119 protein-coding genes and 1 pseudogene (2 of these 120 only partly in view) are annotated in these 110201 nt (G+C 58.8%); 59 read left to right on the top strand and 61 right to left on the bottom strand.

What is annotated here, in order from left to right:
• The 4 genes from ACMG4M_RS01070 to ACMG4M_RS01085 form a co-directional block, all read right to left on the bottom strand.
• On the bottom strand, nt 1-411 hold the 5' portion of the coding sequence (locus ACMG4M_RS01070) for a hypothetical protein (protein WP_414430554.1). The gene continues 351 nt to the left of window position 1, outside the view; 411 of the gene's 762 nt are visible here — the first part of the coding sequence; its start codon is at nt 409-411; its stop codon lies off the left edge, out of view.
• An 84-nt stretch (nt 412-495) separates the two neighbouring features.
• Nucleotides 496-2169, bottom strand: a complete 1674-nt coding sequence (gene ggt, locus ACMG4M_RS01075; protein ID WP_414430555.1) for a gamma-glutamyltransferase — start codon at nt 2167-2169, stop codon at nt 496-498.
• 265 nt (nt 2170-2434) lie between these two features.
• Entirely contained in the window at nt 2435-2929 is a 495-nt protein-coding gene (gene coaD, locus ACMG4M_RS01080; RefSeq protein WP_035246259.1) for a pantetheine-phosphate adenylyltransferase, read from the bottom strand.
• Between the two features lie 96 nt (nt 2930-3025).
• The gene (locus ACMG4M_RS01085) at nt 3026-4090 is read right to left on the bottom strand and encodes an SDR family oxidoreductase (RefSeq protein WP_414430556.1); all 1065 of its coding nucleotides are present in this window, start codon (nt 4088-4090) and stop codon (nt 3026-3028) included.
• A gap of 81 nt (nt 4091-4171) precedes the next feature.
• Between ACMG4M_RS01085 and ACMG4M_RS01090 the strand changes: the two genes are divergently transcribed.
• From ACMG4M_RS01090 to ACMG4M_RS01100, 3 genes are all read left to right on the top strand, one after another.
• Nucleotides 4172-4555, top strand: a complete 384-nt coding sequence (locus ACMG4M_RS01090; protein ID WP_035245770.1) for a MerR family transcriptional regulator — start codon at nt 4172-4174, stop codon at nt 4553-4555.
• Nucleotides 4556-4839: 284 nt separating this feature from the next.
• A complete protein-coding gene (locus ACMG4M_RS01095) occupies nt 4840-5388 on the top strand; it encodes a DUF4334 domain-containing protein (RefSeq protein WP_414430557.1) in 549 nt (182 codons plus the stop codon).
• An 88-nt stretch (nt 5389-5476) separates the two neighbouring features.
• The gene (locus tag ACMG4M_RS01100; RefSeq protein WP_414430558.1) at nt 5477-5956 is read left to right on the top strand and encodes a hypothetical protein; all 480 of its coding nucleotides are present in this window, start codon (nt 5477-5479) and stop codon (nt 5954-5956) included.
• A gap of 86 nt (nt 5957-6042) precedes the next feature.
• On the opposite strand, the gene ACMG4M_RS01105 is transcribed toward ACMG4M_RS01100, so the two are convergent.
• From ACMG4M_RS01105 to ACMG4M_RS01120, 4 genes are all read right to left on the bottom strand, one after another.
• Entirely contained in the window at nt 6043-6906 is an 864-nt protein-coding gene (locus ACMG4M_RS01105) for a PA4780 family RIO1-like protein kinase (RefSeq protein WP_297767543.1), read from the bottom strand.
• A 149-nt stretch (nt 6907-7055) separates the two neighbouring features.
• The gene (locus tag ACMG4M_RS01110) at nt 7056-8672 is read right to left on the bottom strand and encodes a GMC family oxidoreductase N-terminal domain-containing protein (protein WP_414430559.1); all 1617 of its coding nucleotides are present in this window, start codon (nt 8670-8672) and stop codon (nt 7056-7058) included.
• 51 nt (nt 8673-8723) lie between these two features.
• A complete protein-coding gene (locus ACMG4M_RS01115) occupies nt 8724-9257 on the bottom strand; it encodes a twin-arginine translocation signal domain-containing protein (RefSeq protein WP_414430560.1) in 534 nt (177 codons plus the stop codon).
• A gap of 215 nt (nt 9258-9472) precedes the next feature.
• The gene (locus ACMG4M_RS01120; protein ID WP_414431151.1) at nt 9473-10915 is read right to left on the bottom strand and encodes a coniferyl aldehyde dehydrogenase; all 1443 of its coding nucleotides are present in this window, start codon (nt 10913-10915) and stop codon (nt 9473-9475) included.
• A gap of 149 nt (nt 10916-11064) precedes the next feature.
• Here ACMG4M_RS01120 and ACMG4M_RS01125 point away from each other — a divergent pair, with 149 nt between their 5' ends.
• The 7 genes from ACMG4M_RS01125 (at nt 11065) to ACMG4M_RS01155 (ending at nt 16182) form a co-directional block, all read left to right on the top strand.
• The gene (locus ACMG4M_RS01125) at nt 11065-11766 is read left to right on the top strand and encodes a TetR/AcrR family transcriptional regulator (RefSeq protein ID WP_335626024.1); all 702 of its coding nucleotides are present in this window, start codon (nt 11065-11067) and stop codon (nt 11764-11766) included.
• A gap of 529 nt (nt 11767-12295) precedes the next feature.
• A complete protein-coding gene (locus tag ACMG4M_RS01130) occupies nt 12296-12802 on the top strand; it encodes a hypothetical protein (RefSeq protein WP_414430561.1) in 507 nt (168 codons plus the stop codon).
• Between the two features lie 12 nt (nt 12803-12814).
• The gene (locus tag ACMG4M_RS01135) at nt 12815-13366 is read left to right on the top strand and encodes a YfbU family protein (protein WP_414430562.1); all 552 of its coding nucleotides are present in this window, start codon (nt 12815-12817) and stop codon (nt 13364-13366) included.
• An 88-nt stretch (nt 13367-13454) separates the two neighbouring features.
• The gene (locus tag ACMG4M_RS01140; RefSeq protein ID WP_414430563.1) at nt 13455-14342 is read left to right on the top strand and encodes a hypothetical protein; all 888 of its coding nucleotides are present in this window, start codon (nt 13455-13457) and stop codon (nt 14340-14342) included.
• Nucleotides 14343-14420: 78 nt separating this feature from the next.
• Nucleotides 14421-15260, top strand: a complete 840-nt coding sequence (locus ACMG4M_RS01145; protein ID WP_414430564.1) for a TIR domain-containing protein — start codon at nt 14421-14423, stop codon at nt 15258-15260.
• Nucleotides 15261-15350: 90 nt separating this feature from the next.
• Nucleotides 15351-15749: a hypothetical protein gene (locus ACMG4M_RS01150; RefSeq protein WP_414430565.1), complete on the top strand. Its 399-nt coding sequence runs from the start codon at nt 15351-15353 to the stop codon at nt 15747-15749.
• A 76-nt stretch (nt 15750-15825) separates the two neighbouring features.
• The gene (locus tag ACMG4M_RS01155; protein WP_414430566.1) at nt 15826-16182 is read left to right on the top strand and encodes a hypothetical protein; all 357 of its coding nucleotides are present in this window, start codon (nt 15826-15828) and stop codon (nt 16180-16182) included.
• 130 nt (nt 16183-16312) lie between these two features.
• Here the strand turns inward: ACMG4M_RS01155 and ACMG4M_RS01160 are convergent, their stop codons facing one another.
• The 3 genes from ACMG4M_RS01160 to gstA all read right to left on the bottom strand — a co-directional run bounded on the left by ACMG4M_RS01160 (nt 16313) and on the right by gstA (nt 19060).
• Nucleotides 16313-17299 carry a YheT family hydrolase gene (locus ACMG4M_RS01160; RefSeq protein WP_414430567.1) on the bottom strand — a complete coding sequence of 329 codons (987 nt, stop codon included), beginning with the start codon at nt 17297-17299 and terminating at the stop codon, nt 16313-16315.
• Nucleotides 17300-17375: 76 nt separating this feature from the next.
• The gene (locus ACMG4M_RS01165) at nt 17376-18452 is read right to left on the bottom strand and encodes an NAD(P)H-dependent flavin oxidoreductase (RefSeq protein WP_414430568.1); all 1077 of its coding nucleotides are present in this window, start codon (nt 18450-18452) and stop codon (nt 17376-17378) included.
• An 11-nt stretch (nt 18453-18463) separates the two neighbouring features.
• Nucleotides 18464-19060 carry a glutathione transferase GstA gene (gene gstA / locus ACMG4M_RS01170; protein ID WP_414430569.1) on the bottom strand — a complete coding sequence of 199 codons (597 nt, stop codon included), beginning with the start codon at nt 19058-19060 and terminating at the stop codon, nt 18464-18466.
• Nucleotides 19061-19163: 103 nt separating this feature from the next.
• On the opposite strand from gstA, the gene ACMG4M_RS01175 reads away from it, so the two are divergent.
• The 8 genes from ACMG4M_RS01175 to ACMG4M_RS01210 all read left to right on the top strand — a co-directional run bounded on the left by ACMG4M_RS01175 (nt 19164) and on the right by ACMG4M_RS01210 (nt 24495).
• Nucleotides 19164-20084, top strand: a complete 921-nt coding sequence (locus tag ACMG4M_RS01175) for a LysR family transcriptional regulator (protein ID WP_414430570.1) — start codon at nt 19164-19166, stop codon at nt 20082-20084.
• 22 nt (nt 20085-20106) lie between these two features.
• Nucleotides 20107-20829 carry a 16S rRNA (uracil(1498)-N(3))-methyltransferase gene (locus ACMG4M_RS01180; RefSeq protein WP_414430571.1) on the top strand — a complete coding sequence of 241 codons (723 nt, stop codon included), beginning with the start codon at nt 20107-20109 and terminating at the stop codon, nt 20827-20829.
• A 135-nt stretch (nt 20830-20964) separates the two neighbouring features.
• Nucleotides 20965-22134, top strand: coding sequence for an AAA family ATPase (locus ACMG4M_RS01185; RefSeq protein ID WP_414430572.1), 1170 nt, complete (start codon nt 20965-20967; stop codon nt 22132-22134).
• Nucleotides 22135-22145: 11 nt separating this feature from the next.
• Nucleotides 22146-22808 carry a DUF1294 domain-containing protein gene (locus ACMG4M_RS01190; RefSeq protein ID WP_414430573.1) on the top strand — a complete coding sequence of 221 codons (663 nt, stop codon included), beginning with the start codon at nt 22146-22148 and terminating at the stop codon, nt 22806-22808.
• Between the two features lie 60 nt (nt 22809-22868).
• On the top strand, nt 22869-23108 hold the full coding sequence (locus ACMG4M_RS01195) for a hypothetical protein (protein ID WP_414430574.1): 240 nt from the start codon (nt 22869-22871) through the stop codon (nt 23106-23108).
• A gap of 34 nt (nt 23109-23142) precedes the next feature.
• Nucleotides 23143-23568, top strand: a complete 426-nt coding sequence (locus ACMG4M_RS01200) for an MAPEG family protein (RefSeq protein WP_297767511.1) — start codon at nt 23143-23145, stop codon at nt 23566-23568.
• On the top strand, nt 23568-23903 hold the full coding sequence (locus ACMG4M_RS01205; RefSeq protein ID WP_414430575.1) for a TfoX/Sxy family protein: 336 nt from the start codon (nt 23568-23570) through the stop codon (nt 23901-23903). The genes ACMG4M_RS01200 and ACMG4M_RS01205 overlap by 1 nt, the downstream gene beginning before the upstream one ends.
• Nucleotides 23904-23919: 16 nt before the next feature.
• Complete coding sequence (locus ACMG4M_RS01210; RefSeq protein ID WP_414430576.1) at nt 23920-24495, top strand: DJ-1/PfpI family protein; 576 nt, start codon at nt 23920-23922, stop codon at nt 24493-24495.
• A gap of 2 nt (nt 24496-24497) precedes the next feature.
• Here the strand turns inward: ACMG4M_RS01210 and ACMG4M_RS01215 are convergent, their stop codons facing one another.
• From ACMG4M_RS01215 to pilG, 18 genes and pseudogenes are all read right to left on the bottom strand, one after another.
• Nucleotides 24498-25157 carry a YoaK family protein gene (locus tag ACMG4M_RS01215; RefSeq protein WP_414430577.1) on the bottom strand — a complete coding sequence of 220 codons (660 nt, stop codon included), beginning with the start codon at nt 25155-25157 and terminating at the stop codon, nt 24498-24500.
• Nucleotides 25158-25223: 66 nt separating this feature from the next.
• Nucleotides 25224-25517 carry a hypothetical protein gene (locus ACMG4M_RS01220; RefSeq protein WP_414431154.1) on the bottom strand — a complete coding sequence of 98 codons (294 nt, stop codon included), beginning with the start codon at nt 25515-25517 and terminating at the stop codon, nt 25224-25226.
• 15 nt (nt 25518-25532) lie between these two features.
• A pseudogene (locus ACMG4M_RS01225) lies at nt 25533-25709 on the bottom strand (hypothetical protein); the annotation flags it as partial.
• A gap of 131 nt (nt 25710-25840) precedes the next feature.
• Complete coding sequence (gloA, locus tag ACMG4M_RS01230) at nt 25841-26389, bottom strand: lactoylglutathione lyase (protein ID WP_414430578.1); 549 nt, start codon at nt 26387-26389, stop codon at nt 25841-25843.
• A 275-nt stretch (nt 26390-26664) separates the two neighbouring features.
• Complete coding sequence (locus ACMG4M_RS01235) at nt 26665-27624, bottom strand: SPFH domain-containing protein (protein ID WP_035245793.1); 960 nt, start codon at nt 27622-27624, stop codon at nt 26665-26667.
• A 58-nt stretch (nt 27625-27682) separates the two neighbouring features.
• Nucleotides 27683-28153, bottom strand: a complete 471-nt coding sequence (locus tag ACMG4M_RS01240) for an NfeD family protein (protein ID WP_414430579.1) — start codon at nt 28151-28153, stop codon at nt 27683-27685.
• 269 nt (nt 28154-28422) lie between these two features.
• A complete protein-coding gene (locus tag ACMG4M_RS01245) occupies nt 28423-28911 on the bottom strand; it encodes an FKBP-type peptidyl-prolyl cis-trans isomerase (RefSeq protein WP_297767490.1) in 489 nt (162 codons plus the stop codon).
• 71 nt (nt 28912-28982) lie between these two features.
• Nucleotides 28983-29531 carry a cytochrome b gene (locus ACMG4M_RS01250; RefSeq protein ID WP_414430580.1) on the bottom strand — a complete coding sequence of 183 codons (549 nt, stop codon included), beginning with the start codon at nt 29529-29531 and terminating at the stop codon, nt 28983-28985.
• Between the two features lie 63 nt (nt 29532-29594).
• On the bottom strand, nt 29595-30593 hold the full coding sequence (locus ACMG4M_RS01255) for a lysophospholipid acyltransferase family protein (protein WP_414430581.1): 999 nt from the start codon (nt 30591-30593) through the stop codon (nt 29595-29597).
• On the bottom strand, nt 30590-31585 hold the full coding sequence (locus ACMG4M_RS01260) for an MBL fold metallo-hydrolase (protein ID WP_414430582.1): 996 nt from the start codon (nt 31583-31585) through the stop codon (nt 30590-30592). Before ACMG4M_RS01260 ends, ACMG4M_RS01255 begins: the two co-directional genes overlap by 4 nt.
• Nucleotides 31582-32037, bottom strand: coding sequence for a chemotaxis protein CheW (locus tag ACMG4M_RS01265; protein ID WP_297767479.1), 456 nt, complete (start codon nt 32035-32037; stop codon nt 31582-31584). Before ACMG4M_RS01265 ends, ACMG4M_RS01260 begins: the two co-directional genes overlap by 4 nt.
• Before the next feature lie 42 nt (nt 32038-32079).
• Nucleotides 32080-33105: a chemotaxis protein CheB gene (locus ACMG4M_RS01270; RefSeq protein WP_414430583.1), complete on the bottom strand. Its 1026-nt coding sequence runs from the start codon at nt 33103-33105 to the stop codon at nt 32080-32082.
• Nucleotides 33102-40184, bottom strand: coding sequence for an Hpt domain-containing protein (locus ACMG4M_RS01275; RefSeq protein ID WP_414430584.1), 7083 nt, complete (start codon nt 40182-40184; stop codon nt 33102-33104). Before ACMG4M_RS01275 ends, ACMG4M_RS01270 begins: the two co-directional genes overlap by 4 nt.
• 64 nt (nt 40185-40248) lie before the next feature.
• A complete protein-coding gene (locus ACMG4M_RS01280) occupies nt 40249-41127 on the bottom strand; it encodes a CheR family methyltransferase (RefSeq protein WP_035245809.1) in 879 nt (292 codons plus the stop codon).
• Nucleotides 41128-41158: 31 nt separating this feature from the next.
• On the bottom strand, nt 41159-43183 hold the full coding sequence (locus ACMG4M_RS01285; protein ID WP_035245811.1) for a methyl-accepting chemotaxis protein: 2025 nt from the start codon (nt 43181-43183) through the stop codon (nt 41159-41161).
• Nucleotides 43184-43242: 59 nt separating this feature from the next.
• Nucleotides 43243-43791 (bottom strand): chemotaxis protein CheW, encoded by a 549-nt coding sequence (locus ACMG4M_RS01290; protein ID WP_035245813.1) that lies wholly within the window; start codon nt 43789-43791, stop codon nt 43243-43245.
• A gap of 15 nt (nt 43792-43806) precedes the next feature.
• The gene (pilH, locus tag ACMG4M_RS01295) at nt 43807-44175 is read right to left on the bottom strand and encodes a twitching motility response regulator PilH (protein WP_035245814.1); all 369 of its coding nucleotides are present in this window, start codon (nt 44173-44175) and stop codon (nt 43807-43809) included.
• 32 nt (nt 44176-44207) lie between these two features.
• The gene (pilG, locus tag ACMG4M_RS01300; RefSeq protein WP_035245815.1) at nt 44208-44591 is read right to left on the bottom strand and encodes a twitching motility response regulator PilG; all 384 of its coding nucleotides are present in this window, start codon (nt 44589-44591) and stop codon (nt 44208-44210) included.
• 243 nt (nt 44592-44834) lie between these two features.
• On the opposite strand from pilG, the gene gshB reads away from it, so the two are divergent.
• The 5 genes from gshB to ACMG4M_RS01325 all read left to right on the top strand — a co-directional run bounded on the left by gshB (nt 44835) and on the right by ACMG4M_RS01325 (nt 49593).
• A complete protein-coding gene (gene gshB, locus ACMG4M_RS01305) occupies nt 44835-45788 on the top strand; it encodes a glutathione synthase (protein ID WP_349380122.1) in 954 nt (317 codons plus the stop codon).
• A 64-nt stretch (nt 45789-45852) separates the two neighbouring features.
• Nucleotides 45853-46728: an energy transducer TonB gene (locus ACMG4M_RS01310; RefSeq protein ID WP_414430585.1), complete on the top strand. Its 876-nt coding sequence runs from the start codon at nt 45853-45855 to the stop codon at nt 46726-46728.
• 313 nt (nt 46729-47041) lie between these two features.
• Entirely contained in the window at nt 47042-47602 is a 561-nt protein-coding gene (locus tag ACMG4M_RS01315) for a YqgE/AlgH family protein (RefSeq protein WP_035245818.1), read from the top strand.
• 180 nt (nt 47603-47782) lie between these two features.
• Complete coding sequence (gene ruvX, locus ACMG4M_RS01320) at nt 47783-48184, top strand: Holliday junction resolvase RuvX (protein WP_035245819.1); 402 nt, start codon at nt 47783-47785, stop codon at nt 48182-48184.
• 26 nt (nt 48185-48210) lie between these two features.
• Nucleotides 48211-49593: a hypothetical protein gene (locus ACMG4M_RS01325; protein WP_414430586.1), complete on the top strand. Its 1383-nt coding sequence runs from the start codon at nt 48211-48213 to the stop codon at nt 49591-49593.
• 61 nt (nt 49594-49654) lie between these two features.
• On the opposite strand, the gene ACMG4M_RS01330 is transcribed toward ACMG4M_RS01325, so the two are convergent.
• A complete protein-coding gene (locus ACMG4M_RS01330; RefSeq protein ID WP_035246275.1) occupies nt 49655-50245 on the bottom strand; it encodes a YceI family protein in 591 nt (196 codons plus the stop codon).
• A 31-nt stretch (nt 50246-50276) separates the two neighbouring features.
• Nucleotides 50277-50849, bottom strand: a complete 573-nt coding sequence (locus ACMG4M_RS01335; RefSeq protein WP_414430587.1) for a cytochrome b — start codon at nt 50847-50849, stop codon at nt 50277-50279.
• A gap of 258 nt (nt 50850-51107) precedes the next feature.
• Here ACMG4M_RS01335 and pyrR point away from each other — a divergent pair, with 258 nt between their 5' ends.
• From pyrR to ACMG4M_RS01350, 3 genes are read left to right on the top strand one after another with little or no spacing between them, the layout of a single operon-like run.
• Nucleotides 51108-51635 carry a bifunctional pyr operon transcriptional regulator/uracil phosphoribosyltransferase PyrR gene (gene pyrR, locus ACMG4M_RS01340; protein ID WP_035245822.1) on the top strand — a complete coding sequence of 176 codons (528 nt, stop codon included), beginning with the start codon at nt 51108-51110 and terminating at the stop codon, nt 51633-51635.
• Between the two features lie 2 nt (nt 51636-51637).
• Complete coding sequence (locus tag ACMG4M_RS01345) at nt 51638-52651, top strand: aspartate carbamoyltransferase catalytic subunit (protein WP_035245823.1); 1014 nt, start codon at nt 51638-51640, stop codon at nt 52649-52651.
• A complete protein-coding gene (locus ACMG4M_RS01350; RefSeq protein ID WP_414430588.1) occupies nt 52620-53924 on the top strand; it encodes a dihydroorotase in 1305 nt (434 codons plus the stop codon). Before ACMG4M_RS01345 ends, ACMG4M_RS01350 begins: the two co-directional genes overlap by 32 nt.
• A gap of 158 nt (nt 53925-54082) precedes the next feature.
• Here the strand turns inward: ACMG4M_RS01350 and dsbG are convergent, their stop codons facing one another.
• The 5 genes from dsbG to ACMG4M_RS01375 all read right to left on the bottom strand — a co-directional run bounded on the left by dsbG (nt 54083) and on the right by ACMG4M_RS01375 (nt 57792).
• Nucleotides 54083-54628, bottom strand: a complete 546-nt coding sequence (dsbG, locus tag ACMG4M_RS01355) for a thiol:disulfide interchange protein DsbG (protein ID WP_414430589.1) — start codon at nt 54626-54628, stop codon at nt 54083-54085.
• Nucleotides 54625-55434, bottom strand: a complete 810-nt coding sequence (locus ACMG4M_RS01360; protein WP_035245826.1) for a TlpA family protein disulfide reductase — start codon at nt 55432-55434, stop codon at nt 54625-54627. The genes dsbG and ACMG4M_RS01360 overlap by 4 nt, the downstream gene beginning before the upstream one ends.
• Before the next feature lie 38 nt (nt 55435-55472).
• Nucleotides 55473-55985 (bottom strand): DUF4136 domain-containing protein, encoded by a 513-nt coding sequence (locus tag ACMG4M_RS01365; RefSeq protein ID WP_035245827.1) that lies wholly within the window; start codon nt 55983-55985, stop codon nt 55473-55475.
• Nucleotides 55986-56117: 132 nt separating this feature from the next.
• Nucleotides 56118-57566 (bottom strand): hypothetical protein, encoded by a 1449-nt coding sequence (locus ACMG4M_RS01370; protein WP_414430590.1) that lies wholly within the window; start codon nt 57564-57566, stop codon nt 56118-56120.
• A gap of 22 nt (nt 57567-57588) precedes the next feature.
• Entirely contained in the window at nt 57589-57792 is a 204-nt protein-coding gene (locus ACMG4M_RS01375) for a hypothetical protein (RefSeq protein WP_035245831.1), read from the bottom strand.
• A 369-nt stretch (nt 57793-58161) separates the two neighbouring features.
• On the opposite strand from ACMG4M_RS01375, the gene ACMG4M_RS01380 reads away from it, so the two are divergent.
• From ACMG4M_RS01380 to ACMG4M_RS01400, 5 genes are all read left to right on the top strand, one after another.
• On the top strand, nt 58162-58779 hold the full coding sequence (locus ACMG4M_RS01380) for an Abi-alpha family protein (protein ID WP_414430591.1): 618 nt from the start codon (nt 58162-58164) through the stop codon (nt 58777-58779).
• Nucleotides 58780-58844: 65 nt separating this feature from the next.
• On the top strand, nt 58845-60068 hold the full coding sequence (locus ACMG4M_RS01385; protein WP_272975115.1) for a DUF445 family protein: 1224 nt from the start codon (nt 58845-58847) through the stop codon (nt 60066-60068).
• Between the two features lie 19 nt (nt 60069-60087).
• Nucleotides 60088-60294, top strand: coding sequence for a hypothetical protein (locus ACMG4M_RS01390; protein WP_414430592.1), 207 nt, complete (start codon nt 60088-60090; stop codon nt 60292-60294).
• A gap of 3 nt (nt 60295-60297) precedes the next feature.
• Entirely contained in the window at nt 60298-61059 is a 762-nt protein-coding gene (locus ACMG4M_RS01395; protein WP_052042523.1) for a hypothetical protein, read from the top strand.
• Nucleotides 61059-61760, top strand: a complete 702-nt coding sequence (locus ACMG4M_RS01400; RefSeq protein ID WP_035245833.1) for a hypothetical protein — start codon at nt 61059-61061, stop codon at nt 61758-61760. Before ACMG4M_RS01395 ends, ACMG4M_RS01400 begins: the two co-directional genes overlap by 1 nt.
• A gap of 68 nt (nt 61761-61828) precedes the next feature.
• On the opposite strand, the gene ACMG4M_RS01405 is transcribed toward ACMG4M_RS01400, so the two are convergent.
• Nucleotides 61829-62731 carry a LysR family transcriptional regulator gene (locus ACMG4M_RS01405; protein WP_272962960.1) on the bottom strand — a complete coding sequence of 301 codons (903 nt, stop codon included), beginning with the start codon at nt 62729-62731 and terminating at the stop codon, nt 61829-61831.
• A 130-nt stretch (nt 62732-62861) separates the two neighbouring features.
• Here ACMG4M_RS01405 and ACMG4M_RS01410 point away from each other — a divergent pair, with 130 nt between their 5' ends.
• From ACMG4M_RS01410 to ACMG4M_RS01425, 4 genes are all read left to right on the top strand, one after another.
• Nucleotides 62862-63449: an FMN-dependent NADH-azoreductase gene (locus ACMG4M_RS01410; protein ID WP_272962959.1), complete on the top strand. Its 588-nt coding sequence runs from the start codon at nt 62862-62864 to the stop codon at nt 63447-63449.
• A 90-nt stretch (nt 63450-63539) separates the two neighbouring features.
• Nucleotides 63540-64541, top strand: coding sequence for a glutathione S-transferase family protein (locus ACMG4M_RS01415; RefSeq protein ID WP_272975113.1), 1002 nt, complete (start codon nt 63540-63542; stop codon nt 64539-64541).
• 91 nt (nt 64542-64632) lie between these two features.
• Nucleotides 64633-64830, top strand: a complete 198-nt coding sequence (locus tag ACMG4M_RS01420) for a hypothetical protein (protein ID WP_414430593.1) — start codon at nt 64633-64635, stop codon at nt 64828-64830.
• Between the two features lie 20 nt (nt 64831-64850).
• Entirely contained in the window at nt 64851-65492 is a 642-nt protein-coding gene (locus ACMG4M_RS01425) for a pirin family protein (RefSeq protein ID WP_414430594.1), read from the top strand.
• A 102-nt stretch (nt 65493-65594) separates the two neighbouring features.
• Here ACMG4M_RS01425 and ACMG4M_RS01430 read toward each other — a convergent pair whose 3' ends face one another.
• Nucleotides 65595-65753 (bottom strand): YqaE/Pmp3 family membrane protein, encoded by a 159-nt coding sequence (locus ACMG4M_RS01430; RefSeq protein ID WP_349383672.1) that lies wholly within the window; start codon nt 65751-65753, stop codon nt 65595-65597.
• Between the two features lie 151 nt (nt 65754-65904).
• Here ACMG4M_RS01430 and ACMG4M_RS01435 point away from each other — a divergent pair, with 151 nt between their 5' ends.
• Both ACMG4M_RS01435 and ACMG4M_RS01440 read left to right on the top strand, forming a co-directional pair.
• Nucleotides 65905-66447, top strand: coding sequence for an NADPH-dependent FMN reductase (locus tag ACMG4M_RS01435; protein WP_414430595.1), 543 nt, complete (start codon nt 65905-65907; stop codon nt 66445-66447).
• A 98-nt stretch (nt 66448-66545) separates the two neighbouring features.
• Nucleotides 66546-67079, top strand: a complete 534-nt coding sequence (locus ACMG4M_RS01440) for an REP-associated tyrosine transposase (protein ID WP_414430596.1) — start codon at nt 66546-66548, stop codon at nt 67077-67079.
• Between the two features lie 114 nt (nt 67080-67193).
• Here ACMG4M_RS01440 and ACMG4M_RS01445 read toward each other — a convergent pair whose 3' ends face one another.
• The 5 genes from ACMG4M_RS01445 to ACMG4M_RS01465 all read right to left on the bottom strand — a co-directional run bounded on the left by ACMG4M_RS01445 (nt 67194) and on the right by ACMG4M_RS01465 (nt 71925).
• Complete coding sequence (locus tag ACMG4M_RS01445) at nt 67194-67778, bottom strand: TIGR00730 family Rossman fold protein (RefSeq protein ID WP_273010259.1); 585 nt, start codon at nt 67776-67778, stop codon at nt 67194-67196.
• A 146-nt stretch (nt 67779-67924) separates the two neighbouring features.
• The gene (gene phoR, locus ACMG4M_RS01450; RefSeq protein WP_035245847.1) at nt 67925-69235 is read right to left on the bottom strand and encodes a phosphate regulon sensor histidine kinase PhoR; all 1311 of its coding nucleotides are present in this window, start codon (nt 69233-69235) and stop codon (nt 67925-67927) included.
• Nucleotides 69236-69346: 111 nt separating this feature from the next.
• On the bottom strand, nt 69347-70051 hold the full coding sequence (phoB, locus tag ACMG4M_RS01455; RefSeq protein ID WP_035245848.1) for a phosphate regulon transcriptional regulator PhoB: 705 nt from the start codon (nt 70049-70051) through the stop codon (nt 69347-69349).
• A 257-nt stretch (nt 70052-70308) separates the two neighbouring features.
• A complete protein-coding gene (gene ubiA, locus ACMG4M_RS01460) occupies nt 70309-71181 on the bottom strand; it encodes a 4-hydroxybenzoate octaprenyltransferase (protein ID WP_035245850.1) in 873 nt (290 codons plus the stop codon).
• Nucleotides 71182-71385: 204 nt separating this feature from the next.
• A complete protein-coding gene (locus ACMG4M_RS01465; protein WP_035245852.1) occupies nt 71386-71925 on the bottom strand; it encodes a chorismate--pyruvate lyase family protein in 540 nt (179 codons plus the stop codon).
• A 257-nt stretch (nt 71926-72182) separates the two neighbouring features.
• On the opposite strand from ACMG4M_RS01465, the gene rd reads away from it, so the two are divergent.
• From rd to ACMG4M_RS01500, 7 genes are all read left to right on the top strand, one after another.
• Entirely contained in the window at nt 72183-72347 is a 165-nt protein-coding gene (rd, locus tag ACMG4M_RS01470; RefSeq protein WP_035245853.1) for a rubredoxin, read from the top strand.
• 60 nt (nt 72348-72407) lie between these two features.
• A complete protein-coding gene (locus ACMG4M_RS01475) occupies nt 72408-73556 on the top strand; it encodes an NAD(P)/FAD-dependent oxidoreductase (protein WP_272962623.1) in 1149 nt (382 codons plus the stop codon).
• 83 nt (nt 73557-73639) lie between these two features.
• Nucleotides 73640-74020: a hypothetical protein gene (locus ACMG4M_RS01480; RefSeq protein WP_035245857.1), complete on the top strand. Its 381-nt coding sequence runs from the start codon at nt 73640-73642 to the stop codon at nt 74018-74020.
• Between the two features lie 24 nt (nt 74021-74044).
• A complete protein-coding gene (locus tag ACMG4M_RS01485; RefSeq protein ID WP_414430597.1) occupies nt 74045-74566 on the top strand; it encodes a hypothetical protein in 522 nt (173 codons plus the stop codon).
• A 304-nt stretch (nt 74567-74870) separates the two neighbouring features.
• Nucleotides 74871-75107, top strand: coding sequence for a DUF5062 family protein (locus ACMG4M_RS01490; RefSeq protein ID WP_035245861.1), 237 nt, complete (start codon nt 74871-74873; stop codon nt 75105-75107).
• A 109-nt stretch (nt 75108-75216) separates the two neighbouring features.
• Complete coding sequence (locus ACMG4M_RS01495; RefSeq protein ID WP_414430598.1) at nt 75217-75858, top strand: hypothetical protein; 642 nt, start codon at nt 75217-75219, stop codon at nt 75856-75858.
• Between the two features lie 172 nt (nt 75859-76030).
• Complete coding sequence (locus tag ACMG4M_RS01500) at nt 76031-76516, top strand: hypothetical protein (protein ID WP_035245869.1); 486 nt, start codon at nt 76031-76033, stop codon at nt 76514-76516.
• Nucleotides 76517-76534: 18 nt separating this feature from the next.
• Here the strand turns inward: ACMG4M_RS01500 and ACMG4M_RS01505 are convergent, their stop codons facing one another.
• The 3 genes from ACMG4M_RS01505 to znuC all read right to left on the bottom strand — a co-directional run bounded on the left by ACMG4M_RS01505 (nt 76535) and on the right by znuC (nt 79578).
• Nucleotides 76535-77839 carry an MATE family efflux transporter gene (locus ACMG4M_RS01505; RefSeq protein ID WP_414430599.1) on the bottom strand — a complete coding sequence of 435 codons (1305 nt, stop codon included), beginning with the start codon at nt 77837-77839 and terminating at the stop codon, nt 76535-76537.
• Nucleotides 77840-78029: 190 nt separating this feature from the next.
• Entirely contained in the window at nt 78030-78812 is a 783-nt protein-coding gene (gene znuB / locus ACMG4M_RS01510) for a zinc ABC transporter permease subunit ZnuB (RefSeq protein ID WP_035245874.1), read from the bottom strand.
• Nucleotides 78805-79578: a zinc ABC transporter ATP-binding protein ZnuC gene (gene znuC, locus ACMG4M_RS01515; RefSeq protein WP_272997667.1), complete on the bottom strand. Its 774-nt coding sequence runs from the start codon at nt 79576-79578 to the stop codon at nt 78805-78807. Before znuC ends, znuB begins: the two co-directional genes overlap by 8 nt.
• Nucleotides 79579-79846: 268 nt before the next feature.
• Here znuC and ACMG4M_RS01520 point away from each other — a divergent pair, with 268 nt between their 5' ends.
• The gene (locus ACMG4M_RS01520; RefSeq protein WP_035245879.1) at nt 79847-80710 is read left to right on the top strand and encodes a metal ABC transporter substrate-binding protein; all 864 of its coding nucleotides are present in this window, start codon (nt 79847-79849) and stop codon (nt 80708-80710) included.
• Nucleotides 80711-80944: 234 nt separating this feature from the next.
• Here ACMG4M_RS01520 and ACMG4M_RS01525 read toward each other — a convergent pair whose 3' ends face one another.
• Nucleotides 80945-81295 carry a hypothetical protein gene (locus ACMG4M_RS01525; protein WP_035245886.1) on the bottom strand — a complete coding sequence of 117 codons (351 nt, stop codon included), beginning with the start codon at nt 81293-81295 and terminating at the stop codon, nt 80945-80947.
• A 160-nt stretch (nt 81296-81455) separates the two neighbouring features.
• Between ACMG4M_RS01525 and ACMG4M_RS01530 the strand changes: the two genes are divergently transcribed.
• Nucleotides 81456-82556, top strand: coding sequence for a cellulase-like family protein (locus tag ACMG4M_RS01530; RefSeq protein WP_414430600.1), 1101 nt, complete (start codon nt 81456-81458; stop codon nt 82554-82556).
• 165 nt (nt 82557-82721) lie between these two features.
• Here the strand turns inward: ACMG4M_RS01530 and ACMG4M_RS01535 are convergent, their stop codons facing one another.
• On the bottom strand, nt 82722-83639 hold the full coding sequence (locus ACMG4M_RS01535) for a phosphotransferase (protein ID WP_035245889.1): 918 nt from the start codon (nt 83637-83639) through the stop codon (nt 82722-82724).
• A 117-nt stretch (nt 83640-83756) separates the two neighbouring features.
• Between ACMG4M_RS01535 and ACMG4M_RS01540 the strand changes: the two genes are divergently transcribed.
• Together ACMG4M_RS01540 and ACMG4M_RS01545 are read left to right on the top strand one after the other, a co-directional pair.
• A complete protein-coding gene (locus ACMG4M_RS01540) occupies nt 83757-84365 on the top strand; it encodes an outer membrane beta-barrel protein (protein WP_035245891.1) in 609 nt (202 codons plus the stop codon).
• Between the two features lie 63 nt (nt 84366-84428).
• Nucleotides 84429-85457: an alpha/beta hydrolase gene (locus tag ACMG4M_RS01545; protein WP_035245893.1), complete on the top strand. Its 1029-nt coding sequence runs from the start codon at nt 84429-84431 to the stop codon at nt 85455-85457.
• A 169-nt stretch (nt 85458-85626) separates the two neighbouring features.
• Here ACMG4M_RS01545 and ACMG4M_RS01550 read toward each other — a convergent pair whose 3' ends face one another.
• Nucleotides 85627-86394, bottom strand: a complete 768-nt coding sequence (locus tag ACMG4M_RS01550; protein WP_035245896.1) for an ATP-binding protein — start codon at nt 86392-86394, stop codon at nt 85627-85629.
• Between the two features lie 382 nt (nt 86395-86776).
• On the opposite strand from ACMG4M_RS01550, the gene ACMG4M_RS01555 reads away from it, so the two are divergent.
• The 4 genes from ACMG4M_RS01555 (at nt 86777) to ACMG4M_RS01570 (ending at nt 90859) form a co-directional block, all read left to right on the top strand.
• Nucleotides 86777-87064, top strand: coding sequence for a hypothetical protein (locus ACMG4M_RS01555; RefSeq protein WP_052042524.1), 288 nt, complete (start codon nt 86777-86779; stop codon nt 87062-87064).
• A gap of 15 nt (nt 87065-87079) precedes the next feature.
• The gene (locus ACMG4M_RS01560; RefSeq protein WP_035245897.1) at nt 87080-88438 is read left to right on the top strand and encodes a DUF2868 domain-containing protein; all 1359 of its coding nucleotides are present in this window, start codon (nt 87080-87082) and stop codon (nt 88436-88438) included.
• A complete protein-coding gene (locus ACMG4M_RS01565) occupies nt 88435-89865 on the top strand; it encodes a GTPase/DUF3482 domain-containing protein (RefSeq protein ID WP_414430601.1) in 1431 nt (476 codons plus the stop codon). The genes ACMG4M_RS01560 and ACMG4M_RS01565 overlap by 4 nt, the downstream gene beginning before the upstream one ends.
• Nucleotides 89866-90133: 268 nt before the next feature.
• Nucleotides 90134-90859, top strand: a complete 726-nt coding sequence (locus ACMG4M_RS01570; protein WP_035245901.1) for a DUF1963 domain-containing protein — start codon at nt 90134-90136, stop codon at nt 90857-90859.
• Nucleotides 90860-90991: 132 nt separating this feature from the next.
• Here ACMG4M_RS01570 and ACMG4M_RS01575 read toward each other — a convergent pair whose 3' ends face one another.
• Nucleotides 90992-91903, bottom strand: coding sequence for a helix-turn-helix domain-containing protein (locus ACMG4M_RS01575; protein WP_414430602.1), 912 nt, complete (start codon nt 91901-91903; stop codon nt 90992-90994).
• A gap of 104 nt (nt 91904-92007) precedes the next feature.
• Between ACMG4M_RS01575 and ACMG4M_RS01580 the strand changes: the two genes are divergently transcribed.
• The 3 genes from ACMG4M_RS01580 (at nt 92008) to mmsB (ending at nt 95800) form a co-directional block, all read left to right on the top strand.
• Nucleotides 92008-93507 carry a CoA-acylating methylmalonate-semialdehyde dehydrogenase gene (locus tag ACMG4M_RS01580; RefSeq protein ID WP_414430603.1) on the top strand — a complete coding sequence of 500 codons (1500 nt, stop codon included), beginning with the start codon at nt 92008-92010 and terminating at the stop codon, nt 93505-93507.
• Between the two features lie 115 nt (nt 93508-93622).
• On the top strand, nt 93623-94774 hold the full coding sequence (locus tag ACMG4M_RS01585; RefSeq protein ID WP_414430604.1) for an acyl-CoA dehydrogenase family protein: 1152 nt from the start codon (nt 93623-93625) through the stop codon (nt 94772-94774).
• A 138-nt stretch (nt 94775-94912) separates the two neighbouring features.
• Nucleotides 94913-95800: a 3-hydroxyisobutyrate dehydrogenase gene (gene mmsB / locus ACMG4M_RS01590; RefSeq protein WP_035245906.1), complete on the top strand. Its 888-nt coding sequence runs from the start codon at nt 94913-94915 to the stop codon at nt 95798-95800.
• Nucleotides 95801-95983: 183 nt separating this feature from the next.
• Here mmsB and ACMG4M_RS01595 read toward each other — a convergent pair whose 3' ends face one another.
• Nucleotides 95984-96685, bottom strand: coding sequence for a lysophospholipid acyltransferase family protein (locus ACMG4M_RS01595; RefSeq protein WP_414430605.1), 702 nt, complete (start codon nt 96683-96685; stop codon nt 95984-95986).
• Nucleotides 96686-97006: 321 nt separating this feature from the next.
• Here ACMG4M_RS01595 and rlmF point away from each other — a divergent pair, with 321 nt between their 5' ends.
• The gene (gene rlmF / locus ACMG4M_RS01600) at nt 97007-97942 is read left to right on the top strand and encodes a 23S rRNA (adenine(1618)-N(6))-methyltransferase RlmF (RefSeq protein WP_414430606.1); all 936 of its coding nucleotides are present in this window, start codon (nt 97007-97009) and stop codon (nt 97940-97942) included.
• Between the two features lie 157 nt (nt 97943-98099).
• Here the strand turns inward: rlmF and ACMG4M_RS01605 are convergent, their stop codons facing one another.
• The 4 genes from ACMG4M_RS01605 to ACMG4M_RS01620 all read right to left on the bottom strand — a co-directional run bounded on the left by ACMG4M_RS01605 (nt 98100) and on the right by ACMG4M_RS01620 (nt 100990).
• The gene (locus ACMG4M_RS01605; RefSeq protein WP_414430607.1) at nt 98100-98642 is read right to left on the bottom strand and encodes a hypothetical protein; all 543 of its coding nucleotides are present in this window, start codon (nt 98640-98642) and stop codon (nt 98100-98102) included.
• A 69-nt stretch (nt 98643-98711) separates the two neighbouring features.
• Complete coding sequence (locus tag ACMG4M_RS01610; protein ID WP_414430608.1) at nt 98712-99083, bottom strand: hypothetical protein; 372 nt, start codon at nt 99081-99083, stop codon at nt 98712-98714.
• A gap of 1 nt (nt 99084) precedes the next feature.
• The gene (locus tag ACMG4M_RS01615; RefSeq protein ID WP_414430609.1) at nt 99085-99582 is read right to left on the bottom strand and encodes a hypothetical protein; all 498 of its coding nucleotides are present in this window, start codon (nt 99580-99582) and stop codon (nt 99085-99087) included.
• A gap of 337 nt (nt 99583-99919) precedes the next feature.
• Nucleotides 99920-100990, bottom strand: a complete 1071-nt coding sequence (locus tag ACMG4M_RS01620; RefSeq protein ID WP_414430610.1) for a fatty acid desaturase — start codon at nt 100988-100990, stop codon at nt 99920-99922.
• A gap of 92 nt (nt 100991-101082) precedes the next feature.
• Between ACMG4M_RS01620 and ACMG4M_RS01625 the strand changes: the two genes are divergently transcribed.
• Nucleotides 101083-102075, top strand: coding sequence for an AraC family transcriptional regulator (locus ACMG4M_RS01625; RefSeq protein WP_335626097.1), 993 nt, complete (start codon nt 101083-101085; stop codon nt 102073-102075).
• 75 nt (nt 102076-102150) lie between these two features.
• Here the strand turns inward: ACMG4M_RS01625 and ACMG4M_RS01630 are convergent, their stop codons facing one another.
• From ACMG4M_RS01630 to ACMG4M_RS01650, 5 genes are all read right to left on the bottom strand, one after another.
• The gene (locus tag ACMG4M_RS01630) at nt 102151-103080 is read right to left on the bottom strand and encodes an SDR family oxidoreductase (protein WP_414430611.1); all 930 of its coding nucleotides are present in this window, start codon (nt 103078-103080) and stop codon (nt 102151-102153) included.
• A 34-nt stretch (nt 103081-103114) separates the two neighbouring features.
• Entirely contained in the window at nt 103115-104530 is a 1416-nt protein-coding gene (locus tag ACMG4M_RS01635; protein ID WP_414430612.1) for an amidase, read from the bottom strand.
• A gap of 361 nt (nt 104531-104891) precedes the next feature.
• Complete coding sequence (locus tag ACMG4M_RS01640) at nt 104892-105719, bottom strand: HAD family hydrolase (protein WP_035245924.1); 828 nt, start codon at nt 105717-105719, stop codon at nt 104892-104894.
• 141 nt (nt 105720-105860) lie between these two features.
• Nucleotides 105861-106334: a peroxiredoxin gene (locus ACMG4M_RS01645; RefSeq protein WP_035245925.1), complete on the bottom strand. Its 474-nt coding sequence runs from the start codon at nt 106332-106334 to the stop codon at nt 105861-105863.
• 126 nt (nt 106335-106460) lie between these two features.
• Entirely contained in the window at nt 106461-108326 is a 1866-nt protein-coding gene (locus ACMG4M_RS01650; RefSeq protein ID WP_414430613.1) for a hypothetical protein, read from the bottom strand.
• Nucleotides 108327-108544: 218 nt separating this feature from the next.
• On the opposite strand from ACMG4M_RS01650, the gene ACMG4M_RS01655 reads away from it, so the two are divergent.
• Nucleotides 108545-109210: an SDR family oxidoreductase gene (locus tag ACMG4M_RS01655; protein WP_035245928.1), complete on the top strand. Its 666-nt coding sequence runs from the start codon at nt 108545-108547 to the stop codon at nt 109208-109210.
• A gap of 193 nt (nt 109211-109403) precedes the next feature.
• On the opposite strand, the gene tmpT is transcribed toward ACMG4M_RS01655, so the two are convergent.
• Nucleotides 109404-110051, bottom strand: a complete 648-nt coding sequence (gene tmpT, locus ACMG4M_RS01660; protein WP_035245929.1) for a thiopurine S-methyltransferase — start codon at nt 110049-110051, stop codon at nt 109404-109406.
• A 100-nt stretch (nt 110052-110151) separates the two neighbouring features.
• Here tmpT and ACMG4M_RS01665 point away from each other — a divergent pair, with 100 nt between their 5' ends.
• On the top strand, nt 110152-110201 hold the start of the coding sequence (locus ACMG4M_RS01665) for a hypothetical protein (RefSeq protein WP_035245930.1). 547 nt of this gene lie beyond the right edge of the window; only the first 50 of its 597 coding nucleotides appear in the window; its start codon is at nt 110152-110154; the stop codon falls past the right edge of the window.

The raw sequence follows: 110201 nt of genomic DNA on the forward strand, positions 1-110201 counted from the left end.
AATTTCATCAAAAAGATCATCGTTATCTTTGGAGTAAAGATAACGACAGTTTAATGCCATTACGTAGAGCCTGGAGCGTATTATATTTGGGAGTTTTTTGTTTCTTGCTGTTTTTTTACTATGCTCAAAGCACTTTTCTTCGGGAATGATTATTTCATAGTGTGTGTTGGCAACAAGATATTCTTTCCATTCTTCAGGTAAGTTTTCGACAGAGCCTGAGTAACTGATTGCTTCTTCAAATTTTTTAGAATCAAGCAATGAAAAGACGTGTGATAGGTGTTGCTCAAATTGAGGCGGAGCCAGGTCAAGATGAGGCTCCCCCTCATGCCTCTCAGGAGACTTGCCGTAGGCAAGAAATACTTGCAGACAAAAAGCCACTGCAATTAGTCGAAAAATGAACTGTTTATTCACAGAGAAGCCTGAAAGTAATCGTGTAAGCGACCAATCGCAGAATTGCAGAGTTTGCGCATCATATTCCGTTAGCGATCTCGTTGATCAGTCCGAGCCGGTTCTCTGCAATGCCGCCTGCCCACTCTCCTCGGCACTACCAATCCCGCGGGGATCACTGGCGGCGCTGACCTCATTGCTGTCCTTGCGCCACAGGATCGCCTGCATATTGCCGTAGTCGCGGCCGGTGGAGACCACATGGTGGCCGCGCAGCATCAATTCCTTGGCCGCTTCGCTGCCGACAAACTCCGGCTCCGCCTGCACTTCATCGGGCAGGTACTGGTGGTGGAAGCGGACCCGGTTGACCCAGGCATCCACCGGCTGGTTGTTGGCCGCTTCCAGCACGCCGAGCATGACCATGGTAATGATACGGCTGCCGCCGGGGGTGCCGAGGATGGCCACGCGGTCGTCGAATTCCACGAAGGTAGGCGTCATCGACGACAGGGGGCGCTTGCCGGGGGCGATGGCGTTGGCCTCGCTACCCACCAGACCATAGGCGTTGGGGGCGCCGGGTTTGGCGGAAAAATCGTCCATTTCGTTGTTGAGCAGCACGCCGGTGCCCGGGGCCACGAAGCCGCTGCCGAAGGGCAGATTGATGCTCAGGGTGGCGGCGACCCGGTTGCCGGCCTTGTCCAGTACCGACAGGTGGGTGGTGTGGAAGCCCTCTTCCACGGTGAGCGGTTCGCCCAGGGTGTGGCTGGGGGTGGCCTCGTCCGGGTTGATGGTGCTGGCTCGCTGCTTGGCATAATCGCTGCTCAACAGCTTATCCACAGGGATACCCACAAAGTCCGGATCGCCCAGGTAGCGGGCCCGATCCTGGTAGGCCCGGCGCATGGCTTCCACGATCAGGTGGGTATCCGGTTCGCCATCGAACTGACTGAGGATATTGAGGGCCTGGCCCATCACGATGCCGCCGGCGGAGGGCGGCGGTGCGGAAACGATACGGGCATTTTTAAAGGTGCTCACGGTAGGTGAGCGCTCAATCACGTCGTAGTTGGCCAGGTCGTCCAGGCTCCAGATACCCCCGGCCTGCTCCACGCCATCCACTAGCTGTTGGGCCACGTCGCCCTGATAGAAGCCGGCCTTGCCCTTCTCGGCCAGCAGGGTGAGCACCCGGGCCAGATCCGGTTGCTTGATCACATGGCCCGCGGGGGGCACCTTGCCGTTGTGCAGGAAGATGGCGGCAGCTTCCGGAAAGCGGTTGAGCACATCTTCCCGGTAACCGGCCAGTTTACGGTAATGCGCTTCCACCTCGAAGCCGTCTTTGGCCAGCCGGATGGCAGGGGCCAGGGAGGTCTTCAGGGGCAGCTTGCCGTAGTTCTCCGCCAGGTGCACAAAGGCGGCGGCCTGGCCGGGGATGCCGGCGGCGCTGGGGCCGTTCAGTGCCCAGTCACGCACTACCTTGCCATCGCGATCCTGGTACATGGTGGGGATGGCGGCGTCCGGGGCGGTTTCCCGGGCATCCACGAAGGTCTGCAGGCCGTCACTTTCCCGGTGCAGCAACCAGAACCCGCCGCCGCCCATACCCGCTGAGTAGGGCTCGACGACCGCCAGTGCCGCGGCCACGGCGATGGCCGCATCATAGGCATTGCCGCCCTGCTTGAGGATCTCCATGCCCGCTTCGGTAGCCAGTGGGTGAGCGCTCGCTACCGCGTTCTTGCCCGGCCCGGCGGCCTGGGCGCTGACGGTGATCAGCAGTAGCAAGGAGAGCAAAATGCGCATGGGGTTCCTCCGTGGACGGGGTGTTCTGCCTTCGCTGTAGGAGCGTCGCTTGAGACGCGAAGCGTACCCGGGAAGGCTTTCGCAAGCAGGTTCGCGCCTCGAGCGGCGCTCCTACAGCAGTTTGTCAGCGTTATTATTATTGAGTGGCTATTCTGACAACGCGATCCAAGGCTACCGCTTCTGAAAAGCCGCTACCCGCGACTGGTTCCGGTTCGCGGGGTTGGCCTGGCTGTATGCAGGGGCTGACTCGCGCTGTCGGGTGCCGCTATCGTTTCTTTCTTTCCTGGCGTTTCTGCTCCAGCGCTTCCGCGACCAGCGGCGGCACGAAGTTGCTCACATCCCCGTCCAGCAGGGCGATTTCGCGAATCAGCGAGCTGGAAATAAAGGACAGGTGCTCCGCCGGGGTCAGGAACACGGTTTCCAGGTCCGGTGCCAGTTGCCGGTTCATGTTGGCGAGCTGGAATTCGTATTCGAAATCACTCACCGCCCGCAGGCCCCGCAGCAGGATGTTGCCTTCCTCTTCCTTACAGAAGTGGGCCAGCAGTTTGGAGAAGCCGGTGACCCGTACATTGGGCAGATGGGCCAGTACCTGATTGGTCAGGTCGACACGTTCTTCCAGGTTGAACAGGGGCCCTTTCTTTTCACTGGCGGCAATGCCGACGACCACTTCATCAAACATCTTGGCGGCCCGTTCGACCAGGTCCAGATGGCCGTTGGTGATCGGATCGAAGGTGCCTGGGTAGATTACGCGGTTGGTCATGCTTGGCTCGCTTTGTCGCTGAATACCGTACCCGGCGCCGGGCCGGGCACCCACAATGCCCGCAAGCATACCCCAAGCGCCAGCAAAGATGCAGGGTCAGGCCGGTTGCGGGGCCGCTGGATTGCCATGGTGTTGCTGGTACCAGCGGGCGCTGCGGGCAATAACCGCCTCCATGGCAGGGCGTGCCAGGCCCTGCTGATCCAGGAAATGGTCGGTGTCGGTGGTGTCGAAGCGGGTGGGCTGGATAAAGTGCAGGGCCTCCGGCCAGGTGTTCATCAGCCTTGGCATACCCGGCAGGCGCAGCAACGCCGCCAGTACTGGTATCGGCAGGTGCCGCTGGGGCGCGCGCCGGCCCAGCATATCGGCGGCGATGGCCAGCAGGCCCTGTAAGTTGGGCGTGGTCGGGTCCAGGGCCAGTAGCCGCTGCGGGACGCTGTCAGCGGTGGCGGCCACGGCAATCAGTGCCGCCAGATGATCCACAGCCACCAGCGGCAGCCAGTGCTCGGGGCTGCCCGGGACCATGGCCATCCGCCCCCGTGCCAGGTTATCGAGCAGGGCAAACAGTGGCTGGGCACTATCCAGGGCGCCGGTACGACTGTGGCCGGCGACGGTAGCGGGTTGCACTTCCACCAGGTTCAGATCGCAGGTTGCCGCCAGGGCGCGTACCCGGATTGCCGCTTCCAGTTTGCTTGCTTCATAACCGCCGGCCCGGCGGTAGACGTGCTGCCAGTCCACCTGATCCGGGGCGTCGCTGGTGATGCCCAGTCGTTGCAGATGCTCCCGGTTTTCCAGCATGAAGCCACTGATAAACACCAGGCGGCTGCCATGGCGTCGGGCCAGCTCGGCCACCGCCAGGCTGCCGGCCACATTGGTGCGCTGGGCGGTGGCGCGATCCAGTTGCCAGGCAAAGCGGGCGCCCAGGTGAATGATGGCCCGGGGTGCAGCTAGATCCTCCGGCAGACCAAGGCCGGGCAGATCCAGGTCGCCCTGCACCGCCTGCAGGCGCTCGCCCTGTCCGCCCAGGGCATTGACCTGTTGGCGCAGGGCGGGAAGCTGGCTATCCGGCTGGCGCAATACCGCCAGAATGTCATGGTCATGGGTTAACTGGGCGCAGACATGGCGGCCGATAAAGCCGGTGGCGCCGGTGATGAGCAAGGTCATGGCAGGTCTCCGTGATGGGGTATGCCACCACCCTAAAGGGTAGAGTATGCTCTAAGGTCAACAGTGAATTGAGAGGCGGCCATGCAGATCGCAGAACTGGAACAGCGCACCGGCGTGAACCGCCACACCCTGCGCTATTACGAAAAGGCCGGCCTGCTCCAGGAAGTGGAACGGCGTGGCAATAATTACCGGGACTATCCGGAAAAGGCGGTGGAACGAGTCGCCATGGTGCGTCAGCTCAAGGCATTGGGGTTTTCCCTGCGTGAGATTCGAGAAGTGCTCGATGCCTTGCGCAGCGACAGCATCGATTGCGAACAGGGCGCAGTGCTGATGGCGGAAAAGAAGGCGGCGGTGGACGACAAGATTCGCGAGCTGAAACAGGTCAGTGCCCTGCTGGGCCGGGAACAGCAACGGCTGGAAGACAGCGCGGCGGCATTGCGCGAAGAAGGACGCTGCAAGGGGTGATTGTTACCACAGTGGGCACAGAGTTCACTGAGGAAAACACAGGCTAAAGATGTCGATGCTGCCGGGTGTGCAGTAAACAATATCGTATGATTTTTCTCTTTTTCTATCCGTTTTTTAGCAAAAGACCATTTTGGTCAATCAATGATGTTTTTGGTGAACGTCATTGCCTGACAATAGCGCACAAGCGCTGGTGATTCCGCCGCACTCTGCTTAGCGTAAGAGCCCATCATTAACACGGTTTCCGGGAGTAGAGCATGGGTGCGTCACAGGCAGATCAAAGCAAATTGAAAACAATCAGTTTTGCAGCGGCGCAACAGGCCGGCCGGGTATCACCGGACGATGCACTGGCCCTTTATGATGCGCTGGAGCCTATTGAGACGGATTTCATGATCGGTGCCTGGAAAGGCGAAGGCTTCGAAACCGGTCATCCGCTGGATGGGGTGCTGGAGCGTTGTCACTGGCACGGCAAGCGTTTTGACAGTGCGGAGCATGTGCACCCGCTGGTGTTTCGCAAGGCGTCCGGTGAGCTCACGACGGTGAAACCGCTGCTGGTGATGCCGGGGCTGGGCCTGCTCGACCGGTTGCCGTTCCTGAAGTCAGAACGGGTCGGCAAGTTGTTCCAGTGGATGCTGCCACTGCTGTCCGGGCGCCAGTCCGCCGCCCGCCTGCGCATGGTGAACTACCGGGGAAAAACCTCCGCCACCATGTCCTACGACAACCTGCCCATCAATGATGTGTTCCGCAAGGTGGATGACAACACCGTGCTCGGCATCATGGATCTGAAAGGCATGAAGCAGCCGTTTTTCTTTGTGCTGCGTCGCGACGACCGCTGAGCCTTTCTGCCAGAATGCCTGCTGAATAATCCGTAATCCCTGTGGGAGCCATGTCTCTCACAGGGACGATCGATTCGGGGGAAGGCGTATGGCCGAGTGGGCACCGCAATACAGCAAGGCTGAACGTATCCGCCTGCTTTTGTTTCATGCCGCCTGGGCTGTGCCGCTTTTCCTGCTGACCGAGTTTTTCTTTTTCCCCTGGTTCGAGCGCTACGTGGAAACGGCCCACTGTCACGACTACGGGTCTCTTAATGGTCTGGAGTGGGTGATCTATAGCCTCTTTATCGGCTTGCCGCTGGGGCTGGCATTGGTGGTGCTGGCCATTGAGGGGCGGCACAGTGTTCGTGTGTTACGACTGGGCCAGTCGCCCCTGCCCGACGAAAAAGTGTTTCGCCCTACCCGCTATGCGTACGGCCACCGGGCGCGTATCAAGCCGCTGATCTTTTTTCTGCTGGTAGTGTTCTTGTGTGGGGTATCGGTGCAGGGATTTTTCTGGGCGGACGCCATGATCGATACGTTGTCGCCGGACGTTAGCCGGTGTCTGGGCCAGGCGCTTCAAGATGCGTAGGGTGCACTGAGCCCAAGGCGAACTGCACCAATTCGGCGTTTGGATGGTGCAGTTCGCTTAGGCTCAGTGCACCCTACCTGATGGGGTCAATAACCGCTGTCCTCGGCGTCGCCACTGAGCCGTTCGCGACGCTCCTGCTCTTCTTCGAACGCTGCCTTGATTTCTGCCAGCACGTCTTCCACATCGGCGATATGGCCGTCGTCTTCCACCTGGCCGGTGAGTTCGCTGTCCGGGGTCAGCTCGCCGCTTTCATACAGGGCCCAGATTTCCTGACCATAGCGGCTACCGCGCAGTGACGGGGCGTACTGCCCGTAATAGCGGGTCATGTTGTCCACATCCCGGTAGAGCATGGCTTCGGCGCTGTTGTTGGCGGCGGCGTCCACGGCCTGGGGCAGGTCGATGATCACCGGGCCGTAGTCATCCACCAGCACATTGAACTCGGACAGGTCGCCGTGGATGATCCCGGCACACAGCATGCGCACCACGTACTGCATCATCAGCGCGTGGTCTTCTTCTGCCTGCTCGGCGGACATCACCACTTCGCTGAGACGCGGGGCCACGTCGCCTTCGTCGTCGGTGACCAGCTCCATCAGCAGCACCCCTTCGAGCATGTCGTAGGGCTTGGGCACGCGCACGCCGGCTTCGGCCAGCAGACGCAGGGCGTCCACTTCGGCGCTCTGCCAGATCTTTTCCTGCTGCTCACGGCCGAACTTGGAGCCTTTCTCCATGGCCCGGCTGCGGCGGCTGTTACGGACCTTGCGGCCTTCCCGGTACTGGGCGGCTTTCTTGAAGTTTCGCTTGGCGGCTTCCTTGTAGACTTTCGCGCAGCGGATCTCCTCGCCACAGCGGACCACGAAGATATCGGCTTCCTTGCCGCTCATAAGACGGCTGATGACCTCGTCGATGAGGCCGTCATCGACCAGGGGTTGTAATCGTTGCGGGGTTTTCATGCCGCACTTATACCTTATTTGGCGTCCGGCTTCGCCTGCTTCCTGTGGTTTTCCTGTCGGAATCGGCGCTGGGGGCGATGAGGTGAGGCGGTAAAAGTAACGCCCTGCGCCGTACAGGTAACCGTCGCAGGGCGTTATTCAGAGGCGGGTCAGGCTTGCAGCTTGTCCGCCAGGGCGGTGGCGTTGCGGGCGCTCATGCCATAGATGGTGAGCTGCGGGTTCACCCCCAGGCTGGTGGGGAATACCGAACCGTCGATGATATAAAGGCCGTTCAGATACTTGTAGCTGCCGTCGCTGTTGACCACACACTGGGACTCATCCTGGCCCATGGCGCAGCCACCCATCACGTGGGCACTGCCAAGGCCGGTGATCACCGGGTCGTAGGCCAGGTTGTTGATGGCGTCCCTGGCCTCTTTCCAGCTTTTGTAATAACCGGCATGGCCGTGGCTGGGGCGGATCTCTTTGGCCCCGGCGGCGAAGTGCATTTCCGCCATGGTCAGGTGGGTGCGCTTGGCGCCTTCCAGCAGATAGGGGTCAACGGGGTAGTCGATGACCGGCTCGCCATTGTCGCGAAGTTCCACATTGCCGCCGGGGTTGTCGGCGTGGAAACCATCCCGGATCAGGGCGATGGAGGCTGCCAGGTTGGGCAGCCGCTCGATTTCACTGCGGGCATCACCACCGTAACCACCCATCAGGGCACCGGTGAGGCCCGGGTGCATGGGCATCATTTCCAGCTTGTAGCCCGCCGGGCCGTCCACACCATGCTTGAACACGAACTCGTCGGAATACAGGGATTGCGGCGCACCGTAATACGGCGCCACTTCCTTGTCGTAGATGCCAAAGGTGAAGGTGGTGGGGTGCAGGAAGGTGCGCTTGCCTACCCTGCTCTGGGGGTCCGGTGCCTCGGAACGCATCAGCAAGGCGGGAGTCTGGATGCCGCCGCCGGAGGCAATCACGGTTTTCGCCTTGACGGTGACCGTGGCGCCGGTGGCGACTTTGTCATTGTTGAGCGGGCGCACTTCCACCCCGGTGACGGTATCGCCGTCGATGATCAGACGATGGGCCTGGGCGCTGTGAATGAGGGTGGCGCCGTTGTTCATGGCCGTGGGCAGTGTGGTCACCAGCATGGATTGCTTGGCATTGGTCGGGCAGCCCATGCCGCAGTAACCGATATTCCAGCAGCCTTCCACGTTGCGCGGGATCACGGCCCATTCCCAGCCCAGGGCGTCGCAGCCTTTTTTCAGCACGTCGTTGTTGGCGTTGGGGGGCATGATCCACTGGCTGATCTTGAGCCGCTCTTCCATCTTCTGGAACCAGGGGTCCAGATCATCGCGCAGCAGGTTTTCCGCGCCGAAGGTGTCCTGCCAGTACTGCAGAGTTTCACTGGGGGTGCGGAAGGAGCTGGTCCAGTTGACCACAGTGGTGCCGCCCACAGTGCGGCCCTGCAGGATGGTGATGCCGGCATCCTTGGTGGCGCGCATGGCGCCCTCCTGATACAGATCCCGATAGGCCTGGCCTTCGTTCAGGGTAAAGTCGTCAGAGCTCATCAGCTTGCCGGCTTCGATAAGAATCACCTTGAGGCCGCGCTGGGTGAGAATCTCTGCGCTGACGCCGCCGCCGGCACCGGTGCCGATGATCACCACATCCGCTTCCAGAGTGCGGTCAGCGGAAACGGTACGGCCGTCAATGACATCCCAGCCGTTCTTGATACCGGTTTTCCACGGGTCATTGATGCCCTTGATGGGCAGGGAAGACAGGTCCTGCATGGCGTTGTCCTTTTATTTTTTGACTGGCTGGTGCAGAAGAAAGGCCGCTGTTCAGGCGACGATTTTTTGCGGCGGGCCCGGGTAACCGGTACTGCGCGCCGCCTCGGGCTTCACGTACCAGGCCATGAACATGGGCTGGGTGAGGCCTTTGAATGCCATCTGCGACAGGCCGCGATCACTGGAAGACCAGTGGGCCAGGGTTTGTTGCAGCTGGTCTTCGCTCTGCTCGGCAAAGCTGGCCCAGGTGCCGGTGATAAACCAGCGGGCAGCGCCCAGCTGCATCAGATCAAGAATCTGAAACAGGGTGGCCCGGGTGCCGGGCATGGCCCCATCCAGAAGATCGTCGTAAGCCTTCATGCCGTCTTCGGCACTGGCGCCCACATCCGTGAGGGCCTTACCCAGCACGGCGCCGACCAGCGGGGTGAGCAGGTCTACATCCTGTTGGCGAAAATGGCGATAACCTGCCGCCGGGCCGTCATTGCTGGAACAGCCGGTAAGCAGGGTGAGGCTGGAGCCGGTGGCCAGCAAGGCACTACCGGCGGCGCCCAGCTTGAGAAAGCTGCGGCGATTGAGTCCCTGATCCATAGCGCACTCTATATTCTTGTTAGTGGTTATTTGTAGGAGCGGCGCTTGAGCCGCGAACCAATAAAATACGAGTTGCGAGAAGCGAGTTTCGAAAACCTCAAACCCGCTCTTCGTCTTTCGTAACTTGCTTCTCGTGCCTCGTTACTGCGTGAGGCTGTTCGCGGCTCGAGCGCCGCTCCTACAGCAAGGCAACGGTGAATCTATAACCGCTGTTCCTATTTCAAAAAGTACTTGTCGATGATCTTGTGCATGCCACGGCCGTAAGGGGGCAGGATAAACTTGGTGGCGTTGAACTTGCCCTTCTTGTAGATGCCCTTGGCCTGGGAGAAGGTCAGGAAACCTTCCGGGCCGTGGTAGGCGCCCATGCCGGACTCGCCTGACCCACCGAACGGAATGTCGTCGACACCCACATGGGAGATGGTGTCGTTCAGGCAGACGCCACCGGAGTGGGTGTTCTTCAGTACCCGGTCGCAGTTGCCCTGGTTCCAGTCGAAGTAGTACAGCGCCAGCGGACGAGGGCGCTCGTTCACGTACTCGATGGCGTCATCCAGATTCTTGTAGGGCACCACGATCATCAGCGGGCCGAAGATTTCATCCTGGGCGATCTGCATGTCGTCGGTCACGTTCAGCACCAGGGTATGAGGGATCTTCTGGCTGCCGGTGAAATCTTCGTTGGCCGGGTTGATCTCGATGACATCGGCGCCCTTCTCGCTGGCATCCTTCAGGTAGCCCTGCAGCCGGCTGTGCTGGCGCGGGTTAATGATGGCAGTGAAGTCCGGGTTGTTGACCATGGTGGGGTAGGACTGGGCCACCTGGGCTTTCCAGGCGTCCACGAATTCCTGCACCCGGTTTTCCGGGCAGAGGATGTAGTCCGGGGCCACACAGGTCTGGCCGGAGTTCAGGCACTTGCCGAAGGCGATACGCTCGCAGGCATCCTGCATCGGGAAGTCCTGACCGATGATGCAGGGGCTTTTGCCGCCCAGCTCCAGGGTCACCGGCGTCAGGTTGGCAGCGGCGGCACGCATGATGTGGCGGCCCACGGTGGTAGAGCCGGTGAACAGCAGGTGGTCAAACGGCAGGCTGGAGAACGCCTGGGCCACATCCACCTCGCCATTGATCACTGCCACCTGTTCTTCCGGGAAGGTGTCGGCAATCAGTTTCTCCAGCAAGGCACCGGTGCGCGGGGTCGCTTCACTCATCTTGACCATCACCCGGTTGCCGGCGGCCAGGGCAGTAATCAGCGGTACCACGGCCAACTGAATCGGGTAGTTCCAGGGCACGATGATGCCCACCACGCCCACCGGCTGGTATTCCACCCAGGTCTTGCCCGGCCAGCTCAGCGCGCTGACGCTACGCTTCTGGGGCTTCATCCACTTGCGCAGCTTCTTGGTGGTGTACTTGAGCCCTTCCAGGGTGAGCAGCATCTCGGCCAGCTTGGTTTCGTCGGCGGCGCGAGTGGTGAAATCGTTGTTGAGGGCCTCGATCCAGGCATCCAGGTTGTCCAGCAGCATCGGTTTGATGCGGTTGATCAGCTCAATGCGTTGTTCCGCGCTGGGGTAAGGGTGCTGGCGGTAGGCCGCTTTCTGGGCAGCGAAAATCTGCTGCATGCGTTCGATGTCGGCATTGTTGCTGTGGAGATCTTTCACTTCGGCGACCATGGTCACTTGCCTCCCGAGGCTTTTCATTATGTATGATGACAAAACCGACGGCCCTGGCCGCCGATCAAAAATTAACCTTGAGTCTGATTTTTAGAGTAATTACTCTAGGAGTCAACCTGCGGTAATGAAATCACAACATTTGGCCTACAATGACCAGCACCAAGGAACGCATCCTCAACACCAGCCTTACCCTCTTCAACCGCGAAGGGGAACGCAATGTGACCACCAATCACATCGCCGAGGCGCTGGGCATCAGCCCGGGGAATCTCTACTACCACTTCCGTAACAAGGGCACCATCGTGGCGGCGCTGTTCGAGCGCTACAGCCAGCACCTGCTGACCCTTCTGGAAGCCCCCCAAGGGCCGCTGACCTGGACCATCAAGACCCACTATTTCGAGGGGTTGCTGGCGTCCATGTGGCAGTACCGGTTTTTTCATCGCGATCTGACCCACTTCCTGCACGCCGATGCGGAACTGGCCGCTCGCTATCAGGCCTTTGTGGAAATCGTGCTGGAACGGGGGCGGGTGATTTACGGCGAGCTGCGCAGCAGCGGCATTCTCGACCTGGATGATGAACAGCTACAGGGGCTGATGGTGAACACCTGGGTGCTGATGTCCTCCTGGGCATCGCTGGTTCATGGCCTGCGCCCGGACGCGGCGGCGGATGAAGCCCTGGACGAATCCTTGATGCGCCACGGCATCTACCAGATCATCTGTCTGGAAGAACCCTTCCTGCGCGGCGAGACCCGCGAGCACCTGGAAGAAATGAAGGCCCGCTACCGGGCCGCGGACGACACCTCGACCCTGCTGCTCGGCCATGTGCCCGGGCTGGACAGAACCGGCAGCGAATAACTGCCCTTCCCTCGCAACCACTGCAAAAAAGGGTTTACCACAGAGGGCACAGAGAACACTGAGGAATACCCTCTCTTCTCCGTGTGCTCTGCGGTGAACGCGCACAGCTTCTCCCTGCTAAGAACCCATCCCTCCAATCCCTTTCAAACGCGGGCATTGATGACTGCTGAGTGTCTGGTTGTCAGTTTGCGGAAGTTCCCTCCCCATGTTTGTTTTGTTAGCCATCCCGCCGTTTTTCACCCGCGCGCAAGTTGAATATGTAGGATATGGCTTACATATTTTTGTAAGTTGCTGAGATAAAGTGAGTTTTCTGATTTGGTGATGAAAGAAAAGTCCGAACAAAATTTCCTGTTCAACACGCAAGTGCAAGAAAAGTCGGATGATAATAATTCCTGGATCGAAGATAACGCTTTGTTCGCCTTGGCGTTTCGAGTGGGTTCAGGGAAGAATGGGAGCGGGGATATATTGCAAAGTGATATATCGCATCTGCAATTGAATACGCTGTTAGGCCCGAAGAGGAATTCAAGAATTGAGCACAATTCAAACATGGATATCAGTTGTTGGGTCTTTAGCATCTATAGTAGCTGCCATTTGGGCTTTTATTGAAGCGCGCAAAGCTTCTAAGGCCGCAACAAAAGCCGAAAATGTTAAAGATGAGATAATTGAAAGAAGAAAGATTGTCGAGGTTTCTCAGGTTCATGCGGAAACTAGCAGAATATTGAAAGTTGTCTCGAAAGTTGGGCCATCGTGTAACCAGTCACTACTAAGAGGCGTAAACTGTGGGTCAATCGCAAAAGAGGTTGAAGAGTACTCAAGGTTTATAAACGAGCATAGTTCTCATTTCACTGAGTTCTTTGAAAACAAAGCAAAGGAGTTGTGTGAGCAGTTGCACCCTGATATCGAATCGCTCTCAGAGGCGAAGTCATTTGAAGAGAAAAAAGAATCAGGGAAAAGCATTTATTACAAAATTAATAGCTTCATGCCATTCGTGAAACAGCTTTCTGATGAAAAGAAAGAAAATGTCGCTACAAATTAAAGGATACAAAATATGAAAATTACAGATGGTGAAAAGCTAATCCTTTTAATGCTTAGCGAATTATATGACAAGCTTGGTGTTGAAGGTGAGGTAGAGCCAGACTTTATTCGATCCGCAATCTTCTCAAATAATACTTGGAGCATTCCTTGGAAATACGTAGGCATACCTTTTGAGGAACAAGAAACCCCCGAAGTGGTAAAGGAAGTCCTAGATATTCTAGATATGTGGAGCATGATAGAAAGAAGTTATGAAAACCTTTCCAGTGAGTCTAAGGAGTTCGTTGAAAAAGAAGCCTCGCCATTTGGGAAAGATCCTAAGTTTCCCGGATTCGATGGAAATAATGAAACCGAATATATGGGTACAGCTTCATTCTTAGTAAATGACCTAGATAGATTTGAAGAGTTTAAAGGGCGTAATTTTAACTCACATTGCCCTTCGATAGATTCATATCGTCGGATGCTTTCAGTATTTAAGCCACTCCTTCAAGATCTCAATTTTCAGCCTCTTTCTGCACAAAATATTGTCGATATTCTGAAAGAAAGAGTCCACCCCGAAAATAGATAAAGGCCTAACAAGTGGCTGCTGTCGGACTTGCCTACGCTACGCTTCGGCAAGCCGCAGAGCCAGGCGTTAGCCATTTCAAGGACTCACTATGGATTCAGCTGTAGACCGCTACACAGGACAAATCGTTGATGGCGAGCAACTCTGGTACATTGAACCGGTTGATAAAGAAGGTTACATCTGCCGAGGATGTGGGGTGACAGTTAATCCAGTTTCCTTTGAGGCTCATCACAAAGTACGTCCTCATTTCAAAGAGCTTCCATCCAAGCCCCATGAATTGTGGTGTGACACTGAGGGCGAAGAAAAGCTCATCGTCAAGGCGCGCAAAGAGCGCGTCACTACTCAGGCAGGGTTTCCTGGTTCTTTCCCTTCAAAACTACAGCTGGTTGATGAGCGGAAAAAAGTAGCAACACCAGGTGTGCCCATGGGAGGGAAAGGCACTTCATCTGGTGGCAGTTCATCAGGAACAACAACGGGGAAAACACACACTCAATGGACAGCACACACGATTCGGCCTATTTGCCGTACGTTCATGAATTTCCCCAATGACCGCGATCTTCCACTGCGCGTTCCCGGTGCATATGGAAACAGCTATGATGAAGTCGTTCGAAAGCTTGCGTCACGAGATATCGTGGTATATTCCCAAAAGCATATTTATGTCGCTCCACTGAGCTGGTCTAAACCGAAAGAGATTTCGGGAAAAACTGTTGTTGAACTGAGTTACGGCTTTTGGGCCAACAAGAAGCTTTCATCGCCCTATCGTCTGGTCATCGACTCCTCGAGCTGGAGTGCTGCGAAGAAGAATTACGTTCTTACTGAGCTAGAAGTTTCTCGTAAAGAAGCCAAGGAACGTTCTGACGCAGGCAAGAAATCTGAGAAGAGTTGGGTGTTCTTTGTTGGCCAGCAGGATTCGACCAACCCATCAGATTTCGTTATTTCAGATCACCGCCTAATCTGTTGCCTCACGGGAGAACTGTGAAATGGCTAACCCGGCGGTGCAGGGACGATAGCGAGAGATTGGCTTCGCCCTTCATTGCTGGAGACTGCAGGTAATACTATGAGAAAACCAAGAATATTTATCGCATCTTCGGCTGAAAGTCTCGATGTAGCAGATGCATTCAACGTCAATCTCGATCATCAAGCAGAAGTAACAGTCTGGAAACACGGTTTTGCGCTATCGCAATCGACCATAGAAGCGCTTGTCCAAATGGCCGATACGGTGGATTTTGCGATATTCATTTTTACGCCCGACGACGTTGCACAGATTCGGGAAAAGGAAAGACAGGTTACTCGCGACAACGTTGTCTATGAACTCGGCTTATTCACTGGAACACTCGGCAAAGATAGATGCTTCATCGTCAAACCAAGGGATACTGACCTTCACTTGCCTACTGACCTACTCGGACTCACTGCGGCAGATTATGAGGGAAATCGGTCTGACAAAAACTTAGAAGCAGCTGTAAATCATCCAAGCGTCCTGATAAAGAAACGTGTCGCGGAACTGGGTTTGGTCTCCCAAGATCTTGATGTTCAGAAAAAGGTTCGACGGAAAGTTGGATACAAATATAAGGTCGGAGAGACGGAGCACCTCATCCTTGCAAAAGTATTGGAGTCATATGCTCGATCGCCCGAGGGTGTTGCGGCGCATATGGTATTTAATGAAATAGGCGGCGTCAGCGACGGACACCTGAGTCTTGCGCTCATCAAGCTGGAGAGGCTTGGCTATTTAGATAAGAGTATTGTCGAGGACGGAAACTATGAGTACTACGGCTTCTCGATCACCGCTGATGGCATTGATTATCTGTTAGAAAATGAGGATTCACTGCCAAAAATGGATTCTGATTCGCGCCCTGCCCCAGTCCCGGTGGATGACTTTGACGACGATATTCCATTTTAAACAAGGCGCTAACCAGCGGCTGCACAGCGACCGATTTTCCACCGCTTCGCGGCTCCAAACCGGCGCGTGAGCCAGACGTTAGGAAAAACTATGAATCGGATTTTGTTGGCAATCACAATCTTTGCTGCATCTTTAACAGCTTGGGCAGATACGTTTAAACCGTTTGAGGTTGCGAACGTTACACGTGACCAGCTGGAGACTTTTAAGGACGAAGTGGAAAGCCTTTATGACGGCACGGCACAACACTTTCCAGACCAGAACCTTGTTGTGTACTCCAACAACGAAGAAGCCATGAACTATGCGTTCACGACAAAAGGCCATCCAGCTCATCCTGCGTGGATTACTCGCCAAGTTGTAGAGAGTGAGGATACGGTCGATATAAAGCAGATAGGCTATTTTGCAGGCGATGAAGAACCGTTCGCAAAACTGTTTCAGCAGTATCTTGAATTGAATGACAAGATAAAGGCCAGCATGCAGGGCAGTAACTAAATGCCTACTGCACATCGACCGATTTTCCGCCGCTTCGCGGCTCCAAACCGGCGCGTGAGCCGGGCGTTGGTGCTAAATGAATCGGATACCTGAAGATTTTGATTTGAGCGCGCTTACTGGAGAGGATTTATCCCAGATTCGCATCGATCAGCATCAAATTCAGCTCTACTTCGATAATTCTTCTATCCAAGGCGGGGGGAAGGTTTTACTAGAGAAGAGCGGGGATTCCAAGCAGCTTTTCTCTGGTTCGTGGATAACCACATGTGGGCTAGATGTACTGATCGGAAGCAAAGTGGTTGGCTGGAAGAGAAGAGATGATTTCCATTTCTGCTTATCGTTTTCCTGCGAGACAACCCTGGTTTTTGTCACTCAAGAGGGGCCCTATGAAGACTTCACTATTCTCGTGGGAGAACAGGAATTCTATGTCCTCTGAACCGAGCAGATCGTGCAAAGACCACTCTCTTTCTCCCAAAAACCATCATTGCCTCGCTGTGGCTCGGTTCGCCATGCAAGCATGGGCTCCAACAGCAGCGACTCTGGCTGTGGCGTGAGGCCACATGCCTTCAACGAAACCCGAACCCCTGCACAAACGCCATCAACCGCTGTTCCAGCCAGTAGCGCTGGGGCGCATGGTTGATAAAGCCCACATGGCCGCCGTACTCGCTCACTTCCAGAGTCACTGCCGGGCCCAGTTCTTCCTGGCGCGGTAGCGTCTCCGGGGTCATGAAGGGGTCGTCGCGGTTTTGCAGCATCAGTGTGGGGGTGCGGATCTGCAGCAGTTTGGGACCGGCAGAGCATTGGGCGTAGTAGTGGTAGGCCCCGCGAAAGCCGTACAGGGGCGCAATGATCTGGTCGTCGTAACGCCAGAAGGAGCGGATGCCGCTCATGTTGAGCCGGTGCAGGCGCTTGGCTTCCGGCGGGTTGACCTTGTCCAGGTGGCGTTTCTTGTCGCCGAGCTGAGTCAGCAGGGTTTTCAGCAGATGCTGGCGGTACAGTTTCGACAGGCCCCGGTCCAGCCGGTTGGCGCACAGGTCCAGACGCAGGGGCGCACACACCGAGGCCACCGCCGTCAGCTTGCCGTTGTCCCGATGAGCCAGCCAGTTCAGCAACCGGCTGCCACCCAGGGACACGCCGATGGCGATGCGATTGCCGGTGGGGTCCTGGTCAAACACATGCTCGATCACCGCATCCACATCGTCGGTTTCCCCGGCGTGGTAGCACAGCGCGGTGTCATTGGGCTGCTTGGCACCACGACTGTTGATCGCCACCGAGCGCACCCCGGCATCGGCCAGTGCCCGCTGGATGCCACGGATATAGTGGGAATCGCTGCAGCCGGACAGGCCGTGCAGCAGGATCACCGTCAACTGCCCGGGGTGGCTTGCCGGCCCTGCCCAGTCCAGCAACAGCTGGTCACCATCCGCCAGCGGCAGCCATTCGCTGTGCCGCTCCACCTCCGGCAACGCCCGGCCCAAGGGCCCCCACAGGGTTTGCAGGTGCGGGTTGCGTAGCCACACAGGGGGCTGGAACGGGGAACGAACGATTTCGCCCATGGGGGTCTTCCCGATCAAAATGACAGTGGATGTGCCGGAGCCGCCTAGGGTAGCGGCTGGCCGGCACAATTGGCAGTCAGTTCAATAGGGAAACGGGCAATCTTTCCGTACAGTCGGACACCATTGTCCGGATCAACGCGCTGGCCTGGCGATGTTGCAGCAACGGTGTCGCCTGACTGGCCCACAGGGCCAGCAGCTCCGGGTCGCCCTGTTGTTGGGCGGCCTGTTTCAGGGGTCGTGTCAGCCAGGTTTGCAGTGGATAGCCGGGGATGTCTTGTCGCCCGGCCATTTCTTCCATGAAGCGATTGCGGATCCCCCGTGCCAGGCGGCCGCTGAAGGCCCGGGTCAGGCCGGTGTGCTGTGCCCGCTCGCTGAACAGCGCGTCGCGGTGCAGGTCGGAGGCGTTGGATTCCTCGCAGCCTAAGAAGGCGGTCCCCACCTGCACGGCATCCGCGCCGAGCATCAGGGCGGCAGCCATGCCCCTGCCATCGGCGATGCCGCCGGCGGCGATCACTGGCAGGCGGACCGCGTCACGAACCTGGGGAATCAGGGCGAAACTGCCATTCAGCGAGCGTTCCGGATGGTCCAGAAACGAGACGCGATGGCCGCCGGCTTCAAAGCCGGTGGCGACAATGGCATCCACCCCCGCCTGCTCCAGGGCCCGGGCTTCGGCCACGGTGGTGGCCGTGCCCAGGGTACGGATGCCCCGTTGCTGGCAGGCGCTCAGGATGGCCGGTTCGGGAATGCCGTAGACAAAGCTGAACACCGCCGGGCGGGCTTCCAGAATCGCCTCCACCTGCGCTCCATAGTCCGGCCAGTAATCCGCATCGGGCAGTGCCGGCGGAGCCAGGCCCAGTTCGCGGTAGTAGGGCGCCAGCAAGTCGGTGCCGTGTTGCACATCGGCGGGGGTCGCCGGGTCGTGGGGAGGAATCCACAGGTTCAGGGCGAAGGGGCGATCGGTGCGCTGACGGATGGCCGCCGCCGTCTCCAGAATGTTTTCCGGTGCCAGGTGATGGGCCCCGAAGGAACCCAGCCCTCCTGCCTTACTGACGGTGGCGGCCAGGGTCACCGATGACAGGCCGCCACCAAATGGCCCCTGGATCAGCGGGATGTCGAGATTCAGCAGTCGGGTGATGCGGTTGGCTTTCCACATGTTGGGCTCCTTCACAGCAGGCCTTCGGCGTTCATGGCCTGATGAATGCTGTCGCGCTGCATCAGGGTTTGCCGGTATGTCTGCAGGCGTTCGGGCAAGGTAATGCCGGCGACATCGGCCCAGCCGGTAACGGTGAACAGGTAGGCATCCGCCAGGGTAAAGGTGTCGCCGGTGAGAAAGTCGCGCTGCGCCAGTTGCTGTGCGACCCAGCCCAGTGTTTTGCCCAGGGTGTCACGCATCAGTGTCCGGCTGGCGTCCGGGTAGCCGGGTTTGAAGAAAGGGGCAAAGTTCTTGTGCAGTTCTGTGGTAATGAAGTTCTGCCATTCATGCACCCGGAAGCGTTCCAGGCTACCTGCGGCGGGTAGCAGGTCCTGGCGCTGGAAATGGTCTGTCAGATACTGGCAGATGGCCGGCCCTTCGCTGAGCCGGGTGCCGTCATCCAATATCAGCAGAGGCACCCGACCGTGGGCAGAGAGGGAGAAAAAGTCCTGTTCCCCCGTGCGGTGGGTGGCCAGGTCTACCGTGGCCAGGGAAAAGTCAGCGGCCAGTTCCCGCAGGATGATGTGAACCGCCAGGGAGCAGGCGCCGGGGGCGTAGTAGAGTTTCATGGTGGTGATTCCTGTTAGCACTCAAGGGAACCACAGCGTATTTTCTTGTCCTATGGTCAATAAATGGCGTTAATGGCACATCAGTTATTACATGGTGTAATGAATGGCGCGTTATTTCGGCAATGTGGAGCTGGGTGGCATCGAGTTGTTCTGCCTGGCTGCGGAACAGGGCAGTTTTACCGGGGCCGCCCAGGCGGCCGGTATTTCCCCGGCGGCGGTGAGCCGGGCCATGGCGCGGCTAGAGACCCGGCTGGGGGTACGGTTGTTTGTCCGTACCACCCGTTCACTGCGGCTCACCGACAGCGGGCAGACCTATCTGCTGCATTGCCGGGAAGCGCTGGGGCGGCTGCAGGAGGTGGAGCGGGAGCTGACCGGTGCCCAGCAACAGCCGTCCGGCACCATCCGCCTGAGCGTGCCGACTACCTATGGCCATGCCCGGATTCTTCCCTTGTTGCCGGTCTTTCAGCAGCGTTATCCCCAGGTGCGGTTTGATATCCATGTGGGCAACCGGAATGTGGATCTGGTGGCGGAGGGCTATGATCTGGTGGTGCGCGCCCGACCGCCGGCGGACAGTGGCCTGGTGGCCCGTCCTCTGGAGCAGGCTGAGCTGGTGGTGGTGGCATCGCCGGACTACCTGGCTGCACGGGGGGAGCCGCAAGACCTGAGTGATCTGGACAGCCATCAGTGCATTCAGTTTCTGCTGCCCAGTACTGGTCGGCATGTGGCCTGGCCGTTTATGGAAAACGGCCAGGAAACCGCTATGCTCACCCGCGGGGATTATCAGTGCCAGGAGGATGTCAGTGCCGGCATTCAACTGGCCCGTGCCGGCGCCGGCCTGTACCAGACCTACCGGTTTATGGTGGAGGCGCCGTTGGCGCGGGGCGAGCTGCGCGAGGTGCTGCAGCCCTATGCCGGCTGTGCGCGGCCGTTTTCTTTGTTGTACGCCAGGGACCGGTTGCTTTCCCGGCCGGTCCGTCTGTTTATCGATTACCTGCTGGAGGCTGTGCCACAGGTAAACCATTAACTAACCCTTGCCAAGAGACATTATGCGCCGCTTTTTCGACGATCAGGAATTTCAGTCCGGCCTTGCCACCGAGCTGGGCGCCAATGCCAGTCATCATATTGGCAAGGTGCTTCGCATGGCGGAGGGGGACGAGCTGGTGGTATTCAATGGGCACGGCGGTGAATGGTCCGCGCGGATCCTTGCCGTTGGCAAGAAGGCGGTGACCGTGGAACCGTTGGCGTTTGTGGCCGAAGACCGTACGGCGCCGCTGGCGGTCACGGTGGCACTGCCCATGATCAAGGGCGAGCGCATGGATTATGCGATCCAGAAAGCCACCGAGCTGGGCGCGGCGCGGATCGTGGTGCTGGATACCGAACGCTGCGAAGTCCGCCTCAAGGGCGAACGCCAGGAAAAGAAACTGGGCCAGTGGCAACAGGTGGCTATCAGTGCCTGTGAACAATGCGGCCTGAACCGGCCCCCGCAGGTCACCGGTGTGAGGTCGCTCAAGGACTGGCTGACATCGGATCTGCCAGACTTGCGACTGATCGCCCACCCGGGGAAAAACCCATTCTCCCCTGCTGCGCTGAACGGCATTACGGAACTGGCCCTGCTCACCGGGCCGGAGGGCGGCTTTTCCGATGACGAATTGCGCGTGGCAGAGGAAAACGGTTTTGTGGCGTTTGCCCTGGGTAATCGGGTGTTGCGGGCCGAGACGGCGCCGGTGGCGTTGCTGGCGGCGTTGTGGGCGTGGCAAAGCAGCGACTAGCTTCGAGCTGCTAGCTACCAGGCGCGGCCTGGTTTCTCGCAACGTTTCGCTAGGTGCCCGCGCCCAATCGGTGGCAGCATCCTGCTAGTCGCTCGAGGCTAGTCGCTCGAAGCTGATAACAACAAGGAAGCGTTCATGCTGACTACCCTGGCCATCAGTAATTACCGCTCCGCGCTGGAGCTGGTGTTGCCGCTTGGGCCGCTGAATGTGATTACCGGTGCCAACGGCAGTGGCAAGTCCAATCTGTATCGGGCCCTGCGGTTGCTGGCGGCTACGGCCCAGGATGATGTGATTGCGGCGCTGGCCGGTGAGGGCGGGCTGGAGTCTACCTTCTGGGCCGGGCCGGAGACGCTCAGCACCGCCATGCGCAAGGGGCTGGTGCCGGTGGAAGGCGGGCCGCGTCAGCATAGTCGGCGGCTTAGGCTGGGTTTTGCCGATGAGGATTTCGGCTACCTGATCGAGCTGGGTCTGCCCCGGCCGGACAGCACCACCGCCTTCAACCTGGACCCGGAAATCAAGCGGGAAATCATCTGGGCCGGCGGCGCCTACCGGCCTGCGGCAGCGCTGGTGGATCGGCGCGGCCCGCTGGTGAAGGCCCGTGTTGATAACGGTTGGTTATCCTTGGCCGACCATCTCAATACCTTCGACAGTCTGTTCAGCCAGGTGGCCGATGCCCGCACGGCGCCGGAGGTGTTGGCCCTGCGCGAGCGGATTCGCGGCTGGCGTTTCTATGACCACTTCCGTACCGACCGGGATGCACCGGCCCGCCAGGTACAGATCGGCACTCGTACACCGGTGCTGCACCACGATGGCCGCGATCTGGCGGCGGCCCTGCAGACCATCCGTGAGGTGGGCGACAGTATGGCCCTGGATGCTGCCATTGAAGATGCCTTTCCCGGTGCCAAGCTGAACATAGAGCCGTTGCCGGATGGTCGCCTGAAACTGGAGTTTCATCAGTACGGTCTGTTGCGTCCGTTGTCAGCGGCGGAACTGTCCGACGGCACCCTGCGCTATCTGTTGCTGATCGCCGCCCTGCTCACCCCGCGCCCCCCTTCACTGATGGTGCTCAACGAACCCGAGAACAGCCTGCACCCGGATCTGTTGCCAGCGCTGGCCCGCCTGATCGAGCAGGCCAGTCAGCATAGCCAGCTATGGGTGGTCAGCCATGCCAGCCGGTTGGTGGCAGCGTTGAACGAGCATCCGGATTGCCATGGGGTAGAACTCACCAAGGAACTGGGTGAAACGCAGATCGTCGGGCAGGGGTTGTTGAGTACGCCTAACTGGCATTGGTCGGAACACCACTGACGCAGGAAAATATGAAAAAACAATCAGGTGTACTGCAACGTTGGGATGATGAGCGTGGTTTCGGCTTTATCACCGACAAGAAAGGCCGGGACATTTTTGTTCATGTCAGTGCCTTTGGCCGTATTCGTTCGCGCCCGAAAGCCGGCGAAAAGGTGCTGTTTCGGGTGGAACCGGATGCGGCCAAGGGCGTACGTGCCGTGGAGGTGGAACGGTGCTGGCGGCCCGCTCATTTGCTGTTGCCGGAATTTCTTTTCCCGCTGCTGATAGTGGGGGCGTTCTATGGCGCGGTTTGGTGGTTTTTCTCACAGAATGCGTTCTGGTTTTTCCTGATTATTTTTCTGCTGTTAATCGCCGGCCTGACGTTCCTGATGTTCGGTCTGGATAAGCGAGCAGCGCTGAACGAACGCCAGAGGGTGCCAGAAAATACCCTGCATCTTTTGTCCCTCGCCGGTGGCTGGCCCGGTGGTCTTCTGGCGCGTCCGCTGTTTCGCCACAAAACCCGCAAGCAGCCTTTTCGCATTGTTTTCTGGCTGATGGCCGTGGTAAATCTTGTGGCGGTAGGTGTCTTTCTGTTCAGTCCTCAGGCCGCGCCCTTGCGGGGCTGGCTGGATGTTCAGGCGTTGAGTTGGTTGATCACACTCAAGCAATGGGGATGGATAAGCAGTCCAGTTTGAGACTGAAACGCTTATAAAAAAGCGAATGAAATAAAACAATAACCAGGGAAGAAAAATAATATGCGGTTACCGGAAGAGGTGGAAAGCTCGCTGAAAATGTACGGAAAAAAAGCAGCGATCAGACAGTTATGCCGACAATATAAGATGAGTCGCGGGGCGGCAGCGGGATGGGTGTCAGCCTGCTGCGACAAACATCTGCAAGCAGCTGACACGTCGCTGAGCAACCGAAAAATAGCCGCCATTCTGATGACGGCTTTTCTTGTTGGCATGCTGCTGGCGGCACTGGAAAAATTATTCTGAGCTCTTCAATTGATATGGAGCACGAGGAAAAGACATGCAAGTGACAAGCCCTATTATTACCCCGGTCGTGGTACTGGTGGCCTGGACCATGGTCATGTGGCTCTGGATGTATGTAACGCGGTTGCCAGCCATGAAAGCCGCCAGCATGAAGCCAGACCCGGTAGCGCCCCGTGGCGAGCAGATGAACACCCTGCCCGCCAGTGTGCGCTGGAAGGCGGATAACTATAACCACCTGATGGAACAGCCTACGGTGTTCTATGCCGTGGCCCTGTCGCTGGCACTGCTTGGCCAGGGTGATGGCATCAACCTGACGTTGGCCTGGGCCTATGTGGGTATCCGCGTGGTGCATTCGTTATTGCAGGCGTTGATCAACAAGATCGAGCTACGTTTTGTGTTGTTTGCCCTGTCGTCTCTGGTACTGATCGGGCTCACCGTCAATGCGTTACGCGCCGTGTTCTGATGGCCTTAGATACTGATCTGGCGTTGCGGGTGCGCGAAGGGCTGCTCACTGTCAGTGGTGCTCTGCCCGATGAAAAGCGCATGTTCGGTGGCCTCTGTTTCATGATCGCCGGCAACATGTGCTGCGGTATTCTCGGTGACCGCTTGATGGCACGAGTGGGGCCGGATGCCTATGCAGCGTTGCTCGGCGAACCCGGGGCCGGCGAGATGGATTTCACCGGCCGGCCCATGAAGGGCATGCTGATGATCGACGCCGATACCGTCGCCGATGATGCGGCCCTACAGGACTGGTTATCTCACTGCTTTGCTTTTGTGCGTACCCTGCCACCCAAATAAATCTTCAGGAATGACCATGCTGCAAATCGGGATTGTGATCTACGATGATGCCGAAGTGCTGGATTTTGCCGGCCCTTTTGAAGTGTTCTCTACTGCCGCCCGGCTCTGTGATAGTGCGCCCTGGCAGGTGTCCCTGATCAGTGAAAACCGTGAGGTGATGGCGAGAGGTGGCTTCCCGGTGAAAAGTCACTTCACCCTCGCCGACCACCCGTCTGTGGATGTATTGCTGGTCAGCGGTGGTGTGCATTGCGCTGGCATGGAAAACCCGGCCCTGCTTGAAGCCATTCGCAAGGCCGGTGATGCCGCCAGCTGGGTCACGTCTGTCTGTACTGGCGCCTTTCTGCTGGCCGAGGCCGGTTTGCTGACGGATCAACGGGTCACCACTCACTGGGAAGATAGTGCTGATTTACGACAGCGTTTCCCTGCGCTGGATGTGCAGGAAAATGTCCGCTGGGTAGAAGATGGCAATCGCCTCACGTCGGCGGGCATTTCCGCAGGCATCGACATGAGTCTGCATCTGGTGGAAAAGCTGCACAGCCGGAAACTGGCGGAAGACACTGCCCGGCAGATGGACTATGCCTGGCAAGAGTAGGTTTACCGATGCCGGCGGCTATAACGCCAGTACACCACTGCCAGTGATGCCGCCAAGATGGCAGGAAGCATCAGCGCCGTGAAATGCAGCAACCGGAACAGCCAGGTGCCGACCACGCCGCCACAGACGAAGCCACCAATCAACAACACGAACAGCAACAGTCGGCGGCCGTTGATGGGAATGCCGCGCAGTCTGTTGCCGAGCATGATGCCCAGGTCGGTGAAAATCCCGGACAGGTGAGTGGTGCGAATGATGGAGCCGCTGTAGGTGGTGACCATGGCGTTCTGCAGGCCGCAGGCCATGGAGGCCAGATAGATACCGAGATCGCTGCCCTGTTGCAGTGTCAGCATGGCCATGATCAGCAACGCGGCTTCGATCAGCAGGGAGAAACCGTAATGGCGGCCCAGTTTCAGGGCGGTGCTGGTGATCAGCATGCCGCTGAGGGCGGCACCGGCGAGAAAGCTAAGCAGGGTAAACAGCAGGTGCAGGGCATTGCCCAGAGCCAGGTCCGCCAATGCCAGGCCCAGTAGCGACGAGGTGCCGGTCAGGTGAGAGACAGACTGGTGACTAAAGCCCAGCAGCCCCACCGCATTGACACTGCCCGCCAGAAAGGCGAGCAGAAAGGCTCCAACTTCTACCCAGGGTGGAAGACGCGTCAGCAAGAAAGCCCCCATGCATAGCCGTGATGATAGGCGAGTGTAACATGGGCGTCAGCGGGGGATTTTCGACTATTTCTTTTTCTTCTTCTTGCTGCCTTTTGAGGCTTTTTTGTCACCGCCCTTTTTACCGGACTTTTTCTTGTTGTCTTTCTTGTCACTCTTTTTGGGCTTTTTGCTGGTGCCCTTGGTGCTTTTCTTGTCCGTTTTTTTCTCGGACTTTTCATTTTTGGCTTTGACGGGTTTCAGTGCTTTGACTTTTTTGCCGCTTTTCTTTTTTTCTTTGTCGGCTTTTTGCGTCTTGTTGTCTGCCTGCGCAGAAGAAGTGGGAGCCGGGCTGTCGGTGTCGAAGATTTCCAGGCTCACGGTCCGGAACCGTCGTAAACAGTAGCGTACCTGGCCGAGGCTGAGCCCACTTTGTTCAGCGGCCTGTTGCTGGGTATTGCCTTGGTCCAACGCCAGCAATGCCTTGGCTCGGGGGCCGTTCGGGGCCGGTTGGTCGGATCGAGCCTGGCAAAAGGTACGCTGTGCGCTGGTAAGAAGAGAAGACTGACTCATTATAGGTGATCCCCTGAGGTGGGCCCGGAGAGGGTGCCGGGCCTTGGACAAAAAACACGAGCCTTACACAATACGAGACAGCCAGAGAGGAAAGCAAAAAAACAAATTGCCTGTCAGAAAAGTGACATCTTTCAGCTGCTCTTCTGCTGCGTTTCCATCATGTCAGCCTGCAGGATTTCAATCCAGTATCCATCCGGATCCTTGATGAAAGCGAGACCTTTCATCTTGCCATCATCCGGTTTCTTGACGAAATCCACTCCCAGCTTTTCGAACCGTTCGGCGGCGGCGTAAACATCGGGAACGGTGATGCCGATATGACCAAACCCCTGGGGCTTGTCGTTGCCATTGTGATAGGCAAAGTCCGCATTGTCTTCGCTGCCCCAGTTGTGGGTCAGCTCCAGCATGGCTTCACGGCCAAAGGTATAGGTGAGTCGTTTGGCATCGTCCTCGGGCACCTGGCGCGCTTCCTCTTCCCCCAGATAGGCCAGGAAATAGAGGCTGAACTTCATTGCCGGAAAATCGAGTTTACGCACCAGGCGCATGCCCAGCACCCGGGTATAGAAATCCAGGCTGACCGTGGGGTCCTTGATACGCAGCATGGTCTGGTTGAACAGGAAATCGCGGGTGGCATCGTCCGGGGTGTCACAGAGGCCGTCGGCCTGTTCGAAATGGCGGGACATGGGGGCTCCTGAATCTTTGAGGCTTGGGGATGTTCAGGATATTGGGATGGGGCGAAAGGAATGCAAGCCTTGTTGCAGGCGCACCGCTTGAGGTGGGAACCGCGTGCCAACGCGGAATCGACGAGGGAGATCAGGCATTTCAAAGCTCGACAATTCCAGAGAGTGTCTACGGGTCTTGAGCCTTTGTTGCCTCGCTGCGCTCGGTTCGCACCTCAAGCGGTGCTCCTACAGAGAGGGCGGAGCTTGCGGTTGGCAAGCTCCTGGAGATGGATGGATCAGGCCGGGGTTTTTTCCACGGTCTTGAGGACTTTCTGCAGGCCGGCCACGGCGCCACCGATGTCGCTGAGGCCCTGGGGCAGCAGCAGGGTGGTGGATTCCTTGGCGACTTTTTCGAAGGCGGATACGTACTGCTCGGCGATGCGCAGGCTGACGGCTTCTTCGCCGCCATCCTCTTTCACGGCACCGGCCACCTGGCGCAGACCTTCAGCGGTAGCGGTGGCGATCAGCTCGATCTGACGGGCGCGACCTTCCGCCTCGTTGATCTGCTTCATCTTCTCCCCTTCGGAGATATTGATCATCTCCTGCTTCTCACCTTCGGAGCGGTTGATGGCGGCCTGGCGATCACCCTCTGAACGGTTAATGGCGGCCTGACGTTCACCCTCGGACTCGGCAACCACGGCGCGACGTTCACGCTCGGCGCGAACCTGTTTCTCCATGGCGTCCTTGATGGACACGGGCAGGTTGATGTCGGCCACTTCGTAGCGCAGTACCTTCACGCCCCAGGGCTGTGCGGCTTCATCCACCGCCTTGACCACTTCCATATTGATTTCGCCGCGTTCCTCGAAGGTCTTGTCCAGATCGATTTTACCGATCACGGAACGCAGGGTGGTCTGGGCCAATTGCTGGGCGGCCATCACGTAGTCGTCCACACCGTAACTGGCGGACTTGGGATCGATTACCTGCAGGTACATGACGCCGTCGATGGAGACTTCGATGTTGTCCTTGGTGATACAGCTCTGGCGCGGCACGTCACGGACGATTTCCTTCTGGGAGTGCTTGTAGGCAACCCGGTCGATAAAGGGCATCAGGAAGTGGAGGCCCGCCTCCAGGGATGTCTGGTACTTGCCCAGCCGCTCCACCACATACACCTGCCGCTGCGGCACGATGCGAATCACCATGAAGAGCAGAATGACAACGCCGAGGGCGATGAGAGCGGAAATAATTAAACCTGCCATGGATAGGGTTCCTTGTTATTGCTAGCGAGTTGAGATGAAAACGGGTTGGCGATAGGGGTTATTCAGCCGGCGTCTGCGGCCCTGGCGTCCAGGGTTCGACGGTGAGCCAGAGGCCGTCGTGCTGGGTGATGCGAACCATATCGCCGGGATGCAGGGGCTGGGCGCACTGTGCCTGCCAGCGGGCGCCCCGGTAGGAAACGGTGCCCACGCCGTTGCTGAAGGCGTCTGCCACGGTGGCGCGACCACCGACCAGGCCGGCACTGTCTGCCTCGCCCTCACCGCGGGGCCGCTCACTGCCCATCAGTTTGTCGTTGATCACGCGACGGACAAATACCAGCAATAACAGGCTGGTAAGAGCGAACAGGGTCAGTTCCCAGGCGGTGTCATCCAGCAGTCCGAGAAACTTGAGGCTGCCTACCAGCAACGCGGCGATCCCGAAGAAGATCACCACCAGTCCGGAGACGGCAAATTCGGCGATCACAAAGGCAAGCCCGGCGATAATCCAGTAGCTGTATTCTGGCAGATCCATTCCTGTGCCCCTGTAGCGTGTGCATTATTTTGATCAACTAAGATAGCACGTTGGTGACAGGTTAGTCGGTAGGAAAAGGCTGAAAATCGGAGAGGGGCGAGTTGAAAGTTCAAAGTTGAAAGTGACAAAGCGCGAGGGGGCCATTCAGCAACCGTTTACCGCTATCTCTGTGCCTCAATATACCGGCACCATAGGAGGATTCCTTTTTTGCGGCGCGGCGCAGGCGTCAGTGGGGTGTCCCCAGAACCTGCCCGCGCCTTTCAACTGATTCAGTGCTGATGCCCGCCAACGCCGTGGGCGTGCTTGTGCGCTTTTTCTTCTTCGCTGGCATCACGAATATCCGTAATTTCCACTACAAAACGCAGGGATTTTCCAGCCAGGGGGTGGTTGGCGTCCACGTCCACGGTTTTCAGGCCCACCTTGAGCACGGTGAGCATGCGCGGGCCTTCGTCAGTGGAGACGGTGACGACCTTGCCAGGGGCCAGCTTGCCGGCGTGTTTCAGGTACTTGCGGGAGATGCGCTGGAACAGGGTGTTGTCGTATTCGCCATAGGCGTCTGCCGGGCTCACGGTCACGTCCACCTCGTCACCGACGGCCTTGCCGGTAAGGGCGGCTTCCAGGCCCTTGATGATGTTGTTGTAGCCGTGCAGGTACGCCATGGGCTCGCCGGTTTCCCGGGAGTTTTCAATTTCGCTGCCGTCGTCGGCGTTGAACAGGCTGTAATGCAGGGTAACGACCTTGTCGTTTTCGATGGTCATGCAGGCTCCGGTTGTCAGGCGATCGGGATGGTGGGCAATTGTGGCGCCTTCATCGCCGCCGGGCAATTATCTCAGTGGTTGTGTTTGCCGGGGAGCATGCGTTTCAGGGTGGCGTCCCTGTCGATGAAATGGTGCCACAGGGCGCCTGCCACATGGATGGCTATCAGGGTCAGCAGCGTGGTCCACAGCACCTCCTTGTGAATGAAGGCGATTTGCTTGGCCAGGTCGGTATTGATCGCCGCCAGCTGGGGCACGCTGACAATGCCAAAGATCTCTATGGTCTTGCCGGCAAACTGGCGCATGGCAAAGCCGCTGAGGGGCATGGCGAGAAGCACCCCATACAGCAGTCCATGAACAAGACGGGATAACTGATGCTGCCAGGCGGCGCCAATGGGTGTCGGGCGCGGGTAAAGGGCGCGGCCATAAAGCCGGATCAGGATGATAACCAGCGTGGTGAGCCCCAGTGAAAAATGCAGCATTTTCCACCATTCGCGCATGGGGTCACTTTTTTCGTAGAACTCATGGAGTTCCACGGCGCCCCAGACCATCACCAGCAACAAGACCACCAGCCAGTGAAGCCCTTTGTGTAATGCGTGCCAGCTTGCCGGTCTTGTAGTCATGGTGCGCTCCCGCTCATTAACCGAAGTATCCCGGATAAAGAATAACCGGGGCTTAACGGGTATTCACTGATCCGGGTCAGTGTCCGGGTGCAGGCCCAGGGTTTTACGGTCTTCGCCCTGGGCGATCCGCGCCAGCAGGTCGCGGGATTGCCGATACCAGCGCCGCCGCCCCTTGGGGCCCCATTTGAAGCGTTTGTAGGTCCACTGATACTGGGCCAGGTTGCGGTCGATACAGTGCTGCAGGCCGGTGTTCATGGCGGTGAGAATCTCGGTGCAGTCGCTGGCCTGTTCGATCTCCGGGGCTGGATCGAAGTGGAGATGGATGTCTTTCACGCCGCCCTGGCCACGGATGCAGGATACGATGAACACATGGGGGCGGTAGCGCTGCACCAGCTTGTCGATCAGTGCCGGGGTGGGCACATCGTAGCCGAAAAAAGGCACGCAGGGATTGCTGCGGTTACCCGGGTTGTGGTCGGAAAGAATGCCCAGGGTGCCGCCGGCTTTCATGGCCGCCAGCGCCTTTTTGACCCCCTGGCTGTTGGTGGGAATCAGTACCGAGCCGGTGCGCTCCCGGGCTGCCTTGACCATGGCATCCATCAGGGTGGCCGGATGGGGCTGGTACATGATCAGGGTCTTGTCGCGGTCGCCCTTGTCGCCCACATAGAGGTTACTGATTTCCCAGCTACCCTGGTGTAAGGACAGCATGAGTACCGGTCGCTCGCAGGCGCAGGCATCCAGAAAGGCTTGCTCGCCGTGGATATGGGTGATCCGGGCCAGGGTTTGTTCCACCGGGCGATGCCAGACATGGCTGAATTCGGTGAGGGTCCGGCCCAGTTCGGCCATGCTCTGGCGGCCGATACGTTTGGCGTCCGCCAGGCTCATGGCCGGGTGGGTGGCCAGCAGATTGATCAGCACCACCCGGTAGGCACTGGCATAGCGCAGTGGCACCAGCGTGATCAGGGTGGCAACAAAAGCCCCGAAGGCGGTGACTAGCGGCAGTGGAAGCCAGGCAAGCAGACGGACCACCAACCACAGGCGGCGGCCTTGATATGGTTTACTCATGATGGCAATTCAATTGTCAGGGTCTCGCCATGCTGCGGGACCCGAAATGTCTCGGAATCGATCTGTTGTTCTTGCAACGCCTGGGCCAGAGCCCGGGGTGGCGCGTCCATGGGCTCGTCGGTGAGCACAAAGGTGCCCCAGTGCATGGCGACCGACTGGCGGGCGCGAATGTCCTGGTGAATTGTAACCGCTTCTGCCGGGTTTATGTGAACCGGGGACATAAACCAGCGGGGTTCATAGGCGCCGATGGGTAACAAGGCCAGGTCCACGGGGCCGAAAATGTCGCCAATTTCAGTAAAAAGCGGGGCATAACCGGTATCGCCGGCGAAATAGAGACTGAAATCCGGGAAGTTCAGTCGCCAGCTACACCACAGCGTCTGGTTATGGTCGCCAGGGCCACGGCCACTGAAATGCTGGGTGGGCAGGCAGAAGGCTTCCACCTGGCCGTGGTATTCGCTTTGCCACCAGCCCAGTTCAATAATGCGCTCCACGCCCAGATTACGTAGCCAGGAAGCCACGCCCGTGGGAACGAACCAGAGTATTTCACGACCAAAACGGGCCTGGAGCTGTTTTACCGACGCTCGATCCAGATGGTCGTAGTGGTTGTGGGAGACCAGCACGGCATTGATCGGCGGCAGGTCATCGACGGTAAGGGCGGGCGGTACCGCCCGTTTCGGGCCGGCAAAGGACAGTGGTGAGCAGCGCTCGGAAAATACCGGATCGGTAATCATATTCCAGCCGCGGTGCTGAAACAGGAAGGTGGCGTGGCCGATCCAGGTCAATTGCGGTTGCGGTCCTGGGTTAGCCAGGCGCTGCGGGTCCGGCTGCTGCAGCGGGAAAGGCTGATGGCGCGGAAACTGGCCACGGGTGTCCCATTGCCAGCGCAGGAAGGCACCCAGGCCATGGCGGGGGGTAGGGAAACGATTGCGATACACCCCGGCGCGGGCAGGGTGTTCTGCTGCCAGAGCGGCCAGCCGTTCCCGGTCGATCATGCGCCGTCCCGTAGTCCTGCCACGGCGCCTTCAATGGCATCCAGATCGGGAATTACCGCCAAGTCGCCACCCACCTGGATGTACATGGTTTCCGCCGGGCCGGTGTCCACCGGTTCTTCCACCGGATCGTTCTTGGCCACTTTCATCATCCGCGGGATCCCCTGCACGATCACGGCATAGAAAGTGCTTTTTCCAGCCACGGTATTGAGTACCGCGATGCGGGCATCCTGGCCAATGGTGATCTGCCCGGACTCGTTGAGCTTCTCAAAGGACAGCAGCGGAATATTCTGGTCCCGCCAGCTTAGCCAGCCCAGCAGCCATTCAGGGCCATGACCGGGTCGATCCGGTTGGCGCAGGGGGATGATTTCGGCGACCACGATGTTGGGGATCAGCCAGGGACGCCCCTGCATGGGGATCAGCAGGCTGGAGATGTCGGATGGCAAGCTGCTCATAGTAAACCTCAAAGTGTAAGCCGGAGTATGCAGTAACCCGTGTCAGGCACCCGGCTTCTTTACTTCTGCTTTTAATTCTCTTCTTAACCGTTCCACCAGCTGTCGTGCAAGCTGTTCCGGAGAGCCGCTGTAACTGACGCAGCCCGTCTCACGGGTAGAATCGGGCTGGCTGCTGACGGCGCAGGTATCGGCGCTCTGTGCCCACACGGGGCAGCCACTGGCCGCCAGCCGGGGGGCGGCGATGGCGCCGTCATTGCCCATGCCGGAAAACAGGATAGCGCCGCAGGCGTTGCCGAAGCCCTCGCCCACATGTTGTATCACCTGATCAATGGACGGTGCATAGGGCCCTTCCCAGGCCTGGCCGGTGGACTGGATACGACCGTCGTGGCGAAATTTCACCGCGTATTCCACCGGCGCGATGGCCAGTTCACCATGACGCAGGGCGCTACCGTCGACACCCACCTTGCAATGAATGTTGTTGTCACGGCCCAGCACGCCGCACAGGGTGTCGAGGAAACTGTCGTCGATATGCTGTGCCAGTACAAAGGCCACCGGCAGATTGGCCGGCAGGCAGTCGAGAAACAGTTTTACCGCTGCCGGACCGCCCAGGCTGGCCCCCAGTACCCAGACCCGTTCGGGGCGGTCGCCGGGGCGAATGGTCTCGAATTCCCGCGGGGTGGGGATTTTTACCTGTGGCGGGCGCTGGGGAATCACTTCCAGCCGTTCTTCTACGGCCGGCTTGCCGATGTAATCCACCAGCTTGGTCACCAGCCGCCGTTCCCATTTCGGGTAACGGGCATCGGTACGCGCCGGGGCCTGACCATCACAGAACAAAATGGGGGCGGCGGCGTCTTCCAGCAGGTTATCCAGAAAAGCCTGCCAGCGATCCTCGCTGGACAGGTCTACCACCCACAGATCCAGAGCACCCTCTTCCAGCCAGCGTTTTTCCAGGGCTTCCGGATCGGTGTTGACGACCACCTGGTAGCCCTGACTCTTCACTGCGCTGGACAGCAGGTGGCCCTGCAATGTGCTGTCGGCGATCACGCCGACCCGGCCCGGTGCGGTCATTCGTTACCCGTTTCCTGCAACTCGCCCAGCAGTTCACGAATGGTGGAGAGCAGTTCGTTCTCCTGGAACGGCTTGCCCATGTAACAGTTCACGCCGATATCGAAGGCCCGTTCGCGGTGTTTTTCGCCGGTGCGCGAGGTAATCATGATGATCGGCACGTCTTGCAGGCGGCTGTCGTGGCGCACGTGGGTGGCGACTTCGAAGCCGTCCATACGTGGCATCTCGATATCCAGCAGCATCACATCCGGGCGGATATCCTCCAGCTTGGCGATGGCATCCATGCCGTCCTTGGCAGTGACCACTTCGTAGCCATTGCGCTCCAGCAGGCGAGTTGTCACCTTGCGCACAGTCACCGAGTCATCGGTGACCATGACCAACGGCGTATCGCGCTTGGACTCGGCTTCTTCGTCTTCCTGCACCGGTTCCTGGGGCAGTACCGGAATGTCTGCGACACCCAGGGTTGGCACCTGTACGTGGGCAGCACGGATCAGCGAGTGGATATCGAGAATGATCACCACGGAGCCATCCCCGAGGATGGTGGCACCGCTGATGCCGGCCACCGATGCCAGCTGCGGGCCGACTGATTTCACTACCACTTCCCGGGAACCCACCAGGTTGTCCACCACAATGGCCACGGTGTGTTCGGTGCTGCGGATCAGCAGTACCGGCATGGGAGTGGTGTGGCTTTCCAGGTGCGGGCTGCGGGTGCCGTGGACGAAATTGCCCAGGTATTGCAGTTCGTAGTCCTGGCCCACATAGGTGTAGACCGGGTTGTCTTCCTCGAAATAGTGCTGCAGCTCGAAGGGGCTGATACGCACGATACCTTCGATCTGGTTAAGCGGGATGGCGTAGGTATCTTCCGCCGCCTTCACCATCAGGGCCCGGTTCATGGCCAGGGTGAACGGCAGACGGATGATGAAACGGGTGCCCTGCCCCTTGTGGGAATCGATGGTCACCGAGCCGCCCATCTGCTTGATCTCGCTGGCCACCACGTCCATGCCCACGCCACGGCCGGAAATCTGGGTGACAGCGGCGGCGGTGGAGAAGCCGGCATGGAAGATGAACTGCTGGATTTCCTGCTCGGAGAGTTGCGCGTCCGGGGCGATCAGGCCGCGCTCCACGGCTTTCGTGCGCACGGCGTCGGTGTCGATGCCCTTGCCATCGTCGGACAGGGTAATCACTACCTCGCCGCCCTCGCGGCCCAGTTCCAGGTTGATGCGGCCGGAGTCGTTCTTGCCGGCGCTCTGTCGACCTTCGCGGGTTTCGATGCCGTGATCCACGGCGTTACGCAGCATGTGCTCCAGCGGGGCGACCACCCGTTCCATCAGGGAGCGGTCCAGTTCGCCTTCCGGGTTGAGCACATCGAATTCCACTCGTTTGTCCACTTCACCGGAAATCTGCCGGACGATACGGCGCAGACGCGGTACCAAGCGGCTGAAGGGCACCATGCGGGTGCGCATCAGTTTTTCCTGTAGCTCGGTGTTGATCCGCGATTGCTGCAGCAGCAGGGTTTCGGTGTCCTTGGTGCGGTCCAGCAGGGTGTTCTTCAGATCCAGCAAATCCGAGGCGGATTCCGACAGCTGCTTGGTGATCTGATGCAGCTCGGAGTATTGATCCATTTCCAGGGGATCGAAGTCTTCGTCGATTTCACCCCGTTCCACGCCCTGCTGATAATTGGACATGATCTGCGCTTCGGTTTCCGAATCCAGACGGCGCAGCTGTTCGTAGAGGCGCTGTACCGTGTTGCCCATTTCCTCCACGTTGAAGGTGAACTCGGAAATCCCCTGCTCTACCCGGCCGCGGTTGATGGAGGTTTCCCCGGCCAGGTTCACCAGCGCTTCCAGAACGTCGGCCCCGACCCGCACCATTTCCTGGGGTTGCGCCTGATTTTGACGCTGGCGGCGGTCATCCTGTTTTGGCTGTTGCGGTTGTGGCTTCTCGGCCGCCGGTGCCATGGCCGTGCCGCTCTCTTGCGGGGCGGTGACGGGCTGGCGGCGGGCGCTACGGGCCACTGATTCCATGCCCCGGACAATCTGGTCGTACCAGTTGATCATGGGCTGGAAATCTTCCTGGGTGGGCGCCTCGCGGCGCCTTTCCAGCTGTAGCAGATAGGTTTCGAAGTCGTGACTGATGTCGCCCAGCGGCTTCAGGCCGGCCAGTCGTGCGCCGCCCTTGAGGGTATGCAGGGCGCGTTTGAGGTCATCGGTGAAATCGGTGCTTTCCGGGTGGTCTTTCCAGGAAGTCAGGCAGGCATCGATGATTTCCGCCAGCTCATCGGACTCTTCCAGGAAGATTTCCAGAATTTCCGGGTCGCTGTCCGATTCCCAGTCGCTGTAATCCTCGTCCGGCTGTTCGCGGGTGGCCGTCGGTTCTTCCCGGTTGGTCGGCGTCGTTGGCGAAGCTTCTGCGGGTGCTGGCGCAGCAGACGCAACAGCGGGCAGGCTGAATCCTGCCGGGTCGGCCACATAGCCGTGGATCGCCTGGATCAGGGTGTCGCCCTGGGGCAGCGGCCGGCCGGCCTTGAGTGCCTCTACCATTTCCGCCAGTTGGTCGTGGCAACGATGCAACAGATCGAACAGGGTCGGTTCAATGGCCAGACGGCTTTGCGCCAGGCCTTCATAAAGCGTTTCCAGCTCGTGGCCCAGATCGCCCAGTTCGCTGACTTCCGCCATGCGCGCGCCACCCTTGAGGGTGTGAAGGTCACGCTGCAGGGATTGCAGTTCGATCAGGTTGTCCTGCTCGCCGATCCACTGCTCCAGGCTACTGCCGGCAGATTCCAGAATCTCGTCAGCTTCTTCCAGAAAGATTTCTACCAGCTCCGGGTCACGCTCCGGTTGAGGGGGCGCCGGAGTGGCGGGCGCGTCCTCAACCGCAACGGGCGCGGGGCTGCCGGTGTCTTCGGCAAAGTCGGAAGCGGCTTCGTGAGCCTGGGGTTCACTGTCGAGGGAGGCACTGGTGTCCGGCGTGCGGTCGCCGCGCAGGAAAGCCTGGATGGCGCTGACCAGTTCCGGGGCGTCGTCCGGGGTTCTGCCGCCGCGCAGGGCGTCAATCATTTCGGCGAGCCGGTCGTGGCAACGGTGCAACAGGGCAAACAGGGCCGGGTCCGTTTGTTGCTGGCCGTTATGATGCGCTTCGTAGAGATTTTCCAGTTCGTGGGCCAGATCGCCCACCGGGGCCACGGCGGCCATGCGGGCCCCCCCCTTGAGGGTGTGAAGGTCCCGCTGCAGACCATCCACGTTGCCGGCATCTCCCTGTTCCCACTGGTCCAGGGTATGGCTGGCGGATTCCAGAATCTCTTCGGCCTCTTCCAGGAACAGGCTGACCAGTTCCGGATCCATGTGGGCCTGATATTCACCACTGCTGGCCCAGCTGTTGGTATCCGGGGTGCTATCCACAGCCTGGGGATCCGCGCTGCTGTGAGAGAAGGCATCGTCCCAGTGTGGTGAACGTCCGCCGGGGCCAGGGCCATCGCCGTCCGGGCCGCTGTTTTCTGCCAGTTCGTGAAGCGAATCCACCAGCCCCAGTTCCGGGCGCACGGTCTGGCCGGCGGCCAGGCAGTCCATCATGTTGACCAGAGCATCCTGGCCTTCACCAGCCAGCGACAGCATCTGTTCGCTGCAAGCCAGGCGGCCGGATTCCACCGCGCTGTAGCAGGCGGCCAGGGCCGCGGCCAGGGCGTGAATTTCGTTGAGACCGGCGGTGGTGGCGCTGCTGGAAAGCAGTTGCAGTTCGTCGCGCAGTTTTACCAGTTCTTCGGTCTGTTCCGGATGCTGGGCCCACTGGTCCAGTAGTTGTTCCGCGTCCACGATCAGGTCCATGCCTTCGGAAAGGAACACGGAAAGGATGTGTGGATCCGGGCCGGAGTCATTTTGGTCGGCCAGCCCGTCGCGGTGTTGCTGTAGCGCGGCGATCAGGGCATCGGCGCCGGGCAGATGGGGTTGAGCGAGCTGTTCCAGGTTGTTGAGCACCAGGCGATGAGCCTGTCGCAGCAGTCCGGCCTGCTGGGTGGTTATCCGGCGGTTGCTGCTGATCAGGTCGCGGACCAGTTTTTCAGCCGGTTCCGCCACTTCCGCCACCGCTTCGATTTCCGCCATGCGGGCACTGCCCTTGAGGGTGTGCAGAGCGCGGTGGACGCTGTCGTCCAGGGTGTGTTCGGATAAATCCGGGTCTACGGTGTCCAGCCACTCATCTATCAGTGCCAGGTTGCGACGGGCTTCGCTGGCGAAGATCTCCAGCAGCACCGGGTCGGGTCCCTCCTCGCCGTCGGCATCCGCTGCGGCGTCGTCACCGTCACTCATGTCCGGAATGTCAGAAAGACTGTCGATACCGTTGTCGGCGCTGTCGCTATCTACGGACGCGGTTTCGCTGGCGGGTTCGGCTGCTTCTTCATCAGGCAGGCTGAATTCGATGGCGCCATCATCGATATCGTCGTTGTCTTCCCAGGCAAGGTGGGCATCGCTATCGTCGGAGGCGTCGTTGAAGGCAGCCAGATCCTCCATGGACAGGCTATCGTCATTGTCGGTGCTGCTTTCCGCGAACGAATCGCTGTCCGCGGGCAAGGGGATTTCCAGCGTGTCGTCGCTTTCCGTGTCATCGCCGAGTGCAGCAAAGTCGGTCTGGTTGTCAGCCTTGCTGGTTTCGCTGCCAGTGATGGCCGGTACCTGATCAATCTGGCCGCCGGCGGCCAGGGTGTCGGCGGCGTCGGCCAGCGGTTGCACATCGAACGGATCTGGCTGTCGCAGGGTAAAGGCATCCACCAGAGCGGGAACGCGATTGCGCACCTCCTGTACCAGCGCAATCAGCACCGAAGTTGGTTCAATGCTGCGGTCAATGACCCGGTTAAGCATGTTCTCCACGGACCAGCCCAGCTCGCCCACGGTGCTGGCACCGACCATGCGGCCGGAGCCTTTCAGAGTGTGGAAGGCGCGACGGAATTCCACCAGGGATTCCTCATCGCTGGTGTTGGCGGCCCAGCGCGGGAAAAATTCATCCAGCGCGTCCAGGACTTCGCTGATTTCTTCCTGGAAGATTTCGATGATTTCGTCATCGATCAGATCGTCATCATCGTCAGAGGGACTCTCGGCGACCGGTTGCGGCTCGTCGTCGGATTCCTGCGAAGCGGACTGTGTTTCCTGTTCGGTGGAGGCCGGCCCGGTAATTTCTAGAGTGCGGTCGCCTTTGTCGAGGCTGCCCTGCAGGGCATCGTTGCTGTCGTCGAAAGCTTCTTCCAAAGCGAAGTCTTCATGCAGATCGTCGCCGTCGAGACTGTCGTCGGCATCAGGCTCAGCATGCAAAGAGATGGACTCGTCGACGGTGTGGCTGTCAGTCCGGGCCTCTGCGTCCAGCTCAATGCGTTCCACTTCGAACTGGTCATTGCCGAAATCACTGCCCTGCTCCAGCGGGTAGCCGAGAGCGTCCACACTGGCACGGGCCAGTTGCAGGATATCGTCGGTGGTTTCCGGATCGTCGCTGAGACGTTCCAGATAGTACTCCACCGAGGTGATGGCATCGGCCAGGGTGTCCATGCTGCGCCAGTCCGGTTTGGGCTGGTCGGCGTCAAGCAGCTTTTCCTGAATGAAGAGCACGCATTGGCGCAGAATCACCGCAGGCTTGCTGAGCTGGATCACTTCCAGACCGCCGCGCACGGCATTGAGTCGCTCCGGCACCGGCTCCAGGTGCTCCGGGTTCCACTGGGAAGCAATGAACTCGACGATGCCGTCCTTGGCCTCTTCCAGGCCGGCACGGCATTCGCGCAGTACCGCATCCATGGCCTGGCCCACGTGGCCGGGCATGTCGCTCTGGTCGCCGGGGTAGGACTTGCCGCGACGGTCACCGCCGCTGATACCCGCCAGGGTGGCTTCCACATAAAGCAGGGCGCCGGCGATATCCATCAGGGTTTCGCGTTCGGCGGGACGTTTGCCGGCGACAATGTCTTCCACCGCGTGGAGCTGTTCTTCTACCAGGGTGCGAGGCTGGCCAAGGCCAAGCACTGCCACGGTGTCGGCTACCTGTTTCAGGGTGACCGTCTGCGGCTGCAGTTTGCTGGCGTCGCTTTCGCCACTGTGGACGAAGGTTTCCAGGGCATCCTTGACGGTGGTGATTTCCTCGGACAGGGCCTTCACGACGGAATTCATGGCTTCGGCATCCGGGCCGGTCATGCGGGCCCGTTCTGCGTTGACCAGGTCATCGGAAGGGAGTGCATCGTCCAGGCGGAAACGGGCTTTGACATCGCGAATGCGCGGGCTGTCTACCTCTGCCTTGGCCACGTAATAAAGCAGGTTCTTGATCAGTTCGGTGGGCGCCGGCTGGTTCAGGCTATTGGCGCCGTCGATGACCAGTTCACGCAGGTTGCGGTCCACATGACCGAGCATCAGTTTTACCGAGGTGCCCAGGGTAATGGCGTCTTCCGACAGGCCTTCCACCAGGGCGTTGCTGATGGCCCATAGCGGGGCACGCGGAGCGTCACCAGTGACTTGCTCAAGTTTGCTAAAGACCTTGGCCATATAGCCCAGGTTCTCACCCATGTTGTCGTTGCGCAGCACGCCGAGCAGGGCAATCTGGAACATCTGGCGAATTTTCTTGGCCAGCTGAATAAAACGGGGATCGTTGAGCAGGTCATCCGGTATCTGACCACTGCCGGTGGCGTCGGTCAGGTCCGGCTTGAACAGGGCGGTTTCCGACAGCAGCGGTTCGCCGCGGGCGGCGCGCAGGTCGTTGAGTAGCGGCAGCAGCACCACCGGCAGGTCACGACGGTTGGTGGCTACCCGATCCAGATAGGGGGGCAGCTGCAAGATGGCCCGCATCAGGGTTTCCTGGCCGTCCCCCACATTGCCTACCCGGCCTTCAAGCAGGGCCTGGGCCAGCTTTTCCATTTCCTCGGCGAGCAGAGCAGCACCGTAGAACTCCACCATTTGCAGGGTGCCGTACACCTGGTGCAGATGGGCCTGGCAAAAACGCATGCGGGTGGCGTCGTCCGGGGTATCCACGAACGCTTCCAGTGCCTGCTGCGCCTGGTTCAGGGTTTCCTGGATCTCCCCGCGAACCCAGTCCAGAGCCAGATAGTCGTGACGGTCACTCATGACGTCTCCTGTCATACTCAAACCTGCCGTCACTGCGGGCAGGTTTTTTTATTATCTACAGCGCTTATCGACAGCGCCGGAAGGCCAGCGTATCGGCGAAATGTATACGTTCCAGATCCGGATGTTGCCAGTCGGTCACTTCCCCGGGACCGAGCACCAGAATGCCACCGGGAGCGAGTCGTTCCGCCAGACGGTTGACGATCTGGCGTTTCCGCCAGCGGCGAAAGTAGATCAGCATGTTCTGGCAGAAAATCAGATCCATGTCGTTCATTGGCGCGTTGCTCAGATCCAGCACGTTGAGCCGGGCAAAGCAGATGCGCTCACGCAATACTGGCGTCACGGCCAGAGTTTGTTCATTGCCGCAGGGCTGAAAATATTTCTCCCGCAGTAGCGGGTCCACCTGCAGTACCCGGCGCGCCGGGTATTCCCCTTTGCGGGCCTTGGCCAGGGTGGGCAGGCTGATGTCGGTGGCGGTGATTCCGTAGAATAGTTTGCGGCCGCCGCCGTTGAGCTGCTCATTGATCATCATGGCGAGGGAATAGGCTTCCTCGCCGGTGGAGCACCCCACGCTCCACGCATCCAGGCTGGCACCGTCGGGCTGCTCGGCCTTGAAGCGCTGTACGAATTCCTCCACCAGGGCATAGGAGCTTGGGTGGCGGAAAAAACTGGTTTCCTGCACGGTAAGTCGGTCTACCAGTACCGACCATTCCATGGCCCGGGATTCTGTGGAGCCCACCATCAGGTGTTCGTAATAGGTGTCGTAGTCTTCGATGCCCAGCTCGCGCATACGAATGCTCAAGCTGGTTTCGAGGAAGGTCTTGCGCTCGTTGGACAGGGTCATGCCGGTGCGCTCTTCCAGCAACGCCTGCCATAGCTGGAACTGCTCCGCATCCATGGCGGGCGTGCTTTTGATGGACCAGCGGTCTGTCACTGCAGCACCCATAGCATCACTCCTTTAGCCGGCGCGAGCCGGATCAGGAGTGCTCCGGCAGGCGGAAGCCGGCAACAGAGTTACGCATCTCCTGCGCCATCTCGGCCAGGTTACCAATGGATCGCGCAGTCGCGGTGGTACCGGCGGAGGTCTGCGAGGTAATTTCCTGGATCACGTTCATGGTGTTGGAAATGTGACCGGCAGACGCTGCCTGCTGGCGCGCCGCGTTGGAGATGTTCTGGATCAGGTCCGCCAGGGTTTTCGATACGTTCTCAATTTCTTCCAGTGCCACACCAGCGTCCTGCGCCAGACGGGCCCCTTTTACCACCTCGGCGGTGGTGGCTTCCATGGAGATTACCGCCTCGTTGGTATCGGTCTGAATGGTTTTTACCAGGGTCTCGATCTGCTTGGTCGCGGCGGCGGAACGTTCCGCCAGTCGCTGTACCTCATCCGCTACCACCGCGAAGCCCCGCCCGGCTTCACCGGCCATGGACGCCTGAATGGCGGCGTTCAAGGCGAGGATGTTGGTCTGGTCGGCAATGTCGTTAATCAGGGATACGATGTCGCCAATTTCCTGGGAGGATTCACCCAGACGCTTGATCCGTTTGGAGGTTTCCTGGATCTGTTCGCGAATGGTGTCCATGCCGTGGATGGTGGCCTGTACCACTTCGGCGCCCTTGTTGGCGATGGCTACCGCTCGTTCCGCTACCGCCGCCGATTCGGCGGCGTTGGCGGATACCTGGTCAATGGACACCGCCATTTCGTTCACAGCGGCGGAGGCGCCGGCAATTTCCTGGGCCTGGTGCTCGGAGGCTTCGGCCAGATGCATCGCCGTGGACTGGGTTTCCTGGGCGGCCGAGGCCACCTGTACCGCCGAGTTGTTGATGGTTTGTACCAGGCTGCGCAGCTGGTCAATGGAGTAGTTGATGGAGTCAGCGATGGCACCGGTGAAGTCCTCGGTTACCGTCGCCTGTACGGTCAGGTCGCCGTCCGCCAGGTCACCCAGTTCGTCGAGCAGTCGCAGAATCGCCGCCTGGTTACGCTGGTTCTCGCTTTCCAGCTCGTCCTTCAGCGTTGCCGCCTGACGGTTACGCTGGGCCATGATCAGGAAGAACAGCAGTACCGCGATGGCAGCAGACAAGCCACCCAGGGTCACTGACGGGAAGAAGGTGTTGGTGGAGCCTTCAAACTGGGTGTTCAGGTTGCTGGATTCCTGCAGCAGATCCTGGGAGCGACGGAAGATGGTGTCGGCCGCGTTACGTACCTGGAACAGTTCGGGAGCGGTTTCCAGGATTTCATCCACGGACTGGTTAACGAATTCGTCGAACAGGTCGGCAATCTCGGCCAGGTAATCCAGGGCATCCGGGTCGTTGACCTGGTCAATGCCCATGGCTTCGTCGCCTTCGATCATGCCGTTCATGACCCGGCCAAACAGGCTGGCATCACGACCAAAGGCATCCGCCGCAATCACCGCGCCGTCGCCACCTTCCAGCACTTTGGAAATAGAGCTGAGAATCCGTTCGGCCAGCAGGGACTGACGCTGGGCAAAGGCGATCTGATCCGGCTCAGCGCCGGTGGCCACCAGAATGTCCACCACGCCTTCATATTCTGCCTGCAGGGAAGGAATGGTCTGGGCCAGGGTGTCTGCCACTTCGTGCAGATCCAGAACCGTATCTTCCCCGCGCAGGATGATGCCCGCGTTGCTGTTCACTTCGGACCACAGGCTGCTCAGACGTTCTTTCACCTCGGTATTGTCGACCGGTTCGTCTTTAACGTCATCCCAGGCGGATTGAAAGCTCTGCTGGGATTTGGCCAGCAATTCGAAGGCGTCGGCGTTACCGGCAGCGGCCTCAAGGGAGTTTTTGGCGATCTGCTGGGAGATAACCCGCATATCAGAGGCCAGGGTAATATTCTCCTGGGCCTGGTTCGCCGTGGTTGCGGAGAGCAGGAAATTCACCACCGCCAGAACGATAAAGACGGCAAGGCCGATGTACAGCGCGATATTCAGCGTGCTGCCTTCCGCGCCCCCCCGCAATTTGTCAAAGATTGCTCCCGAATTGAACTTCATAGTCTGGCTCCTGGCCTGGCGTTCGCTCTTCTTATGTACCCCAAATGCTTATATACAGCTCAGCCGGTGCGGGCGACCTGCATAAAGCGCGGATCCTCTGCCAGCCGGGTCAGGCTGAACACGGACCAGTACTCCCCGTCCCGCCGGTAGGCGCCGCGCACAAAAGGTGTGACGCTGGCATCGCTGACCGGCAGTGATTCCACAAATTCATCAATGGGGAAATGTTGCATCCCCAGTACCTCGTCCACCGTCATGCCGGTGTACAAGTCATCCTGGTCCAGGACCAGCAACCGTCGGCGCTTTTCCTGGACCGGCGAATTCTTTTCCAGAAAGCCACTGAGATCCATCACGGTCATCAGCCGGCCCCGGACATTGGCCACGCCCTTCATCCAGCTGCGTGCGCCGGGAATGCGGGTGTAGGCCGGCACCGAGAGGATTTCGGAAACCTCATCCAGCGGTGCCACGTATTTCTTGCCATCCATCACAAAGCCCACGCCGCTCCAGTAGCTGACCGCATCCTGCTGCATAGGCAGGTCTTTGGCCTGCTCGCGGCAGCGACGGTTGTAGTCGGCCAGTTGAATATAGGCGGCGGAAGCAGTTGCGCTCATCAGGGGCTCCGAATATCAGCCGTCGGCCAGCATGCGCTCGACAGTTTGCAGGAGCACATCCTCGTCCACCGGTTTGGTCAGGTAGTCCTTGGCGCCCTGGCGTTTACCCCAGACACGGTCGGTTTCCTGATCCTTGGTGGTTACGATGACGATGGGAATGTGCGCGGTATCGGCACCCTTGGTGAGCTGGCGGGTCGCCTGGAAGCCGTTAAGGCCCGGCATTACCACATCCATCAGAACCAGTTCGGGCAGCTCGGAGCGGGCCATGGCGACGCCATCGGCTCCATTGGCGGCCTCGAGCACCTCGTGGCCGTGCTTTTCGAGTATCTCCCGCAACTTGTAGGTTTCGGTGGGAGAGTCATCCACAATCAGAATACGTGCCATCTTATCCTCTTCAGGCTCAGCGACGCTGTCGCTTAACCGCTGATATGCTGTCGAATCGCGCCGAGAAGCTCGTCCTTGGAAAACGGCTTGGTCAGATACTCGTCGGACCCCACTATCCGCCCCTTGGCCTTGTCGAAAAGGCCGTCCTTGGATGACAGCATGATCACCGGGGTGGCCTTGAAGGCACTGTTGTTCTTGATCAGGGCGCAGGTCTGATACCCGTCAAGGCGCGGCATCATGATGTCGACGAAGATGATATTGGGTTTGCTGTCGGCGATTTTGGCCAAGGCATCGAAGCCATCGGTGGCGGTGATCACTTCACAACCTGCTTTCTTCAACAAGGTTTCCGCGGTGCGACGGATGGTTTTGGAATCGTCGATCACCATTACCTTGAGGTCTTGGAAATTGTCAGTCATGGAAACTGCCTTTAACCGTGAACCGTTGTTGGCCGCAACTTATTGTAATTTTTGGCCTTTCTAGTAATTCGATGGGCGGGGGTGTAGCGAGACAAGCCCAAGCGAAGTTTTTAACACAGATTCTACAATCAATCTATAAGACCCTATGAAACTTGAGAAAATGCCCCGCGCATCCCTGCATAGCGGTGGGCAGTCAGCGCTGCTAACATTGCCCGGCCTGATCCCGATGTCTGTGGAGACCCCATGAGTCTGCGTATTGGTGTGGTGATGGACCCCATCGCCAAAATCAAACCCTGGAAAGACAGCACCTTCGCCATGCTGCTGGAAGCGCAACGACGTGGCTGGTCATTGCTCTACATGGAGCCGGCGGATCTATACGTGCGAGATGGTCGCACCTTTGCGGCCACTCGGGCACTGTCCGTCAGCGACAATAACGACGATTGGTACCGTCTGGCCGACGCCGTGAATTACGATCTGGCCGATCTGGATATTATCCTGATGCGCCAGGACCCACCGTTCAATGCGGAGTACATCTACGCCACCTACCTGCTTGAAAAGGTGGAGCGTGAAGGCGTGCTGGTGGTGAATCGGCCTGGCAGTGTCCGCGACAGTAACGAAAAACTGTTCGCCACTGACTTCCCGCAGTGTTGTGCTCCGACGCTGGTCTCCAGCCAGTCCGGGCTGCTGCGCGATTTTGTACGGGAGTTCGGTGACACTGTGATGAAGCCACTGGATGGCATGGGTGGCAGCAATATCTTCCGGGTGCGCCAGGACAGCCCCAATATCTCGGTGGTGATCGAGGTGCTGACACAGCACGGCAAGACGCCGATCATGGCTCAGCGCTTCGTGCCGGAGATCACCGAGGGCGACAAGCGCATCCTCATGATCAATGGCGAGCCGGTGCCCTATGCGCTGGCGCGGATCCCCAAGGAAGGTGAGCTGCGTGGCAATCTGGCCGCCGGCGGCACTGGTCAGGGCCGCGAGCTGACCGACCGCGATCGCTGGATCTGTGAGCAGGTGGGCCCCACGCTCAAGCGCAAGGGGCTGTATTTCGTGGGCCTGGACGTGATCGGTGATTATCTCACCGAGATCAACGTGACCAGTCCCACCTGCATTCGCGAGCTGGACGCGATCTTCGGCATCAACATTGCCGGTCAGCTGTTCGACATGTTGCTGGAGTTGCGGCAGCCATCATAGACGATGAGTACGGTCCGGGGCACACTCCCTGGCCGTTTAAAGGCAGTAACAAAAAGAAGAAATCATGGCAGCCAATTCACCCGTCAGCGCCTCCGACCGCCTCACCTTTACGGTGTTCCTGGCGTTAGCGTTCCACGGCATTCTCATCTTCGGGGTCAGCTTTGCCCCCGAGAAGCAGCGCGCCGCCCCGCATACCCTGGAAGTCACCCTGTCCCAGCATCGCAGCGATGACGAGCCGGATGAGGCGGACTTTATTGCCCAGAGCAACCAGCAGGGTTCCGGCGATCTGGCCGAGAAGCAGGAGCTGACCACCACCGAGCAGGTGGATTTCGCCGACAACAAGCTGGACAAGGTGCAGCTCAAGGAAAAGACCACCCGTGAGCGTCGTGACCGCCAGTCCCAGTTGCTGGTCATCACCACCGCCCGTACCAGCGATCACCAAATCAAGGCGGACGAGCAGGAGAAAACCGATCCCAAACCGTTCAAGGTAGCCAAGCAGGAGAACCTGCAGGACCTGAGCCGCGAGATCGCCAGCCTGCAGGCCCGCCTGGATGCCCAGAAACAGGCCTATGCGAAACGTCCGCGCATTCGCCGCCTGACATCGGTATCCGCCAAGGCCCACTACGAAGCCCAGTACATCGACAACTTCCGTCGCGAGGTGGAGGCCATGGGCACCCGCAACTTCCCGTCCCGGGCGCTGAACAGTAATACCTTCGGTGCAGTGCGGCTGGTGGTAGCGATCCAGAAGGATGGCCAGCTCAAGGAAGTACGCCTGCTGAAATCCTCCGGCCACAAGTTCCTGGACCAGGCCGCCATCCAGAGTGTGCGTCTCGCGGCCCCCTTCGATACCTTCACCCCAGAGATGCGCAAGAACATGGATGTGCTGGAAATCATCCGCACCTGGAAGTTCGACAAAAACCAGCGGGTGTCGTCGAAATAAAGCCCGCGCTCGCTACAACGCAACTGTAGGAGCGCCTCTCGAGGCGCGAACCGCGCTTGCGCGGAAATCGCCCGCAGGGTGATCAGGCCTGTCAGCATTCGACAGGTGTCTTTAGAAGAATCCGGTGGTTACCGTTATACGTTTCCTTCGCTGTCGCTCGGATTCGCACCTCGAGAGGTGCTCCTACATTCGCACCTTGAGAGGCGTATTCGCTACGTTTCGCCCTGCAGGGAATCTGCCCGATACCGGGAAAGGGCTCCTATCTAGCCTCCCGACGCTTGCAGCGCTCCCTCCTGCCCCGGATACTGTTCCCATGGACAATACGACCCTCAAACATCAGTTGCTGGTGGCCATGCCGCAGATGGCTGACCCCAACTTCGAACATTCCGTCACCTATATCGTCGAATACAGCAGCGAGGGGGCCATGGGGCTGACCCTCAACCGCCCGGTGCAGATCAGTCTGGGTGATATTCTCAGCGACATGGACATCGAGATTGAAGTGCCGCCGTCCGAGCGTCACCGGGTGGTGGCAGGTGGGCCGATTCAGCAAGAGGCGGGGTTTGTCCTGCATGCGGCGTCGACGCACTGGCAATCCAGTGTGCCGCTCAGCGATGGCCTGATGCTGACCACCAGCCGCGATATTCTGGAAGCCATTGCCATCGGCGAAGGGCCGGAGCAATCGCTGATCTGCCTGGGCTATGCCGGCTGGGACGCCGGTCAACTGGAGCAGGAGCTGGTGGAAAACACCTGGCTCAGCACCCCGGCAAGCCGTGAGCTCGTTCTCGACACCCCCTTCGAACAAACCTGGCAAGCCGCCGCGGCTCGAATCGGCGTGGATATGAGTCTGATTGCGACCCAGGCGGGGCACAGCTGAATAAGCAATTGATAGTTGATAATGGATAATTGATAGCTGCGCGTTTATGCGCAGTAAGAGTCATCAAGGCATGAGGCCGCGACCAAAGCCTGGTCGCGGCCTCATGCCTTGGCTATCAATATCGCCGCTATATCCGCGTCGTTATCAATTATCCATTCTCAATTATCCATTAGGTTTTCCATGATTTTGGCCTTCGACTACGGCACACAAAAAATCGGCGTGGCCAGTGGCAACAGTCTGCTGGGTACTGCCACGCCCCTGAAAGCCCTCTCCTGCAAGAACACCCAACCCAACTGGGATGACATTGCTGCCTTGCTGAAAGAGTGGGAGCCGGAGGAGCTGGTGGTGGGTCTACCGTTGAACATGGATGGCAGCGAAAGCGAATCCACGGCGCGGGCGAAGAAATTTGCAGGCCGTTTGAAAGGCCGGTTCGGCATGAAAGTGTGGCTGGTGGATGAACGCTTGAGCACCCGTGAAGCGCGGGAGCGTACCGGGATCCAGAAAGCCGACTCGCGAGTGGATTCCATGGCAGCGGTGATTATTGCCGAAGGCTTCTTCGCGGGCGAGGCACAGGTTTTTTAATACCAATTATATGGGGGAAAACAGGTTTGAGAGAAAAAACGGAAGTTAAGTCGTTGACCCTTGTGGTTGTTCTTTCAATTCTGATTGCAGGCTGCGGTGGCGGTGGCGGTGGCGGCGGTGATGGTCAATCTGCTACCGGGTCCTATGCGCCGGTTCCCGATACCGTGACCTACCGGGAGGGTGGCGATGTTAAAGGTATGCAGGTTTTCGACTACAGCGTAAGCAATGTTATTCGATCCCGGTTTGTTGTGGATCCGGGTACTGATGGCCGATGGGGGACAGGCGATGATGTGCGTGCGGGAGGCCTGACATGCCGATATCAGCCATCTAAAAACCCTCTCCCTCCTGCGCTTCTGTCCGTAGTGCAAAACATGGGAACAAATGGTGATGGGAATTTCGCCCTTCAACAGCTTGATATTGAAAGTGACGGTCGACTTTCAGTGTGTCCGCGCTGGAAAGGAAAGCAACTCGTTAGGGAAGAAGTGCTTTGCAAGGGGGCATTTTGTCCAGCCAGGTACCAACTTGGTTACAGGATGACGATAAGCCAGCAGGCGCTGGAGTACGGCGGCTGGAAGCAATCCCAGCATGTGGTTTTCTACGGAGAGAATGATCAGATAACAACGGCGCCCCCTTTTCTTTCTCACATTCAAACCACCGAGTTATCGGGAGACTCGCAGGCCGGTTTCGAATTTGTTGTCACGGTAGATCCATCTCCCGAATATTCGGATTCCGTCAGCCTGCCGAATATTGCCGTCTATTCCGGCAATGGCTACCAGAAAAAAGTGGCCAAGTGGTTGCCCGGAGATCTGGAAAGCCGGGTGATCATTGATCGCTATGGTGACAATGATAGCTATATTGATACCCGTTACCGGACATTAACCTGGCTTCCAGAAAAAGGTGAGTTGCAGGTGAGTGAAGCCAGCCAGAACCCACCTGCTTCGAATCAGTTGATGAAGGTTTATGTCTTTGATGGAGAAGAGAAGCCTATCGGGGAGATCTTCCTTGGTGCAGGTAATGACGAAATATGGTTCAGCATTGATGACGTGGTCGAAGGGTTCCCCGAATTTGTTTACGACGAAAACGGCCAGCTTCTGTCAATGCTTGATACACAGGAAAATCCGGAGCGCGAGTTCACCTATGATGGAGATAAAGTAAAATCCATTCATGTCCGGGATCGGAAAAGAAGGGAATACCAATATTCAGATGCAAAGCTTGCCAAGATAAGTCTTTTTTCTCGTAGTGTTGAAAGGGAGGAGATCGAGCACCAGGTCCTCTTTCGTGATGATATCTCGGGTGTGGCCACATTTATTCCCGATAGGCGCTTTCCGAGAGATAAGGAAGGAGTTTTTCTAGACCCGCTTTTTCCTCAAGATAGAGATCAGATTATACGTCTCGGGCGTCCTTTCTGAGTATGCAGGAGCTCATGCAAGCATGGCTCCTGCAGTTCTTGGCTTTTGTTACTTCAGAACCTTACTGCCGAACCCCTTCCACGGAAATAATAATCTCCACGGTTTCCGATGCCGGGCCCAGGTCATAGGTGATGCCGAAGTCCGCCAGCTTCAGGGTGGTGGAGGCTTCCAGGCCCATGCGGTAACCGCCCCAGGGATCATCGCCGTAGCCGAGCAGTTTGGCGTCCAGGGTGACTGGCTTGGTGACGCCATGCAGGGTGAAATCGCCGGTGATTTTTGCGGTTTTTTCGCCGGTCTTTTCAATCTTTGTGCTCTTGAAGGTGGCGGTGGGGTACTCGTCTACCTCGAGGAAGTCATCGCCGCGCAGGTGCTTGTCACGCTCGGCGTGGTTGCTGTCCAGGCTGGCGACCTGGATGGTGGCCTGCACGCTGCTGTTCTCCGGGTTGTCCGCGTCCACGGTGAAGCTGCCGTCGAAATCGTTGAAGCGGCCGTACAACCAGCTGTAGCCCAGATGGGAAATCTTGAACATGACAAACTGGTGAGCGCCCTTTTTATCAAACGCATAGGTGCCGCCGGGTTTATCGGCAAAGGCCATGCTGCTGAGCAGCAGTGCCAGGGCGGGAATGGTGATTTTCTTTGCTAGCGTCAACATAAGCATCGAACTCCGTTTGGATTAAAGGTTGTCAGGAAAGGTTGTCCGGGTCACGGGGCGCTTTGCCCAGCATGCGGCGCAAGGTGTCGTCCCGATCAAGCAAGTGGTGTTTGAGCGCGGCCAGGGCATGCACGCCGGCGAGGATGATGATCGCCCAGGTGGCAATCTCGTGGATGTCTCCGGCAAGATCTTCCAGGCCCTTCTGGTCGCCGGTCATAGAGGGTACGGCAAACCAGTTGAATACATCGATGGCAGACCCGTCGGCGCTGGTGATCAGATAGCCGCTGATCATGGCGGTGAACAGCAACAGATACAGGGCCCAGTGGGTCAGGTGGGCGCTGATTTTTTCCCAGGGCTGATGGGTGGGCAGGGCTTTCGGGGGTGGAGAAATCAGCCGCCACAGTAGGCGGGCGCCCATCACCAGAAACAGCAGGATGCCCACGCTGCGATGCAGGTGCGGCGCGCTGCGGTACCAGTCGTGGTAGTAGGTCAGGTCGACCATGTAAAGCCCCAGCGCAAACATGCCCACCACCGTCATCGCCACCAGCCAATGCAGTGCGATGGTGATGATGCCGAAGCGTTGTGAGTCGTTGCGCAGTTGCATCCCTGTACCCTACCCGATCTTCCTGATGATTGGAGTGTTGCCCGCTAGCCGGGTTCCGCCCTTTACAAAACTTACCGTTACCGGCGACGGCTTTGCCATCCTCACCTTGGCGGGGTGTTACTGCCATCCCAAAAAACTGAACGGTTTGATCACCTGGCCTGAAGGTTTGTCGGGTCCTGGCCTTTATTCTTTCTCCGGCAGGCGCCATGCTTGCAGGGCGAACGTCGGATATCGCCATACACAGAGCAGGAGAGCCCCTTGAGCTGGGACGAGCAACAACTACAGACACATCTGGAAACCATGGCCAAAGCCATCACCGAACAATACGGTGATTCGTCGCCGTTGCTGGTGGGGATCGAGTCCGGCGGCGCCTGGGTGGCCCAGGCATTGAACGAGAAGCTGGCCAAGCCGCTGCCAATGGGCACCCTGAACCCGGCGTTCTACCGGGATGACTTCGATACCCGGGGGCTGAAAAGTACCGTGTCTCCATCGAAGCTGCCCCTGGAGGTGGATGGCCAGCATATTCTGCTGGTGGACGATGTGCTGATGACTGGCCGCACCATCCGTGCCGCCATGAACGAACTGTTCGATTTCGGTCGCCCGGCGTCGATTGCCCTGGTGGTGTTATTCGATATTGGTCACCGGCAATTGCCAATTCGTGCCGATATCTGTGGTGAAACTTTGGCATTGCCCCCCCATCAGCGGGTAGAATTACGCGGGCCCTCTCCGTTGGTTGCCGAGATTCGCAATCTGGTGGTTGAGGATGAAACAGAGACAAGGTCTTAAGAATGACGCCGACGCTTGCGCCATCCTCCCGCGTACAACTTACCGAAGACGGTAAGCTTCGCCATTTTCTGACTACCGAGCACCTGCCCCGCTCTCTCCTTGAAGACATTCTGGATACCGCCGCCAGCTTTGTGGACGTGGGCGGCCGGTCGATCAAGAAGGTACCGCTGCTGCGCGGCAAGACAGTGGTCAACCTCTTCTTCGAGTCCAGCACCCGCACCCGCAGTACCTTCGAGCTGGCTGCCCAGCGACTGAGCGCCGATGTGCTCAACCTGGATATTGCCAAATCCGCTACCAGCAAGGGTGAAACCCTGCTCGATACCCTGCGTAATCTGGAAGCCATGGCGGCGGACATGTTCGTGGTGCGTCATCAGGATTCCGGCGCCCCCTTCTTTATCGCCAATGAAGTGACCCCCAATGTGGCGGTGATCAATGCCGGTGACGGGCGCCATGCCCACCCCACCCAGGCGATGCTCGACATGTACACCATCCGCCACTACAAGGGTGGCTTCGAGGGCCTGAAAGTGGCCATCGTCGGTGACATCCTGCACTCGCGGGTGGCGCGCTCCCAGATCCATGCCCTGAATATCCTCGGCGCCGATGAAGTGCGCCTGATCGGCCCGAAAACCCTGTTGCCGGTAGAGGCAGAATCCCTGGGGGCGACGGTGTTCACCGACATGGCCCTGGGCCTGAAAGACGTGGATGTGGTGATCATGCTGCGCCTGCAGAAGGAACGCATGGATTCCGCCCTGCTGCCCAGTGAGGGAGAGTTTTTCCGCCTCTACGGGCTCAACAACGACAAGCTGCAACTGGCCAAACCGGATGCCATTGTCATGCATCCCGGGCCCATCAACCGGGGTGTGGAAATCGCCTCGGAAGTGGCCGACGGGCCCCGTTCGGTGATTCTCAACCAGGTGACCTTCGGTATTGCGGTGCGCATGGCGGTCATGTCCATGGCCATCAGCGGCCAGGAAAGCAGCGCCCATGGCCGCACGGGAGGTGAGCGTGGCCAGTAAGAAAGCCAATATCCTGATTCGCAAGGGCCGGGTCATCGATCCGGCCAGTGGCCGTGACGAAATCGCCGATCTGTTGATCGAAAACGGCCGCCTGGTGCGTATCGGCGCCAGCCTGGATGCGCCCGGCGCAGACATTGTGGAAGCGGAAGGCCACTGGGTGCTGCCCGGGCTGGTGGATGCCTGCGTGCATCTGTCTCTGCCGGGCAGCGGTCGCAGCGGTGACATCGCCAGCGAAACCCGCGCCGCCGCCGCCGGTGGCATCACTCACCTGGTGGCCCAGCCGGATTGTGGCCCGGTGGACTCCACCGCCGTGGTGCGGCTGATTCGCGAGCAGGCCGGCCAGGCCGGGTTTGCGCGGATCATGCCCATTGCTGCAATGACCCAGGGACTGGCCGGCGATCAGCTGGCGGAAATGTCCACCCTGGCCAGGGCGGGTTGTATCGCGGTGGGTAATGCGGGGCGCAAGGTGGCTAGTGCCCTGGTGCTCAAGCGGTCCCTGGAATACGCCTCCACCTTTGATTTGCCGGTGATGTTCCGGCCCCAGGATTCTGCGTTGAGCGCCGGTGGCTGTGCCCATGAAGGCGCAGTGGCCACCCGCCTTGGGCTGCCGGGAATTCCGGCGGTGGCGGAAAGTGTCGACCTGTCCCGGGACCTGCTGCTGGTGGAAGCCACCGGCGTGCGCGCCCATTTCCAGCAGATTTCCAGTGCCGAGTCCCTGCGCCTGCTGCGCGCGGCCAAGCGTCGCGGTTTGCCGGTGACGGCGGATGTGAGTATCCAGCACCTGCTGCTGGATGAGTCGGCCCTGGAAGGGTTCAACAGTCACTGCCATGTGATTCCGCCGCTGCGCAGTGCGGCCGATCGCGAGGCCTTGCTGGAGGCGGTGGCCGACGGCACTATCGATGCCATCTGCTCCCAGCACACCCCCATCGGCTCCTCCAGCAAGGCGGCACCCTTCCCGGCCACCAAGCCGGGCATGGCCGGGCTGGATACCCTGCTCGGCCTGGTGCTGCAACTGGTGAACGACGGCAAGCTGGAACTGCCGCGCGCCCTGGATGCCATCACCGCCGCCCCGGCCCGCTGCCTGGGGCTTCAGGCCGGCCAACTGGAAACCGGCCGCCCGGCCAGCCTCTGCGTGCTGGATGCCGAGGCCGATAAAGACTACACCGAACACTGGCTGTCCGCCGGCAACAACTCCCCCTGGCGGCGCGCGGTGCTCAAGGGCAACGTGAAGCTGACGGTGTGTCAGGGGAAAGTGAGTTGGCTAAGTGATTAGGCAATTGATAATTGAGAATGGATAATTGATAGCTCGCGAATAAGCGCCGCGTTGATCTTAAAAGGCATGAGGCCGCGTCCAGATTTTGGGCGCGGCCTCATGCGTTTAAGAGCCCACCAGGGTAGTCCCGCGAGCTATCAATTATCCATTCTCAATTATCAATTAAGCTGAAACACCTCCGCCCGCAACGCTTCCTCCCCAACGACCCCCGGTGCCAGCCGCCAGCGTCCCTGTGAATCTTCAAACACCAGTGCCGGGGTGCCCTGCAGGCCCAAGCCGATCATCAGGGCGGTGTTGTTGTGGATCTGGCTGCGGATGGCGTCGGGAACCCGCTCCAGCGGCCGGATACCGCCGTCGTCAAAGTGGCCTTCGTGCTCGGCCAGTGCCACTGCCGGGTCCGGTGCGGCGAGGATGGCGCCACCTTGGGTAAAGCTGCGCTTGGGGTGGATCATACCGACGATGATATGGCGCACCTGCAGGGTGTTATCCGGGTCGTTGACCAGTGGTTGCATGTTTTCCCATAGCACGGCGCAGTAGGGGCAGGCCATGTCGGTGAACACATAGGCCACCCGTTGCGGGTCTTCGGCTCCCTCTGCCACCCAACTGCTGCTCTCCAGCCGGGCGAGCAGGCTTTCCATGTCGGCTTGTTCGCCCAGAGCGGATAGTGGTAGCAGCATGGTGACCAGCAAGGTGAGCATTCTCATGGGCGAGGATCATCCAGGTGAGTGGTAAGGAGGTGATGCAGGCTGGCCCGGGACAGAGGACCGAAGTGACGGGCCAGCTCGTTGCCGTCGCCATCAAGCAGCAGGGTCAGCGGCAGGCCACCGTTGCCAGCATGTTGACCCAGTGCCATCGATGGGTCCAGCAGCGGCAGATCAAAATGCAGGTCGGCCTGTATCAGGTAATCCCGCACGGCCGAGGCGGTTTCCCCCTGATTGGCCAGCACGAAGCGAACATTGGGGTAGCGCGACTGGGCGCTGGCCAGCACCGGCATTTCCCGCCGACAAGGTGGGCACCAGGTGGCCCAAAGATTGATCAGGGTTGGTCCCTGTGCCACTTGCGTGAGGGGTATGGGCGTGCCCTGCAGGTTTTCCAGAGTGATGTCCGGCATGGGGACGGGCTCGGGTGTCATGGCGCGCAGGGTGGCCAGGGAAATGGCCAATGCCATTAATGCCACTGCGGCGCTGGAGAGCAACGCCAGCCGCAGGGCCGGTCGACGCCATAAGCTCAGAATCGCGACCGGTAGGGCTGCGAGTGCCCCGGGCCACCACCAGCCGCCATCGCGAATATCCAGCATGGCCAAAAGGCCGGAATACTGCTCGGGGTAACGCAACACAAAGGCCAGACGGGCGCCAGCCAAGGCTGACAGAGTGATTAGCCACAGCCACTTTTCTACCGGCTTGCCGCGCCACTGCCACCAGAGGCTGGCCAGTACGGCGGCGGAAAAGGTAATCAGGGCAACAACAGTGCCCGCTGGCAGCGCCAGCGGGCCGATCAGAATGGCGTCCAAAGGGGGTGATCCTTCTACCTGCAGTATGCGTCGTCCAGTCAGCCGGGATAGCGCTGGAACATCTCATCCACCGCCTTCTGGATGTGTTCGCTGCGTCGTTCGCTGCGCATGTCGTCGTAGAGGCGGTCGCGACTGGTGGCCTGCCAGACCACATTGTTGGTGGCCGGATCGATCATCTGCACCACCAGTTTATATTCTTCCGTGATATCGCCTTCCACCGGGGTGGTGGTGCCTATGCCCACATTGTTACGGCTGAAGCCGAAACCGAACTGCACTACGGAGCCGTCGTAGCGCTGCTCACGTTTGAAAAAATGTTTGACGTGCACATCGGCCTGCCCGGAGGCGCTGGCGGTCAGCCCCTTTTCAGCCAAGGCAGTTTTCAGGGCAGTGCGGGCCCGTTGGTCGTCCAGCTCTCTGGGCTGGTCCTCGTTCTGTTCCACGAAGGCATAGCTGCGGTACTGGTTCAGTTTGGCGTCTTCCTGGCTATCGATGACCACCGGGCTGACGCAGGCGCCAAGGAACAGACAGAGTGAAAGGAAAAACCAGCGCATGGCTCTTCTCCCGGTTGCGGTGAATGTCCCCCAGTATCACAGGGGAACGGCACGATACCGTGAACGATCAGCCCCGGCAGCTAGCTCCGGGACTAACTGGTTGGACTGCAATGCGGGCGAAGGGTTCAGTGGTCAGGCCGGCAGGGCCTGTTCCAGTCGCGACCACAGGCCGGTTTCGTTGGCTGCCTCGCGGAAGGCCTGCTGGTCCTGGGGATTCTGCCGCTGATAGATGCGACCGATGTCGCGGAGCATGTCCGGGGCGTCCACCACGCTGACGGCGGTGGCGATGGCTTGCCAGCCGTCGCGGGTATCGCGGGCGGCATCCAGAAACGCCTGCAACAGGTCGCCGCCATCGCGCAGGCTGATTTCCACCACGGTTTGCAGACCTTCACGGTGAAAGCGGCGGGCGAAATCCAGCAACAGGTCGGTCTTGCCGAGTTTGGCTGCGTTTCGCATCAGGGCTTCTATCACGGAAGGGTTATGGCTGATTGGCAGCCGTGCCAGCATGTTGCGTTCATCGTCACCGAGAAATTGTGCCAGGTCCAGAATCAGATCCCATTGACCGCTCTGATGGGCTGCTTGCACCACGGCTTCCGCTACCTCTTCGCCCTGGCGCAGGGCCGTGTGGGCGACCACTTCCCGATAGTCGCGTTGCATGGCGTTGACCAGGGGCAGGGTCTCTTCCAGCAGATTCTTGCTGACGGCGGCATTTACCAGATCGGTCAGCACGGCGCTGTTGCGCAGGGAGGGCAGATTGACGATTTTGCGATGGTAGCGGGGGTTGATGACGGACAGCGCGCGAAGCACCGGCCCCCATAATTGCTGGCGGTGGGCCACATCGACCAGGGAGTCCAGGGTGCGTTCGTCTTGCTCGGCCATGATGTTGCCCAGCCGGCTTTTCAGCTCGCCTTCCACATGGTCTATCACCCAGATGGCCTTCGGCCACAGGTCAACATTTTCGGTGCCGGAACGCACGATGCTGGCCAGCCGGCTGTTATCAATCATGCGGATCACATTGCTGAGCTGGGTGGTGTTTTCCATGTAGAAAGCAATGGTCAGCAGCGCGCCATCATCTTTGACTGTGTTGACTACTTCGCGAATGGAGGGGGCGGAAAGCGCATCGGCAAAACGACCCAGCAGTAGGAATTGCTTTTCCTGAATCTGTTTCAGTGCCACTTGGCTGATTAATTCCGCAGGCAGGCGCCGAATGACTTCGCGAATCTTGCGCGGGTCTGCCTGGGCGGCGACCTCGCCGAGAAAATCCGGGGTCAGCCGTCGGGCAACCTTTGCCGCAAAGTAGGGGTCCATTTCGCCGACCAGGCGGGCCGCCATTTTGGCGCCGATGGCATAAGCCAGTTTCGCCAGTTGCTTGATGGAGAGCCAGCGGGTCCAGCTTGCCAGGTGCTGGAACCCTTTGCGGTGCTGGTTGTACATCTCCTGTTCGATGTGTTCGCGCAACTCGCGCAGGTTAGCAGCGCCGGCATCGACCAGGGCTTGCCAGGTGGTGTCGTCAAGAGTCAGGTACTGAGCGAGCTTTTCCAGCTCAACCTGGATTTCCAGGTTTGGAGTCAGGTCGTTCATGTGAGCATCCTTGGTGCGGGAATTAGCGAAGCGCGCTGCGGGCGATGCTGCGCAGCCACAAAGGCAAGGCCTGAATGCCGCTATCGATAGCTTTCTCCAGCCGACCCTTTTCGCTTTCCAGATAGTCATCCACTGCCTGGTCAAGATCCCGGTTAACCGGTTCCGGCAGGTAGGAAAGAAATCCTACACGCTGATGCATACGTTCAATGGCGTCCTTGTTATTCATGATCGATCCTGTTTGGAGTGTGCCGTTATAAGGTGTGCCGAAATCGTAAAATGGTGGCTGAAAATCGATTCGGGAAAACACCGTCATTGCACTGTATCAAACGAGCGCAAACAGAAAGTACACATAACATTAAGCGACTGTGGGATTTTTGTATCGACATTATCGCCAGCATTGTTGACCCCCCTAAACAGTGATACTTAATGACCCTGTAAAAGACGGAATCGATAGCTTCGCAAAGTCGAAGCTGCCACGGAGGCGATGTTGGCTGAAGAAAAAATACAGAGAAGAAAACCGGCCACAACACCCTGGGCTGGACGCCTTGTCCGGCAAATGCGACAGGCTGTGGCGCGTGCCCCAGGCGGTCACTATGTGCTGGACCAGGCGCGGGCAGTCGAGGATATCTTGTTCGAAGATTTGCAGTTGCGCCTGGGCGGCATGGATAGCCATCACTACCTGCCGGGGCCAGTGGAGACATCATTCGGTGAGGGCGGAGGGCATGATAAATCCTTGCAGTCACGGTTTGCCGCTCTCGCTGAGCAGTCTCTGGAACAGACCCCGGCCAGCGCCTCGGCCAGAGTTTATGCACGTATCGTCAACCAGTTGCTTCCAGACGAAGTGAGGATCCTCACGGCCATGTCGGACGGTTCTGATATTGCCATCAGTCATTTGCTGGCACGTGGTGGTCGTTTCAAAAACAGTGAGCATCGGGTGATGGCATTTCTTAGCCGGGTGGGTAATGAAAGTGGTGTGATGCTGGCGGATGCCGTCCCCCATTACCTCGCGCATTTATTTTCTCTCGGGCTTCTCGATGGTGGTCCGGAGGATAATTCCCAGACAGCAAAATACGAAGCCATCGAGAATGGTTCAGAGGTCCGCTCCGCCTGTGAACGGATGCGCAAAGAGTCCCGGCTTCGGCCAGTCTTTATTCGCGAAACCGCACACCTTTCAGCTTTAGGCAAGGCATTCTGGGCGGCCTGCTCCGGATAACAATCTGTACTGAAGTGTAAGGAGTTATTCAGAGACTCCTCAAAAAGAATGAAAAGCGAGGCCACATGGAAGCGTATATCAACGAGTTTGCCGATAACATCTGGCTGTACTTATCCATGCCATTGATCAGTGCCGTGGTGGGTTATGCCACCAATGTGATTGCGATCAAGATGATGTTCTATCCGGTAGAGTTTTTTGGCAAACCCCCTCTTCTTGGCTGGCAGGGTATCATCCCGCGCCGTGCTGCCAAGATGGCTGCTATCTCTGTAGACACTATCACTACGCACCTGATTACCCAGGAAGAGATTTTTGACCGTCTCGATCCGGATAGGGTGGCCGGTGAGCTGGAGCCGGCACTCAACAATATGATCGAAGACGTGGTGGATTCCATCATGGGTCAGCACGAGCCCGGCCTGTGGGAATCCATGCCGGAAATGGTGAAGAGGCAAGTCTATAAACGTGTCAAGAAAGAGGCCCCAAGTCTGATATCTGACATTATGAAACAGATCAAGATCAACATCGCACAGATGTATGATCTTGAGGACATGGTGATCACCAATCTGACCAAGGACAAGTCACTACTGAACCGTATTTTCCAGGAAGTGGGCGCGGCGGAGTTCAAGTTTATCGGTCGTTCCGGGCTCTACTTTGGCGGCATTTTCGGTACCTTCCAGATGATTACCTGGGTTTTCTACAAGGGCTCCTGGTTGTTGCCGGTTTTCGGCCTGGCGGTGGGCTATGCCACTAACTGGATTGCCCTGCAGATGATTTTCAATCCCAAGGAATTGATGCGTTTTGGCCCGTTCAATGTTCAGGGCCTGTTCATGAAGCGTCAGGATGAAGTAGCTAGAGATTATGGTCGTCTGGTGTCTTCCTACGTGCTGACCCCGGCCAATATTATTGAGGGCATTCTCAAAGGGCCTTACTCCGACAAGGTGTTTGCCATGATCGGCAAGCATGTCCAGAAAGCGGTGGATGAACAGACCAGTTTTGCCAAGCCGTTTGTTACCTTTGCCGTGGGCACCCAGAACTATCGGGACATGAAGGAATGTGCCGTGTCAGAGTTGGTAAGCCGATTACCGGAAACGCTCAAGCATATTGAAAACTATGCTAATGATGCGCTGGATCTTGAAAACACCCTTTCCACCCGTTTGCAGAGTCTCAAACCGGAAGAGTTTGAAAGCATGTTGCGCCCGGCTTTCGAACAGGATGAATGGATACTGATTGCCGTAGGGGCATTCCTTGGTTTCCTGGTCGGTGTGTTCCAGTTGTTGGTGATGTTTTCTTGATGCTGTCCGGGAGTAGTGCATGTCTACGCTAATGATGGTCTGGGTCCTGTTGTGTGCGATTTGCTTCGGCGCTGGGCTGTTGTGGTCATGGCGACGGGCGCGGCGACGTTTTCGCGTGCGTATGGAACAGGCGGTGGATGAGGAAATCCGTCAGCAAATCAAACAGGAAGTATTGCGCCATTTGCAGGATGGTCCGGCCTCCAATAATGGCCAGGCGGAGCGCTGATTCATGCAGATTACCATTCGCAAATCGTTTGTGATCGGTGCTGGTGTACTGTTGATCATTGCCCTTGCTGTTGGTGCCTACCTGGCCTGGTGGGTGTGGAAGAATCTGGGGGCAGAATTGTTGCTGCGCGATCAGCAAGCCAGCGTAGTCGTACCCAAGCCCATGTCTGTGGGTATCGATATTCTCGATGACCTGGACATCATGATCGACACGGTCATCGACACCACGGTGCCGATCGACCAGACCCTGACTCTGCCCGTCAAGGAAACCCTGGACGTGCAGGTGGGCTTCGATAATGCGGTACCCATCAAGATGAATGTGCCGTTGAAGGACACCATCAAGCTGGACCAGATCATTCCGGTGGACGGGGAAGTCCGTGCCCGGGTGCTGGGTAAGTGGATCACTGTGCCGATCAAGGGCGAGTTACCCGTGAAAGCGGATGTGCCCATCGATGTGAATGTGCCGGTGGATCAGCTGGTCAAACTGCAATTCAACGCTCCGGCAAAAGTAGACATTCTCGAAGACCTGTCGGTACCGCTGAAGGCGAATATCAAGACATCGATTCCCTTGAAGAGCGCCATGCAGGTGCCGGTACGCTCCAGGTTACGGGCCAGCGCCACCATTCTGGAGCCGGCAGATGCCCTGATTGCGGAAATGGATTTGAAGTTGCCTCTGCGGGAAGTGGGGCTGTCATTCAGCGATGGAGATGACGCCAGGGCGAGCGACGAGGCTGGGATAACAGCGCCGGACGGGGAGCAGCCCTGATGGGGCGCTGGATTTTGTGGGGCTGGGTGGCCCTGGCTGTGATCGTGGTGGGGCTGGTGTTGGGATTCGTGCTCTACACCCGCATTGTTATCGGCATCGGCCTGCAGGACCAGCGTGCGCTGCTGCATCTACCGGAAACCCTGATCGTGCAGACCCGCGCCGAGGAAGAAGCGGCCATCACCCTGCGAGGTCGTGTGGAAGTGGATGTCCCCTTCAAGCACGATGCCTTGCCGCTACCATTGAAAGGCACCTACAAGGCCAACCTGGCCCTGGACACCATGGTGCCCCTGCGCATGACCATTGAGTATGAGGATGTGATTCCCATCGAGACCACGGTGGCGATCGAAGGCGACACCAAACTGATTTCCGAATGGCTGCCGCGCATGCCCATAGAAGGGGAGCTGCCCCTGAAGCTGGAGGTGCCGGTGTCATTGAAAGTGCCAGTGGATACGCAGATCCGTTTCGTTTACGACGGTCCGGTACAGGTGGGTTTCAACCAGACCATCCACCCGCCGGTGGATACCGTGCTGCGCACGGCCATCAATCTTGATAAGGAAGTCAGCGCACCGATCACCAATGTGTTCGAGGCGCGGGTGGTGCCCGATAACCGGGCGCTGCCCATCATCCTTACCGACACCCGCCTGACCCTGCCATTACAGGATTTGATACTCAGGCCCATGGAGTCGCGGGTTGAACAGTAACGTATCGCTCCCGAACGGCTGTGCTCGCGTTCCCTTATTGCTTACGTAACCCAAAGGGGTGTCAGCGTCTACGACACCGTCACCCCGGGGCAGGGAACCGCCGCCGCTTCACGGATCCGTTCCCCCAGGTAGCGTGCCGCCTGGCCGGCATACTGGCCGTCCGCATAGATCAGATGCAGGTCCACCAGCCGTTCCACGCCCTCCTCCAGGGGCAGCACCTTCAGCGCGCCGCTTTCCAGGCCATCGCCAATCTCTGATTCCGGTACCCAGGCAAACCCCAGCCCGCGGCGAATGGCGGCAATACGCGTGGAAGGATGCGACACGGTCCAGCGTTGCTCGGCCCCCAGCCAGCCGGAATCAATGCGGCGGCTGCCGGAATCGCGAATCACGATTTGCCGATGCTGACGCAGATCCTCATGGGTGAGGCTGTCCGCCTGATTGAGCGGATGGTCCGCCGCCGCCACGGCCACAAAACGTACCCGCATCAGCTGATCACCGAAGAACCCCGGCGGTACCCGTCCGCCGATCACCACATCGGCCTCCTTGCGCAGCAGGGCTTCATCGGAGCCGGACAGTACTGTCTCGGTGTACTCCACCCGGGTCAGCGGGCTGTGCTGGGCGAACGCATCCAGGGCCGAGAGCATGCAATGCTGTGGAAACAGGGCATCAGCGGCCACGCGCACCAGCGGTTCCCAGCCCTGGCTGAGCTGTATGGCGGCGCTTTCGATGCGGTTGGCCTCCTCCACCAGCACCTTGGCCTGGCGGTAGAGCATTTGCCCGGTCTCGGTGAGCCTGGCCCGCCGGCCTTCCAGGGCAAAGGCACGCACACCCAGTTCGGTCTCGATCTTCTGCACCGCGTAACTGATGGCGGACTGGCTCTTGTCCAGGGCCTCTGCGGCGCTGGCGTAACCGCCCTCGTCCACCACGGCGATCAGGGCTTGCCACTGGTCCAGGCTGATTTTGGCTGACATATCGAAATTCCTGAGCTAAATGTGCAAATTTATCCCGTTTTATATCGTATTTGCTGAATTCACAATAGTCTCATCGTTAACAAATCATCGGCACACCCGGCCGGCACAGAAACAATATGGAGTTGGGGTCATGAATATTCTGGTTATCAAGAGCAGCGTTTTCGGCGACAACGGCAATTCCTCCACCCTGGTCAACGAGCAGGTGGAGCGACTGAAAGCGCAACATCCTGACGCCACCGTGGTGGTTCGGGATCTCTCCGCCGATCCTATCCCGCACCTGGACGGCGAGCGTGTCGGCGCCTTCTTTACGCCGGCAGACCAGCGCAGTGAAGCCCAGCAGGCGGTCGACGATTTCTCCCTGGCGCTGATTGAGGAGCTCAAAGCGGCGGATCAGGTGGTGCTGGGACTGCCCATGTACAACTTCGGCATTCCCAGCCAGCTGAAAAGCTGGATCGACCATGTGGCTCGCGCCGGCATCACTTTCCGCTACACGGAAAACGGCCCGCAGGGCTTGCTGGATAACAAGCCAGTGACCGTGCTGGCCGCCCGGGGTGGACTGTATGCCGGGACCGAGAACGATACGGTGACCCCGTACATCAAGTTGTTCTTCGGCTTCCTGGGCATCACCGATCTGTCCTTCGTGTTTGCCGAAGGGCTTAACATGGGTGATGACAGCAAAGAAAAGGCCATGGGCGAAGCGCGGGCAGCGCTGCAGTGATCTAGGCTGTAGGAGCTATGCTTGCATGGCGAACCATGCCCCGGCCTGGCTCCTGCGATGAAACGCGAATTCTGCAACAGGGAGACAATCATGGGGCTGCTGGTCGATGGTAAATGGCAGGACAAGTGGTACGACACCAAGAGTACCGGTGGGCGTTTCAAGCGTTCCGAGAGCCAGTTTCGCAACTGGGTCACGGCTGACGGCAGTGCCGGTTCCAGCGGTGATAGTGGCTTTCAGGCAGAAAGCGGTCGTTACCACCTGTATGTGTCCTACGCCTGCCCTTGGGCCCACCGCACCTTGATCGTGCGGGCATTGAAAGGTCTCCAGGAGCATATCGGCGTGTCTGTGGTGCATCCGCACATGCTGGAGAATGGCTGGGAATTGCGCGATGACTTTGACGGTGCCAATGGTGATGCCCTGTATGGCTTCAGCAAGCTCTATGAGTTGTACCTGAAGGCGGATGAGAACTATACCGGCCGCGTTACCGTGCCGGTGCTGTGGGACAAGCAGCGCGAAACCATTGTCAGTAACGAGTCCGCAGAAATCATCCGCATGCTCAACATCAGCTTTGACGGTCTGGGTGCGGCGCCGGGAAATTTCTATCCCGAAGTGTTGCGGGCGGAGATTGATGCCATCAATGAGCATGTTTACAACGACGTGAACAATGGTGTCTACAAGGCCGGTTTTGCCACCAGTCAGGACGCCTACGATGAGGCGGTGGTGACCCTGTTCGAGCAGCTGGATGCCCTCGAGCAGCGGCTTGGCGAGCAGCGCTATCTGGTCGGTAACACCCTCACCGAAGCGGACCTGCGTTTGTGGACTACCCTGGTGCGGTTCGATCCGGTGTACGTCACCCACTTCAAGTGTGATCGCAAGCGCATCGCGGACTACCCGAATCTGAACGGGTTTCTGAAAGAGATTTACCAGCTGCCCGGTGTGGCGGAGACAGTGAATATGGCGCATATCCGCCACCACTATTTCCGCAGCCACCCGACGGTGAACCCCCACGGGATTATCTCCATCGGGCCCGAGCTGGACTGGCATTCACCCCACGGTCGAGAACGGCTGGGGGAAAGAGAGATTATTGAGTAACTCTGTAGGAGCGGCGCTTGAGCCGCGAACCGATACCTTCGCGGCTCAAGCGCCGCTCCTACAGCACAGGGCCGCAAGGCAGGAGGTTCCCATGGAACGCACAATTCTCAACACCATTCGCGCACTGGATACATCCGATGGTGCCGGCGTTCGCCTGAAGCGAGCACTGGGTTACAACCCTATGGTGCGCCTGGATCCTTTCCTGATGCTGGACGCGTTCTCTTCCGATAATCCGGACGACTACATTGCCGGCTTCCCCCGCACCCGCACCGCGGCTTTGAAACGGTGACCTACCTGATGGAAGGCCACATGAAGCATCGTGATCATCTGGGTAACGAAGGGGATTTGCAGCAGGGCGGTGTGCAGTGGATGACCGCAGGGCGCGGCATTATTCACGAGGAAATGCCGCAACAGCAGGATGGTTTGCTGCGTGGCTTCCAGTTGTGGATCAACCTGCCGGCGGCAGAAAAAATGAAAGCGGCCGGCTACCGGGATATTACTGATACCGAAATCCCACGACTGGATTTGCCTAAGGGCGGTCAGATCAAAGCCATTGCCGGTGAAGTCACCATCGGCAATCAGGTGATCAGTGCACCGGTAAAAGGTGGCAGTACCGATCCGCTTTATTTGGACGTGAAATTGCGCGCCGATGAAACGGTGACGGTGCCACTAACACAGGGCTATAACGCTTTCCTGTACCTGTTCGAAGGTCAGGTCAGCATTGCCGGCGAGGCGGTAAAGAGCGACCACCTGGCCACCTTCACTGACGGTGATAAGGTCTCTCTGGTGGCCGGTGATCACGGTGCCAGGCTGTTGCTGCTGGCAGGCAAGCCCATTGGCGAGCCCATTGCCCAGTACGGCCCCTTCGTGATGAACACCCAGGACGAGATCAACCAGGCCCTGAGTGATTATCGCGATGGCACCCTGACCGCCGAACCGTCGTTGCTATAACGATGGCCTAGAAGCGAGTGGCGAGTAACGAGTTTCGAAAGGCAGCACCTCTATGGGGTTAAGGTTTTCGCGACTCGCAACTCGCTTCTCGCTCTTTGTTTTCTAGCGTGAAGCGATCACCCAGACCGCATGCACGATACCGGGAATATAGCCCAGCAGAGTCAGCACAATATTGATCCAGAAATGCTTGCCAATGCCTTCCTGTAGAAACACCCCCAGTGGCGGAAGCAGGATAGCGATCAGAATGCGTAGCAGGTCCATGCTGTTCTCCTTCAGTCCGAAAATCCCACTGTAAATTCTTTGTCTCATCGCGTCTGTTAAAAAATACAAACCCTTTCACAGATAGGATTGCCGGCACCGTGATTTTCCGGGAAGCTGGGCGTTGTCATTGATCCTGGAAAGGAGAAAAACCATGAAAGTTCTGGCCATAGCGGGCAGTCTGCGCGAGCAATCCTTCAACCGCGGCTTGGTCCGTGCTGCCCAGGCATTGGCGCCGGCAGGAATGGAAATCATCGCCGCCGACATCAGTGATATCCCGCTCTATAACGGTGATGACGATGGCGACAACCGCCCTGCTCCGGTGACTGCCCTGGCAGAACAGGTAAAAGCGGCGGATGCCTTCTTGTTTGCCACCCCGGAATACAACTATTCCATCCCCGGTGTACTGAAAAATGCCATCGACTGGTTATCCCGGGTCCCGGGTGGCATCTTCGCCGGCAAGGCCGCCGCCATCATGGGCGCCTCCATGGGCGGCATGGGCTCCAGCCGCAGCCAGTATCACCTGCGTCAGGTCTTGGTATTTCTTGATGTGCACCCGCTCAACAAACCGGAAGTGTTCGTCTCCGCCGCCCATGAGAAGTGCGATGACAATGGTGACCTTCAGGACGAAGCAACGAAGGAAATGATCGGCAAACAACTGGCTGCCTTGCAGGCCTGGGCCGACACCCTGCAGTAAACGGTGCAGTTCGCCATAGGCGTAGGGTGCCATTGAGCCTAAGGCGAACTGCACCATAACCCCATACCCACAATGTCTTGTCACAAGGATGTGAAAAGATGCCAATGTACCGCCGTGTCTGGCAGCCTGGGGGCTGCTATTTCTTTACCGTCAATCTGCAGCAGCGAGGCGACAACGATCTGCTCGTCCGTCATGTGGATATACTGCGAGAGTCCGTTCGCAAAGTGAGAAGCGCTCACCCTTTCCGTATTCATGGCTGGGTTGTACTACCGGATCATCTTCACTGCGTCTTGCAGTTGCCGGATGCAGACGATGATTTCATTCGTCGCTGGCGACTCATCAAGTCCACTTTCTCTCGAAAAATACCTCATCTGGAGCATCGTAATCCATCGCGCATAAAGCGTGAGGAAAGAGCTATCTGGCAGCGCCGTTTTTGGGAGCACTGCATTCGCGATGAACAGGATTATCGGGCGCATATGGATTATGTGCATATCAATCCGGTAAAGCATGGCCTGGTTTCACGGGTGCAGGATTGGCCCTATTCCACCTTCCATCATTGGGTTCGGCGTGGTGTCTATGCGGTGGATTGGGCTGGCGGATCGGAAGGGAAGGTCGATAAGGTGCCTGATTGATGGGGTGTTGATGGTGCAGTTCGCCTTAGGCTCAGTGCACCCTACACAAGATTCGGACGTAGGGTGCCATTGAGCCTAAGGCGAACTGCACCATATAGGCCTTGCAGAGAAAAATCAGAGCTGCTCTTCGCGGCGAATCCACTTGGTCACTTCCGGCGCCTGATAATCTGCGAAGCTGTCCAGAAGGCTTGCCGGTGTGTCGTGAACCTGTAGCAGGTCTCTGTGCTCCTGGCGCAGAAAACCCTGGCTTACCGCGTGGTCGAGAAAGGTGATCAGGTGGTTGTAATAGCCGTTCACGTTTAACAGGGCGCAGGGTTTGTGGTGAAAGCCCAGTTGCGCCCAGGTAAGAATTTCAAAAATTTCCTCCAGCGTACCCATGCCGCCGGGCAAGGCGATAAAGCCGTCAGAACAATCAGCCATGGCAGCCTTGCGCTCGTGCATGGAACCCACCACACGCAATTCGGTGAGGTGATCGTTGCCGATCTCCTTGCGCATTAATGCATCAGGAATAATGCCGATCACTTCACCGCCCTGCTGCATGACCGCATTGGCGATGGCTCCCATGACGCCCACGCTGGCCCCGCCATAGACAAGGCCAAGGTTGCGGGCAACCAATTCTTTGGCGAGACCCTCAGCGGCTTGAATATAGTCGTTTCCCTCACCGGGGCTGGAGCCGCAATAGACGCAGATTTTTTTCATGGGCATCGCCGTTTGTTCGTTGTGGCTAGAGGCAGCTGTAGGAGCGCCGCTTGAGGCGCGAACCGAGCCTCGGCGAGGACATCGCCTTTGGGTTGCTGCCTCGCTCGCTCGGTTCGCGCCTCAAGCGGCGCTCCTACGCTGGCTTTTTACCCCGCCACCGCCGTGGGTTTACTCACCAACCGATCCGCCGGGAAATGACAGGTAAAGACGCTGCCCTTGCCCAGTTCGCTCTTGATTTCCAGTTTGCCGTTGTGGCGGATCATCACGTGCTTGACGATGGCCAGGCCCAGACCGGTGCCGCCGGTCTCGGTGACGCGGCTGTTATCCGGGCGATAGAAGCGTTCGGTGAGGCGCGGAATGTGGGCCGGATCAATGCCGACGCCGTTGTCGCTCACTGCCAGATGCGCGCCGCGTTCATCCTGCCACCAGCGAATCTGGATCTGGCCACCGGCGGGAGTGTATTTCACCGCATTGGTGATCAGGTTGCCGAACGCGCTTTCCAGCTCTGCCGGGTTGGCGATCAGGCGGGCCTCTTCGGTCACGTCCAGCTCGATGCTGTGGGCCTTGTCGGCGCTGAGTGCGAGGGCATTTTCGCGCATGCGTTTGAGCATGCCGTGGACCGGTACCGCCTGGCTCAGGTTGTCCGCGTCGGTGCCTTCCAGTCGGGCCAACAACAGCAGATCCGAGACCAGAGCTTCCATGCGGTTGGACTGGTTGTCCATCTGGGTGAGCGCCCGGCGCAGGCGCGACTGTTCTTCCGGTACGGTATCAAGCAGGGTTTCAAGGTAACCCTTGAGCACGGTCAGCGGGGTTTTCAGTTCGTGGCTCACGTTGGCCACGAAATCCTTGCGCATCTGTTCCAGGTGATGGAGCCGGGTCACGTCCCGGGCCATCATCAACTGTTCGCCCACACCAAACTCGGTGACGCGAAATTGCAGGATGCGGTTGTCGTCTACCGGCGAGGGAATTTCCAGGGCGTCACGAAAATCTCCCTGGCTAAGGTATTCGGTAAATTTCGGATGGCGGATCAGGTTGGTGAGCGGTTGGCCCAGGTCCTGGCGGGCATTGAAACCCATATAGTGTTCTGCGGCCTGGTTCCAGTACTCCAGGTAGCCGTGTTGATCGATGAGGATGACCACATCTTCCAGGGCATTCACTGATTGTTGGGCGCGGTGAATGATGCCTTGCAGGTTTTCCTGGGCGCGGCGTTCTTTCTGGAAAAGGTGTTCAAGGCGAGTGTAGAACTCGCCCCAGAGGCCGGTGCTGTCCGGTGGCTCGGTATGGTCATCGCGCACCAGCCAGCTGTACAGGCCAAACAACTGCCGGGTGCTCCAGATGATATAGCCCAGCATGCCTGCCAGCAGTGGCCAGATGTTGCCCACCGCTAACGCCGCCAGAGCGGCCAGCAGTAACAGGCCGACAATGCGATTTACTTCCTTGGCCAGACTGGCTTTCATGATCTCGCTTCCACCGCCCCGTTGCGGCTACGTGGGTGCATTAATCGTAACCGACTCGCATTGCACCACCTCTTCTGATTGCGCGCAATGCGTAGCGCAGACCGGATCGGTTCAGCCTGCCTTGGCGGATTTTACTGAAAAACGGTAGCCGGTGCCGCGTACCGTCTGGATAAAACGGTCGTAGCCGAAGGGGGCCAGGGCCTTGCGCAGGCGACGGATATGCACATCAATGGTGCGGTCTTCCACATACACGTTGGCGCCCCACACCTGATCCAGTAACTGGGTGCGCGAGTAGGCCCGTTCCTGGTGGCTCATGAAGAATTCCAGCAGACGGTATTCCGTCGGGCCCATGTCCACGGGCTCGTCGTCGGCGCTGATGCGGTGGCTGACCGGATCCAGGCAGAGACCTTCCACTTCAATGGCCTTGTCCGCCGCCGTGCTGGAAGCCCGGCGCAGTACCGCCTTGATGCGGGAAATCAGCTCGCGGGTGGAAAATGGCTTGGTGATGTAGTCGTCGGCGCCCACATCCAGGCCCTGGATCTTGTTGTCCTCTTCGCTCTTGGCGGTGAGCATGATGATGGGGATCTCGTTGGTGGTCTCATCACGCTTGAGGCGGCGGGCCAGCTCAATGCCGGTGATCGACGGCAGCATCCAGTCCAGCAGCACCAGATCCGGGCGTTCATCGACAATAATTTCGTGGCCGCGCTGGGCATTTTCTGCCTCCAGCACATCAAAATCAGCCAGCTCCAAGGCAACGGCCACCATTTCCCGAATAGCGGGCTCGTCGTCAACAATCAAAATACGGTTACGGGACATGGCTTTCCTTCCTTGCCTGTCTATCTATGTTGCCCTATTAGATTGCTTTTTTGTGACATTCGTATGACAAGTTGGGCGGATTTTTGGGGGAAAAGCAAGAGGCGAGCTATAACACCAATTCAGGGCATGTGCCGATGGATGGATACGGCACTTCGCGCTGCTGAGGAAAAACAGAAAAAATCTCAGCGCGGGTCATCACGGCTAACGAGTGGCATTACCCTATGTCGCGTTGCAACTCGAAGCTTGTAGCTTGCCACTCAAAGATACTGGAAATATAACCCGACAAACACGCACGCTCCGGCCCAGTGGTTATTGAGAAAAGCGTGGAAGCTGGGCCAGCGTTCCCGGTAGCGGATCAGACTGTGCTGGAACAGGAAGCTCAGGGTCATGCCGCCCAGGCCCACGTACCAGGGCCAAGAGAAGTCCAGCCGTTGTCCCACCATGATCAGCGCCAGCAGAGTCAGACCCTGGAGGATGGCGATCATCAGCCGGTCCGCATCGCCGAACAGGATGGCGGTGCTCTTGATGCCCAGTTTCAGGTCGTCTTCCCGGTCGCACATGGCGTATTCGGTGTCGTAGGCCACAGTCCACACCAGGTTGGCCACATACAATAGCCAGGCGATTTCCGGCACTGCCCCGGTTTCGGCGGCAAATGCCATGGGGATGGCCCAGCTGAAGGCGGCGCCCAGAAACAGTTGCGGCATGAAGGTGAAGCGTTTGGTGAAGGGGTAAAGAACAGCAAGCCCGAGGCCACCGAAGGACAACCAGAAGGTCAGCTCGTTGAGGAACAGCACCAGCACAAAGGCCAGCAGCCCCAGTCCACAGAACAGGGCCAGGGCTTTCTTGGCGCTGATGGCACCGGTGGCCAGTGGGCGACCTTTGGTGCGTTCCACGTCACCATCGAAATCCCGGTCGGCAAAGTCGTTAATCACGCAGCCGGCGGCACGCATGATGATCACCCCGAGAATGAAGATCAGCACGGTTTTCAGGCTCGGCGTGCCATTACCGGCAATCCACACCGCCCACAGGGTGGGCCACAGCAGCAGCAGCGTACCGATGGGGCGATCCAGTCGCATCAGCTGTATATAGGGCCAGGCTTGGGGGTAGCGCTGTTCAACGAAGGCAAACATGGGACATCCGGTTGTCAGGGGCGGGGTTAAGTTTCAAGTTGAAAGTGGAAAGTTTCAAGGCGCCTTGTAGGAGCACCTCTTGAGGTGCGAAGCCTCGAATGGTCGCGATAACTCTCAGATTTGAACCGACTCTCCCTCCAGGCAGGGTGACTGCGGTGAAAACCATTTCCTCGCTACGCTCGGTTCGCACCTCAAGAGGTGCTCCTACAGCAGTGAAGAAACGCTAGTAGCGCCCACCTTCTCCCACAGTGCCGGCAGAAAGTATTCTGCTACCAGCAACGGCTCACCGCGTTTGATGAAACGGGACTGGCGCCCCCAGCACACTGGCATGGCTTCTGCAGGGCTTCCAAGGCGAGCCCAGACCTGGTCGCGCAGGCAGGTGGGGCGTTTGTAGAGTTCCAGGCCCAGGGAGCGGCTACCCATATGGCCCAGGGAGCGATTGGCGCCGGTGAGGCTGGTCAGGGGCAGAACGCTGCGGGCGGCCACCACCGGGGTGTCGTCCAGCAGCAGAGTGACCTCGCGGATCAGTGCCGCCCGCCGGGGAGCCAGGTCCAGCAGTTGCCGTTCGTCGGCTCGGGGAAAGCTGATGGCGTGGTAGCCAGGCTCCACCCGGAACTGGCCGTGGCGCTTCAGACGCAGGGTCAGGGACGCCGGATCCGCCATCCACTCACGGATACGGGGCGGCAGCACCAGCTGTTCCAGCGGGCGCCAAAGGCTGTCAGGATGCAGGGCGGCAGGCAGCATGGGTCTCTCAACATCGCAGGCCGCAGGACTATGGCGCAAGCAGTGACTCAGGGCAAGTCAGCAGCGCGCCGGTCTGCGAGCGCTTGCCGGCAAGCGATAATGGCCTTGGGCCAGGCAAATGGACCCCGGCGCCAATGCGTGCCAGTGCCCAATGTCATTGATTTTTCGGGCGTGCGCCGATAGGTTATCGCCCCCCGAGATACACCCTGTATGTAGCAGAGTAAGCGAGTACTTACTCCAATTCGACGAGGTTCACGATGAAGAAGTGGGAATGCGTAGTGTGCGGTTTCATCTATGACGAAGCCGAAGGTCTGCCCGATGAGGGTATTGCCCCCGGTACGGCCTGGGATGATGTGCCGGAAGACTGGGTCTGCCCGGATTGTGGCGTGGGCAAGGACGATTTCGAAATGGTGGAAATCTGAGCCGTTACGCTCTGGCCACACAGTCATTCCGCCCGTTCACTGATTAATTAAGGACTGTTCATGCAACCTATCGTCATCATCGGTTCCGGCCTTGCCGGCTTTAATACCGTCAAGGAATTCCGCAAGCTGGACAAGGAAACGCCCATCGTTGTGATCACCAGCGACGACGGCCGTAACTATTCCAAGCCCATGCTGTCCGCCGGTTTTACCAAGGAAAAAACCGCTGATGACCTGTGCATGGCCACGCCGGAAAAGGTTGCCGAGCAGTTCAATGTGGAAGTGCGCACCGACGTGCATGTGGCGGAAATCGACCCCTCCGGCAAGCGTGTACTGCTGCCGGACGACCACCTGGACTACAGCAAGCTGGTGCTGGCGTTGGGGGCTGATACCTGGACCCCGCCGCTGGAAGGCGATGCTGTGGGCGATGTGTTCTCCGTCAACGATCTGATGGACTACGGCAAATTCCGCACCGCCCTGAAGGGGGCAAAGAAAGTCACCATTCTGGGTGGTGGCCTGATCGGCTGTGAATTTGCCAACGATCTGTCCAACGGTGGTTATGAGGTGACTCTGGTGGAGCCCCAGGGGCGCTGCCTGCCGCTGCTACTGCCCGAGCCGGCATCTGCGGCAGTCGGCCGGGGTCTGGCGGATCTGGGCGTGACCTTCCAGTTTGGTCCTCTGGCCCAGGCGGTGAACCACGGTGATAACAATCAGCTGATCACCGAGCTGTCCGACGGCACCCGTATCGAGTCCGACGTGGTGCTGTCCGCTATCGGCCTGCGTCCGCGTATTGCCCTGGCCAAGGAAGCCGGCCTGGCCATCAACCGTGGCATCATCACCGATAAGACTCTGCAGACCAGCGCTGAGGATATCTACGCCCTGGGCGACTGCGCTGAAGTGCAGGGTCACGTGCTGCCCTACGTGCTGCCGCTGATGGCCTCCGCCCGTGCCCTGGCCAAGACCCTGGCCGGTGAAACCACTGCAGTGAGCTACGGTGTCATGCCGGTCACCATCAAGACCCCGGCCTGCCCGGTGGTGGTGTGCCCGCCGGCAGATGCCGACAACGGCGAATGGGAAATCCAGGAAGACGGCAACAACGTCCAGGCCCTGTTCCGTGGCAAGGATGGCAGCCTGCAGGGCTACGCGCTCACCGGTGATGCGGTGAAAGAGAAAATGAAGCTCAACAAGGAACTGCCTCCGTTGATGCCCTAACGGCGGCCCGCCGTAGGAGCTATGCTCGCATGGCGAACCGCCAGGCAGGCTCCTGCAATCGGCAACCCAACAAAGGAACGCCCATGAAATTTGCACTGGTTTTGCTGATCCTCGGCTGGCGTCTGCGCTGGCTGGCCTGGCGTGATGCGGGCTTTCGCAAGCAGTTGGAAAACCGCGACGTGGTGATGCAGTGGCGTACCTTTAACGGCAAGCCGGCGCGCAGCTTTCATTTCACGCCGGGCAAGGTGGTGTCGAAAGGTGGCCTGCATGGTCAGCCTACCGTCACCCTGAATTTCAAGGACGCCAACTACGCTTTCCGCACCCTGCAGGTGGCCGGCAAAAACCAGATGGCTTTCATGGAAGGGATGCAGGCCGGCGATATCAAGATCGAAGGCGACCCGGGCCAGCTGATGTGGTTCATGACCTTGATGAAGTTCATCATGCCTGGCGGCAAGAAAAAATAACCCTCAGCTTTTCATGACAAGGATGTGATGAAAAAGATTAGTACGGTAGCAGTGCTGGTTACGTTATTTCCCTTGCTTGGTCAGGCGTCGGAGAAGCAGCGAGTTGCTGAAGCTGATACTGCCATCAGGGAAATTGTGCCGATGATGGGGCAGCTCTATCGGTGTCATGCCAATACCATTCTCGAACAAGGCTGTGCTAAATACCATCTTGTATTCAATGCAGAAGGAAAGTTAGAGCGCGTTTCTATCACTGAAAGCGACTTCTCGAATGAAGCGTTTTTCTCTGCTGTTGCCGATTTGTTTCGAGCCCATGTCTCGGTGTCTCCCACCAAGGAAGAAGCAAAAAATCTGGATGTGCATGCGCCTATCTGCTTTGAAGATCAATCCCCTGTGCATGAAGATTTTCAGCCTTATCTTGATAAAAAGCGCAATGGAGTCACGAATAGAGATTGGCTGGCAAGCCTGATAAATAAGGAAGCGGAACTCCGTAACTGTGTAGTCAAGGATAAAGCGGTACTGCCAAGAGCAGAAACCATCAAACCTTAGTGGTTGTATTACGATGAGGTGTGGCTGTTTTGTCTATCTCAGTTGATGGCAGCGGCGCTGTGAGAGCGCTGGGTATTCAGGCCTCTAATCCTGAGCTGCAGGCCTTTGGCGAAACTCTATTGCCGGTTTTTGAGCAGCTTCAGTTTCCTGAAACGGGTAAGGCTGATGGGTTCTTGTAGGAGCTGAAATCTTTTCTTCAATAGCTGGGCTATAAAATAGGCGGGTGCCCAATAGCTCTCGCTTTTCCCTTTGGTAAAGCCAAATCATCCAGTACGCTGGGGATGAACCGATACAGGGAATGGTGATGAAAAAACTCAAAAACGAAAAAGAACTGGTAAAGAAAGCCATTACGCTGGGGGTAGATTATGCCGAAAAGCGGGGTGTGGTGGAGTTCGAGGCCACCGACTCTGCGTCGGAAAAGCTCGAGTACATCTATCGCCTGCTGGTGCATGACAAGGTGATTCAGCCGTTGCCGGAAGATCAAGTGTCCCAGCCGTCAATTCAGCACAAACTGGCCATCTGGGCGTCAAAACAAAAATAGCCGGGTATCGCTTGTTCGTTTTGGGTCTGTTATAAAAATCCTTGAACTTGATCCTGTGGGCGTTGACTCATGCGCCCGATGCCAATGCCTCTCTTCAAAAGGACCTGACATGCGACGCAATCCCCTGTTGGTTATCGCCAGTATGCTCCTGCTACTGACCGCCTGTGCCACCACCACCGAAACCCATTCCACCTGGCAGACCAAAACCGGTGAATCTTATCCTACCTTCCGGCACCTGTATGTGCTGGTGCTGGCAGATGACCCTGCGGTGGCCGCCACGGCTGAAAATCAGGTGCGCAAAAGCCTGAATCATCGGGCTGTTGAAGCCTCGCTGGCCAATGAGACCCTGGGTGAGCGAGAGGTAGAACGGGATGCCTACCGTGCCCAGGTCGAGGCTGCGGTCAAGGCCAGCGGCGCCGACGGCGTTATGGTGGTGTCGTTGCTGAAGGTCGAAGAACGCTCCGAGTATGTGCCGCCTCAGGTCGACTATGTGCCGATGCCCTCGGCGCCAGCTTACCTGGGCTACGGCCCCTATGTGGGCCACAGCTACGGCGCGATCTATCAGCCCGGTTACTATCACAACGCCAAGGACTATTACCTGCAGACCCAGGTCTACAGCGTGGAACGCAAGCGCCCGGTGTGGCAGGCCCAGTCGCGTAGCATGAACCCGGATAGCCTGAAGAATGGCGCCAAGGGCTACGCCAAGAGCATCGTCTCGCAGCTGGACAAGGATGGGGCGCTGAAGCGTTAGTCAAACGCAGCTGAAGTCCTGCAATTCATCTCTGTCGATGGCAGGACCCGGCACTCCACGCTCGTAAAGCCGCTCCGCTAGTCGGGGCGGTTTTGCGTTTATCGATGCCGCTGGCAGCCCTTGGCTGAGTTCGCTAAGGTTTGTGCCTTCAATAAAAATAGATGGAATATTGATGAAAAAAGGAATTTCGGGGGCGCTGGCTGCAGTAATAGTGACGGGATTGGCGGCGTTTTTTCAGCCTGTACTGGCGGAGGAGGATGAGAAAGTATACCTGGTAGCACGGTTCGATCTGGATGGTACTACCTACAATCAGGTCGTGTTCTTTCAGGATGACGTCATCACTGATCTGAAAAGCTGCAAGCGGGAAATGATGTACGGCCGCAATGGCAAGTGGCAGGTCTATTCCCACATCACCAATGCGGTGCGCGGCTTTACCTACAGCCTCAGTTATACCTGTGCTCTGGGTCGTCAGGACTTCAGCGGCTGGGATAAGAGTGGTCAGATCAACCCCACACACACCTATGAAGTGGTGGTTCGGGATCAGTCTTTGCAGGTCATTCCACGCAATAGCTACAGCGCTTGTTTGAAAAAGGTTCGTAGTGCCGGAGGCGAAACGGCTAAACGCTACTGTGCACGGTCTACCCAGACTATCCAGTAGTGAGTTTTCAAGTACCTGTCACGATTGCCGCTGATAGCCGGGTGTTGCAAGTCGTTTTTTCAGCACCCAACCCATCAATATTCCCCGCCCGGCCATAAAGCCGTTCATGGCCAGCCATAGGCCGTGGTTGTCCCAGCCCCGGGTCAGTGCCCAGAGCACAAAGAAGATCCCCACTGCCACCAGCATGGTGTTACGCATGGCGGCGCCCCAGGTGGCGCCCACGAAAATGCCGTCCAGCCAGAAGCCGGCACTGGCGGTGAGTGGTAACAGCAGCATCCACGGCAGATAGGTGATGGCAGTGTCGCGGATATCAGGCAGGTCGGTGAGCAGATGAATCAGCGGCACACCGCCGAGACTGAAGGCCAGTAGACCGAGTGCCGCACAGGCCACAGTCCAGCGCCCGGTGGCGCTAATGGCCTGGCCCAGGGCCTGGCGATCGTTTCTGCCGTGGGCCTCGCCCACCAGGGCTTCTGCTGCGTTGGCAAAGCCGTCGAGCAGGTTACTGAGCAGCAGCAGGAAAGTGATCAGCACCGCATTGGCGGCCAGTACCGCGTCACCCAGCCGCGCGCCCTGGGCGGCGAAGAAAAAGAAGCAGCTGAGCAGAGCAAGGCTGCGCAGAAAGATATCCCGGTTCACCGCCATCAATGCCAAGATGGCGTGTGGCTGCCACAGTCGTTCCTGCCGTGCCGGTGGACGCAGGGCGCCGCGTAGCCAGAACAGGCCGCCGGCCAGTCCCACGTATTCCGCGGTGGCACTGGCAATGGCTACCCCGCGCACATCCAGATGCCAGACCTGCACCAGCAGAATGTCCAGCAGGGCATTGGTGCTGTGCATCAGCACCGTCATCTTCAGTGGCACCCGGGTGTTATGGGTGCCGATGGCGAAGCCGATCAGGGCGAAATTGGCCAGCGCGGCCGGGGCGCCAAGAATGCGAATGTTGATGTAGTCGCCGGCCAGACCCTGAACATCATCACTGCCGCCCAGCAGCCACAGGCCGGTTTCCCGCAGCAGTGGTGACAGGGCAATCAGCGCCAGCCCCAGCCCGGTGGATAACAACAGGCCGCGCAGTAACACCACCCGGGTGTCCTTCTCGCCGCCCCGCGCCTGGGAGGCAAAGCCGGTGGTGCCCATGCGCAGGAAGTTGAACGAGAAATACAGGAACATGAAGAAGTTGCCACCCAGCGCCACCGCCGCCAGATAACGCGGATGATCCAGGTGCCCCACCACGGCGGTGTCCACCAGACCCAGCAACGGTGCGGTCAGGTTGGACAGCAACAGCGGCCATGCCAGCATCCAGATGCGGCGGTTAAAGGACAAACTCATTCACACTCCACAAACCGTTCTAACAGATCGCTGTAGGAGTTCCCTTCCAGGGGGCGAACCGCGTGTAAACGCAGAAATTGCCCGCAGGGCAATCAGGAATCTCAGGGCTCGACAGGTTTAGATAGAAACCCGACCCCCTCGCTATGGCTCCGGTTCGCACCTCAAGAGGTGCTCCTACAGAGAGAAACCGTCAGGCCGGTTTCCGCAACAACGTCAGCACAAACACACTACTGGCGGCGACCACAATGGAGGGTCCCACCGGGGTGTTGGCAAACCAGCTCACCGCCAGCCCGGCCAGCACTGACAGGGTGCCCAGTACACTGGCCACCGCGGCCATCTGCGCCGGGGTATGGGTCAGCCGGCGGGCACTGGCGGCGGGGATTACCAGCAGGGAGGTGATCAGCAGTACCCCCACGGTGCGGATGGCCCCGGCGATCAGCAGGGCCAGCAACAGCATCAGCAGCAGCCGGGTGCGCTGCACCGCCACCCCTTCCACCTGGGCCAGCTCCTCGCTGACGGTGATGCTCAACAGCGACCGCCATTGCCACAGCATCAGCAGCAGAATCAGGATGGCACCGGCCCACAGGGCCAGCGCATCCTGCCAGCCCACCGCCAGCAGGTCACCGAACAGGTAGGCAAACAGGTCCACCTGGATGCCCTCTTGCAAGCTGATGGCAATCACCCCCAGAGCCAGGGTGGTATGGGCGACGATGCCGAGTAGCGTATCGCTGGCCAGTTGTTGCTGGTGCTGCAGCGCAGTGAGGGCGCCAGCCAGGCCCAGGCACACGGCCACCACCGCCAGGTACAGGCTGATATCCAGTGCCAGGCCAAGCGCCGCGCCAAGCAGGGCGCCGTGGGCCAGGGTGTCACCGAAGAAGGCCATGCGCCGCCAGACCACGAAGGCGCCCATAGGGCCGGAAACCAGGGCCACGGCCAGGCCGGCGAACAGCGGCGGCAACAACAGCTCAATCATGGTGGCAATTCCCGTCGTGTTGATGGCCCGGCTGGGCGTCGCCGTGCAGATCATGGTCGTGATCATGATCGTGGGTGTAGAGCGCCAGGTTGGGGGTGCCGGCACCGGGGCCGAACAGTTCGTGGTAGGCCGGGTCCCGGCTCACCGATTCCGGGCTGCCGGAACAGCACACATGGCGCTGCAGGCAGATCACCTCGTCGGTGGCCGCCATCACCAGATGTAGGTCGTGGGAAATCAGCAGGATGGCGCAGCCCAGGTCATCGCGGACCGACTTGAGCAGTCCGTAGAGGGCATTCTGCCCGGCCACATCCACCCCCTGGGCTGGCTCGTCCAGCACCAGCAGGTCGGGCTTGCGCAGCAGCGCTCGGGCGAGCAGCACTCGTTGCATCTCACCGCCGGACAGCTGCTGCACCGCGCGGCGACGCAGATGGGCTACGCCGGCCTGCTCCAGCGCCGCCCGCCGGGCGGACGTGGGGCCGGGAGCGGCCAGCCACAGGAACCGGTCCACGGTGAGCGGCAGGCTGTCGTCGATCTTGATGTGCTGGGGCATATAGCCCACCCGCAGCCCCTTGCGACGGTTCACCGAGCCGCTGGACGGCGTGACCAGGCCCAGCACTACCCGCGCCAGAGTGCTTTTGCCAGCGCCATTGGGGCCGATCAGGGTGGTGATGCGCCCGGGGGCAAGGGCCAGGCTCACCTCGGACAGCACGCTGTTGCCACCCAGGGTGACTGACACCGCCTGTACATTGACCAGAGGTTCCGACATAGCAAAAGGGCCCGAAGAACAAAGGCGCAATGATATACTGCCGGCCTTTCGCCTGCACGAAGCAGGCTTTCTGTAGGAACGCAGCTGGCGGCGCGATCAGAAACCAGGATCAAAAGCCATTTCACCACAGAGGGCACAGAGCACACAGAGAGAACCCCTTTTGTTTTTCCTTAGTGATCTCGGTGCCCTCTGTGGTAAATACCGCTTTTCAGGTTTTGGGTTGTCGCGCCGCCAGCGACGCTCCTACAGGGTGCTATACGAGGAAGTGATGCGCAGTTTGTGGTTGGTAATGTTGATGATGCTCAGTGCCCAAGCAATGAGCCAGACTCTGGTCGCCAGTGTGGAGCCGTTGGCCAAGGTGCTGCGCGGGCTTTATGGCGACCAGGTGCAGGTGGTGACCCTGTTGCAGGCCAACCAGAACCCCCATCAGCTGGCCCTGTCTCCGCGGCAGGCCATGCTGGTGCAGCAGGCGGATCTGCTGGTGTGGCTGGGCGAGACGGTGGAGGCGCCGCTGGCACCCCTGGTAGCGCGTCGGCAGGGCCCTACCCTGGCCCTGCTGGAGCTGGAAGGCGTCCATCGCCGGGAAGGGGATCATGACCATGACCACGAGCACCATGATTCGGACCACGGCGACGCCACCCTGGACCCGCACCTGTGGCTGTCCCTGGACAACATGATGTTGCTGGCCGGGGCGCTGGCACAGCGTTACCCGCAGGGGCTGAATCAGGGCGAGCCGGACCGCTGGCAGCAGGCCGCCACCACCCGTCAGGGTCATCATCACCAGGCACTGGCCGGGTTGAGCGACATTCCCTGGCTCAGCTACCACCACCCCTGGGGCTATCTCACCGAGACACTGGGGCTGGCGGAGCCGCTGGTGGTGTCCCGGCAACTGGATGCGGGGCCGGGCAGCCGTCGTTTTGTCGAGCTGGCCAGCCAGATCCGCGACCAGCAGGTGCGTTGCGCCATCCGCGAACCGGAAGCCCGCGCCGCCCTGATCACCCGCCTGTGTCCGGATTGCCAGATACACCCCCTGGACCCGCTGGGCCGGGACTATCCGGAGCTGGATTATCTGACCTGGCGAGACCGGTTGGTGGAAGGGTTTAAAGCGTGCCTGCAGGCGGGGGCGGGCTGAAGCTACGAGCTACGCTCGTAGGGTAGGGAAAGGTCCGCAAGTTCCTCAAGCTCCGAGCCTTCTTCGAAGTCGCTGTAGGAGCACCGCTTGAGGTGCGAACCGCGCTTGCGCGGAAATCGCCCGTAGGGCGATCAGGAATATCAGCGCTCGACAGGTTTCAGAAAGTAATGGCGGGTAGTTCCTGAGCTTGTCGCCTCGCCAAGCTCGGTTCGCGCCGCTCGCCACTCGCAGCTGCTAAAGCTCCCGAATCGGAATCAACGTGGGTGGCGGTGGGGGTGGAGCATTGTCGCGTAGCTCCGGAGGGCGCACGTTTTCTGCCTGCCGTTGGCGAAACTCCTGCTGTTCGTCTTCCAGGTAACGACCCTCCGGGCTGACCGCATTCATGCCCCGGCTTTCATCACTGGTATCCAGTTCCCGTGGTGATTCCAGATACATGGCCTCCAACTCTTTGCCGTCCAGCGGCTGAGCGGGAACCTGCTCCCGGGTTTTTGGAGCATCGTTGTCCGGTGGCGCGGAGTCAGGCAATTGTTCCGCGGCCACGACCAGGCCCGGGGCCATTAACAGGGCAATCAGTATTTTTTTCATAACCCGATCATAGCGCTCCCTCACCCGGGGGGAAACCGGCTTGTGAGCGCCATCAAGTGTCAAGGCGGGTCAAAAATTACCCGGTGGACTCAGGGCCATTGAGGCCGTCCCGGAAACCGGTATGCTGGAGCGCTTAATCTGAAACGGGTGCAGGGCCTGAATGGCACAGCAAAGTAAACCTATCGCAATGGCCTGCTGGGACCTCTCCTGGCTGCTGGACCGTGATTCTCGTCACGGCGCCTTTGCGTCGCTGGAAAAAGTGCTCGATGAAACCCAGCAACGCGGTTTCAATGCCCTGCGCCTGGACCCCTGCCCGCACCTGATTGCCTGCCCGGAAAACGGCGTCCACCTGGATCGTTGCGAACTGCAGGCACCGGGTCACGACCCTGTGGAAGTGAAGATTCGCCACAGCCTGCAGCAACTGCTGCAATCCGCCCACGAGCGTGGCCTGAAGGTGTGGTTCAGCAGCCGTTTTGTGGACGACAGCCGCGCCCGCCGTTCCTTCGTGCGACGCCCCGAAGACTTCGTCACTGTGTGGAGCGATACCCTGGCCCTGGTGGAGGAATGGGGTTATCTGGATGACGTGGCAGGGGTGGATTTCTGTCATCATTTTCCCGCGCAGCCCTATGCTCACGGTGTTACCCGCCGGGTGTTCAACCGATCCCCGGATCGGCCTTTGCCGCCGCGCTGGTCCGCCAGCGCCGCCGAGCGCATCGAAGCGTATCTGCTGGATATTCCCCGCGCCCTGCATGCCCTGTTTCCCGGCGTGCCCATCGGGCTGAGCACCACCACCCAGATCAGCGAGCAATTGCGGCAACTGGATACCAGTGAGCTGGATTTTCTCGATTTCAGCCTGTGGCTGGATGATGATCCGCGCTATCGACTGGCCAGCGGCGAGGCCGTACCCATGACCGGCCTGGCCCGGCGCCTGGCCAGCCCGGTGAAGCAGTTATTGCTGGATGCCGGCGGTATGCACTGGCAGCGGCGCATGGAAGACCAGTTGCAGCGGCGCATGGCCTTTACCCGCCTGCGGCGCCTGCAGCCGGTGATCGGTGAAGGCTTCGTTCGCCAACCACGCCATCTGCGTCGCCTGCCCACCGGCTGGGCCGATCTGCACGAGATGATGGTAGTCAGCGCCCTCACCCAAGGCGTGGAATCCATGACCCCCACCTCGCTGGCCTGCCCGGCCTATGACTGGCTGTGGCGGGAAGAAGAGTACTTGGCGCACCTGAATCATCTGATCCTGTCCGGATCGGAATAAGCTACGAGCTACGAGCTACGAGCTACGAAAAAACCGCACCCTCCGGGCGCGGTTTTTTCGTGTTTTATAGAGAACATCAGCGCGGAGTGAACAAGCAAATCGTTACCAAGACGCTTTCTTCGCGTCGCAGCTAGAAGCTAGAGGCTCGTAGCTTACGGCTTCCCCCTACCCCGCCAACGCCCCAATCCGCCACTGAAAAATCCGCGCAAACTCTTCCGGGTCCTTGCTGCCTTGCCCCTCGCTATACTCGGACACCGGCCCTGCCAGCCGCGACAGCCAGAAGCGCAGTGCAGCCACCGCCAGCGCCTCCAGTAACAGGCTGTCGTCCAGCTGACCGCCGTGTTCGCGATAGCCTTCCAGCAACGCCTGTTCCCGTGCCGCCACCGGTTTACCGTTGCTGTCCACGCACCAGTCGTTAAGGGTCACCGCCAGATCGTATTCCGGGTAATCCAGGCAGGCGTTGTAGAAATCCAGCAGGGCGCTGATGCGGCCCTGTTGCCACAGCAGATTGTCGCGGAACAGGTCGCCGTGGATCAGGGTGGTGCCGGCGGGTCGTGCCTGCCAGTCGCTCAATAGCGCCCTGGCCCCCTCGCGGTGATCGTCCGGCAGCTGGTTCAGCTGGGTGGCCAGCGTCTCCAGCCGCCGACGTTCATCGGGCAGCGCCAGCAGAGCGCCGGTATCACAGCGGTGCAGTCGGGCCAGCAGCGCGCCCACCTGCCGGCAGCGGTCCAGATCCACGGCGAAATCGTGCTCGCCGGGCAGGCGCGGCATCAGCACCGCCGGCTTGCCGGCGACAGTGATCTGGTCCTGGCCGTGATGATCCGTCAGTGGTGCGGGCACCGGCAGACCCTGTTCCGCCAGGTGGCCCAGCAACACCAGATAGGGGGCGAGTGCATCGTGGTCCAGGGTTTCGAAGATCGTCAGCACCAGTGGCGCAGGCTGCTGGTGGCGATCTTGGGCCTCAATTAGAAAGGTGCTGTTTTCGATGCCGTGGCTGGCCGCCCGGAAATCCAGCAGCCGATAGCCGTAACTATCCAGAACCAGGGCAAGCTGACTGTGACTGAGCGGCGTATAAACGGACATGGGTTTCCTTCTCTGCAAAAAGGCCGCAGATGACCGGACTCTGCGGGCGAGCAATGGTATAACACGCCATGAAATAATGACGACGCATCTCCAACAATAACAAAAGGAAGACTTGTCATGCGTTACGGGATTCTGTTTCTCGGCCTACTGTTTTCTGCTGCCAGCCAGGCGGAGGGGGTGGCGCACTATCAGGACCAGCGATTCGGCTATGTGGCCGGCAACCTGATGAACATCACCCTGGATTACGACAGCCGCGAGCTGACCCCCACCGGGGTGGGTGTGCGTCTGGGCGGCATGATCGACCCGCACTGGGGAGTGGAATTGCGCGCCGCGGTGGCGCCGTCCGGTGATACCTGGCGGGCAGAGAACAGCCGCAACAAGGTGGATTACACCGTAGATCACATCGGCGCTTTGCTGGCCACTGGCCGGCTGCCCTTCCAGTCACCGGTTACCCTGCCCGTGGTGGATGCCTATGTGGACGAGTTTTTCGTGCAGGGCTTTGCCGGCATTGCCGATGTGAAGGTGAAAACCAGTCGGCGCCGTTGCAACGCGATACGCTGCTGGAATGATGTCACGCGCAATGATGACACCAGCCTGGCCTTTGGTGCCGGTGTCGGTGTGCGCACCAGCTTCAATCTGGGGCTGACGCTCCAGTACATGCAGTATGTGGACAAGGAATACATCACCGTGACCGGCATCGAAGGCGGTCTGGAGTGGTATTTTTAGTAACGCTTCATGCCGCACGCTACATGCAACACGGGCAGGCGGCAGGTACAGAGAGGAAAACCAATGAATCCTGCAGTATTCGAGCGTGGCGCGGTGCGCGCCCTGATGAGCCTGCCCGGTGCGGTGCTGGACAAGTTGTCCGCCGGCCTGGAAACCCACAGTCGCTCCCATCTGGATTCCCGCCTGCGCTTCCTGCTGGCGCTCAGCGGCGCCAAACCGACGCTGGACAGCGGCACCGTAGAGCAGGCCCGCCGCCTGTACCGTGATGTCATCAACCTGCTGGATGTGGCGCCAGTGCCCCTGCCGGTGGTGGTGGATCATCAGGTGCCGCTGGATGATGGCAGCCAGATGCGGGTGCGCCGTTATCGCCCGGCCCTGGCGCCGCGGGTGGCCCCGGCAATCCTGTTTTTCCATGGCGGTGGTTTCACCGTGGGGGGGGTGGATGAGTACGATCGCCTGTGCCGCTACATTGCCGACCGTACCAATGCCGTGGTGTTGAGTGTGGATTACAGGTTGTCCCCGGAGCATCCGTCTCCGGCGGCGGCGGATGACAGTCTGGCTGCCTGGCGCTGGCTGCTCGATAATACCGCTGCCATGGGGCTGGACCCGCAGCGGCTGGCGGTGATGGGCGATAGTGCGGGCGGCAATCTCAGTACAGTGGTCTGCCAGCAGGCGAAACAGGCCGGCCTGGCGTTGCCTGCCCTGCAAGTGCTGATCTACCCGACCACCGACGGCGCCCTCAAGCATCCGTCGGTGCAGACCCTGGGCCAGGGCTTCGGGCTGGATCTGGCGTTGCTGACCTGGTTCCGCAGCCAGTTCATTCAGGATCAGGCACTGATCGAAGACTACCGCGTTTCGCCCCTGCGCAACCCGGACCTGGCCGGCCTGCCGTCGACTATCCTGATCACTGCCACCGACCCGCTGCGCGACGAAGGGCTGGAATACGGCGAAAAACTGCGGGCGTCTGGGGTGGATGTCACCTCACTGGATTACCCGCAACTGGTGCACGGTTTTCTTACCATGGGCGGCGTCATCCCGGCGGCCCGCAAGGCGGTTAATGCCATCTGCGACGCCACCGCCCAGCGGTTGTGAAGCAGTAGCAAGCCACAAGCTTCAAGCCACAAGCTAAAACGCGATAAAGAACAGTGCATTCACGAACCATAGAGGCCGCGAACACACATTGAGCGCGGCCTCTATCCTTGAAGATACAGAAAGAGGTGATCCGCGTTGCAGCTTGAAGCTTGTAGCTTGCGGCTCGCTCTCAAAACTCCCCCACAAACTGATTATAAAACTGCCGCGCCGTGCGCCCGGAGCGCACGCCTTTCTCTATGGAAAAACGCCGGGCGCGCACGTGTAACTGATCCCGGTCTTTTACCTCGCCAAACAGATGATCGACGATCTCGAAATACTGCGGTTCGCTGATCGGGTAGAAGCTCAGCGCCAGCCCGAAGCGATCGGACAGGGAAATCTTTTCCTCCACCACATCACCGTGATGAATCTCCCGGCCCACCACCTGGCTCTGCTCATTGTCCTTCATGTATTCCGGCACCAGATGACGGCGGTTGCTGGTGGCGTAGAGGCGCACATTTTCCGGCGGCAATTCCAGGGAGCCCTCCAGTACGCTTTTCAGATGCTTGTACTGGTTTTCACCGTCTTCAAACGAAAGATCATCGCAGTAAACGATAAAGCGCTGACTGCGTTCACGAATATCGTCGACGATGTCCGGCAGATCCTGCAGGTCATCCTTGTCCATCTCGATCACCCGCAGCCCGCGCGGTGCGTACTCGTTCAGTAACGCCTTGACGATGGATGACTTGCCGGTGCCCCGGCTGCCCCACAGCAGCACATGGTTACAGGGTTCGCCGCGCAGAAACCGCTCCGTGTTCTGCAGAATTTTCGCTTTCTGGGTATCGATGCCGAGCAGATCCGCCAGCCGCACCGGATCCGGCCGGCTCACTGGCCGCAGGGTGCCGGAACGGCCCCGCCAGATAGCGGCGGGAATATTTCGCCAGTCGATGTTGGACGCCATGAAAACCTCGTGACAAAGCAGAGAAAACGGCAAAGCAGTTTACGGTCTGGCGGGTGCGCTTGCGAGAGGCGCCATTACTGGGTGAAGCCTGGGTAGAAAACCCATTTTTACCACAGAGGGCACAGAGTCACAGAGGGGTTCAGGTTTTTGCTTTCTTTAGCCGCAGCAGAAAACGAGAAAGGTTGACGTTTTCTGCATGCCATAAAAAAGCATGAAATGGTTTTTCTCAGTGCCTCTGTGCCCTCTGTGGTAAAAAGGTTTTTTGCAGATGCTGTAGCCTCAATGGATACGAAGCATGCGCCGGACGCGAACTTTATCTATCCTTGGGGTTCACAAGGTGTGCCGTCGCCTGCCGGTGACGGAAAATTTCAGGAGATCGTCAATGAAAGCTGTTGCCCTGGTTGTGCCCGCTTTTGCCTTGCTGGTTACCGCCTGCGCCACCCAGTACGACACCGATTACCCCGCCGGGCTGCCGGAAGGCACCACCACTTGCCCGGATGATCCGCCCGACATGTGCACCATGGATTACCGCCCTGCCTTTGGCTATGACGAGCAAGGTGGCATTCTCGGCGAATACGGTAACGCCTGCGGTGCCTGCGCCACCAACGGGGTGAAATACACCTCGCCCAAACAGCTTCCGCAACCGGCCGCAGCCCCGGACGACAAATAACCTCGAGGTCGCCCCTTGCCCAAGGCCCTGACCCTGCTGCTGGATTTTGACGACCAGTACCGTCGCGATGTGCAACAGAGCCACGCCTTTCTGCACCGCCGCGACCGTCGCTTTGCCCAGCAGCAGGAAGAACACAAACAGCCGATCACCGTACCCGCCTGGCTGGCGGTGCTGCATGCCCTTAACGGCCAGCGCCGGGAATCCGGTGCCGACCCGCGCCTGCGTCACTGGCGCCAGGCCCGCTGGGTGTTTGCCGGCCTGGGTACGCTGCTGGGGGTGGGCTTCATGCTGGGGCTGTTGTGGTATGACGGCAGCCGGCAGATCAACCTGACCCTGCTGATCGGGCTGGTGGCCCTGCAACTGTTGCTGGCCCTGTTCACCAGCCTGCAGGCCTGGCTGGGTTGGCAGCCCTGGGGCAGCCTGCTGGGGCCGCGCCAGGGCGACGACCCGCTGGCGGCCCTGCGCCCGGCGCTCTGTGCCCGTATCGCCCACACCGGTGGCCTGCTGTTTGCCGTCAGCGGTCTGCTTACCCTGCTGGTCCTGGTGGTGGTGCAGGATCTGGCCTTCGGCTGGAGCACCACCCTGCAGACCTCCGCCGACGGCTATCACCAGATGGTGGCGGCCCTGGCCCAGCCCTGGCAGAGCCTGTGGCCGGCAGCGGTACCCTCGGCGGAGCTGGTGAGCGCTTCCCAGTTCTACCGGCTTGCGGACACCCCGGCGGACAATCCGGCCTTGCTCGGCACCTGGTGGCCCTTTGTGCTGATGCTGTGGCTGGTTTATGTGCTGCTGCCCCGGCTGCTCCTGCTGATGCTGGCGGCCCTGCAACTGCGCTGGCAGGCGGGCCAGGCCCTGCGCGCCCACCCGGGCTGGCAGGGGCTGTTCTATCGCTTCGAGACCCCCTGGGTGGAAACCCGTGGCCAGGAAGACAGCCAGCCCGCCCCGGCGGCGGCGCAAACCGTGCTGTCGCCCTTGCCGGACAGCGCTACCCTGATCCACTGGGCCGGTGCTGCCATGGAGGCCCCCGCGCTGTTGCCTCGACTCAGCCGCGACCCGGCGCCGCTACAGCGCCGTGCCGGGGGCAACAATTCCCTGGATGAGGATGCCCAGGTGCTGGAACAGACCGGCGCCCGCAATCAACCGGTGATATTGATCACCCGGGGCTGGGAGCCGCCCACCGGTGAACTCAGCGATTTCATTGTCGATGCCCGCGATCACTGGCCCGCCGCCACCCTGCTGGCGCTGGTGCCACTGGCGGACGAACAGGGCGCTGCACTCACCGATGCCGGCCTGCTGGCCCAGTGGCAGCGCTTTGTGGACCGTCAGGGTGACAGCCAGCTGCTGCTGTGCGCCCCCCGGGAACAGGAACCGTCATGAACGAAACGGCCCAACAACAGCCCCGCTTTGCCGTGGTCGGCCACCCCAACAAGGGCAAATCCAGCGTGGTGGCCACCCTGGCCCAGAACGACTCCATTGCCATCGCCATGGAGCCGGGCACCACCCGTGACAGCCACCGCTACCCCATGAAAGTGGACGACGTCACCCTCTACGAGCTGATCGACACCCCCGGCTTCCAGCGCCCGCGCAAGGTGCTGGCCTGGTTGCAGGGCCACAGCCTGTCCGCCTCCGACCGCGCGGACACCGTGGCGGCCTTCGTCACCCAGCATGCGGATGATCCGCGCTATCACGACGAATGCGAGCTGCTGCGTCCTATCGTGGAAGGCGCCGGCATCATTTACGTGGTCGATGGCTCAGTGCCCTATAACCGCGAACACGAAGCGGAAATGAACATCCTGCGCTGGACCGGCCGGCCCAGCCTGGCGCTGATCAACCAGATCGGCAGCGACGACCACAGTGCCGACTGGGAGGCAGCTCTGGGCCAGTACTTCCAGATCGTGCGCCGCTTCGATGCGGTCCACGCCCCCTTCGAAAAGCACCTGGACCTGCTGCGCAGCTTCGGGCAACTGGCTCCGGACTGGCGCGAACCCCTGGATGCGGCCCTGGAATACCTGCAGGCCCTCAAATTCGGTCGCGACAGCCAGGCCCTGGAACACATCGCCGATGCCCTGATCGACATGCTCGGCCATCAGGAGAGCGTCCGTCTGGGCGAGCACGAAGCCGCCAAACCGCTGTTGCCCAAGCTGCGCCAACGCTGGCAGAACTGGCAGCGCGAGCGGGAGCAACGCCTGCGCCGGGGGGTGGAAGATCTCTACCAGCATCGTCGCCTGCAACGACAGGAAAGCGACCTGCTGACCCCGGACGATGGCGACCTGTTCAGCGAACGCACCCGCCAGCTCTGGGGAATCAGCAAGACCCAGCTGGCCGCCGCCGGTTTCGGCGCCGGTGCGGTGGGTGGTGCCGGGCTGGATGCGGTGGTTCTGGGGGCTTCCCTGGGCACCGGCGCGCTGGTCGGCGGCCTGCTCGGCGCTGCCGGCAGCTACTACTACGGCGACAAACTCACCCGCCTGAAACTGGGGCCCCTCAGCGGCGGCTTCCGCGAAGCGGTCTACGGCCCCCTGAAAGACCCCCAGTTCGCCTACGTGGTACTGGGTCGTGCCCTGGTGCACAGCTACGAAGTGAGCCAGCGCAACCACGCCGGCCGCGACGTGCTGGCAGTCAACGACGCCGGCGAACACTGGCTGGAGCACATGGACCGCAAGGACCGCCAACGCCTGCACAAGACCCTGCAATCCCTGGCCAACCGCAAATTCGAACCCGGCAAACGCCAACGCCTGATCGAACAACTGGAACAGGCGCAACAGGCGTTTGGGCGGTGGCAGATGGAGCAGTTTGAGGGCGGTTAACAGTTAACAGTTAACAGCGACGCGGTTTGGCGTGGGTTCCGGTTTTCAAGGCCAGGGGCCGCGCACCCAGCTTTGCGCGCGGGCAGGGGCGTTATAGACAAGACAGCGGTGATTCGCGAACTGTTCACTGTTAACTATTCACTATTAAATGCCTTTTTTTGCATTCCGCTCAGTCAGCAAAACCGCCCTGGTGGCAGATTTGCGAAGGGTGTTCATTGCTCTGACACGAGAGTCTGGGCAAGCTGAAACGACCCAACGAGGACGTTTCATGCTGCCCGAAGAAATCAAACTCAAGCTTGCTCCCCTGTCCCGGTCCGCCTGGCGGCCCCGGGTGGGGCCTGCTGTGCCAGGTGCGCGCTCCAAGTTTGGTGGCCTGCCTTTGCTCAGGCCGGATGAATCCTGGCCCTGTTGCGGGCATTGTCATCAGCCCATGCAGTTGTTCGTGCAACTGGATTCCGGTGATCTGCCGGCGGACGCCGGGCAGCCTTTCGGGGATGGTGTTCTGCAGGTGTTTTACTGCACCAACATGGAAGAAGAATGCGAGGTGCTCGGTCAGGCCCATTTGCCTTTCTCCGAGGCCTCAATGACACGGGTGATTCCCCGCGACCAGACCCACGGTTTCGACGCCCTGCCGGTGACCATTCCCGATGCCTTTCCCGAGCAGTCCCTGACCGGTTGGAGTCGCCACAACGATTTCCCTGATCAGCAGGAAACCGTGGCCATCAACGATGATCTTCCCGATGGCACCCTCGCCCTGCTCCATGCCCACCGCCCTGCCCCGCGGGCTGGCGACAAACTGCTGGGCTGGCCGCACTGGGTGCAACATGTGGACTACCCGGCCTGTCCGTGTTGCCAGAAAAAAATGAATTTTGTCATGCAGCTGGACTCCACTGACACCCTGCCATTCTGGTTCGGTGATTACGGTTGCGCCTATGTTTTCCAGTGTGAAAACCATGCCGATATCATGACGATGACCTGGTCAAGCCGCGCCTAATTTAAAAAATAAATTAAAAATAAAATCTCTACCCTTTTCCATCTATTGTTGGAGCCTTGCTTGCAAGGCGAATGCCCTGCTGGCCTGATTCGCCTTGCAAGCAAGGCTCCAACGGACAGACTGAGGAGGTGGTCAATGCCCACGCTCACGGCGATATCTCTGCGGCGAAACCCCCATCACTTTTTTAAATAATCTTGAAAAATAATAGGGGTCGTCATAGCCAAGCCAGGTGGCAATCTGTGCCACGGTGTCGTCACTGATATCCAGCAGATAGCAGGCATGGCTGACCTTGATACGTTGGAACGCCTGCATCGGTGTTTGCCCGGTCTGGCGTTTGTATTCGCGAATAAAGTGGTAGCGCGACAGCGCACTGGTGGCGGCCACCAGTTCGTCCAGATTGAGCCGGCGGGTGAGGGCGGTTTGCAGGTAGCTGTTGACCCGGTTGATATCCAGAGACGCGTGGCGGGTGGTGTGCTGACGGCGCATCAGCGCTGCGAAGGCCAGCAGGCTGCGCAACAGGTTGGCGGCGTAGACCAGGTGCTCCGGCTGCACCCGGGTGGCGGCAGCCAGTAGGGCCTGAAATTCCTCCGCCAACCGCGAATGCACCCCCACCGTCACCCGGTAACGCTCGGGACTGTCTCCGGCAATTTCGTCAAAATAACGCGGCGCCTCATCGCCACCCAAGTGCACCCAATAAATACTCCAGGGGTCGCTGTCATCGGCCTGGTAGTGATGCGCAAGGCCAGCTGGCAGCAGCAACAGATCGCCGGCGGTGACCGGTAATGTCTGGCCATTAACCTGCAATTGGCCTTGGCCAGCAACGCAGTAAATCAACAGATCATCTGCCGGCTTCGCCCGCAGCATGCGGTGTCCGCCGGCATGGGGGTAGTAGCCGACGCCATGGGGCAGGCAGCCGCGACATAGCGGGTGCGCGGTCATGGTGGCCAGCACCGACGGCGGAATCACGGTGCGCTGGCCGGTGTCGGGCAGGGGCCAACGGGAGGTTTCCGCCGGGTGCTGACCGGTTGTCGTTGAAAGGCTCATAAACCGCAATATAATCCATCTTGGCTCAAAAGTGGCTATCTCTATCGCTCAATCCCTGTGCTACAAAGGGACCCATACCGACAATACTTGCGTGGAGAGCTGTCATGACCCGTCGTCTGCCCCTGCTGATCAATGGCGAATTCGTCGCCAGCCAGACCGACCAATGGATTCCTGTGACCAACCCGGCCACCCAGGAAATCCTGTGTGAAGCCCCGGCGGCCACCGACGACGAAATGGAGCAGGCCATTGCGGCGGGTAAGGCGGCGTTCCAGACCTGGAAGGAAGTGCCGGTCTCCGAGCGTGCCCGGTTGATGCTGCGCTATCAGGCGCTGTTGAAAGAGCATCACGACGAGATTGCTGAAATTCTTAGCCAGGAAACCGGCAAAACCTTCGAGGATGCCAAAGGGGACGTGTGGCGCGGTATCGAAGTGGCCGAGCAGGCCGCCAACATCGCCTCGCTGATGATGGGCGAAACTGTGGAGAACGTAGCGCGCAGTATCGACACCCATTCCTGGACCCAACCGCTGGGCGTGTGCGCCGGCATTACCCCGTTCAACTTCCCGGCCATGATTCCCCTGTGGATGTTCCCGCTGGCCATCGCCGCCGGAAACACCTTTGTGCTCAAGCCTTCCGAGCAAGACCCGATGACCCCTAACCGTCTGGCGGAACTGTTCCAGGAAGCCGGTGCGGCGCCGGGCCTGTTGCAGGTGGTGCATGGCGGCAAGGAACAGGTAGATACCCTGCTCACGCATCCGGACATCAAGGCCGTCTCGTTTGTGGGCTCGGTGCCGGTGGGTCAGCACGTGTACCGCACGGCCACCGACAACATGAAGCGCGCGCAGTGTTTTGCCGGTGCCAAGAACCACATGGTGATCATGCCTGATGCCAACAAGGATCAGGTGGTCAGCAGCCTGGTGGGTTCCTCCTGCGGGGCGGCGGGGCAGCGTTGCATGGCCATCAGCGTCGCAGTGTTCGTGGGCGATTCCAAAGCCTGGATCGATGAGCTGGCCAGCCAGTTTGCACAGATTCGCCCCGGTGCCTGGAACGACCCGGAGGCGGCCTATGGCCCACAGATCAGCCCGGCAGCCAAGCAGCGGGTGTTGAAAATGATCGAGCAGGGTAAGCAGGAGGGTGCAACCTGTCTGCTGGATGGCTCCGATTGCACCGTGGACGGCCTGCCGGACGGCAACTGGGTCGGGCCGACACTGTTTACCGATGTGACCGCCAACATGGCGATTTATCAGGAAGAAATTTTCGGTCCGGTATTGTGTTGCGTGTGCGTGGATTCGCTGGATGAAGCACTGGAACTGGTCAACAACAGTCCCTATGGCAACGGCACCTCCATCTTTACGGCCAGCGGTGCCGCCGCGCGGAAATATCAGCACGAAGTGGAAGTGGGGCAGGTGGGTATCAACGTGCCGATTCCCGTGCCGCTGCCGTTCTTTAGTTTCACTGGCTGGAAAGGCTCGTTCTACGGTGACCAACACGCCTACGGCAAACAGGGCGTGCGTTTCTATACAGAAACCAAAACCGTTACCAGTCGCTGGTTCGATTCGGATATCCAAACAGCCGCCGGGCCGAACATGAGCATTAATTTGAAATAACCGTCTCCCGTTTTTGTAGGATCTTGCTTGCAAGCGAACCCGAAACGGCGAACAACAGTGGTTCGCTTGCAAGCAAGCTCCTACAGTCATTAACACCCTTGCCGTGAGATAAAACGTGGACTTTTCTTTCACAGAAGAACAAATCGCCTTCCGCGAAACGGCGCGCCAGTTTTCTGAAAAAGAGCTGGCACCGTTTGCCGCCGAATGGGATGCAAAAAGTGTTTTTCCCAAGGAGGCTATTCGCAAGGCTGGCGATCTGGGTTTCTGTTCCCTGTATTGCGAAGAAGCGCATGGGGGAATGGGGTTGTCACGTCTCGACGCCGCGCTGATTTTCGAACAACTCTCCCAGGGCTGCACCTCCACCACCGCCTTCATCACCATCCACAACATGGCCACCTGGATGCTCACCCGTTTTGGCAGCGATGCCATCCGTGCGCGCTGGGCGGCGGACTTGATGAGCGGTGAAAAACTGGCGTCCTACTGCCTCACCGAACCGGGCGCCGGTTCCGATGCGGCTTCGTTAAGCACCACCGCGAAAAAAGACGGCGATGACTATGTGCTGAACGGCGCCAAGGCGTTTATCTCCGGGGCCGGTGATACCGACGTGCTGGTCTTGATGGCGCGCACCGGTGGGCCTGGCGCCGGCGGCATTTCCTGCTTTGCGGTGCCGGCGGATGCTCCCGGCGTGAGCTATGGTCGCAATGAAGCCAAGATGGGCTGGAAGAGCCAGCCCACCCGGGCGGTGATTCTGGAAGACGCACGCATTCCTGCCGATTGCCTGATCGGTGAAGAAGGGCAGGGCTTTCGCATCGCCATGGCCGGTCTGGATGGCGGGCGTATCAATATCGCCAGCTGCTCACTGGGTGCCGCCCAGGCGGCCCTGCGCCAGGCTCAGCAATACGTGCAGGAACGCAAACAGTTCGGCCAGGCCATCGCTGATTTCCAGGCCGTGCAATTTACCCTGGCGGACATGGCCACGGAGTTAGTGGCGGCGCAACAAATGGTGCGCCTGGCGGCCTGGAAACTGGATCAGAATCGCAGCGACAAAAGCATGCTGTGCGCCATGGCCAAACGACTAGCAACGGATCTGTGTTTCAACGTCTGCAACCAGGCGCTGCAACTGCATGGTGGCTATGGCTATATCAGTGAGTATCCGCTGGAGCGTTACGTGCGTGATGCACGGGTCCACCAGATTCTGGAAGGCACCAACGAAATCATGCGCGTGATTATCGCGCGCAATGTGCTGAAAGATTTATCGTTTTTATAAGAAATGAAACACCGTAGGAGCGGCGCTTGAGCCGCGAACATACTTGCGAAAGCCGTGCCAGTTGCATTCGCGGCTCATACTCGCATAGCACAGAGAGCGCCGCTCCTACATCTCCAACAAAACGAGGGAGAGATAACAATGAAAATCGGATTCTTCGGTGTCGGTCATATGGGTGGGCCCATGGCGGCCAATCTGGTCAAGGCCGGCCATGAGGTGGTGGCGTTTGACCTGATGCCCGCCTTGCTGGAAACCGTCGTTCAGGAAGGTGCCAAGGCGGCGAGTAGTGCGGTTGACGCTGTCGCTGGAGTCGACGTGGTTGTCAGCATGCTGCCCTCCGCTGGAGCAGTGCGCGGTCTCTATCTCGGCGACAACGGCGTCTTGCAACACATTGATAAAAGCGCCTTGATCATCGACTGCTCCACCATCGATGCAGACACCGCCCGTGACGTAGCCGCCATCGCCAGAGAGCAGGGCAGGGTAATGATCGATGCGCCGGTCTCCGGTGGCGTCGGTGGTGCCAAGGCCGGCACGCTCACCTTTATCTGTGGCGGCCAGGAAGAGGCCATTGACCGGGCCCGTCCGGTACTGGAATGCATGGGCGCCCAGGTGTTCCGTGCCGGAGACAACGGCGCTGGCCAACTGGCAAAAATCTGCAACAACATGCTGCTGGCCATCCACATGATCGGCACCGCCGAAGCCCTGCAAATGGGCGCCGACCACGGTCTGGATCCGGCGGTGCTTTCCGAGATCATGAAAGCCAGCTCCGGCGATAACTGGTCCCTGGACAAGTACAACCCCTGGCCCGGCGTCATGGAAAACGTACCGTCATCCAAAGACTATGAAGGCGGCTTCGCCGTGAAATTGATGAACAAGGACCTGGGTCTGGCATTGCAAGCGGGACTGAGCACGCAATCCGCCACGCCTATGGGTAACCTGGCGAAAAGCCTCTACGCGGCCCATGGAAACCATGGCTACTCCGAAAAAGATTTTTCCAGTATCCAGCGGTTTTTTCGGCACAAGGAGTAGGGCAGTTAATAGTTAACAGTGAATAGTTAAGAGTGCGCGCTAGAGCGCCACTGTGGCTGGAATGATAAAGGCCGCGCCCAAAGTTTGGGTGCGGCCTTTTTTGTGTTCGCTGTTAACCGTCGTCCGTCACATCAAACAGCGACGGTTCTTTCATGGTTATCCTGGGTTCTTGCGTTGAATCTTTCAGGCACCAGCATGCTCAGTGAGCATTTCCTGCAAGCGGCTCTCTAAAGCGGCATGAAAAGAATCAACGGTGTCAGAATCATCGTCTGCGCCATTTTCAGGTGGTGACATCGGCGCATTCAGATAGTGAACCAGTTTGGCCGGTTTGGGCACGATGGTGCCGTACTTACCAATGATAACCGGAGCGGCCAGCTTGTAACGGTTGTATACCCAGTCCGTCACCGGGTTCGATACCACGTGATAAATATCATCCGCTGCCGGGCAGGCGGAGAGGATGACCGGCGCGCCGGTGCGCACAGCCAATCGCGCAAAGCCCTTTCGGTCACCGATATCCAGCTGATATTTCTGGCTGCTGGGGCGCAGCGCTTCACGCATACCACCCGGCGCCACCAATACCAGCTCGCCATCGCGCAACAGGCTCTCTGCATTGTGCTGTGAGCCCTCAACGAAACCGTAGGCGGTCGCCAGATCGCGGACTACTGGAATCTTGAAGATATAGCGATCGCCAAGCAGCCAGACATCGCGCCCTAGCTTGTCCCTCACGGCGGCAGCAAGCAGGCCGCTGTCATAGGTGGCAAGGGAATGATTCACCACAATCAGAGCCGGGCCGCTGGCCGGGATATGCTCCAGGCCCTCAACACGGTGCTCGTGATAGCGGGCAGCGCGGTTCAAGACGGTGTCTGCGATATTGATGATGTTCATAGTGATAGCTTGATCCGAGTCTGTTCGTTTTTCAAAAGAGAGCTAGTGGTACATTGTTGTTAAGGGCTTGGGACGATTGGCGCTAAAAATCGGCTTTTGGCTGTGCACATGATTGTGATGTGCCATTTATCGCAGCCATTGAGCTTTTGACAGGATTCAGCAGTCTCGCTGCATTCCATGAATTACCGGGTAAGCATGGTTAGCTTCGAGCTTGCCGCAACACCCTGACTGCCGATTATGCCCGAGACACGTAAAACACTATAATCACTGGTTAATCCGTATCTAGTCTAATTTGTAACTCTCCGCCTCAGGCTTGTAATTGTGAACACCCGCCAGCGAAGCAAGAAAAGCCAGTCCAAACCGGTGCGCAAAGGTCTGCACCCGAGAAACCTGCATAACCAAGGCTATGATTTTCCTGCTCTGGTAACCAGTCACCCGCCGTTGGCCTCCCATGTGAAGCCGAATCCCTACGGCGATCTATCCATTGATTTCTCAAACCCGTTGGCAGTTAAAGCGCTCAATGCCGCGTTACTAAACCGATACTACAACATTGCCGATTGGGATATTCCGGACGGTGCGCTTTGCCCTCCCATTCCGGGCCGGGCCGACTATATCCATTACATTGCGGATCTGGTCGGGCCTGAAAACCCTGACATCAAGCTGCTTGATATTGGCACTGGCGCAAACGGGATCTATCCGCTGCTGGCCTGCCGGATTTATGGCTGGCAGTGCGTCGGCAGTGATATAAACCCCCAGTCGCTTGCGAATGTGACCACGCTTATCGCCAAAAATGCCGAGCTCAAAGACCGTTTTACCCTGCGCACGCAAACTGACAAGAACCATATTTTTGAAGGCATTATCCAGCCGGGTGAATGGTTCGATGTCAGCGTATGCAACCCGCCTTTCCATGCCTCGCAGGATGAGGCACTGAAAAGTAGCCAGCGTAAAGTCTCTAACCTGGCGCGCAATCGTGGCGAAGAAAAGGCGACAGCAAAGGCACCGAATCTCAATTTTGGTGGGCAGGGCGCTGAGCTGTGGTGCAAGGGCGGAGAACTATTGTTTCTCAAGAAAATGATCAGAGAAAGTCAGGTGTATTCATCACAATGTCGCTGGTTTACCAGCCTGGTTTCAAAATCCGACAATGTCAGGCCTTTGAAAAAATTGATGCTAAAGGTTGGAGCTATTGAGATACGGGAAATAGAGATGAAGCTGGGGAACAAGGTTGCCCGGCTTCTGGCTTGGACATTTTCCCAGTAGATAAATCGGAAATATGAAAAGGGGTTGGCTGTAAGTAGGGATGTTGGGGTCAGGCATTGCCTTTTGCTAATTGGGGCACGGGGCAAGACCTGATTCTCGTTATTTGCAAGCAGGGGTATATTTTTCGTTTTGATTTATGTCCCACTGCCTTGGGTTGTTAGCATTTTGATGCCACAAAGCGCTTATGAAAATGAAGCAGGTGCGCACGAGTGGCTGTAATTAAATTCAGGTGATTTTGCATAAGATATTTATCGAACTTCCTGTAAACGGCCTCTATACCATTCTTGCTTGCTTTGGTTCTGACCGAGACGCCTTTAGAGGGCGATGCATATAACCAACTACCATGGGCATACTCGTTTCTATTGATGCCACAAGCAGTAATTGCCTTGTCGAGTTCCCTGATTTCAGATTCATAGCCAAAACTGTGGTATGCGTTTTCAATGCTGTAGAGTTTTAGAAGTGTTGTAGCTTTCTTTCTAAACATCATCTCAGACAAGACAGCGTAAATCTTTTCATGATTATCGTCGCCATACATATCACACAGTAAGGCTGATATTTCGTCATCCAGGCAGTTGAACTCAATGATAATGCTTGCGAGGTATGGCTTGATCGCTTCAAGGTAGTCGTTCAACTCTGCCTGACTATCAAAATACTCAATCTCACCAAATATGGCGCTTCTGTTAATTGTGTAGTCGGTCATATTGAATGCCAACGCCTAAAACACCGGCGCAGCTTTGCTGCGTCCGAGTGCTTTGATTTGTTAGGTGTGCTACGGGTTATTTTTTCCAACTTTAGGAACAAAAAGTTCATTCATTACCTGCTCTGCAGAGTTTTTCACATTTTGAGAAGGTTCTGGATCCAGTTGAGATTCAAGTTTATTTATCTCATCCATCCAGTGTATATATTCTTCATCATTGAAATTTGAAGCATGCTTTTCAGTGCTTTTCTCAATAAATTTGATAAGAGAAAGAGTTAGCCTCTTTGCTATATCTGAGGGGGCGCTTTGAAAATCATCTTCAAAAAAATCTTTTTCATATTTCTCAAAGTAGTCGGCCTGCTTTAAATACCTGCTTAAATAATAAAATGCAGCTCTAACATCAGGAATTTCAAAACCCTTAATTATCTCTTCTAAATTATTCATTCTAACCAATCCTAATAATATCAAATGCTGACTGAGGTAAATCCGACAAAATATACTCATGTGAGAGGGGGTTGGCCCTATCCTTAACATCTACCTTTTGATAATAAGGAACAGCTTCTAGACGAGAAATAACACAAAGCAAGGGTCTGAAGACCTGATCTTTTGAATTCTTAGAAATGTAGATGATTTCATCATGAGCATCCTTGCTAATATTCCCAAGCTTCAACATGATTGAAGCGCCTTTCCGAATCCCTCGTCTATTAAGTTCTATTTTTGTATTGTGATGATCAGCACCGTCGACCTCCTTTTTCAAGGTGTTATATATCTCCACAGGGGATGAGCTTGGCGGAACAGTAAAGTGGGGTGACTCGAAATCTGAGCCAAAATACGGAGTGCACCACATATAGTGCTTATCGCCATAATATTTCTTATTAATATTGTAGGCTAATGTCGTCATAGCCGAATACAGAATCGGATGAGCAATATCTTTTAACGACATACATTTTCCTTACGGTCGATCATTATTGAATTACACCTAACAGCGTATTAGTTAGAACGTTCCGTATAACTCGGTTCCTTACAACTCTGGGATCATCCTCCTCTTCCCATAAAGAAAAGCCTGCCATAGCAATGGGTTCGGATGCTATAGCCTATCTCCTGCACGGTGTTATGAGGAACGTTCTATATAACTCTTGGGGAATGGGCTCCCGTTCTGTGACTGCAAGGTGCTTGATTGTAAAGAGAATTGTAGCGGACGCGACGCGCAAGCGGGGCCGTTTCAGCTGAAAACAAAAAAGCCCGCACGCGGCGGGCTTTGTGTTGGCAAGTCGTGACTATCAAGCAGCTTGCGGTTTCTCGTGCATCCGGTTGGCCCGGCGGAAGGTACCGAGATCATTGAAGCGCACGCCATTTTCCCTGAGCACTTCATGGGCCCGCTTGGCGGTCATCTGCCGCACGTAGAAGGGGTCGCGGACTACGAAGTGGTGGATGGCGTGGGTGCTGCCGAAGTTGAAGCAGAAGGCCTGCAGGGGCCACAGCCACCAGACGTTGAGTACCTGGCATTGTTCGGTGATCTTGCCCGGTTCGTTGTCGCCGTAGTAATGCATGTTCGACGAGATGAAGTGCAGGCAGAAGGTGCGCAGCATATTGGGGGCGATGAGTACCACGACCAGCGGGGTGATCCAGCTGAGCTGGGCGCTAACCACTTCCGGCCACGGGATGCTGCTGCCGGCCAGCCAGGCGACGCCGTTGAGCAGGTGGTAGGCCACGAAGAAGTGCCAGACGGCGTGGACTATAACGCCCAGGGGGTTGTAGCTCACCAGGCCGATGAGGCGGAAGTTCTTCAGGTCCTGGCGGGTGATAACGCCACGACGGTACAGCTTCCTTGGTTCGGTGAGGTATTTGAAGGCGCGCAGGTATACGGCCAGCATGTTATCGCCCACCATGATCAGGCGCTTGAGGCCCCATTTTTCCCCGTTGGTGATACCGCGCTCTTCCAGGTCGGTCTCGCTGCCGGAATGCTTGTGGTGGTGGAAGTGCAGGTGGCGACGCACCCAGGGGTTGATGGTGGTGGGGCGCCACAGGTACACGCCGAGCATCATCAGGTGATGCACCACTTTGTTGTTCTTGAAGTACATCCAGTGAATCAGGTCGTGCTCCAGCTCATGCAGCAGTGAGGTCCAGAAGGCGGTGAGCAGGATCACTGCCCAGCCGGGCATCAGGCCTTGCAGGTAAAGCACGGCGTTGAGAGTGCAACCGGCAATGGCTATGGCAAAGATGCCGAAGCCGATGGCGTTCTGGTGCTTGAGCCAGCCGTGCCGTTGCCGTATATCATCACTGATAGCGATGATGTCGCGTTGAATTGTCTTGTCTGTTGCGGACTTGCCGCGGGCAGGTGCTGTTGCCATGGGAAACCTCCATTTCTCGATGGCGACTACTTTAGGCAGGGCCGACAAGGAAAACTCGGCTTTGCCCGCCAACCGTTTGACCGGGGACGCCAATGTCAGAAAAAAAACAGGCGGCAGCGCTGCTGATGGGGCCGTTAGTGCATTTGTTGCATGAGCGGGGGCTGGACGGCGACGCCATTCTGCGCCGCCACGGGCTGGACCCGCAGATGGTGCAGGACCCGGAGGCCAGGCTGGATGCGGCGGTGTCCACGGCCCTGCTGGATGATTGCCTGCAGGAGCTGGGTGACCCGGGCATGGCCATCGAGGTGGCCCGCCATGCCCAGTACAACACCTTCGGCGCCCTGGGCCTGGCCGTGGCGGCGGGGGGCGATCTGTACAGTGTGCTCAACCGCATTACCCGCTTTCATCGCCTGATCAGCGACCTGGTGACCACCGAGCTGACCGTGGATGACGCCACCGTGGCCCTGCAGTTTTCCTCCAACACCGATCACCAGCCCCATCCCCAGGCCATCGTCTTTGTGATGGCGACCATCGTGCGCCTGCTGCGGATTCGCATTCACCGCGACCATAACCCGGTGGCGGTGTGCGCCCCCGAGTGGCTGGAGCCGGCTTTGCGTCAGGCCATGGCCCGGTATTTCCGTTGTGAGGTGTCGGTGGCAGATCACTACAGCCTGGCTTTCGACAAGAGCAACGCCCAGCACATGTTGGCGGCCAGCGACGTGCAACTGGCGGCCATGCTGGATGCCACCCTGGCGCAACGCCTGGCGGCCAGTGAGCAAGGGGCGCTGGCTAGCCGGTTGGCGCTGTGGATCGAGCAGCGCCTGCCGGATGGCGAGCCTGCCCAGGCCGACGCGGCGCAGGAATGCTGCATGAGCACCCGTAGCCTGCAGCGGCGATTAAGTGATGAGGGCCTGACTTGGAAACAACTGCTGGAAGACACTCGCAAGACGCTGGTGGAGCGGCACCTGCGCACCCCGGGCATGACGGTGACGCAGATGGCGTTTCTGTTGGGGTTTTCTGAGGTGAGCGCATTTTCCCGGGCGTTCAAGAAATGGTACGGGGTGTCGCCCAGTCAGTTTCGGTGATGCAACGGATGTACGGCGCTTGCCAACAAGCAACAAGCGCCGGATTCGCCATGCAAGCATGGCTCCAACAGAACGTCAGATCTTGGCAGTGTTCTGCAAGTAGTCCTCTGAAAAATCCCACAGTTTTTTTGCCACGGCGGCATTGCCTGCTTCTGCTGACGGCTTTGCGGCGCGGCAATGGGAAAAATAGCCACCAGCGATGTCATCAGCATTGTCATTGGTGGCACACAGGACGCTGGTGGCGGCGCCTTGATGCGGTGTTTTGGTAAGGGGGCTGGCCAGTGTGAAGAGCACCTGGGTCAGCCAGGATTCACGACCGAATCCGGTGGTGACCAGCGCGCCCGGGTGTACGGCGCAGGCGGTGAGGCCCCGGCTGCCATAGCGCTGCTGGAGTTCCAGTGCCATCAGGGCATTGCATAGCTTGGCCTGGCCATAGGCATTAAAGGCGTTTATGCGGTTTTGTTTTTTGGCCACAAGCAGGTTGTCGAAATTCAGCCGCAATGGATACCGGTGTGATTCGCTGGAGACCATGACGATACGAGGGGCTGGCGCTTTGAGGATGGTGTCGAGCAACCCTTTGGTCAGCATGAAATGACCCAGGTGGCACACGGCCACGGTTCGCTCGATTCCCTGATCGGTGAGCAGGTATTTGGTCGACATGGACCCGGCGTTGCAGATGAGTATGTCCAGCTGGGAGATGTCGTTACGCGTTGACAGGCTTTCCACGCAGGCTGCAATGCTGGCTGGATCCGCAAGGTCCAGAGAGACCAGTTCAACCTGGGCGTTGGGGTGGGCAAGGCGAATCTTCGCCAAGGCCTCCTCGCCCAGCCTGGGATTTCGGCAGCCAAGAATGACATGGGCGCCAGCAGCGGCGAGAGATCTGGCGGTTTCATAGCCAATGCCGCCATTGGCGCCGGTCACCATGGCGATTTTCCCTGACAGGTTCTTTCCTTCCAGCACTTGGTCGGCAGTGCTGTTGCGATTGAATGTGGACGGCAGCGTCATGATGATCCTTTTGTGTATTGGGTTGGCTTGTGTATCAGCGTTGGTCGAGTCGGATGAAGGGCTGCGCGTCTTCCAGTTCGAAGGCCAGGCCCAGCAATAAGGCCTCTTCGCCGTTGGCGGCGGAGAGCTGGACGCCGATGGGCAGGCCCTGGTCGGTCTGACCCAGGGGCAGGGAGATGCCGGGGCCGCCGGAGGCGTTGTTGGCGGGGGTGAAGGTGGTGTAGCGCAGCAGCCGTTCCAGTTGCGTGTCGAAGGGCAAATCCGCACCCAGATAGCCGATTTCCGGGGTGGTGTGGGCCAGTACCGGGCTGAGGATCACATCGTATTGGGCAAAGGCCTCGGCGTAGCGTTGTCGCGCCAGGCGCAGCTGGCGAAGCATGGCCGGGGTTTTCAGAAAACGTTGTTTGTAATAGTCGGCCAGGCCACGGGTGAGCGGGTCCAGTTGGCCGGCATCGAAGCCTTGCGGGAACAGGGCCTTGCCGCCCTTGCTGACCAGGAAGCCGAGCATGGCCCAGTAGAGCAGGAAGTCTTCCACGAAGCGGGCCGGCAGGTCGATGCGGGCCTCTTCCACGGTGTGGCCCAGGCTTTCCAGCAGCTGGGCGGTGTCCTGCACGGCGCGGCGGGTCTGCGGGCAGGTGGCGTCGCCGGTGACAGAGTCGATCATCATGCCCACGCGCAGCCGCCGCTTGGCCGGGCCGGTGACCTGGCCGATGGGTTTGAGCTTGCGATTGCGGTAGTAGCGCTCCGCTTCCATGAAGAAGTGGGCGGTATCGCGGACGCTGCGGGTGAGTACGCCATCGCTGACGATATTCACCGGCAGTACCTTGGCGGCCTCCTGGTCGATGAATCGCCCGCGGGTGCTCTTCAGGCCCACCAGGCCGCAGCAGGCGGCGGGGATGCGGATGGAACCGCCGCCGTCGTTGCCATGGGCGATGGGCACGGCCCCGGCGGCCACCAGGGCGGCGCTGCCCCCGGAGGAGCCGCCGGCGGAATAATCGGTGTGCCAGGGGTTGCGGGTGGCGGGCACGCCTGCCTGTTCAGTGCTGGCGGTGAAGCCAAAGGCGGGCAGGGTGCTCTTGCCCAGCAGGTTGAAGCCCTGGGCCAAGTACTGTTTGGCGATGCCGCTGGTTTTCTTCAGGGGGGCATGGCCCAGGGCGCGGCTGCCGTGACCGGTGGGCAGGCCACGCAGATCCAGGTTGTCCTTGATCAGGCTGGGCACGCCGGCGAAGAAGCCGTTGAAGCGTTTGCTTTCCGCCCGTTCCCGGGCGGCATCGAAGGTGTCCAGGGTGAGCCCGTGCAGGGAGGGTTCCACCCGCTGTAGCCGGGCGATGGCCGCTTCCGTCACTTCACGGGTGCTGACCTTGCCCCCGCGCAGCCGCTCGGCCAGGGCGGTGGCGTCGTCGTTTCCGAGGGCGTCGTCGCTGAAAGCGTGCAGGTGTTTGCTGGCCATGGGGCTCTCCCGATTAAATGATGCACGATCGTACCATTTATGATCCGTGCGAAGGGGCCAATTGTTGTTTTGCTGCGTTGCGCAGAGTCCGTGTTGTACCACGGTGGGCAGGGTGGGCGGAACGGTTCGTGTTGGAGCCTTGCTCGCAAGGCGAAGGGGGTTGAAGGGGCCGAGCGATCCGCCTTGCGAGCAAGGCTCCAACTGGGACAGAAACGGGACGTTTTTCCCTTGGTGTGGAATCGCGCCGCGAGCGACGTTATTCGCTACGCTCCTACGGGAGGGGAGTGTCTCGGGTGAAGATTCTGGTCTTATCCTCAGTGGACTCTGTGCCCTCTGTGGTAAAGCCGCCTTTGAATCGAGGTTACCGTGCGCGTTCGACACGCTTGTGCTGGGCCAGCAGGTGGCGGGCCAGGTCGGCGAGTTCGGCGATGCTGCCGACGACTGAGTCCGGGCGGTGGGGGTGTTTGACGGTATTGGGGAAGATCTTGTCCAGCCAGGCCTGATCCCAGCCAGCCCCGTTGTAGAAGATGGAGGTAATGCCTGCTTCCTTGGCGGCGATCACGTCGGTGGTGCTGTCGCCCACGTACCAGCAACTTTCCGATGGTGAGATGCCCAGTTTTTCCATGGCCAGCAGCAGCATTTCCGGGGACGGCTTGCGTTTGCTTACATCGCTGCCGCACACCACCACGTCGAACAAATCTTCCCAGCCGGTGCCGTCCACCAGTGCCAGTTCATGTTCGAGAAAGTCCCGTTTGCGATTGGAGATCAGACCGACCTTTACGCCAATGGCGCGGATGCGCTCCAGTTGTTCGCGGATGTCTACTTCCATCGGGAACACTTCGGCTACGTATTTTTTATAGGCCTCGTCAAATGCCTGGTGGGCGCGGCCTTTGGCGTCCTGGTCGCTGCCGAACAGCACTTCGAAGATATCGGTGCGGGAAATCTTGCGTTGCGCAACGATCTTGGGGTGCAGGCGCTTGTTGTCTTTCACATAAATGAGCAGTTTGGCATCTTCGATGGTTTTGGAATCATCCGGGTCCAGCAGGCGGTCCCACAGATCCAGTTCGCGCAAATGCGGAAGTACATCGTCCACGGCGTGGTACATGGCATCATGGGTATCCACCAGGGTGGCATGCCAGTCGATGAGGATGGCCTCGGGTTTTGCATGGGGCAGTTGCAGGATGCTCATTGTGCTTTGTCCTTGCCGTAGACGCTTCCATTGTTAGCACAAAACCTGTGGCGCCGTTGTGAATTCACCGGCAATAAGCGCTGGTCAGATTGCTGGCCGCGCCCAACCTCTGGACGCGGTATTTGTATTTTGAGGTTCGACTCAGAGTTGGCCGAGCACGGTTTCAGCGCTGCTCTTGTCCACGCCTTTTTCATCCACGCCGATGTACTCCACTACGCCATCGTTGGCGATCAGGGCGAAGCGTTTGCTGCGGATACCCATGCCGCCGCCGGTGGCATCCAGTTCCAGGCCCAGGGCTTTGGCGAATTCCGCGTTGCCGTCGGCCAGCATGGTGATGTGCTCGGCGTTCTGGTCTTTCTGCCAGGCATCCATGACGAAGGCGTCGTTGGTCGCCATGCAGGCGATGGCGTCAGCCTTTTCCAGAATGGCATCGGCGTTGATCACGAAGCCGGGCATGTGGGTGTTGGAACAGCCCGGGGTAAAGGCGCCGGGTACCGCGAACAGAACCACTTTGCGGCCCTTGAAAAAATCACTGGTGTTCAGGTCTTCGGGGCCTTTGGCACCGTTTGTCTTGATAGTGAGGGCAGGAAGAGTATCGCCGACTGCAATGGTCATGATTCGCATCCTTCTGTAAGTGGATGTCCACTGTAACAAAGACGCGGTGACAGGAAAGGGGGGAGGCGGGGCAGAAACAGAAAACGCCCCATTAAAGGGACGTTTTCTGTGGTGCTTGATAACGTATTAGCCGAGCAGACCCAGCAGGCCGCCCAGTACCGGACCCAGTACCGGGATGGTGGTCAGGGCATCGTTGAGAGGAGCCAGCAGGCTGCTGGCTTCGGCTTCACCCAGCAGGGACACCAGCAGGTTGCCGACCAGGTCGCCGACCAGCGGCAGTTCTTCCACCAGGGCGGATACGCTGTCCAGCAGGTTGCCGTCCTGGTCCATGATGCTGTTCAGCAGGCCGCTGGGGTCACCGCTAAGCAGCCCGCCCAGCAGTCCGTTCAGTAGTTCACCCAATACCGGAATCTGTTCCAGCATGGCCAGGTCCGGGGTGAGCATGTCGCCACCAGCGCCACCTTGCAGGGTGGTGAGGATCTGATTGAGCAGATCACCCAGTACCGGGATCTCGTTGAGCATCTCGGTGCCGGGCAGCAGCTCGCCGCCGTTGCCGGCGCCGGTAAGGGCTTCCAGCAGGCCGTTCAGGACATCACCCAGCAGCGGGATCTGTTCCAGCAGGCCGGTGAACTGTTCCAGTTGGCCGGCGGAGTCGGTCAGGCAGTTCAGCGGGTTGGCGGCGTCGCAAGACACGGCGCCCAGCAGTTGATTGACCACGTCACCCAGTACCGGCACGTCGGCCAGCAGGTCGGTCACCATGCTCAGCTGATCGCCTTCCAGGGCACCCATCAGGGTTTCCAGGCTCAGGGCATCGGTGGGCAGGCCAGCGCTGTCGCCACCGGCAGCACCGTTGAGGATGTCGCCCAGCACCGGAATTTGTGTCAGCAGGTCAGGCAGGGATTGCAGGTCGCTGAGGGTGCCGAACAGGTCGCCACCATTACCCAGCAGGCCGGCCAGCAGGTCGCCCAGTACCGGAATCTGTTCCAGCATGGCAGGCAGCTCACTCAGCAGTTCCATGTTGCCGGGCTCGGCAAGACCGGCCAGCAGGTCTTCCAGAATGGCCGGGTCCAGTGGGCTCTCACCCATCAGTTCGCCGATGGGGCCCAGGTTCTCGCCGGCAGCCAGCAGGCAAGTGAACGGGTCAGCGCCTTCCGGGCACAGCTCGCCGAGGCCGCCGGTCAGGTTGAGGATGGAGCCCACTCCGCCCAGCACTTCGGTAATACATTCTTGCGGGGCGAATTCATCTGCACCGGTGGCAATCGGGCACAGGGCCAGAGACAGACTGTTCACAGTGCCGATCAGGGGCTCGCCCATGGCCAGGTTGTCAGCGACCTGAGTCAGGCAGAGCTGCGGGTTGAGCGCGTTGTCGCAACCAAGGTAACCCAGCACGCCGGCCAGGGTGCTGTCTGGAACGCTGCTGAGGGTTTGTACCACGCACTCCAGCGGGTTTTCCGCGCTGGGGCACAGCTGCTGGCCGATGGCCCCGCTGTTATCCAGAATGCCGCCCAGGGTGTCCACCAGGTAGGGAACGCTTTCTTCCAGACAGGTCGGCAGGAAAGTGGGTTCGGTGACACTGCCGAGCAGGTCGGTGTCGGTAGCGGCAACGGTATCGGCGCACAGCAGGCCGAGGACGTTGTCGTTACCCAGAGAGATGTTGGTCAGCGCTTCGTTCTCGCAGGCCAGGACATCAATCACGCCGCCCAGCTGGGTGCCCAGCAGCGCCTGCGGGCAGACAGAGGCAGTGAAGTGGTTGTTGGTATCGATCAGTGTCAGAAGCTGTTGTTTCTCATCTTCGGTAAGCGGCGGAGTCTCATCGTCACCACCGTCGGTTTCTTCGCCGTCAGTATCGCCACCGTCTTCATTGCCGGTATTGCCGGTTTCTTCACTGGTGTTGCCCGTAGTGGTGGCCGGGCTACTGCCGCCGCCGCCACCGCAGGCGGCCAGGGTGACGAGCAGAGAGCTCATCAGCAGGATTTTCAAAAGGTCTAGCATAGGTACTTCCCCCTTTCTTCCATGAACACAAAAGCGTGTATGACAGGCGTATCAGCGCAATCCACCTGTGCGCGCACTATATAAAATTCATTGCGCTGCCAATGTTGGCTAAAAATGTTGTTTTGTATCTAATGTTGCAGTGTTTTGTAATGCACAAAGAAGGTGCTTGAATGGGAGCGCAGCTAAGTCACTGGGAAACCAATAGAAAGGAGGCAGAAATGGCGCAGAATATTGTAATCACTGGTGCAAACCGGGGCATCGGCCTTGCACTGGCAAAACACTGGAAAGCCCGTGGCGAGCGGGTTTTGGCGGTGTGTCGTCAGGCGTCGACCGCGTTGCTAGACAGTGGCGTGGAGATTATTGATGGCGTGGACGTGAGCACCGCTGACGGGGTCAGTAACCTGATCAGCGCGCTGGGTAATACGTCGGTGGATATTCTCTACAACAATGCCGGGATCATGCTCAGCGAGACCGTGGACGAGATGGATTTCGAGCAGATCCTGCAACAGTTCGAGGTTAATACCCTGGGTCCGCTGCGGGTCACCATGGCGCTGCTGAACAACCTGCATCAAGGCAGCAAGGTGGGCCTGATGACTTCGCGGATGGGCTCTATTGCCGATAACAGCTCTGGGAAGAAGTACGGTTATCGCATCAGCAAAGCCGGCTTGAACGCAGCGGGTAAATCCCTGGCGCTGGACCTGCACGAACGCGGCATCGCCGTGGCTATTCTGCACCCGGGTTGGGTGCAGACCGACATGACCGGCAACAGCGGTAACCTGACAGTGGACGAAGCGGCGTCAAATCTGATTACGCGGATGGATGAGCTGAGTCTGGAAAACAGCGGTACCTTTTGGCATTCCGATGGCAGTGTGTTGCCCTGGTAAATAGGTTATTAGTGGCCTGATCAGGAAAAGCGTTTCACCACAGAGGGCACCGAGCTTTTGGTTTTCGTTGTAGCTATGCTTGCATGGCGAAGGGTTGGGGGATGGTTCGCCATGCAAGCATAGCTACAACAGGGTGATTGGTTTGATGGTATCGAAAACCGTATTTCTCTGCGGTTTGTTCCTCTACGAAAAATCACCCAAGAAGAAACGCATTTTCATAAAGCGCCGTCAGCCCCCGCTCCCGGAAAACCGGTTCGTGGTCGAGAATCATTTTTCTGGAAAGCGAGGCGACTGAGTAGTCGGCACCATAAAGTGCTTTTATTTGCGGTTCGCCAACAGAAAACGGCGGACCATCCATTTCCTGTTGATCATATTCCAGTGTAATAAGTAGCTGCGGTGACTTGTCGGTGATTGTCAGTAGATGGCGAGCATAACGTGCGCGCATGGCCTCGGGCAGGGCGATCAGGGCAGCCCGGTCATAGATGGCATCCGGTGCCGCTATATCACCGGACTGTAGCAGGAAGATGTCACCCTGAAAGACGCAGAGGTCGCCATGCTGGTAACGCTTGCCACCTTGCCAGTCGGTCATCACCGGCTGGCGATTCAATGAGGCGAACAGGTCGGTGACGGCTTTATCAGACAGTTCGGCACCGATCACCCGGTAGCCTTTTTCCAGCAGATAGCCGATATCCAGGGTCTTGCCGCACAGGGGAAGGAAGACGGTCTGACCGGCTTTCAACGCCAGTTCGTCGAGGTAACGCTGCAGTAATGGATGGACCTGCAGAAGATGAAATCCCAGTTCCGAGTTGTGCCATTTCTGATGCCAGAATTCCGGGTTCATAGGGCCGCCTGTTGGTGAGCGTTCGCCTTCCATGCCAGGAAGGCTTGTGATCGTTTCTTGCGCTGGTAGGGTAGCTTTTTTTGCTCAGGGAAGGCAGGCCATGACTCATGCAGCGCGTTTTCAGCACCGCCGTTATACCATTCGCCGAAA

This window comes from Alcanivorax sp. IL3 (assembly GCF_047495465.1).
GTDB lineage: Bacteria > Pseudomonadota > Gammaproteobacteria > Pseudomonadales > Alcanivoracaceae > Alcanivorax > Alcanivorax jadensis.

Excerpts from the sequence above, each read along its gene's own strand:
- ggt (WP_414430555.1), bottom strand. The coding sequence starts at position 2,169 with ATGCGCATTTTGCTCTCCTTGCTACTGCTGATCACCGTCAGCGCCCAG.
- coaD (WP_035246259.1), bottom strand. The coding sequence starts at position 2,929 with ATGACCAACCGCGTAATCTACCCAGGCACCTTCGATCCGATCACCAAC.
- ACMG4M_RS01085 (WP_414430556.1), bottom strand. The coding sequence starts at position 4,090 with ATGACCTTGCTCATCACCGGCGCCACCGGCTTTATCGGCCGCCATGTC.
- ACMG4M_RS01090 (WP_035245770.1), top strand. The coding sequence starts at position 4,172 with ATGCAGATCGCAGAACTGGAACAGCGCACCGGCGTGAACCGCCACACC.
- ACMG4M_RS01100 (WP_414430558.1), top strand. The coding sequence starts at position 5,477 with ATGGCCGAGTGGGCACCGCAATACAGCAAGGCTGAACGTATCCGCCTG.
- ACMG4M_RS01105 (WP_297767543.1), bottom strand. The coding sequence starts at position 6,906 with ATGAAAACCCCGCAACGATTACAACCCCTGGTCGATGACGGCCTCATC.
- ACMG4M_RS01110 (WP_414430559.1), bottom strand. The coding sequence starts at position 8,672 with ATGCAGGACCTGTCTTCCCTGCCCATCAAGGGCATCAATGACCCGTGG.
- ACMG4M_RS01115 (WP_414430560.1), bottom strand. The coding sequence starts at position 9,257 with ATGGATCAGGGACTCAATCGCCGCAGCTTTCTCAAGCTGGGCGCCGCC.
- ACMG4M_RS01120 (WP_414431151.1), bottom strand. The coding sequence starts at position 10,915 with ATGGTCGCCGAAGTGAAAGATCTCCACAGCAACAATGCCGACATCGAA.
- ACMG4M_RS01125 (WP_335626024.1), top strand. The coding sequence starts at position 11,065 with ATGACCAGCACCAAGGAACGCATCCTCAACACCAGCCTTACCCTCTTC.
- ACMG4M_RS01135 (WP_414430562.1), top strand. The coding sequence starts at position 12,815 with ATGAAAATTACAGATGGTGAAAAGCTAATCCTTTTAATGCTTAGCGAA.
- ACMG4M_RS01140 (WP_414430563.1), top strand. The coding sequence starts at position 13,455 with ATGGATTCAGCTGTAGACCGCTACACAGGACAAATCGTTGATGGCGAG.
- ACMG4M_RS01145 (WP_414430564.1), top strand. The coding sequence starts at position 14,421 with ATGAGAAAACCAAGAATATTTATCGCATCTTCGGCTGAAAGTCTCGAT.
- ACMG4M_RS01150 (WP_414430565.1), top strand. The coding sequence starts at position 15,351 with ATGAATCGGATTTTGTTGGCAATCACAATCTTTGCTGCATCTTTAACA.
- ACMG4M_RS01155 (WP_414430566.1), top strand. The coding sequence starts at position 15,826 with ATGAATCGGATACCTGAAGATTTTGATTTGAGCGCGCTTACTGGAGAG.
- ACMG4M_RS01160 (WP_414430567.1), bottom strand. The coding sequence starts at position 17,299 with ATGGGCGAAATCGTTCGTTCCCCGTTCCAGCCCCCTGTGTGGCTACGC.
- ACMG4M_RS01165 (WP_414430568.1), bottom strand. The coding sequence starts at position 18,452 with ATGTGGAAAGCCAACCGCATCACCCGACTGCTGAATCTCGACATCCCG.
- gstA (WP_414430569.1), bottom strand. The coding sequence starts at position 19,060 with ATGAAACTCTACTACGCCCCCGGCGCCTGCTCCCTGGCGGTTCACATC.
- ACMG4M_RS01175 (WP_414430570.1), top strand. The coding sequence starts at position 19,164 with ATGGCGCGTTATTTCGGCAATGTGGAGCTGGGTGGCATCGAGTTGTTC.
- ACMG4M_RS01180 (WP_414430571.1), top strand. The coding sequence starts at position 20,107 with ATGCGCCGCTTTTTCGACGATCAGGAATTTCAGTCCGGCCTTGCCACC.
- ACMG4M_RS01185 (WP_414430572.1), top strand. The coding sequence starts at position 20,965 with ATGCTGACTACCCTGGCCATCAGTAATTACCGCTCCGCGCTGGAGCTG.
- ACMG4M_RS01190 (WP_414430573.1), top strand. The coding sequence starts at position 22,146 with ATGAAAAAACAATCAGGTGTACTGCAACGTTGGGATGATGAGCGTGGT.
- ACMG4M_RS01195 (WP_414430574.1), top strand. The coding sequence starts at position 22,869 with ATGCGGTTACCGGAAGAGGTGGAAAGCTCGCTGAAAATGTACGGAAAA.
- ACMG4M_RS01200 (WP_297767511.1), top strand. The coding sequence starts at position 23,143 with ATGCAAGTGACAAGCCCTATTATTACCCCGGTCGTGGTACTGGTGGCC.
- ACMG4M_RS01205 (WP_414430575.1), top strand. The coding sequence starts at position 23,568 with ATGGCCTTAGATACTGATCTGGCGTTGCGGGTGCGCGAAGGGCTGCTC.
- ACMG4M_RS01210 (WP_414430576.1), top strand. The coding sequence starts at position 23,920 with ATGCTGCAAATCGGGATTGTGATCTACGATGATGCCGAAGTGCTGGAT.
- gloA (WP_414430578.1), bottom strand. The coding sequence starts at position 26,389 with ATGTCCCGCCATTTCGAACAGGCCGACGGCCTCTGTGACACCCCGGAC.
- ACMG4M_RS01235 (WP_035245793.1), bottom strand. The coding sequence starts at position 27,624 with ATGGCAGGTTTAATTATTTCCGCTCTCATCGCCCTCGGCGTTGTCATT.
- ACMG4M_RS01240 (WP_414430579.1), bottom strand. The coding sequence starts at position 28,153 with ATGGATCTGCCAGAATACAGCTACTGGATTATCGCCGGGCTTGCCTTT.
- ACMG4M_RS01245 (WP_297767490.1), bottom strand. The coding sequence starts at position 28,911 with ATGACCATCGAAAACGACAAGGTCGTTACCCTGCATTACAGCCTGTTC.
- ACMG4M_RS01250 (WP_414430580.1), bottom strand. The coding sequence starts at position 29,531 with ATGACTACAAGACCGGCAAGCTGGCACGCATTACACAAAGGGCTTCAC.
- ACMG4M_RS01255 (WP_414430581.1), bottom strand. The coding sequence starts at position 30,593 with ATGAGTAAACCATATCAAGGCCGCCGCCTGTGGTTGGTGGTCCGTCTG.
- ACMG4M_RS01260 (WP_414430582.1), bottom strand. The coding sequence starts at position 31,585 with ATGATCGACCGGGAACGGCTGGCCGCTCTGGCAGCAGAACACCCTGCC.
- ACMG4M_RS01265 (WP_297767479.1), bottom strand. The coding sequence starts at position 32,037 with ATGAGCAGCTTGCCATCCGACATCTCCAGCCTGCTGATCCCCATGCAG.
- ACMG4M_RS01270 (WP_414430583.1), bottom strand. The coding sequence starts at position 33,105 with ATGACCGCACCGGGCCGGGTCGGCGTGATCGCCGACAGCACATTGCAG.
- ACMG4M_RS01275 (WP_414430584.1), bottom strand. The coding sequence starts at position 40,184 with ATGAGTGACCGTCACGACTATCTGGCTCTGGACTGGGTTCGCGGGGAG.
- ACMG4M_RS01280 (WP_035245809.1), bottom strand. The coding sequence starts at position 41,127 with ATGGGTGCTGCAGTGACAGACCGCTGGTCCATCAAAAGCACGCCCGCC.
- ACMG4M_RS01285 (WP_035245811.1), bottom strand. The coding sequence starts at position 43,183 with ATGAAGTTCAATTCGGGAGCAATCTTTGACAAATTGCGGGGGGGCGCG.
- ACMG4M_RS01290 (WP_035245813.1), bottom strand. The coding sequence starts at position 43,791 with ATGAGCGCAACTGCTTCCGCCGCCTATATTCAACTGGCCGACTACAAC.
- pilH (WP_035245814.1), bottom strand. The coding sequence starts at position 44,175 with ATGGCACGTATTCTGATTGTGGATGACTCTCCCACCGAAACCTACAAG.
- pilG (WP_035245815.1), bottom strand. The coding sequence starts at position 44,591 with ATGACTGACAATTTCCAAGACCTCAAGGTAATGGTGATCGACGATTCC.
- gshB (WP_349380122.1), top strand. The coding sequence starts at position 44,835 with ATGAGTCTGCGTATTGGTGTGGTGATGGACCCCATCGCCAAAATCAAA.
- ACMG4M_RS01310 (WP_414430585.1), top strand. The coding sequence starts at position 45,853 with ATGGCAGCCAATTCACCCGTCAGCGCCTCCGACCGCCTCACCTTTACG.
- ACMG4M_RS01315 (WP_035245818.1), top strand. The coding sequence starts at position 47,042 with ATGGACAATACGACCCTCAAACATCAGTTGCTGGTGGCCATGCCGCAG.
- ruvX (WP_035245819.1), top strand. The coding sequence starts at position 47,783 with ATGATTTTGGCCTTCGACTACGGCACACAAAAAATCGGCGTGGCCAGT.
- ACMG4M_RS01330 (WP_035246275.1), bottom strand. The coding sequence starts at position 50,245 with ATGTTGACGCTAGCAAAGAAAATCACCATTCCCGCCCTGGCACTGCTG.
- ACMG4M_RS01335 (WP_414430587.1), bottom strand. The coding sequence starts at position 50,849 with ATGCAACTGCGCAACGACTCACAACGCTTCGGCATCATCACCATCGCA.
- ACMG4M_RS01345 (WP_035245823.1), top strand. The coding sequence starts at position 51,638 with ATGACGCCGACGCTTGCGCCATCCTCCCGCGTACAACTTACCGAAGAC.
- ACMG4M_RS01350 (WP_414430588.1), top strand. The coding sequence starts at position 52,620 with ATGGCCGCACGGGAGGTGAGCGTGGCCAGTAAGAAAGCCAATATCCTG.
- dsbG (WP_414430589.1), bottom strand. The coding sequence starts at position 54,628 with ATGAGAATGCTCACCTTGCTGGTCACCATGCTGCTACCACTATCCGCT.
- ACMG4M_RS01365 (WP_035245827.1), bottom strand. The coding sequence starts at position 55,985 with ATGCGCTGGTTTTTCCTTTCACTCTGTCTGTTCCTTGGCGCCTGCGTC.
- ACMG4M_RS01370 (WP_414430590.1), bottom strand. The coding sequence starts at position 57,566 with ATGAACGACCTGACTCCAAACCTGGAAATCCAGGTTGAGCTGGAAAAG.
- ACMG4M_RS01375 (WP_035245831.1), bottom strand. The coding sequence starts at position 57,792 with ATGAATAACAAGGACGCCATTGAACGTATGCATCAGCGTGTAGGATTT.
- ACMG4M_RS01385 (WP_272975115.1), top strand. The coding sequence starts at position 58,845 with ATGGAAGCGTATATCAACGAGTTTGCCGATAACATCTGGCTGTACTTA.
- ACMG4M_RS01390 (WP_414430592.1), top strand. The coding sequence starts at position 60,088 with ATGTCTACGCTAATGATGGTCTGGGTCCTGTTGTGTGCGATTTGCTTC.
- ACMG4M_RS01395 (WP_052042523.1), top strand. The coding sequence starts at position 60,298 with ATGCAGATTACCATTCGCAAATCGTTTGTGATCGGTGCTGGTGTACTG.
- ACMG4M_RS01400 (WP_035245833.1), top strand. The coding sequence starts at position 61,059 with ATGGGGCGCTGGATTTTGTGGGGCTGGGTGGCCCTGGCTGTGATCGTG.
- ACMG4M_RS01405 (WP_272962960.1), bottom strand. The coding sequence starts at position 62,731 with ATGTCAGCCAAAATCAGCCTGGACCAGTGGCAAGCCCTGATCGCCGTG.
- ACMG4M_RS01410 (WP_272962959.1), top strand. The coding sequence starts at position 62,862 with ATGAATATTCTGGTTATCAAGAGCAGCGTTTTCGGCGACAACGGCAAT.
- ACMG4M_RS01415 (WP_272975113.1), top strand. The coding sequence starts at position 63,540 with ATGGGGCTGCTGGTCGATGGTAAATGGCAGGACAAGTGGTACGACACC.
- ACMG4M_RS01420 (WP_414430593.1), top strand. The coding sequence starts at position 64,633 with ATGGAACGCACAATTCTCAACACCATTCGCGCACTGGATACATCCGAT.
- ACMG4M_RS01425 (WP_414430594.1), top strand. The coding sequence starts at position 64,851 with ATGAAGCATCGTGATCATCTGGGTAACGAAGGGGATTTGCAGCAGGGC.
- ACMG4M_RS01430 (WP_349383672.1), bottom strand. The coding sequence starts at position 65,753 with ATGGACCTGCTACGCATTCTGATCGCTATCCTGCTTCCGCCACTGGGG.
- ACMG4M_RS01435 (WP_414430595.1), top strand. The coding sequence starts at position 65,905 with ATGAAAGTTCTGGCCATAGCGGGCAGTCTGCGCGAGCAATCCTTCAAC.
- ACMG4M_RS01440 (WP_414430596.1), top strand. The coding sequence starts at position 66,546 with ATGCCAATGTACCGCCGTGTCTGGCAGCCTGGGGGCTGCTATTTCTTT.
- ACMG4M_RS01445 (WP_273010259.1), bottom strand. The coding sequence starts at position 67,778 with ATGAAAAAAATCTGCGTCTATTGCGGCTCCAGCCCCGGTGAGGGAAAC.
- phoR (WP_035245847.1), bottom strand. The coding sequence starts at position 69,235 with ATGAAAGCCAGTCTGGCCAAGGAAGTAAATCGCATTGTCGGCCTGTTA.
- phoB (WP_035245848.1), bottom strand. The coding sequence starts at position 70,051 with ATGTCCCGTAACCGTATTTTGATTGTTGACGACGAGCCCGCTATTCGG.
- ubiA (WP_035245850.1), bottom strand. The coding sequence starts at position 71,181 with ATGTTTGCCTTCGTTGAACAGCGCTACCCCCAAGCCTGGCCCTATATA.
- ACMG4M_RS01465 (WP_035245852.1), bottom strand. The coding sequence starts at position 71,925 with ATGCTGCCTGCCGCCCTGCATCCTGACAGCCTTTGGCGCCCGCTGGAA.
- rd (WP_035245853.1), top strand. The coding sequence starts at position 72,183 with ATGAAGAAGTGGGAATGCGTAGTGTGCGGTTTCATCTATGACGAAGCC.
- ACMG4M_RS01475 (WP_272962623.1), top strand. The coding sequence starts at position 72,408 with ATGCAACCTATCGTCATCATCGGTTCCGGCCTTGCCGGCTTTAATACC.
- ACMG4M_RS01480 (WP_035245857.1), top strand. The coding sequence starts at position 73,640 with ATGAAATTTGCACTGGTTTTGCTGATCCTCGGCTGGCGTCTGCGCTGG.
- ACMG4M_RS01490 (WP_035245861.1), top strand. The coding sequence starts at position 74,871 with ATGAAAAAACTCAAAAACGAAAAAGAACTGGTAAAGAAAGCCATTACG.
- ACMG4M_RS01495 (WP_414430598.1), top strand. The coding sequence starts at position 75,217 with ATGCGACGCAATCCCCTGTTGGTTATCGCCAGTATGCTCCTGCTACTG.
- ACMG4M_RS01500 (WP_035245869.1), top strand. The coding sequence starts at position 76,031 with ATGAAAAAAGGAATTTCGGGGGCGCTGGCTGCAGTAATAGTGACGGGA.
- ACMG4M_RS01505 (WP_414430599.1), bottom strand. The coding sequence starts at position 77,839 with ATGAGTTTGTCCTTTAACCGCCGCATCTGGATGCTGGCATGGCCGCTG.
- znuB (WP_035245874.1), bottom strand. The coding sequence starts at position 78,812 with ATGATTGAGCTGTTGTTGCCGCCGCTGTTCGCCGGCCTGGCCGTGGCC.
- znuC (WP_272997667.1), bottom strand. The coding sequence starts at position 79,578 with ATGTCGGAACCTCTGGTCAATGTACAGGCGGTGTCAGTCACCCTGGGT.
- ACMG4M_RS01520 (WP_035245879.1), top strand. The coding sequence starts at position 79,847 with ATGCGCAGTTTGTGGTTGGTAATGTTGATGATGCTCAGTGCCCAAGCA.
- ACMG4M_RS01525 (WP_035245886.1), bottom strand. The coding sequence starts at position 81,295 with ATGAAAAAAATACTGATTGCCCTGTTAATGGCCCCGGGCCTGGTCGTG.
- ACMG4M_RS01530 (WP_414430600.1), top strand. The coding sequence starts at position 81,456 with ATGGCACAGCAAAGTAAACCTATCGCAATGGCCTGCTGGGACCTCTCC.
- ACMG4M_RS01535 (WP_035245889.1), bottom strand. The coding sequence starts at position 83,639 with ATGTCCGTTTATACGCCGCTCAGTCACAGTCAGCTTGCCCTGGTTCTG.
- ACMG4M_RS01540 (WP_035245891.1), top strand. The coding sequence starts at position 83,757 with ATGCGTTACGGGATTCTGTTTCTCGGCCTACTGTTTTCTGCTGCCAGC.
- ACMG4M_RS01545 (WP_035245893.1), top strand. The coding sequence starts at position 84,429 with ATGAATCCTGCAGTATTCGAGCGTGGCGCGGTGCGCGCCCTGATGAGC.
- ACMG4M_RS01550 (WP_035245896.1), bottom strand. The coding sequence starts at position 86,394 with ATGGCGTCCAACATCGACTGGCGAAATATTCCCGCCGCTATCTGGCGG.
- ACMG4M_RS01555 (WP_052042524.1), top strand. The coding sequence starts at position 86,777 with ATGAAAGCTGTTGCCCTGGTTGTGCCCGCTTTTGCCTTGCTGGTTACC.
- ACMG4M_RS01565 (WP_414430601.1), top strand. The coding sequence starts at position 88,435 with ATGAACGAAACGGCCCAACAACAGCCCCGCTTTGCCGTGGTCGGCCAC.
- ACMG4M_RS01570 (WP_035245901.1), top strand. The coding sequence starts at position 90,134 with ATGCTGCCCGAAGAAATCAAACTCAAGCTTGCTCCCCTGTCCCGGTCC.
- ACMG4M_RS01575 (WP_414430602.1), bottom strand. The coding sequence starts at position 91,903 with ATGAGCCTTTCAACGACAACCGGTCAGCACCCGGCGGAAACCTCCCGT.
- ACMG4M_RS01580 (WP_414430603.1), top strand. The coding sequence starts at position 92,008 with ATGACCCGTCGTCTGCCCCTGCTGATCAATGGCGAATTCGTCGCCAGC.
- mmsB (WP_035245906.1), top strand. The coding sequence starts at position 94,913 with ATGAAAATCGGATTCTTCGGTGTCGGTCATATGGGTGGGCCCATGGCG.
- ACMG4M_RS01595 (WP_414430605.1), bottom strand. The coding sequence starts at position 96,685 with ATGAACATCATCAATATCGCAGACACCGTCTTGAACCGCGCTGCCCGC.
- ACMG4M_RS01605 (WP_414430607.1), bottom strand. The coding sequence starts at position 98,642 with ATGACCGACTACACAATTAACAGAAGCGCCATATTTGGTGAGATTGAG.
- ACMG4M_RS01610 (WP_414430608.1), bottom strand. The coding sequence starts at position 99,083 with ATGAATAATTTAGAAGAGATAATTAAGGGTTTTGAAATTCCTGATGTT.
- ACMG4M_RS01615 (WP_414430609.1), bottom strand. The coding sequence starts at position 99,582 with ATGTCGTTAAAAGATATTGCTCATCCGATTCTGTATTCGGCTATGACG.
- ACMG4M_RS01620 (WP_414430610.1), bottom strand. The coding sequence starts at position 100,990 with ATGGCAACAGCACCTGCCCGCGGCAAGTCCGCAACAGACAAGACAATT.
- ACMG4M_RS01625 (WP_335626097.1), top strand. The coding sequence starts at position 101,083 with ATGTCAGAAAAAAAACAGGCGGCAGCGCTGCTGATGGGGCCGTTAGTG.
- ACMG4M_RS01630 (WP_414430611.1), bottom strand. The coding sequence starts at position 103,080 with ATGACGCTGCCGTCCACATTCAATCGCAACAGCACTGCCGACCAAGTG.
- ACMG4M_RS01635 (WP_414430612.1), bottom strand. The coding sequence starts at position 104,530 with ATGGCCAGCAAACACCTGCACGCTTTCAGCGACGACGCCCTCGGAAAC.
- ACMG4M_RS01640 (WP_035245924.1), bottom strand. The coding sequence starts at position 105,719 with ATGAGCATCCTGCAACTGCCCCATGCAAAACCCGAGGCCATCCTCATC.
- ACMG4M_RS01645 (WP_035245925.1), bottom strand. The coding sequence starts at position 106,334 with ATGACCATTGCAGTCGGCGATACTCTTCCTGCCCTCACTATCAAGACA.
- ACMG4M_RS01650 (WP_414430613.1), bottom strand. The coding sequence starts at position 108,326 with ATGCTAGACCTTTTGAAAATCCTGCTGATGAGCTCTCTGCTCGTCACC.
- ACMG4M_RS01655 (WP_035245928.1), top strand. The coding sequence starts at position 108,545 with ATGGCGCAGAATATTGTAATCACTGGTGCAAACCGGGGCATCGGCCTT.
- tmpT (WP_035245929.1), bottom strand. The coding sequence starts at position 110,051 with ATGAACCCGGAATTCTGGCATCAGAAATGGCACAACTCGGAACTGGGA.